This window comes from Pseudomonas sp. Irchel s3h9, assembly GCF_900187475.1.
Lineage (GTDB): Bacteria > Pseudomonadota > Gammaproteobacteria > Pseudomonadales > Pseudomonadaceae > Aquipseudomonas > Aquipseudomonas neuropathica.
This window is the reverse complement of record NZ_FYDH01000013.1, coordinates 54,567-169,909: the sequence shown is the minus strand read 5'-3', so window position 1 is coordinate 169,909 and position 115,343 is coordinate 54,567. Positions and strand designations below refer to the sequence as shown.

At 59.0% G+C, this 115,343-nt stretch carries 99 protein-coding genes, 1 pseudogene and 1 riboswitch (2 of these 101 cut by a window edge); of the genes and pseudogenes, 50 read left to right on the top strand and 50 right to left on the bottom strand.

Going from position 1 to position 115,343, the window contains the following annotated elements; genetic code table 11:
- Positions 1–3,987, bottom strand: partial view of a hemagglutinin repeat-containing protein gene (locus tag CKW26_RS21640; protein ID WP_095050111.1) — the beginning only. 9,405 nt of this gene lie to the left of the window's left edge; 3,987 of the gene's 13,392 nt are visible here — the first part of the coding sequence; it begins with the start codon at positions 3,985–3,987; its stop codon lies beyond the left edge, outside the window.
- 347 nt (positions 3,988–4,334) lie between these two features.
- Between CKW26_RS21640 and CKW26_RS21635 the strand changes: the two genes are divergently transcribed.
- The 3 genes from CKW26_RS21635 to CKW26_RS21625 are packed head-to-tail and all read left to right on the top strand — an operon-like array spanning position 4,335 to position 9,810.
- Positions 4,335–5,579, top strand: a complete 1,245-nt coding sequence (locus CKW26_RS21635; RefSeq protein WP_093437857.1) for an exonuclease SbcCD subunit D C-terminal domain-containing protein — start codon at positions 4,335–4,337, stop codon at positions 5,577–5,579.
- Entirely contained in the window at positions 5,576–9,217 is a 3,642-nt protein-coding gene (locus CKW26_RS21630) for an AAA family ATPase (RefSeq protein ID WP_095050110.1), read from the top strand. The genes CKW26_RS21635 and CKW26_RS21630 overlap by 4 nt, the downstream gene beginning before the upstream one ends.
- A complete protein-coding gene (locus tag CKW26_RS21625) occupies positions 9,214–9,810 on the top strand; it encodes a glutathione S-transferase (protein ID WP_095050109.1) in 597 nt (198 codons plus the stop codon). Before CKW26_RS21630 ends, CKW26_RS21625 begins: the two co-directional genes overlap by 4 nt.
- An 88-nt stretch (positions 9,811–9,898) precedes the next feature.
- Here the strand turns inward: CKW26_RS21625 and CKW26_RS21620 are convergent, their stop codons facing one another.
- From CKW26_RS21620 to CKW26_RS21585, 8 genes are all read right to left on the bottom strand, one after another.
- On the bottom strand, positions 9,899–10,156 hold the full coding sequence (locus CKW26_RS21620) for a hypothetical protein (protein ID WP_095050108.1): 258 nt from the start codon (positions 10,154–10,156) through the stop codon (positions 9,899–9,901).
- Positions 10,153–10,365 (bottom strand): hypothetical protein, encoded by a 213-nt coding sequence (locus tag CKW26_RS21615; RefSeq protein WP_095050133.1) that lies wholly within the window; start codon positions 10,363–10,365, stop codon positions 10,153–10,155. Before CKW26_RS21615 ends, CKW26_RS21620 begins: the two co-directional genes overlap by 4 nt.
- A 270-nt stretch (positions 10,366–10,635) precedes the next feature.
- Positions 10,636–10,815: a hypothetical protein gene (locus tag CKW26_RS21610; RefSeq protein ID WP_007917967.1), complete on the bottom strand. Its 180-nt coding sequence runs from the start codon at positions 10,813–10,815 to the stop codon at positions 10,636–10,638.
- 156 nt (positions 10,816–10,971) lie between these two features.
- Positions 10,972–12,147 carry a lactonase family protein gene (locus CKW26_RS21605; protein ID WP_095050107.1) on the bottom strand — a complete coding sequence of 392 codons (1,176 nt, stop codon included), beginning with the start codon at positions 12,145–12,147 and terminating at the stop codon, positions 10,972–10,974.
- Positions 12,144–12,446, bottom strand: coding sequence for a DUF5629 family protein (locus CKW26_RS21600; protein ID WP_095050106.1), 303 nt, complete (start codon positions 12,444–12,446; stop codon positions 12,144–12,146). Before CKW26_RS21600 ends, CKW26_RS21605 begins: the two co-directional genes overlap by 4 nt.
- A gap of 179 nt (positions 12,447–12,625) precedes the next feature.
- Positions 12,626–14,206: an aldehyde dehydrogenase (NADP(+)) gene (locus CKW26_RS21595; RefSeq protein WP_095050105.1), complete on the bottom strand. Its 1,581-nt coding sequence runs from the start codon at positions 14,204–14,206 to the stop codon at positions 12,626–12,628.
- Between the two features lie 9 nt (positions 14,207–14,215).
- Complete coding sequence (araD1, locus tag CKW26_RS21590) at positions 14,216–15,208, bottom strand: AraD1 family protein (RefSeq protein ID WP_095050104.1); 993 nt, start codon at positions 15,206–15,208, stop codon at positions 14,216–14,218.
- 174 nt (positions 15,209–15,382) lie between these two features.
- On the bottom strand, positions 15,383–16,705 hold the full coding sequence (locus tag CKW26_RS21585; RefSeq protein ID WP_077573249.1) for an MFS transporter: 1,323 nt from the start codon (positions 16,703–16,705) through the stop codon (positions 15,383–15,385).
- A 194-nt stretch (positions 16,706–16,899) separates the two neighbouring features.
- Between CKW26_RS21585 and CKW26_RS21580 the strand changes: the two genes are divergently transcribed.
- Positions 16,900–18,636, top strand: coding sequence for an IlvD/Edd family dehydratase (locus CKW26_RS21580; protein WP_095050103.1), 1,737 nt, complete (start codon positions 16,900–16,902; stop codon positions 18,634–18,636).
- 199 nt (positions 18,637–18,835) lie between these two features.
- Complete coding sequence (locus CKW26_RS21575) at positions 18,836–19,555, top strand: FadR/GntR family transcriptional regulator (RefSeq protein WP_064392969.1); 720 nt, start codon at positions 18,836–18,838, stop codon at positions 19,553–19,555.
- A 364-nt stretch (positions 19,556–19,919) separates the two neighbouring features.
- On the opposite strand, the gene CKW26_RS21570 is transcribed toward CKW26_RS21575, so the two are convergent.
- Positions 19,920–22,304 carry an RND family transporter gene (locus CKW26_RS21570; protein ID WP_095050102.1) on the bottom strand — a complete coding sequence of 795 codons (2,385 nt, stop codon included), beginning with the start codon at positions 22,302–22,304 and terminating at the stop codon, positions 19,920–19,922.
- Positions 22,301–23,344, bottom strand: coding sequence for a YCF48-related protein (locus tag CKW26_RS21565; protein WP_095050101.1), 1,044 nt, complete (start codon positions 23,342–23,344; stop codon positions 22,301–22,303). Before CKW26_RS21565 ends, CKW26_RS21570 begins: the two co-directional genes overlap by 4 nt.
- 440 nt (positions 23,345–23,784) lie before the next feature.
- Between CKW26_RS21565 and CKW26_RS21560 the strand changes: the two genes are divergently transcribed.
- The 7 genes from CKW26_RS21560 to CKW26_RS21530 all read left to right on the top strand — a co-directional run bounded on the left by CKW26_RS21560 (position 23,785) and on the right by CKW26_RS21530 (position 29,113).
- A complete protein-coding gene (locus CKW26_RS21560; RefSeq protein WP_007917992.1) occupies positions 23,785–24,375 on the top strand; it encodes an amino acid synthesis family protein in 591 nt (196 codons plus the stop codon).
- Positions 24,376–24,406: 31 nt separating this feature from the next.
- A complete protein-coding gene (locus tag CKW26_RS21555) occupies positions 24,407–25,240 on the top strand; it encodes an alpha/beta fold hydrolase (RefSeq protein WP_095050100.1) in 834 nt (277 codons plus the stop codon).
- A complete protein-coding gene (locus tag CKW26_RS21550; RefSeq protein WP_095050099.1) occupies positions 25,237–26,718 on the top strand; it encodes an aldehyde dehydrogenase in 1,482 nt (493 codons plus the stop codon). The genes CKW26_RS21555 and CKW26_RS21550 overlap by 4 nt, the downstream gene beginning before the upstream one ends.
- A 12-nt stretch (positions 26,719–26,730) precedes the next feature.
- The gene (locus tag CKW26_RS21545) at positions 26,731–27,216 is read left to right on the top strand and encodes a flavin reductase family protein (protein WP_095050098.1); all 486 of its coding nucleotides are present in this window, start codon (positions 26,731–26,733) and stop codon (positions 27,214–27,216) included.
- A gap of 131 nt (positions 27,217–27,347) precedes the next feature.
- On the top strand, positions 27,348–27,737 hold the full coding sequence (locus CKW26_RS21540; RefSeq protein WP_027613073.1) for a carboxymuconolactone decarboxylase family protein: 390 nt from the start codon (positions 27,348–27,350) through the stop codon (positions 27,735–27,737).
- A gap of 58 nt (positions 27,738–27,795) precedes the next feature.
- On the top strand, positions 27,796–28,548 hold the full coding sequence (locus CKW26_RS21535) for a GntR family transcriptional regulator (protein WP_095050097.1): 753 nt from the start codon (positions 27,796–27,798) through the stop codon (positions 28,546–28,548).
- Position 28,549: 1 nt separating this feature from the next.
- The gene (locus CKW26_RS21530; protein ID WP_095050096.1) at positions 28,550–29,113 is read left to right on the top strand and encodes an NUDIX hydrolase; all 564 of its coding nucleotides are present in this window, start codon (positions 28,550–28,552) and stop codon (positions 29,111–29,113) included.
- A 161-nt stretch (positions 29,114–29,274) separates the two neighbouring features.
- Here CKW26_RS21530 and CKW26_RS21525 read toward each other — a convergent pair whose 3' ends face one another.
- Complete coding sequence (locus CKW26_RS21525) at positions 29,275–29,571, bottom strand: DUF1330 domain-containing protein (RefSeq protein ID WP_095050095.1); 297 nt, start codon at positions 29,569–29,571, stop codon at positions 29,275–29,277.
- A 68-nt stretch (positions 29,572–29,639) separates the two neighbouring features.
- On the opposite strand from CKW26_RS21525, the gene ribBA reads away from it, so the two are divergent.
- The 5 genes from ribBA (at position 29,640) to CKW26_RS21500 (ending at position 35,153) form a co-directional block, all read left to right on the top strand.
- Positions 29,640–30,749 (top strand): bifunctional 3,4-dihydroxy-2-butanone-4-phosphate synthase/GTP cyclohydrolase II, encoded by a 1,110-nt coding sequence (gene ribBA, locus CKW26_RS21520; RefSeq protein ID WP_095050094.1) that lies wholly within the window; start codon positions 29,640–29,642, stop codon positions 30,747–30,749.
- A 446-nt stretch (positions 30,750–31,195) separates the two neighbouring features.
- Positions 31,196–32,221, top strand: a complete 1,026-nt coding sequence (locus tag CKW26_RS21515) for an ABC transporter substrate-binding protein (protein WP_095050093.1) — start codon at positions 31,196–31,198, stop codon at positions 32,219–32,221.
- Positions 32,218–33,165 carry an ABC transporter permease gene (locus CKW26_RS21510; RefSeq protein WP_177409280.1) on the top strand — a complete coding sequence of 316 codons (948 nt, stop codon included), beginning with the start codon at positions 32,218–32,220 and terminating at the stop codon, positions 33,163–33,165. Before CKW26_RS21515 ends, CKW26_RS21510 begins: the two co-directional genes overlap by 4 nt.
- A 6-nt stretch (positions 33,166–33,171) precedes the next feature.
- Entirely contained in the window at positions 33,172–33,981 is an 810-nt protein-coding gene (locus CKW26_RS21505; RefSeq protein ID WP_007918021.1) for an ABC transporter permease, read from the top strand.
- A 17-nt stretch (positions 33,982–33,998) separates the two neighbouring features.
- On the top strand, positions 33,999–35,153 hold the full coding sequence (locus CKW26_RS21500; protein ID WP_095050091.1) for an ABC transporter ATP-binding protein: 1,155 nt from the start codon (positions 33,999–34,001) through the stop codon (positions 35,151–35,153).
- Positions 35,154–35,355: 202 nt separating this feature from the next.
- On the opposite strand, the gene map is transcribed toward CKW26_RS21500, so the two are convergent.
- The 3 genes from map to CKW26_RS21485 form a co-directional block, all read right to left on the bottom strand.
- Entirely contained in the window at positions 35,356–36,147 is a 792-nt protein-coding gene (map, locus tag CKW26_RS21495) for a type I methionyl aminopeptidase (protein ID WP_093437755.1), read from the bottom strand.
- Positions 36,144–36,371, bottom strand: a complete 228-nt coding sequence (locus CKW26_RS21490) for a ParD-like family protein (RefSeq protein ID WP_007918027.1) — start codon at positions 36,369–36,371, stop codon at positions 36,144–36,146. Before CKW26_RS21490 ends, map begins: the two co-directional genes overlap by 4 nt.
- 64 nt (positions 36,372–36,435) lie before the next feature.
- Positions 36,436–37,293, bottom strand: coding sequence for a LysR substrate-binding domain-containing protein (locus tag CKW26_RS21485; RefSeq protein ID WP_095050090.1), 858 nt, complete (start codon positions 37,291–37,293; stop codon positions 36,436–36,438).
- Between the two features lie 109 nt (positions 37,294–37,402).
- On the opposite strand from CKW26_RS21485, the gene phnD reads away from it, so the two are divergent.
- From phnD to phnX, 7 genes are all read left to right on the top strand, one after another.
- On the top strand, positions 37,403–38,269 hold the full coding sequence (phnD, locus tag CKW26_RS21480; RefSeq protein WP_095050089.1) for a phosphonate ABC transporter substrate-binding protein: 867 nt from the start codon (positions 37,403–37,405) through the stop codon (positions 38,267–38,269).
- On the top strand, positions 38,266–39,057 hold the full coding sequence (gene phnC, locus CKW26_RS21475) for a phosphonate ABC transporter ATP-binding protein (RefSeq protein ID WP_095050088.1): 792 nt from the start codon (positions 38,266–38,268) through the stop codon (positions 39,055–39,057). Before phnD ends, phnC begins: the two co-directional genes overlap by 4 nt.
- 2 nt (positions 39,058–39,059) lie before the next feature.
- A complete protein-coding gene (gene phnE, locus CKW26_RS21470) occupies positions 39,060–39,878 on the top strand; it encodes a phosphonate ABC transporter, permease protein PhnE (protein WP_095050087.1) in 819 nt (272 codons plus the stop codon).
- Between the two features lie 110 nt (positions 39,879–39,988).
- The gene (gene psrA, locus CKW26_RS21465) at positions 39,989–41,080 is read left to right on the top strand and encodes an iron-containing alcohol dehydrogenase PsrA (RefSeq protein WP_095050086.1); all 1,092 of its coding nucleotides are present in this window, start codon (positions 39,989–39,991) and stop codon (positions 41,078–41,080) included.
- Between the two features lie 130 nt (positions 41,081–41,210).
- Positions 41,211–42,506 (top strand): MFS transporter, encoded by a 1,296-nt coding sequence (locus CKW26_RS21460; RefSeq protein WP_095050085.1) that lies wholly within the window; start codon positions 41,211–41,213, stop codon positions 42,504–42,506.
- 10 nt (positions 42,507–42,516) lie between these two features.
- A complete protein-coding gene (locus CKW26_RS21455) occupies positions 42,517–43,386 on the top strand; it encodes a LysR substrate-binding domain-containing protein (protein ID WP_095050084.1) in 870 nt (289 codons plus the stop codon).
- Between the two features lie 74 nt (positions 43,387–43,460).
- Positions 43,461–44,288, top strand: coding sequence for a phosphonoacetaldehyde hydrolase (gene phnX, locus CKW26_RS21450; RefSeq protein ID WP_095050083.1), 828 nt, complete (start codon positions 43,461–43,463; stop codon positions 44,286–44,288).
- Between the two features lie 69 nt (positions 44,289–44,357).
- On the opposite strand, the gene CKW26_RS21445 is transcribed toward phnX, so the two are convergent.
- Positions 44,358–44,627 carry a hypothetical protein gene (locus CKW26_RS21445; RefSeq protein ID WP_141231877.1) on the bottom strand — a complete coding sequence of 90 codons (270 nt, stop codon included), beginning with the start codon at positions 44,625–44,627 and terminating at the stop codon, positions 44,358–44,360.
- A gap of 8 nt (positions 44,628–44,635) precedes the next feature.
- Here CKW26_RS21445 and CKW26_RS21440 point away from each other — a divergent pair, with 8 nt between their 5' ends.
- The 4 genes from CKW26_RS21440 (at position 44,636) to CKW26_RS21425 (ending at position 48,739) form a co-directional block, all read left to right on the top strand.
- Entirely contained in the window at positions 44,636–45,571 is a 936-nt protein-coding gene (locus CKW26_RS21440) for a Ppx/GppA family phosphatase (RefSeq protein ID WP_095050081.1), read from the top strand.
- Between the two features lie 42 nt (positions 45,572–45,613).
- Positions 45,614–45,808: riboswitch (cobalamin riboswitch) on the top strand.
- Positions 45,809–45,951: 143 nt separating this feature from the next.
- Positions 45,952–46,965, top strand: a complete 1,014-nt coding sequence (locus CKW26_RS21435) for an ABC transporter substrate-binding protein (RefSeq protein WP_095050080.1) — start codon at positions 45,952–45,954, stop codon at positions 46,963–46,965.
- Positions 46,966–46,973: 8 nt separating this feature from the next.
- Positions 46,974–47,978, top strand: a complete 1,005-nt coding sequence (locus tag CKW26_RS21430; protein WP_177409279.1) for an iron ABC transporter permease — start codon at positions 46,974–46,976, stop codon at positions 47,976–47,978.
- On the top strand, positions 47,975–48,739 hold the full coding sequence (locus tag CKW26_RS21425; protein ID WP_095050078.1) for an ABC transporter ATP-binding protein: 765 nt from the start codon (positions 47,975–47,977) through the stop codon (positions 48,737–48,739). Before CKW26_RS21430 ends, CKW26_RS21425 begins: the two co-directional genes overlap by 4 nt.
- On the opposite strand, the gene CKW26_RS21420 is transcribed toward CKW26_RS21425, so the two are convergent.
- Together CKW26_RS21420 and metE are read right to left on the bottom strand one after the other, a co-directional pair.
- Positions 48,723–49,229, bottom strand: a complete 507-nt coding sequence (locus CKW26_RS21420) for a GNAT family N-acetyltransferase (protein ID WP_177409278.1) — start codon at positions 49,227–49,229, stop codon at positions 48,723–48,725. The genes CKW26_RS21425 and CKW26_RS21420 overlap by 17 nt on opposite strands.
- Before the next feature lie 207 nt (positions 49,230–49,436).
- Entirely contained in the window at positions 49,437–51,725 is a 2,289-nt protein-coding gene (metE, locus tag CKW26_RS21415) for a 5-methyltetrahydropteroyltriglutamate--homocysteine S-methyltransferase (RefSeq protein ID WP_095050076.1), read from the bottom strand.
- 424 nt (positions 51,726–52,149) lie between these two features.
- Between metE and CKW26_RS21410 the strand changes: the two genes are divergently transcribed.
- The 3 genes from CKW26_RS21410 to CKW26_RS21400 all read left to right on the top strand — a co-directional run bounded on the left by CKW26_RS21410 (position 52,150) and on the right by CKW26_RS21400 (position 55,869).
- The gene (locus CKW26_RS21410) at positions 52,150–53,526 is read left to right on the top strand and encodes a cystathionine beta-synthase (RefSeq protein WP_093437711.1); all 1,377 of its coding nucleotides are present in this window, start codon (positions 52,150–52,152) and stop codon (positions 53,524–53,526) included.
- Positions 53,523–54,695, top strand: a complete 1,173-nt coding sequence (locus tag CKW26_RS21405; RefSeq protein ID WP_016987095.1) for a cystathionine gamma-synthase — start codon at positions 53,523–53,525, stop codon at positions 54,693–54,695. The genes CKW26_RS21410 and CKW26_RS21405 overlap by 4 nt, the downstream gene beginning before the upstream one ends.
- A 529-nt stretch (positions 54,696–55,224) precedes the next feature.
- Positions 55,225–55,869, top strand: a complete 645-nt coding sequence (locus CKW26_RS21400; RefSeq protein WP_095050075.1) for a hypothetical protein — start codon at positions 55,225–55,227, stop codon at positions 55,867–55,869.
- An 11-nt stretch (positions 55,870–55,880) separates the two neighbouring features.
- Here the strand turns inward: CKW26_RS21400 and CKW26_RS21395 are convergent, their stop codons facing one another.
- Complete coding sequence (locus CKW26_RS21395; protein ID WP_095050074.1) at positions 55,881–56,843, bottom strand: toll/interleukin-1 receptor domain-containing protein; 963 nt, start codon at positions 56,841–56,843, stop codon at positions 55,881–55,883.
- Positions 56,844–57,015: 172 nt separating this feature from the next.
- Positions 57,016–58,014 (bottom strand): bile acid:sodium symporter family protein, encoded by a 999-nt coding sequence (locus CKW26_RS21390; RefSeq protein WP_095050073.1) that lies wholly within the window; start codon positions 58,012–58,014, stop codon positions 57,016–57,018.
- 84 nt (positions 58,015–58,098) lie between these two features.
- Between CKW26_RS21390 and CKW26_RS21385 the strand changes: the two genes are divergently transcribed.
- On the top strand, positions 58,099–58,887 hold the full coding sequence (locus CKW26_RS21385; protein ID WP_095050072.1) for a helix-turn-helix domain-containing protein: 789 nt from the start codon (positions 58,099–58,101) through the stop codon (positions 58,885–58,887).
- On the opposite strand, the gene CKW26_RS21380 is transcribed toward CKW26_RS21385, so the two are convergent.
- Complete coding sequence (locus CKW26_RS21380; RefSeq protein WP_095050071.1) at positions 58,888–59,832, bottom strand: Dyp-type peroxidase; 945 nt, start codon at positions 59,830–59,832, stop codon at positions 58,888–58,890. It lies immediately after the preceding gene.
- Between the two features lie 164 nt (positions 59,833–59,996).
- Between CKW26_RS21380 and CKW26_RS21375 the strand changes: the two genes are divergently transcribed.
- Positions 59,997–60,971 carry a TerC family protein gene (locus tag CKW26_RS21375; RefSeq protein ID WP_095050070.1) on the top strand — a complete coding sequence of 325 codons (975 nt, stop codon included), beginning with the start codon at positions 59,997–59,999 and terminating at the stop codon, positions 60,969–60,971.
- A 115-nt stretch (positions 60,972–61,086) separates the two neighbouring features.
- Here CKW26_RS21375 and CKW26_RS21370 read toward each other — a convergent pair whose 3' ends face one another.
- Together CKW26_RS21370 and CKW26_RS21365 are read right to left on the bottom strand one after the other, a co-directional pair.
- Complete coding sequence (locus CKW26_RS21370; protein ID WP_095050069.1) at positions 61,087–62,187, bottom strand: polyamine ABC transporter substrate-binding protein; 1,101 nt, start codon at positions 62,185–62,187, stop codon at positions 61,087–61,089.
- Positions 62,188–62,436: 249 nt separating this feature from the next.
- A complete protein-coding gene (locus CKW26_RS21365) occupies positions 62,437–63,843 on the bottom strand; it encodes a cytosine permease (protein WP_095050068.1) in 1,407 nt (468 codons plus the stop codon).
- A 324-nt stretch (positions 63,844–64,167) separates the two neighbouring features.
- On the opposite strand from CKW26_RS21365, the gene CKW26_RS21360 reads away from it, so the two are divergent.
- Both CKW26_RS21360 and CKW26_RS21355 read left to right on the top strand, forming a co-directional pair.
- Complete coding sequence (locus CKW26_RS21360) at positions 64,168–64,653, top strand: flavin reductase family protein (RefSeq protein WP_016987069.1); 486 nt, start codon at positions 64,168–64,170, stop codon at positions 64,651–64,653.
- Positions 64,654–64,805: 152 nt separating this feature from the next.
- Positions 64,806–65,849 carry an LLM class flavin-dependent oxidoreductase gene (locus CKW26_RS21355; RefSeq protein ID WP_007910852.1) on the top strand — a complete coding sequence of 348 codons (1,044 nt, stop codon included), beginning with the start codon at positions 64,806–64,808 and terminating at the stop codon, positions 65,847–65,849.
- 755 nt (positions 65,850–66,604) lie between these two features.
- Here CKW26_RS21355 and CKW26_RS21350 read toward each other — a convergent pair.
- The 18 genes and pseudogenes from CKW26_RS21350 to CKW26_RS21265 form a co-directional block, all read right to left on the bottom strand.
- Positions 66,605–67,039, bottom strand: coding sequence for a hypothetical protein (locus CKW26_RS21350; RefSeq protein ID WP_095050067.1), 435 nt, complete (start codon positions 67,037–67,039; stop codon positions 66,605–66,607).
- Between the two features lie 89 nt (positions 67,040–67,128).
- The gene (locus CKW26_RS21345) at positions 67,129–67,365 is read right to left on the bottom strand and encodes a hypothetical protein (RefSeq protein WP_095050132.1); all 237 of its coding nucleotides are present in this window, start codon (positions 67,363–67,365) and stop codon (positions 67,129–67,131) included.
- Between the two features lie 291 nt (positions 67,366–67,656).
- The gene (locus CKW26_RS29735; protein WP_141231876.1) at positions 67,657–68,190 is read right to left on the bottom strand and encodes a hypothetical protein; all 534 of its coding nucleotides are present in this window, start codon (positions 68,188–68,190) and stop codon (positions 67,657–67,659) included.
- A gap of 214 nt (positions 68,191–68,404) precedes the next feature.
- Complete coding sequence (locus CKW26_RS21340; RefSeq protein ID WP_095050066.1) at positions 68,405–68,800, bottom strand: hypothetical protein; 396 nt, start codon at positions 68,798–68,800, stop codon at positions 68,405–68,407.
- A 1-nt stretch (position 68,801) separates the two neighbouring features.
- Positions 68,802–69,038 (bottom strand): hypothetical protein, encoded by a 237-nt coding sequence (locus tag CKW26_RS21335; RefSeq protein WP_095050065.1) that lies wholly within the window; start codon positions 69,036–69,038, stop codon positions 68,802–68,804.
- A 96-nt stretch (positions 69,039–69,134) separates the two neighbouring features.
- The gene (locus CKW26_RS29730; protein ID WP_141231875.1) at positions 69,135–69,668 is read right to left on the bottom strand and encodes a hypothetical protein; all 534 of its coding nucleotides are present in this window, start codon (positions 69,666–69,668) and stop codon (positions 69,135–69,137) included.
- 287 nt (positions 69,669–69,955) lie between these two features.
- Positions 69,956–70,963, bottom strand: coding sequence for a glycosyltransferase family 2 protein (locus CKW26_RS21330; RefSeq protein ID WP_177409277.1), 1,008 nt, complete (start codon positions 70,961–70,963; stop codon positions 69,956–69,958).
- 503 nt (positions 70,964–71,466) lie between these two features.
- Positions 71,467–71,823: pseudogene (locus CKW26_RS21320) on the bottom strand (DUF637 domain-containing protein); the annotation flags it as partial.
- A gap of 438 nt (positions 71,824–72,261) precedes the next feature.
- Positions 72,262–72,453: a hypothetical protein gene (locus tag CKW26_RS21315; RefSeq protein ID WP_095050062.1), complete on the bottom strand. Its 192-nt coding sequence runs from the start codon at positions 72,451–72,453 to the stop codon at positions 72,262–72,264.
- A gap of 1 nt (position 72,454) precedes the next feature.
- The gene (locus CKW26_RS30545) at positions 72,455–72,634 is read right to left on the bottom strand and encodes a toxin C-terminal domain-containing protein (protein WP_371917970.1); all 180 of its coding nucleotides are present in this window, start codon (positions 72,632–72,634) and stop codon (positions 72,455–72,457) included.
- A gap of 97 nt (positions 72,635–72,731) precedes the next feature.
- Positions 72,732–73,055, bottom strand: coding sequence for a hypothetical protein (locus tag CKW26_RS21305; protein WP_095050060.1), 324 nt, complete (start codon positions 73,053–73,055; stop codon positions 72,732–72,734).
- Positions 73,052–73,912 (bottom strand): Hint domain-containing protein, encoded by an 861-nt coding sequence (locus tag CKW26_RS30295; RefSeq protein ID WP_371917973.1) that lies wholly within the window; start codon positions 73,910–73,912, stop codon positions 73,052–73,054. The genes CKW26_RS21305 and CKW26_RS30295 overlap by 4 nt, the downstream gene beginning before the upstream one ends.
- A gap of 442 nt (positions 73,913–74,354) precedes the next feature.
- Positions 74,355–74,642: a hypothetical protein gene (locus CKW26_RS21290; protein WP_095050058.1), complete on the bottom strand. Its 288-nt coding sequence runs from the start codon at positions 74,640–74,642 to the stop codon at positions 74,355–74,357.
- A gap of 85 nt (positions 74,643–74,727) precedes the next feature.
- A complete protein-coding gene (locus tag CKW26_RS21285) occupies positions 74,728–84,972 on the bottom strand; it encodes a deaminase domain-containing protein (protein WP_177409275.1) in 10,245 nt (3,414 codons plus the stop codon).
- 24 nt (positions 84,973–84,996) lie between these two features.
- The gene (locus CKW26_RS21280) at positions 84,997–86,703 is read right to left on the bottom strand and encodes a ShlB/FhaC/HecB family hemolysin secretion/activation protein (protein ID WP_095050057.1); all 1,707 of its coding nucleotides are present in this window, start codon (positions 86,701–86,703) and stop codon (positions 84,997–84,999) included.
- A gap of 155 nt (positions 86,704–86,858) precedes the next feature.
- A complete protein-coding gene (locus CKW26_RS21275; RefSeq protein ID WP_095050056.1) occupies positions 86,859–87,269 on the bottom strand; it encodes a lipocalin family protein in 411 nt (136 codons plus the stop codon).
- 48 nt (positions 87,270–87,317) lie between these two features.
- Positions 87,318–87,866, bottom strand: a complete 549-nt coding sequence (locus CKW26_RS21270; RefSeq protein ID WP_095050131.1) for a hypothetical protein — start codon at positions 87,864–87,866, stop codon at positions 87,318–87,320.
- Between the two features lie 97 nt (positions 87,867–87,963).
- The gene (locus CKW26_RS21265) at positions 87,964–88,413 is read right to left on the bottom strand and encodes a helix-turn-helix domain-containing protein (protein ID WP_095050130.1); all 450 of its coding nucleotides are present in this window, start codon (positions 88,411–88,413) and stop codon (positions 87,964–87,966) included.
- Positions 88,414–88,599: 186 nt separating this feature from the next.
- Between CKW26_RS21265 and CKW26_RS21260 the strand changes: the two genes are divergently transcribed.
- The 6 genes from CKW26_RS21260 to argE all read left to right on the top strand — a co-directional run bounded on the left by CKW26_RS21260 (position 88,600) and on the right by argE (position 93,920).
- Positions 88,600–89,418 carry an alpha/beta fold hydrolase gene (locus tag CKW26_RS21260; RefSeq protein ID WP_095050055.1) on the top strand — a complete coding sequence of 273 codons (819 nt, stop codon included), beginning with the start codon at positions 88,600–88,602 and terminating at the stop codon, positions 89,416–89,418.
- Positions 89,419–89,675: 257 nt separating this feature from the next.
- Entirely contained in the window at positions 89,676–89,942 is a 267-nt protein-coding gene (locus tag CKW26_RS21255; RefSeq protein WP_095050054.1) for a DUF4880 domain-containing protein, read from the top strand.
- Between the two features lie 207 nt (positions 89,943–90,149).
- Positions 90,150–91,469, top strand: coding sequence for an NAD(P)/FAD-dependent oxidoreductase (locus tag CKW26_RS21250; protein WP_095050053.1), 1,320 nt, complete (start codon positions 90,150–90,152; stop codon positions 91,467–91,469).
- A gap of 57 nt (positions 91,470–91,526) precedes the next feature.
- Positions 91,527–91,943 (top strand): RidA family protein, encoded by a 417-nt coding sequence (locus CKW26_RS21245; protein WP_007910844.1) that lies wholly within the window; start codon positions 91,527–91,529, stop codon positions 91,941–91,943.
- 154 nt (positions 91,944–92,097) lie between these two features.
- On the top strand, positions 92,098–92,775 hold the full coding sequence (locus CKW26_RS21240; protein ID WP_095050052.1) for a DUF1028 domain-containing protein: 678 nt from the start codon (positions 92,098–92,100) through the stop codon (positions 92,773–92,775).
- Positions 92,772–93,920, top strand: a complete 1,149-nt coding sequence (gene argE / locus CKW26_RS21235) for an acetylornithine deacetylase (protein WP_095050051.1) — start codon at positions 92,772–92,774, stop codon at positions 93,918–93,920. The genes CKW26_RS21240 and argE overlap by 4 nt, the downstream gene beginning before the upstream one ends.
- An 18-nt stretch (positions 93,921–93,938) precedes the next feature.
- Here the strand turns inward: argE and CKW26_RS21230 are convergent, their stop codons facing one another.
- On the bottom strand, positions 93,939–94,850 hold the full coding sequence (locus CKW26_RS21230; RefSeq protein WP_095050050.1) for a LysR family transcriptional regulator: 912 nt from the start codon (positions 94,848–94,850) through the stop codon (positions 93,939–93,941).
- Between the two features lie 235 nt (positions 94,851–95,085).
- Between CKW26_RS21230 and CKW26_RS21225 the strand changes: the two genes are divergently transcribed.
- Together CKW26_RS21225 and CKW26_RS21220 are read left to right on the top strand one after the other, a co-directional pair.
- Positions 95,086–96,501: a cytosine permease gene (locus tag CKW26_RS21225; protein ID WP_095050049.1), complete on the top strand. Its 1,416-nt coding sequence runs from the start codon at positions 95,086–95,088 to the stop codon at positions 96,499–96,501.
- A gap of 100 nt (positions 96,502–96,601) precedes the next feature.
- Positions 96,602–97,225: a glutathione S-transferase family protein gene (locus CKW26_RS21220; RefSeq protein ID WP_095050048.1), complete on the top strand. Its 624-nt coding sequence runs from the start codon at positions 96,602–96,604 to the stop codon at positions 97,223–97,225.
- Between the two features lie 6 nt (positions 97,226–97,231).
- On the opposite strand, the gene CKW26_RS21215 is transcribed toward CKW26_RS21220, so the two are convergent.
- Complete coding sequence (locus tag CKW26_RS21215; RefSeq protein WP_095050047.1) at positions 97,232–97,729, bottom strand: helix-turn-helix domain-containing protein; 498 nt, start codon at positions 97,727–97,729, stop codon at positions 97,232–97,234.
- A gap of 98 nt (positions 97,730–97,827) precedes the next feature.
- On the opposite strand from CKW26_RS21215, the gene CKW26_RS21210 reads away from it, so the two are divergent.
- Together CKW26_RS21210 and CKW26_RS21205 are read left to right on the top strand one after the other, a co-directional pair.
- A complete protein-coding gene (locus CKW26_RS21210; RefSeq protein WP_095050046.1) occupies positions 97,828–98,466 on the top strand; it encodes an isochorismatase family cysteine hydrolase in 639 nt (212 codons plus the stop codon).
- On the top strand, positions 98,463–100,028 hold the full coding sequence (locus tag CKW26_RS21205) for an aldehyde dehydrogenase (NADP(+)) (RefSeq protein WP_095050045.1): 1,566 nt from the start codon (positions 98,463–98,465) through the stop codon (positions 100,026–100,028). Before CKW26_RS21210 ends, CKW26_RS21205 begins: the two co-directional genes overlap by 4 nt.
- Positions 100,029–100,055: 27 nt before the next feature.
- On the opposite strand, the gene CKW26_RS21200 is transcribed toward CKW26_RS21205, so the two are convergent.
- A complete protein-coding gene (locus tag CKW26_RS21200; protein WP_095050129.1) occupies positions 100,056–100,934 on the bottom strand; it encodes a LysR family transcriptional regulator in 879 nt (292 codons plus the stop codon).
- 103 nt (positions 100,935–101,037) lie between these two features.
- Here CKW26_RS21200 and CKW26_RS21195 point away from each other — a divergent pair, with 103 nt between their 5' ends.
- Positions 101,038–102,429, top strand: a complete 1,392-nt coding sequence (locus CKW26_RS21195; RefSeq protein WP_095050044.1) for an aldehyde dehydrogenase family protein — start codon at positions 101,038–101,040, stop codon at positions 102,427–102,429.
- 249 nt (positions 102,430–102,678) lie between these two features.
- On the opposite strand, the gene CKW26_RS21190 is transcribed toward CKW26_RS21195, so the two are convergent.
- Together CKW26_RS21190 and CKW26_RS21185 are read right to left on the bottom strand one after the other, a co-directional pair.
- Positions 102,679–104,223, bottom strand: a complete 1,545-nt coding sequence (locus CKW26_RS21190; RefSeq protein ID WP_095050043.1) for an MFS transporter — start codon at positions 104,221–104,223, stop codon at positions 102,679–102,681.
- Positions 104,224–104,354: 131 nt separating this feature from the next.
- Positions 104,355–105,185, bottom strand: coding sequence for an oxidoreductase (locus CKW26_RS21185; protein WP_095050042.1), 831 nt, complete (start codon positions 105,183–105,185; stop codon positions 104,355–104,357).
- A 131-nt stretch (positions 105,186–105,316) separates the two neighbouring features.
- On the opposite strand from CKW26_RS21185, the gene CKW26_RS21180 reads away from it, so the two are divergent.
- The gene (locus CKW26_RS21180; protein WP_095050041.1) at positions 105,317–106,207 is read left to right on the top strand and encodes a LysR family transcriptional regulator; all 891 of its coding nucleotides are present in this window, start codon (positions 105,317–105,319) and stop codon (positions 106,205–106,207) included.
- Between the two features lie 4 nt (positions 106,208–106,211).
- On the opposite strand, the gene CKW26_RS21175 is transcribed toward CKW26_RS21180, so the two are convergent.
- A complete protein-coding gene (locus tag CKW26_RS21175) occupies positions 106,212–107,378 on the bottom strand; it encodes a DUF1624 domain-containing protein (protein ID WP_095050040.1) in 1,167 nt (388 codons plus the stop codon).
- Between the two features lie 218 nt (positions 107,379–107,596).
- Here CKW26_RS21175 and CKW26_RS21170 point away from each other — a divergent pair, with 218 nt between their 5' ends.
- Both CKW26_RS21170 and CKW26_RS21165 read left to right on the top strand, forming a co-directional pair.
- Positions 107,597–108,193, top strand: a complete 597-nt coding sequence (locus CKW26_RS21170; RefSeq protein WP_095050039.1) for a paraquat-inducible protein A — start codon at positions 107,597–107,599, stop codon at positions 108,191–108,193.
- Positions 108,190–108,879 carry a paraquat-inducible protein A gene (locus CKW26_RS21165; RefSeq protein WP_095050038.1) on the top strand — a complete coding sequence of 230 codons (690 nt, stop codon included), beginning with the start codon at positions 108,190–108,192 and terminating at the stop codon, positions 108,877–108,879. The genes CKW26_RS21170 and CKW26_RS21165 overlap by 4 nt, the downstream gene beginning before the upstream one ends.
- Here the strand turns inward: CKW26_RS21165 and CKW26_RS21160 are convergent.
- The gene (locus CKW26_RS21160; protein WP_095050037.1) at positions 108,812–111,838 is read right to left on the bottom strand and encodes an FAD-binding and (Fe-S)-binding domain-containing protein; all 3,027 of its coding nucleotides are present in this window, start codon (positions 111,836–111,838) and stop codon (positions 108,812–108,814) included. The two genes, CKW26_RS21165 and CKW26_RS21160, sit on opposite strands and share 68 nt — an antisense overlap.
- Positions 111,839–111,995: 157 nt before the next feature.
- On the opposite strand from CKW26_RS21160, the gene CKW26_RS21155 reads away from it, so the two are divergent.
- Positions 111,996–112,880: a LysR substrate-binding domain-containing protein gene (locus CKW26_RS21155; RefSeq protein WP_095050036.1), complete on the top strand. Its 885-nt coding sequence runs from the start codon at positions 111,996–111,998 to the stop codon at positions 112,878–112,880.
- 97 nt (positions 112,881–112,977) lie between these two features.
- Here the strand turns inward: CKW26_RS21155 and CKW26_RS21150 are convergent, their stop codons facing one another.
- Together CKW26_RS21150 and CKW26_RS21145 are read right to left on the bottom strand one after the other, a co-directional pair.
- Positions 112,978–114,252: a glucarate dehydratase family protein gene (locus CKW26_RS21150; RefSeq protein ID WP_095050035.1), complete on the bottom strand. Its 1,275-nt coding sequence runs from the start codon at positions 114,250–114,252 to the stop codon at positions 112,978–112,980.
- A 30-nt stretch (positions 114,253–114,282) separates the two neighbouring features.
- Positions 114,283–115,343, bottom strand: partial view of an MFS transporter gene (locus CKW26_RS21145; RefSeq protein ID WP_095050034.1) — the 3' portion only. It continues 307 nt past the right edge of the window; the window shows 1,061 of its 1,368 coding nt (coding positions 308–1,368); its start codon lies off the right edge, out of view — the gene reads right to left on this strand; the stop codon is at positions 114,283–114,285.

The following is a 115,343-nucleotide window of genomic DNA, read 5'->3' as shown; positions in this document are numbered from 1 at the left end:
CGGTGCGTTGATCACACCGCCCTGATTGTTCAGCGCGCCGCCGTTCAGATCGACGCTGACAGTCCCGCCGCTGAACAGTTTTCCGCCCTGCTGCTCGAGGCCCTGGACATTGGCGTTAAGCGTCTTGCCCGCGCCCAGACTGCCACCGCTGTTGGTCACCTGACCGGCACTGATCTCGACGTGGTCGTCAGCGTAAATGCTCGCCTGACTGTTGTTGAGGGCACCCGTGCTGATGTTCAGATTGGCCTTGCTGCTGATCACACCTTTTTGCTGGTTATCCAGCGCGCTGCTGTTGAGGGTGAGATCGCCATCGGTCAGCAGGCTGCCGCCCCGGTTGCTGATGGTGCCACGCGTGTCGACGGTCAGCGCTTTGGCGCTGGAGACCGTACCGGCGTCGTTGTTGAGGCTAGCGGCGTTGATCGCCAGGGCACCTTCGTTGACGAGGCTGCCCTGTGCGTTGTTCAGATCCCCGGAGAGGTTGATCGCGAGGTCTTTCTGGCTGGTCAGTCGTCCGCTGTTTTCCAGCGTCTTGCCGCTCAGCGTCAGCCCGGTGTCGCCGGACAGCAGGCCTTTATTGCGGTTGATGACGTCGTTGACGGTCAGCGCCAGATCGCCTCCCGCGAGCATGTAACCGCTGTCGCTGTTATCGAGCCAGGCGCCGATCAGACTGACATCGCTCTTGCTCGACAGCTCGCCGCTGCGGTTGTCGACACGCTCGACGTTGAGCTTCAGCGCATTAGTCGAACCGATCAGACCTTCCTGACGGTTATCCAGACTCGCGGCGATGATCGTCAGGCCGTTGTCGGCGATGACCACGCCGTTCTGGTTATCGAACATGCCAGTCACGCTGAAATCAACATCGCCCCGCACACGAATGTCACCGCTGCTGTTGTTCAAACTGTCGCTGCGACTGTCGAGGCTGGCGGAGGCGATCAGGCCTTTGACGTTGCTCAGCGCGCGGTCGATGACCAGGATGAGCTTCTCATTGCTGAGCAGTTTGCCGCCGTCGTTGTTCAAGCTTTGCGCGTTGACGCTCCAGGCCTTGGCGGCGGAGATTTCGCCGGCGCTGTTGTTGACGTCCTTGAGGTTTTTCAGCAGCAACTGGCCCGGCGTATGGATATTGCCGCGCTGGTTATTGAGCAGACCGTTGTTCATGTCCAGGGTCAGGTCGCCGTTGCTGAACAGCTCACCGCCATCCTGCTCCAGCGAGGTCAGCGACGCCTCGAGTTTCTGCTGACTGCCGAGGCTGCCGCCGGAGTTGTCCAGGTGCGCGGCGGTCAATAATAGTGAGCCATCGGTGGCGATACTGCCGCCCTGTCGGTTCTTCAACTCACCGGTAGTCAGGGTCGAATCAGCCTTGGCGCTGATGATGCCGTTGTCGCTGTTATCCAGACTGCCACTTTTAAAGGTCAGGCCTTTCTGCGAAACGATCAGGCCGCCCTGACTCAGCACGGAACCGCTGGCGGTCAGCGCCATCGCTTCAAGGCTCGACAGTTTGCCCAGACGGTTGTCGAGGCTGCCGGCGCTGAGGGTCATCTGCCCTTCGCTGCTGATCAGGCCTTGCTGGTTGTCCATGGCCTCGTCGAAGGTCAGCCCGAGCGTGTTCTGGCTGACGATGCGCCCGCCGACGTTGCTCAAGCCGATGCCGCTGAGGGTGCTCGCGCCTTTGCTGAAAATCAGGCCGTTGCTGGCATTGATGATCTGCGCGACCTTCAGCGCCAGCGTGGTGTCGGACAGCACCTTGCCGCCATCGCTGTTGTCCAGCCGTGCGCCGTTGATGTGCAGGTCCAGCTGGCTGGAGAGTGTGCTGGCGCGGTTGTCGATCTGCTCGACATTGACGGTCAAAGTCTTGAGCGAACCAACCAGACTGTCCTGATGGTTGTTGAGGGTTTTGCCGGTCAGCAACAGGTTGCCTTCGGCGACCAGTTCACCGTGTTCTTGATTGAGGCTGTCGATGTTGGCGTCGATATCGCCCTTGGTGGAAATCCGTCCACCGTCGTTGGTCACGGCTTTGGCTTTGAGGCTCAACAGACCGGTTGCGGTGAGCAGGCCGCCATTGCTGTTATCCAGCGTGTTGCCGTCGAAGGTCAGCGCGGTTTTGCTTTCGAGGCGGCCCTTGTCGCGGTTGTCCAGGTTGTCGATCAGCAGTTTGGCGGCCTGATCGGCGCGAATCGTCCCGCCACGGTTGTCGGTGTTGGCGCTGCTGACGGTCAGGGTATCGAGGCTGGAAATCTTGCCGGCGCGGTTATCCAGGCGCGTGGCCTGCACGTCCATGGCGCCGTTGGCCTGGATCAGGCCCTTGTTCTGGTTGTTCAGTTGCTCGCTGATCCGCGTGGTCAGCGTGCCTTCGCTGGTCAACTGGCCTTGCTGGCTATTGTCGAGTTGTTGGGCTTTTAGCGTGAGGGTCTGTTTGGCGCCGATCTTGCCGGTGCGGTTGTTGATCGCGCCGAGGGCGCTGATGTCGAGCAGGCGGCCGGCGCTCATCAGGCCGGCAACGTTGTCCAGCGAGGTGACGTTGAGAACCGCGTCGGTCTGGCTGCTGAGTTCGCCGTTGCTGTTGATCAACTGGCCGATGTTGGCGGCAAGAATGGCGTTGCTGTTGATCACGCCTTGGCTGTTGAGCACCTGCGCGGCGTTTAGGTTCAGGGTGGTGTTGCTCTGCACTTTGCCGGCGTTGCGGTTGTCCAGTGTGCCGGCAGTGATGGCCGCGGTTTGCCCGCTGAGCGTGCCGCCCTGGTTGTTCAGGGTTTGCGCGGTGGTGACCGTCAGACTGCGGCTGGCGGTGAGGCTTTTGCCGGTGTTGTCGAGGTTCTGCGTGGTGAGGCTCAGGTCGCCGCTGGCATTGCGACTGCCGTCGGCATTGACGCCGGCTTCGATGGCGCCGGCGTTGGTCAGTTGGCCGCCGGCGCTGAGGTTAATGCTGTCGCGAGCCGCGAGGGTCTGGCGGTTGGTCAGGTTGCCCTGGGTTTGTACGTTGAGCGCGGTGCCGGCGTAAACCGGGCCGCGTGCGTCGAGGCTGGCCGCCTTGACGTTGACCGCGCCGGTGGCCGAGGTGTCGGCCAGACTCAGTTGGCCGTTGGCGTCGAGCTGGATATCGCCGCCGCTGGCAATCAGCTTGCCGTCGAGTTTCACCCCGACCCCGGCCTCGGTGCCGACCAGTTTGATCGCCCCGGCGTACATGCCGCCGAGTGCCGAGGAGTCGATGGCCAGTTGCGGCTTGGTGCTGCCGTCATCGGCGCGGGCGGTGGCATTCAGGGTTTGTGCGTTGACATCGTTGCGACCGGCGACAATCGTCAGGTTCTGCGCCTGAATCTCGGCGTTGATCTTCGCGCTGCGGGTGATGATTTCGAAGCGGTCGACATTGGTCGCGTTGAGTCCCGCGCCTTCAATAGCGACGCTGCCCTGATCAACTTGAAAGCGATCCAGCCGACCGTTGTCGAGCACTGGTTTGCCGGTGGTCAAAGTCACACGCGGTGAGTTGATGAAACCGCACCCGTTGCACGTGATGCCGTAAGGGTTGGCGACAATCACCCGCGCCGACTGCCCCGCCACTTCGGTGTAACCGCGCAACTGGCTCGGGTTGCCACTGATGACTTCGTTGAGAATCGCCTGTGCCGAACCGCTGTTTTTCAGGTTCGGGTTGTCGATGATGTGCCCGCCCAACTGCGTCAGATTATTCTGCGTCGAACCGTTGTTGAGAATCAGCCCCTGCGCGCCGACGTTGTAGTCGTGGAACTGGTTATGCGACAGCCCGCTGGCATTGGGCGTGGCGATATTGATGATCGGCACGCCGTTGCCGGCGCGATCCAGCGAGGTGTTCGGGTTGGCCACGACAATGCCGTCGGCCTGCGCCCACATCGGTTGCCAGAACATCACGTTCGCCAACAGGAACGCCAGGCCGCGCTTGGGCATGCCCAAAAAACGTTCACGGTCTTTCACGACCGCAGAAGGTTGGAGCGCAGGAAAGGCGTACTGGCGAACATCCATGTTGAAGGTCTCTTAGAACGGGCAACGATAGTCGGATTGAAGGCGAGCGCGATGCTTCCTGAACGGCACGAACCTTGATGCCGATCTGCGAAAAGCGGGAAAAGGGGGAGCAGCGCACTAGTATCAAAATAGTGGCGCGATATTAGATGGCCACTATTTTGGCGTCAATTTTTGAATCACCTGAACCATCGTTGCCGACGATCGGTATGAGTAAAACCTGGTTCCGCTTGACAGTCGCTCACCTGCACAACAAGCCCTCCCGCCGCAATAATCTGTAAACTCTCCCCTCTTTCGCCGCCCTTCATTTCCTCGCGGCCATCACCTCTTTAAATGTTGCGGAGTCCACCTTGCGTCTGTTCCACACCTCCGACTGGCACCTTGGGCAAAACCTGCACGGCCAGGAGCGCGATTTCGAGCATGCGTGCTTCCTCGAATGGCTGCTGCGCCAACTGCAACTGGCGCAGCCGGATGTGCTGCTGATTGCCGGGGACATCTTTGACACGGTCAATCCGCCGGTCAAAGCTCAGGAACGCCTCTACGACTTCATCGTCAGCGCCCACGAACAGCAGCCGTTGCTGACCATCGTGATGATCGCCGGCAACCACGACTCCGGTTCGCGGATTGAATTGCCCGCGCCGTTGATGCGCCGTTTGCGCACCCACGCGCTGGGTCGGGTGCTGTGGCTGGATGACGGGCAACTGGACGCCGACCGCTTGCTGTTGCCACTGCCAAATGCCCAAGGCGAAATCGCCGCGTGGTGCCTGGCGCTGCCGTTCCTGCGTCCGGCAGAGGTGACGGGCGCGCATCTGGGCGACAACTATCTGCGCGGCATCGGTCAGGTGCACGAATGGCTGATCGAAGCGGCCAACGCCAAGCGCCAACCCGGTCAGGCGCTGATCGCCATCAGCCACGCACATATGGCCGGCGGTTCGGTCTCGGAAGACTCCGAACGCAGCCTCATCATCGGCAACGCCGAAGCCCTGCCCGCCAGCCTGTTCGGGCCGAGCATCAGCTATGTCGCCCTCGGCCATTTGCACAAGCCGCAGAAGGTCAACGGTGAAGAACGCATTCGCTACAGCGGCTCGCCGATCCCGTTGTCGTTCTCGGAGATCAGCTATCAGCACCAGATTCTCGACGTCACCCTCGACGGCGAAACCCTGGTCAGCGTCGAGCCGAAACTGATCCCGCGCTCGGTCAATCTGCAGCGCATCGGCCCGGCACCGCTGGCCGAAATCCTGCTGCAACTGGCCGATCTGCCGAACATCGATCTGCTCGCCGAAACCCAGCGGCAACCGTGGCTGGAAGTGCGCGTAACCCTCGACGAGCCACAGCCGGATCTGCGCCATCAAGTCGAAAGCGCCCTGCAAGGCAAAGCCGTGCGCCTGGTGCGTATCGCCGCTGAATACGCCGGTAATCGTGGTGCTGACGGCGTCGAAGACGGCACCGCGCTGATCGAACTCGACCAGCTCACTCCGCAGGAACTGTTCAGCCGCGCTTGGCTCGACAACTATGGCAGCGAGGTCGACGAGCAAACGCTGAAGGACTTCGCCGAACTGCTGCAAGACGTACAACTGGAGGGCGAGCAGCCATGAAGATTCTCGCCATTCGCTTGAAGAACCTGGCCTCGCTGGCCGGGCCTTTCGAAATCGATTTCACTGCTGAACCGCTGGCCAGTGCCGGTTTGTTTGCGATTACCGGCCCGACCGGCGCTGGTAAAAGTACTTTGCTCGACGCCTTGTGCCTGGCGTTGTTTGGCGCGGTGCCGCGTCTGAACAACACTGGCCGTGACGCCAAAGTCCCGGATGCCGACGGCGAAATTGCCACCGGCGACCCGCGCACTTTGCTGCGTCGCGGCACCGGCGAAGGTTATGCCGAAGTGGATTTCGTCGGTGTCGATGGCCGTCGCTATCGGGCACGTTGGGAAGCTAACCGTGCGCGCGAGAAGGCCGGCGGCAAGTTGCAGGCCAGCCGGCAGAGCCTGCGCGACATCGATCAGGATCAACTGCTCGCCAGCCAGAAAGGTGAATACAAAACTCAGCTGGAAGCTGCGCTCGGCCTGAACTTCGAACAGTTCACCCGCGCCGTGCTGCTGGCCCAGAGCGAGTTCAGTGCGTTCCTCAAGGCCGACGACAACGACCGCAGCGAACTGTTGGAAAAACTCACCGACACCGCGCTGTACACCCGTCTCGGCCGCCGCGCCTTCGACAAGACTAAAGAAGCCCGCGAAGCGCATAAGCTGTTGCAGGATCAGGCGACCGGCGTGACCCCGTTGGCGCCCGAAGCGCGGGCCGAGTTGGATGAGCGCTTCAATGCCGCGCAACAGCAAATGAAGTTGCAGCAGGCGCAGCTCAAGCAGCTTGAGCAACAGCACGGCTGGCTCAAGGATTTACGTGTGTTGCAGGACGCGCAGCAAGCGGCCGCAGAACAACTGCACAGTGCCCAGCAGCAATCGGAAAGTCTGGCCGGCGAGCGGGTGACACTGACGCGACTGGAGCAGCTCGGCCCGCAGCGGCACCAGTTCGCGCGTAAAACCGAACTCGATGCGCTGCTGACGCCGTTGGCCGCACAGATTGCTGCGCACTCGCAGCAACACGGCGAACTGACTGGGCGCCAAACGCAACTGGAGCAAACTCTGGAAGCGGCGAAAGTCGCCCTGAGCGAAGCGCAGCAACGGCAAAGTGAAAACGCGCCGCTGTTGCGTCAGGCCTTTGATGAGCAAAGCACCCTCGCCCGTCTGGCCAAGGATGTCGCGCAAAGTGCCGAAGCCCGAACCAATGCGCAGCAGGCTTGTACCGAAGGCCAGAACGCCATTCAAGCCTTGCTGGAAAAACAGACCCAGGTCGGCGAACGCCTGCAACGTATCGCCGCCGAGCTTGAGCAGAGTGCTCATCTGGCGCCATTGAGCGACGCGTGGAATGCCTACCGCGATCGCCTGCAACAGCTGATGCTGATCGGCAACCGCTTGAACAAGGGCCAAGCCGAACTGGCGAGCCTCGAAGAAAATGCCACGCGCAGCGCCGCAGAACTGACCACGCAGAAGCAGCAACTGGAAGTGCTGTTCAAAGAGGCCGGCGCCGAACCCGATGCCGTCGCCGAGCAAATCGGCATCCTCGGCACGCTGCTGCAGGACAACCGCAAACAACTGCGCGCCTTCGAAGACCTGTCGCGCCTGTGGGCCACGCAGCAGGATCTCGACAAGCGCAGCACCGAGTTGCAACAGCGTCAACTCAACGCCCAGCAGGAGCGTGATCGCCTGACTCAAGACGGGGTGAAAAGCAAAGCCGAACTGACCGTCGCCGAACAAACCCTCAACGTCACCCGCGAGCTGCTTGAACGCCAGCGGCTGGCGCGCAGTGCCAGTGTCGAAGAGTTGCGCGCGCAGTTGCAGGACGATCAGCCATGCCCGGTCTGCGGCAGCAACGAGCATCCGTATCATCAGCCCGAAGCGCTGCTGCAAAGTCTTGGTCGCCATGATGAAAGCGAACAGGCCAACGCCCAGCAAGTGGTCGATCAGCTCAAGGAAAAGCTCATCGAACTGCGCGCCGAAGTCGGTGGCGTGATTGCGCAACAGAAAGAACTGCTGCAACAGCAAGAACAACTGGTGAACCAGCAGCAAGCGTTGGCGCCAAGCCTCGATGCGCATCCGCTGTCCGCGCAGTTGTTCAATCAGGACACCGACAAGCGCGATGCCTGGCTCGCCCGGCAAAACGAGCAACTGAACCAGAGCATCACTCAGGACGAACAACGCCAGAGCGCCCTGCTCACCCTGCAACAGGATGCCGCGCGCCTGACCCAGCAATTGCGTCAGGCCGAAACCGCGCATCAGCAAGCGGCGCAGCACTTGAGCAATCAGCAGCGCGAGCTGAGCAGCGACCGTCAGCGCCTCGATGAAGAGCTGACCGCGTTCGGCAATCTGCTGCCGGCCGACACCCTTGAAGCCTTGCGCCAGGAACCGGCGGCGACCTTCATGCAGCTAGACCGGCAGATCGCCGAGCGTCTGGCGCAAGTCGATCAGCACAAGGAGGAACAGACCGAACAGCAACAGCGTCAGCAGACGCTGGAGAAAGAGCAGGATCGCCAGCAGACCCGCGTCCAGCAGGCGCAAACGGCTGAGCAACAGTTCAATGCGCTGGCCGAACAGCAACGACTCTGCCAGGACAAACTTGCGCAGTTGCTGGGTGAACACGGCAGCGCCGAACAGTGGCAGCAGCAACTGGAACAGGCTGTGGAGCAAGCGCGCTCTGCCGAAACTGGCACCGCTCAAGACCTGCAAAACGTACGCACGCAGATTGTGCAGATCGCCGCTGAACTCAAGGCGCAGCAACAGAGTTTGCAGGCGCTGCAAAGCGAGGAACAGGATCTGGCGAGCAAGATTGTCGACTGGCGCGCTCGTCATCCCGAGCTGGATGACGGCGGCCTCGAAGACTTGTTGCGCGTCGATGATGAGCAAGTCGCGCAATTGCGCCAGCGCTTGCAGCTCAATGAAAAAGCCATCGAACAAGCCAGGGTCTTGCTGCAGGAGCGTGATCGGTTGTTGCTCGATCATCAGTCGCAACACAACGGCAATCTTGATGCCGAGCAACTCACCACCGCTTTGAGCGATTTGCAGAATCAGTTCAATGTCAGCGAGCAGCAATGCGCCGAACTGCGTGCCGAACAGGCTGAAGATCAGCGCCGGCAGAACGCCAACCAGGCGCTGGCCCAGCAGATCGCCGATGCCTACGCCGAATATCAACGCTGGGCGCGACTGAGTGCCTTGATCGGCTCGGCCACCGGTGACACCTTCCGCAAGATCGCCCAGGCCTACAACCTCGACCTGCTGGTGCACCACGCCAACGTGCAGTTGCGCCAACTGGTCAAACGCTATCGCCTCAAGCGCGGTGGCAGCATGCTTGGCCTGCTGGTGATGGACACCGAAATGGGCGACGAACTGCGCTCGGTACATTCGTTGTCCGGTGGCGAGACGTTCCTGGTGTCGCTGGCGTTGGCATTGGGCCTGGCGTCGATGGCGTCGAGCACGCTGAAAATCGAATCGCTGTTTATCGACGAAGGTTTTGGCAGCCTCGATCCGGAATCGCTACAACTGGCGATGGATGCGCTCGATGGTTTGCAGGCGCAGGGGCGCAAGGTCGCGGTGATTTCCCATGTGCAGGAAATGCACGAGCGGATTCCGGTGCAGATTCAGGTGCAGCGCCAAGGCAATGGTTTGAGCACGCTGGAGGTGAAATGAACACGCTGTATTCCTTCCGCCGTTGCCCGTACGCGATGCGGGCGCGGATGGCGCTGCGTTACTCGGGTGTACCGGTGGACATCGTTGAGGTCAGCCTCAAGGCCAAGCCAGCGGAGATGCTGGCGATCTCGCCAAAAGGCACGGTGCCGGTGCTGAATGCCGGTGGGCGGGTGATTGATGAGAGCCTGGAGATCATGCGCTGGGCGTTGGCGCAGAATGATCCGGATGATTGGTTGCTCAAAGATGACCCAGGTGCGCAAGTCATCATGGACATGCTGATCAGGACCAACGACGAGAACTTCAAAACATCGTTGAACCACTACAAATACGCCGAGCGCTATCCCGCGGAGCCGATGGAGGCCTATCGGATGCGATGCTCAATGATTGCGCATCATCTGGATCTGACGCTGGGTGAATACGACTACCTGTTGGCTGACCATCCGTGCCTGGCCGATATCGCCCTGCTGCCCTTCGTTCGGCAGTTTGCCCATGTTGATCGCGAGTGGTTTGCACAGACGCCTTATGTTCGCTTACAGGCCTGGTTACAGCGCTTCCTCGAATCAGACCTTTTCACTTCAATTATGAAGAAGTAACTCAATGTAGGAGCTGCCGAAGGCTGCGATCTTTTGATCTTATAAAGGCAAGATCAAAAGATCGCAGCCTTCGGCAGCTCCTACAGGGTCAAGCCAGCGCGTTGCACATGCCGAGGGCCATGCAATCTATCTCGAATGGCCCGAGAAAATCCGCCGAGACTTTTACCGGCGGATTGCCGGCCATCAGCCCTAGCGTATTTGCTCTCTCGATATTGTGCGCAATGTTGTGATTGGCCTCTATGGCCCGGGCCAGTGCGCCCACCGAGCCTTGACCGATACCCAATAATGAAGCGCCGTTGGTGAAAAACGCCAAACCGGCGACTACCCAAAGTCTGTAGCCTTTCATGCTCCGCCGACTCCTGCGAGTTCGGCCCGGTCGACCATCACGCTTTGCGAGCGGACTTCGAACTGGATGCCGGGGTGGTCGACTTGAATCGGTGCGTCGAAGGTGTGTTCCATCTGCGATGCGATGCTGACGACCAGCACCACGACCAGGTAAAGACCGATGGCCAGGTAGGCGCCGCGTTTGGCTGAATGAAGGATTGCGCTGGCCATGGTGTTCTCCCGTGGGCATGTTTCGATGCCCACAGAATCGATCAAAAAAGCCGTGGCAACCACTCAGGGTTTTCCATAGTAAACATCAGCTTCGTTGATTATTTAGCCAGTCTATTTGCGTGTTTGAACAAACCTATCGGTTTGCGAAAAACACACGCACACGTGTAGGAGCTGCCGAAGGCTGCGATCTTTTGATTTTGCTTTTAAAAACAAGATCAAATGATCGCAGCCTTCGGCAGCTCCTACAGGGAGTTGTGCGCAATGGGCATTTCAGTGTTGGGCTTTGTGATCCAGGGCGGCGTAGAAGTTGGCGCTCTGTTGCAGGTATTTCTGGGTGTAGCTCTGGGTGTGGGATTTTTTGCTGTTGATTTCAACGTTGGCACTGGCTGGCAGCACAACGGTGGCGGAGATGGCGGAAGCGGCAATCACGGAGAAGAGATTGAAGTTCATGGCGGTAACCCTCGTGTTCGGTTGGCTTGCTTGCCCGGTTGGGCTGTGAAGCAAACTTAACGCTCAAGGGTTGATCGCTTGAAATGCTTTGTAGCATTACCGGATATCAGCGCGATTAATACAAAGAGACAGGCCCCTTAAACCGGGGCCTGTGGCTTATTGTCGCACGATAAACTTGAGGTCGCTGGGCGCGTCCATCGGCAGTTTCTGCACGGTTTTGCCGAGCAGACCGGTCTTGCCATCGCGCTCGACGACGACAATTTCGTTGCTCTTCTGGTTGGCAATCAGCAGGAATTTGCCACTTGGATCGAGGCTGAACTCGCGCGGGTGATCACCGTCCACCGAACGCTTTTGCAGCTCTTTGAGCTGGCCGGTGGCCGGATCGATCGCGAACACCACCAATTGATTGGCGGTACCACGGTTGCTGACGTAGAGGAACTTGCCATCGGCCGAGGCATGCAGCGCGGCGCCGGCCTTGTCCGAGGTTGGCTGACCAGCGGCCAGATCGACCAGTTGCGTCTGGGTCAGCACGCCATCGTGGTAATCGAACACCGCGACTTGCGCGCTCATTTCCATGGTCAGCCAGGCGTGTTTGCCGTCAGCGCTGAACAGCAGATGACGCGGGCCGCTGCCGGCCGGCAAGGGCACTGCAGCGGTCATCGCCGGCGTCAGCGGCAAGTCCGGGTTGGCCTTCGGATCGAACAGGTAAACGAAGACTTTGTCCGCGCCCAGATCGTTGGAGAACACGTAGCGGCCGTCAGGCGAAGAAACCGTCGAGTGCACGTGGTTGGAGGCCTGGCGCTCAAGATTGATCCGGCTCGCCGGGTGCGCGCTCATCTGCACGACGGGTTTGAGTTTGCCGTCGGCACCGACCGGCAATACCGCCAGCGTTCCACCCGGATCTTCCATCACCGAATAGTTGCTGACGAACAAGTGGCTGGCATCACCACTGAGGCTCGAATGGGTCGGCTCGTTGCCCAGGCTCTGCACTTGATTGATCAGGGTCAGCGTGTGGGTTTTCGGATCGATCGAATAGCTGCTGACACGGCCAACCGGGTCTTTCTGGCCCGGGCCGTTTTCGTTGACCACGAACAGGCGACGCTGGTCTTTGGACAGGGTCAGCCATGACGGGTTTTCGCTCTTGACCACCTGTAGCGGTTTGGCGGCGATCTGGCCGGTGGCACTGTCGAAGTTCATTCGATAGAGGCCCTGGCTGGTGTTGGCGGTGTAGGAACCGACCAGCAACTGGAAGTTCTCGGCGGATGCGCTGGAAAGCCCCATGGCACCGACGCTGCCGGCCATCAGCAGCGGCCAGAATTTACGCATTTTCATTGATTGTCATCCTCGTCATCGCTGCTGCTGACTACGTCGCCATGACAAACCAAGCGGTGTTCGCCGATCGCTTTGGTTTCATTGAAATAACCGACGATCAACCAGCTCTGCAAAGAGTCGTCGAAAGTTGCAGCGGCAACCTGAACCGGGGTGAATTCCCAATGCTTGGCCGCTCGGCCGTCGATGCATTCGATGTGCAGATTGTCGTCTTCATCGAGGAAAAATTCGAAGGCGTGCAAGCCGTCGATTTCGACCATATCGGATTGTTCGAGGACGTCGAGAAGGGTTTGGGCAGTCATGGCAAACAGTCTTTCTAGGGGGGGAAAGGGCCAATGATAGCTCAATGTGATCCAGAGGCCTTATGGGAACCCTTGTGGGAGCGAGCCTGCTCGCGAATGCGGTGTGTCAGGCCATGAAAGGCTGACTGAAAGAATGCATTCGCGAGCAGGCTCGCTCCCACAGGGATATTGGCTGGCAGTTACAGCGCGTCGCGTGAGGACTTGCCGTCAACCAGGCGCTGGATGCGCAGCGGGTTGGCGTTCTTCAGCGGCTCGGGCAGCAAGCTGTCCGGGTAATTCTGGAAGCACACCGGGCGCAGAAAGCGGTCGATGGCCAGCGTACCGACGGAGGTGCCGCGTGCGTCGGATGTCGCCGGATACGGCCCGCCATGCACCATCGAATCACACACCTCGACACCGGTCGGATAACCGTTAAGCAGGATCCTCCCGACCTTCTGTTCCAGCAACGGCGTCAGCTCAGGGAAACGTTCAAAGTCCGCCTGCTCGCCAATGATCGTCGCGGTCAGTTGCCCATGCAGGCCGTGCAATGCGGCACTCAGTTGCGCCTTGTCCGCCACTTCGACAATCACCGTGGTCGGGCCGAACACTTCTTCCTGCAGCACTTCATCGCCATCGATCAACAGGCTCGCATCGGCCTTGAACAATTGCGGCTGAGCCTGATTACCCTGCTGCGGATTGCCGGCCAGATGCTCAATGGCGGGATGCGCCAACAGTTTCTGCAAGCCATTACCGTAGCTGCCGAGGGTGCCGGCGTTGAGCATGGTTTGCGCCGGTTGATCACCGATCAAACCCGCAACCTGCTGCACGAACGCGCTGAACTCTGGCGAGCGGATGCCGATGACCAGGCCCGGATTGGTGCAGAACTGACCGCAGCCCTGCACCACTGAAGCAGTCAAGTCGCGGGCAACCGTTTCCGAACGCTCGGCAAGGGCCTGCGGCAGGACGATCACCGGGTTGATGCTCGACATCTCGGCAAACACCGGGATCGGTTGCGGGCGTGCAGCGGCCATGTCACACAGCGCACGTCCGCCTCTGAGCGAACCGGTGAAACCGACTGCCTGAATCGCCGGGTGCTTGACCAGCCATTCACCGACGCCACCGCCGTAGATCATGTTGAACACACCGGCAGGCATCGCGGTTTTTTCCGCTGCACGAATCACCGCGTCAGCGACCAGCTCAGCCGTGGCCATGTGACCGCTGTGGGCCTTGAACACCACCGGGCAACCGGCGGCCAGCGCCGCAGCGGTGTCGCCGCCCGCCGTGGAAAACGCCAGTGGAAAGTTGCTTGCGCCGAACACCGCAACAGGACCGAGGCCGATGCGGTATTGGCGCAGATCAGGACGTGGCAATGGCTGGCGATCCGGCAACGGCAGATCAATCCGCGCACCGTAGAAATCCCCCCGACGCAGAACCTTGGCGAACAGACGCATCTGCCCGCTGGTGCGTGCGCGCTCGCCCTGAATGCGTCCGGCGGGCAACGCCGTTTCGCGGCAGACCACGGCGACGAAATCATCACCGAGGGCATCCAGTTCATCGGCAATTGCGTCGAGAAACTGCGCGCGGCGTTCGGCGCTGAGGCTGCGATAAGCCGGGTACGCGACAGCGGCAGCTTTGGCCGCTGCGTCGACTTCCTCAACCGTGGCCTGAATGAAATCGTGCGGCAACTGTTCGCCCGTCGTGGCATCGACGGAGTGCAGTTTGACGTCGCCAGCGGCGCTGCGCTGACCACCAATGTAGTTGTGACCGAGAATCTGAGTCATGGGATCTCCTTAAAGGGTGCCGATGCTGTCCGGTACAAAAGCCGCTGGAACCGGAACGATGCCATTGACCAGCGGCGCGCCGAATTCGGCCTGGCTGATTTCGAAGACGTCGCCCGGCTGGGTGCGGATGCCATCGGCGAACGACAGGGTCGCGGTGCCGAAGAAGTGAATGTGCACATCCCCCGGACGCAGGAACTGGCTGTACTTGAAATGGTGGTATTCGAGGTTGGCGAGGCTGTGGCACATGTTCGCCTCGCCGCTGAGAAACTCGTTCTGCCAGAGCACTTCGCCGTCACGCAGGATGCGACTGGTGCCTGCCAGATGTTGAGGCAGTTCACCGGTGCGAAGTTCCGGGCCGTAACTGCAACTGCGCAATTTCGAGTGCGCGAGGTACAGGTAATTCTTGCGCTCCATGATGTGATCGGAGAACTCGTTGCCCACCGCAAAACCCAGGCGATAAGGCTTGCCGTCGTTGCCAATGAGGTAGAGGCCGGCCATCTCTGGTTCTTCGCCAGCGTCTTCAGCAAACGGCGGCACCGGGAACGGCTGACCCGGGCGAACGACAATACTGCCGTCGCCTTTGTAGAACCATTCTGGTTGCACACCGGCCTGCCCCGCCGCCGGTTTGCCGCCCTCCACACCCCATTTGAAGATGCGCATGGTGTCGGTCATCGCCACTTCGTCGCCGGCCTGCTGGTGCATCTTGTCGCGGGCCGAGGCGCTACCCAGGTGAGTCAGGCCAGTACCGCTGACCAGCATGTGCGCCGGGTCCGGGTGATCGAGGGGCGGCAGGATGCGCAGTTGCGCGAGCAGTTCGGCGTAGTCGTGGCTGATGCCGAGGCCGAGGATCTGCACTTGCTGTTCCAGCGTGTTGCCGGCTTCGATGGCGGCGAGCGCCAGATCGCGCACGCTGCGCGCGTCTAGCACTTCGCGCACCAGATCGTTGTCGACCACGCCGACGCGGCGTTCGCGGTTGCTTAATTCGAATTGAACCAGATGCATATGTCCTCTCCTTTACACAAAACTTCGAAACACTGCAAAACCCTGTGGGAGCTGGCTTGCCAGCGATGACGGCGGCACATTCAGCATTAATGTGTCTGACAGATTGCTATCGCTGGCAAGTCGAGTCGTCGCACCGCAGCTCCCACAGGTTCGGTGGTGATGGGTCGATGGGGTTCAGGTGCGGGTAGCGCCACGGGCGCTGGCGGCAAATTGGTCAACCGGGAGCACGTGTTTGCGTTCCAGCACGCGGTAAACCACGCCCGTCAGGATCAAGCCGAACACCATCACGCCCGACAGGAAATACAGGCCGGACGCGAGATTCCCGGTGTACTCCTTCAACGCCCCGATCACGAACGGCCCGATGTATCCGCCCAGGTTCCCTACCGAGTTGATCAACGCGATCCCCGCCGCCGCACTCGCGCCGGCAAAGAAGCGCCCCGGCAAGGTCCAGAACACCGCTGTGCAGGAAAACAGCGCAAACGCCACCAGACACAACGCCGCCAATTGCGCCACGGGCAGCGACAGCCACGCACTCAGGAACAAGCCAATCGCGCCCAGCACATAAAGAACAGCCAGATGCCCGTAACGATCATTTAAACGATCGGAACTGCGCGGGATGATGAGCAAGCCGATTATCCCGAAGATATACGGCACCGACGACACAAAACCGGTGACCAGATCACTGCCGCCGAACTGTTTGATCAGCGTCGGTAACCATAGACCGAGGCCATAAATGCTCAACGTCACCGGCAGATAAAACAGCGCCAGCAGCAACACACGTTTGTCTTTCAGCGCATGCAGCGGGTTGCCGTGGCGGGTCTGGCCGTACTCCTGCAGATCCTTTTTCAGCTCACCGGTCAGCCAGTCTTTCTCGGCTTGATCCATCCATTTCACTTGTTGCGGACCGTCAGGCAACCAGCGCAGCACTGGCCAGGTCAGGAGGATCGCCGGGGTGCCGATGACGATGAACAGCCACTGCCAGCCGTGCAGGCCAAGGACGCCGTCCATGCCGAGCAAACCGCCGGACACCGGGCCGGTGATCATCATCGCGATCGGCTGGGAGAGGATGAACAGGCCAAGGATCTTGCCGCGATGGCGCACCGGGAACCATTGGGTGATGTAGTAGAGAACGCCGGGGAAGAACCCCGCCTCGGCCGCGCCGAGCAGAAAGCGCATCACGTAGAAACTGTGCGGGCCCTGAACGAAGGCCATGCCGATGGTGATCGCGCCCCAGGTGATCATGATCCGCGCAAACCAGCGCCGTGCACCGAAGCGTTCGAGCATCAGGTTGCTGGGGATTTCGAGAAGGAAGTAGCCAATGAAGAACAGCCCGGCACCGAGGCCGTAGGCGGCGTCGCCGATGCCGATGTCAGCGCCCATGTGCAGCTTGGCGAAGCCGACGGCGGAGCGATCCACATAGGCGATCAGGTACAGCAGGATCAGGAAGGGAATCAGTTTCAGCGTAATGCGCCGGATTAGCCGCAGTTCCTGGCTCATGAGATCGGTCTCCGATTGTTGTTTTTATAGAACCTCGGGGGACGCCTCTCACGGAAAAACCGTCAGGGCCATCCCTCCGTCGAAAACGACTATATAGTAATACTAATTCACCAACAACACTTCCAAACCTAGGATTTTGCGCTTAGATTAGGCCGTAGCTGGAACACTATAGTCATACAATAAGAGAATCGATCATGTCTGATAAGAAACCCACCCTGCGCTCCGCCCAATGGTTTGGCACGGCCGACAAGAACGGCTTCATGTACCGCAGCTGGATGAAGAATCAGGGCATCGCCGACCACCAGTTCCATGGCAAGCCGATCATCGGCATCTGCAACACCTGGTCGGAACTGACCCCGTGCAACGCGCACTTCCGCCAGATCGCGGAGCACGTCAAACGCGGGGTGATCGAGGCCGGTGGTTTTCCAGTGGAATTCCCGGTGTTCTCCAACGGCGAATCGAACCTGCGCCCGACCGCCATGCTCACTCGCAACCTGGCGAGCATGGACGTTGAAGAGGCCATTCGCGGCAACCCGATCGACGGCGTGGTGCTGCTGACCGGTTGCGACAAAACCACTCCAGCGCTGCTGATGGGCGCGGCGAGTTGCGATGTGCCGGCGATTGTTGTGACTGGCGGGCCGATGCTCAACGGCAAGCACAAGGGCAAGGACATCGGCTCGGGCACCGTGGTCTGGCAGCTCAGCGAGCAGGTCAAGGCCGGCACCATCACGATTGACGATTTCCTTGCGGCCGAGGGTGGCATGTCGCGTTCGGCAGGCACTTGCAACACCATGGGCACGGCGTCGACCATGGCCTGCATGGCTGAAGCACTGGGCACTTCCCTGCCGCACAACGCGGCGATCCCGGCGGTGGATGCGCGACGTTATGTGTTGGCGCACATGTCCGGTATGCGTGCAGTGGAGATGGTTCGCGAAGATATGAAACTGTCGAAGATCCTCACCAAGGAAGCCTTCGAAAACGCCATCCGGGTCAACGCCGCCATCGGTGGTTCGACCAACGCGGTGATTCACTTGAAAGCTATCGCTGGACGCATCGGCGTTGAACTGGATCTGGACGACTGGACCCGTATCGGTCGTGGCATGCCGACCATTGTCGACCTGCAACCGTCTGGGCGTTTCCTGATGGAAGAGTTCTATTACGCAGGTGGTTTGCCGGCAGTGCTGCGGCGTCTCGGTGAAGCCAATCTGATCCCTAACCCGAATGCACTGACGGTCAATGGCAAGTCGATTGGCGAGAACACCAAGGACGCGCCGATCTATGGCGAGGACGAGGTGATCCGCACCCTAGACAATCCGATCCGTGCTGACGGCGGCATTTGCGTATTGCGCGGCAATCTGGCGCCACTGGGTGCCGTGCTCAAGCCGTCCGCCGCGACCCCGGAATTGATGCAGCATCGCGGCCGCGCGGTAGTGTTCGAGAACTTCGACATGTACAAGGCGCGGATCAACGATCCGGAACTGGAGGTCGATAAAGATTCGATTCTGGTGATGAAGAACTGCGGGCCGAAGGGTTATCCGGGCATGGCCGAAGTCGGCAACATGGGCTTGCCGGCCAAGTTGTTGGCACAGGGTGTGACCGACATGGTGCGCATTTCTGATGCGCGGATGAGCGGCACGGCGTACGGCACTGTGGTTTTGCACGTGGCGCCGGAAGCGGCGGCCGGCGGGCCTTTGGCGACGGTGCAGGAAGGCGACTGGATCGAGCTGGATTGCGCCACCGGGCGGCTGCACCTGGATATTCCGGATGCCGAACTGGCGGCACGCATGGCGGATCTGCAGCCGCCGCAGCAGTTGTTGGTGGGCGGGTATCGTCAGTTGTACATCGACCATGTGCTGCAGGCGGATCAGGGCTGTGACTTTGACTTCCTGGTAGGTTGCCGAGGCGCTGAAGTGCCCCGCCACTCTCACTGACCTTCTCCACCGATCGTTCCCATGCTCCGCGTGGGAATGCCTCAAGGGACGCTCCGCGTTCCAGCTCTGAAATGGGACGCAGAGCGTCCCGGGCAGCATTCCCACGCAGAGCGTGGGAACGATCATTACCCGCCTCAAGATTGTCTGGTGCCTGCTATGATGCGCGGCATCTCCATCGCTCAGGATCGCGCCACTCCCCATGGATTACCGCAAACCTTCCGACCGCAAAAGCATGCATTCGCGCATCGTCCAGGAACTGGGCATGCAGATCGTCTCCGGACGCTTCTTGCCCGACGACAAACTGCCCGCCGAAGCCCTGCTCTGCGAGGAGTACGCGGTCAGCCGGCCGGTGTTACGCGAAGCCACGCGGGTGCTGGTGGCCAAGGGGCTGGTGTATTCCAAGCCTCGGGTTGGCACGGTGGTCAAGGCGCGGCGCGAATGGCACATGCTCGACCCGGACGTGCTGCACTGGCTGATGCAAAGCAGCCCGCAGAATGAATTCTTCAATGTGCTGACCAGTGTGCGCAGCATTATCGAACCGGCGGCTGCCGCCCTCGCTGCTCAACATGCGACCGAGGCTGATATTGCCGCGATTGGCGAGGCGTATCAGCGCATGGAAGCGGCGCCGACGCCGGAAGCGTTGTTGCAGCCGGATCTGGATTTCCATAGCCGGATTGCCGATGCGACACACAACGACTTGTTGGCGAATCTGTGCAATATGTTGTCGGTGGCGATTGCCGAGGCGTTGAAGCATTCGAATCAGCGGCCGAATCTGCATGAATTGGCGTTGCCACGGCATAAGGCGATTTTGACGGCGATCGAGAATCGTGATGCGCTGGGGGCTCGGCATGCGACGTTGGTGCAGCTGGATGATGCGCGTAGTGCTTTGAGTGTCGTGCTTGGCGCTGAACTCACTTAAGGCTTGAGACTGCTTGCCCTCACCCTAGCCCTCCCGAAACGTCGGACCGCCCAGAGGTAGAGGGGACCGATTGGGGGATATTCGGGATTTCCGCCGACTTGAACGATTTGCAGTGAATCCATAACCGACTGCCATCTCAAGTCGAATGATTTGCGTTAAATCCATAATCAACTCGGTATCTCAGGTCGAATGATTTGCGTTAAATCCATAATCAACTCGGTGTTTCAGGTCGATGTATCAAGCCGCACACCTCGGTCAGTCCCCTCTCCCTCCGGGAGAGGGTTAGGGTGAGGGGGCTCTTGATCTTAAAACACAAAAAAGCCGCAACCCTAAGGTTGCGGCTTTGTCGTTTCAGCCTTTCAGATCAATGCGCAAACAGCGAATTGCCCTTCTGCCCCGCCAGTTTCTCAGGCTTGATCAGGAACTTCGCCAGTGCCGGCAGCAGCCACAGTGCACCGAACATGTTCCACAGCAGCATAAAGGTCAGCATCAGGCCCATGTCAGCCTGGAACTTGATCGCCGAGAAGATCCAGGTGCACACACCGATCGCCAGGCACAGACCGGTGAACAGCACGGCTTTACCGGTGGATTTCAGCGTCTGGTAATAGGCTTCCTGCAACGGCAGCCCCGCGCGCAGGAAACTCTCCAGACGGCTATAGATGTAGATGCCGTAGTCGACACCGATCCCCACACCCAGCGCCACCACCGGCAAGGTCGCGACTTTCACGCCGATGCCCATGAACGCCATCAGCGCGTTGCCGAGTACCGAGGTCAGCACCAGCGGCAGGACGATGCACAGCGTCGCCGCCCACGAACGGAAGGTGATCATGCACATCACTGCCACGCAGATGTACACCAGAATCAGGATGGTCAGCTCAGCCTGCTTGATGACTTCGTTGGTGGCCGCTTCGATGCCGGCGTTACCGGCGGCGAGGATGAATTCCAGACCGTCCTTGTTGTTGTCCTTGGCGAATTCCTGCACCGCGTGCACCGCACGATCGAGGGTTTCAGCCTTGTGATCGTTGAGGAACACCAGCACTGGCGCCAGCGAGCAACTGTTGTTGTACAGACCGTCGGCGCGGGCAATCGAGTTGTTCAGCACGTCCGGGTTGCGCGACAGGGTTTCCCATTTCAGGTTGCCCTCGTTCATGCCCTTGATCATCTGCTTGGACACGGTCACCAGCGAGATCGCCGACTGCACGCCCTCGGTGTTCTGCATCTTCCACATCAGCTCATCGATCGGCGCCATGGCCTCATAACGCGAGCAACCTTCAGCCTTGGTCTTGACCATCACTACCAGCACGTCGGAACTGGTCGAGTAGTTGTTGATGATGAAGTTGTTGTCCTTGTTGTAGCGCGAGTCCGGACGCAGTTCCGGCGCGCCCTGGTCGAGGTCGCCGATTTTCAGGTTCTGGCTGTACCAGAGGCCGCCGCCGAAGGCGATCAGCGCCAGCACCACCGAAATACGTGCGACTTTCGGGTTGGCGAAGTTCGACAGCAGGCGCCAGAACGGGTGTTCGCGGTTCGCGTCTTTCTTGCTCTTGGCAATCGCGCGCTTGCTGATACCGACATAGGAAATGGCGACCGGCAGCAGGATCAGGTTGGTGAACACGATCACCGCCACGCCGATCGACGCGCCGATGGCCAGTTCACGGATCACGCCGATGTCGATGATCAGCAGGGTGATGAAGCCCACCGCATCCGCAAGAATCGCGATCATCCCCGGCAGGAACAGTTGGCGGAAGGTGCGCCGCGCAGCGGTCAATGCGTTGTCGGCCTCGCTGGATTGCAGGGCGATACCGTTGATCTTCTGCACGCCGTGGGAAATACCGATGGCGAAGATCAGGAACGGCACCAGCATCGAATACGGATCAAGTCCGAAGCCGAAGAAGTGCATCAAGCCGAGCTGCCAGACCACCGCCACCAGCGTCGTACTCAACACCGCAATGGTGCTGCGCACGCAGTTGGTGAACCACAACAGAAGAATCAGGGTGATGACGAAAGCGATACCGAAGAACAACACCACCATCACCAGACCGTCGATCAGGTCGCCGACCTTCTTGGCGAATCCGACGATGTGGATTTTGACGTTGGGATTCTGCGCTTCGAACTTGTTGCGGATCTTGTCTTCGAGTTCATGGGAGAACTTGCGGTAGTCCAGCGCGAGCAACTTGCCCTGGTCTTCCGGGTCCGGGTAGGACTCCAGCAGCGGGATGTCAACGATGCTCGACTTGAAGTCGTTGGCCACCAGACGCCCGACCTGACCTGACTTGAGTACGTTGTTGCGCAGCAGATCGAGACTGTCTTGCGAGCCGTTGTAGCTCTGCGGGATCACTTCACCGCCGGCGAAACCCTCTTCGGTCACTTCGGTCCAGCGTACGCTCGGGCTCCATAGCGACTTCAGGCCAGAACGGTCGACGCCGGAGATGTAGAACACCTCGTCGTTGATCTGGCGCAGAGTCTCCATGTACTCCTTGGAGAAGATGTCGCCGTCCTTGGCTTCCACCGAAATGCGCACAGTGTTGCCCAGGTTCGCCAGATCGTTGCGGTGCTCCATCATCTTCTCGATGAACGGATGCTTGAGCGGGATCATTTTTTCGAAACTGGTCGACGGCCGGATCAGCGTGGCCTGCCAGAACAGGAAAATACTCACCACCAGGCAGATAAGGATCACTGCCGGACGGTTGTTGAAGATCAGGCGCTCAAGAAACGTCGCCTTGTCCTGCTGAGGAGTGATCAAGGAAGTCATAGCCCCGCCTTCTTATTATTGATCTCGGCACCGTTTGGCAGCGTGGTGTGAACGCCACCCTGCCCGCTCAGAATCAGGTTGCCGTCGCCGGCAGCGGTGACCGACGACAGGGAAATACGATCCGGACGGTTGAACACGCTGAAGGTCTCGCCGTTGTCGCTGCTGCTGATCACCGAACCGCCGTTGCCAACGATCACGATCGAGCCATCTTCAAGCAGGGTCGCGCCGGACAGGCCGAATTCCAGCGATCCGCGCGCAGCTTTCAGCTCGACCTGCTCCCAGGTGCTACCGAAATCGGTGGAGCGGTAGAGGTTGCCGCGCAAGCCGTACGCCAGCAGGGTCTGCGGTTGCGCCGTGCCGATCACGCCGAACAGCGAACCTTCGTACGGGCCTTCGAGTTTTTCCCAGGTCTGGCCGTCATCGGCGGAGCGGAACATGCTGCCCGACTCGCCGACGATAAACAGCCCCGCGTCCTTCACCGCTGCGATGGCGTTGAGGTGGAATTGATCTTCGTTGTCGAGGCGGTCACTGACGTCTTCCCAGTTTTTACCGCCGTCGGTGGTTTCCATCAACGCGCCGTACGCGCCCACGGCGAGGCCGCTGTTGACGTCCTTGAACCAGACGTCGAGCAGCGGCGATTCACGTTTGAGGTCTTCGAATTGCTTGGCCCAGGTCAGACCGCCGTCTGCGCTGGCGAGGATTTGCGCGTCATGGCCGACCGCCCAGCCGTGTTTGTCGTCGACAAAATACACAGCCGTCAGCAGTTGCCGGCTCGGCACCTTGGCTTGCTTCCAGGTTTTGCCCTGGTCATCGGAATAGAGAATGTGTCCGCGATCGCCGACCGCGACCAGGCGTGCGCCAGCGTGGACGACATCGAGAATCAGGCTTTTCGCGGCTTTAGTAGATTCGGTGGCATAGACCACGTCAGCCGGGGCCTCGGCGGCAATCACCGGTGCCGATAACGTGGCAAAGCCCAGCAGCGAGAGTGCTGTGGCCAGCAACGCGGTGTTGCGTAACGCCGGCGGGCGGCAACGACTCATAGACCTTCCCCTCTTTATTATTGTTAGGCCATCTGGCCTTCAAGGGCGCCGCAAGTGTGCTCCGCTGATGGCTGGTCAGAAGCATAGTCCTGAAACCCGCAATCCAGAGCCACTTCGGAAGCTGGCTCATCCTATCGGGCTTTCGAAACGTCTGACAATCGGCGCCACGTTATCTTTTGTTAACCGCATTGCCGACGGATTCCCCCCTGTAGGAGTGAGCCTGCTCGCGATAGCGGTGTATCAGTTAGCAATTGCTCAGATGACACACCGCTATCGCGAGCAGGCTCACTCCTACAGGGAGTTGTGGGGGCTTTGGGATTTGAATACATGACCATTCGCCGGGGTGATGCGGCAAAAGTTACCGGAGGGACTTGCACGATCGGTATTATGGTATACCATCAGACGCACAGACACTCTTAATCCCCCCAACGGAGCAGCTCATGAGTTTCGAAATTCGCAAGATCGTCAGCTATGTCGAAGAAACTTTTATCGAAGGCGGCAAAGCCACTGACAAACCCGTGACCATGGTTGGCCTCGCCGTGGTGATGAAAAACCCATGGGTGGGCAACGGTTTCGTTGAAGACCTCAAACCGCAGATCCGTGCCAACTGCTCCGACCTCGGCGCGCTGATGGTTGAACGTCTGGTCGGCATCATCGGCGGTGCGGAAAAAATCGAGGCCTACGGCAAAGCCGCTGTGGTCGGCGCTGATGGCGAGATCGAACACGCCTCCGCCGTGATCCACACCCTGCGCTTTGGCAATCACTACCGCGAAGCGGTCAACGCCAAGAGCTACCTGAGCTTTACCAACAAGCGCGGCGGCCCGGGCACTTCGATCCAGATCCCGATGATGCACAAGGACGACGAAGGTCAGCGTTCGCACTACATCACCCTGGAAATGCAGATCGAAGACGCACCGCGCGCCGACGAAATCGTCGTCGTGCTGGGTTGCGCCGACGGTGGTCGCCTGCACCCGCGCATCGGTAACCGCTACATCGATCTGGAAGAACTGGCCGCCGAAAAAGCCCAGTAATCACAATAAAAAGGCATTGCAGGAGCGCTCCATGATTCGGCTCACCGCTGAACTCACCCCGGCTGGCACCAGTTACCTGGCGACCGGCCAAGGCCAGCCCGTGGTTTTGATCCACGGCGTGGGCCTGAACAAAGAAATGTGGGGCGGGCAGATCGTCGGTCTGTCCAGCCAATACCGGGTGATCGCCTACGACATGCTCGGCCATGGCGCCAGTCCGCGACCCGCCAATGGCACCGCCCTGCTCGGTTACGCCGATCAGTTGCTGGAGCTGCTCGATCACCTCAATCTGCCGCAGGCAGCGGTGATCGGTTTCTCCATGGGCGGTCTGGTCGCGCGGGCCTTTGCCCTGCATTACCCGGAGCGCCTGCAAAGCCTGGTGGTCTTGAACAGCGTGTTCAACCGCAGCGAAGAACAGCGTGCCGGCGTCATCGCCCGTACCGCGCAAGCCGCCGAACATGGCCCGGACGCCAATGCCGAAGCGGCGTTGTCGCGCTGGTTCAGCCGCGAGTATCAAGCGGCCAACCCGGCGCAGATCGCTGCGATCCGCCAGACCCTGGCCGGTAATGATCCGCAGGGTTACCTGACCACTTATGAATTGTTCGCTACCCAAGACATGTACCGCGCCGACGACCTGGGCAGCATTCAGGCGCCGACGCTGATTGCCACTGGCGAACTCGATCCGGGTTCGACCCCGGAAATGGCCGAGCAACTGGCCCGACGCATCCCCGGTGCGAAGGTTGCCGTGCTGCCTGAGCAACGGCATATGATGCCGGTAGAGTCGCCGCGCTTGGTCAACCAGACGCTGCTGGAATTTCTCGAATTCGCACACTCCCGACAAAACCATATAAAGGGGATCGTTGCATGACACTCGCACGCTTCCAGATGTGCATCGGCGGAGAATGGGTCGACGCCCTCTCCGGCAAGACCTTCGAAAGCCTCAACCCGGCCACGGCGCAAGCCTGGGCGGAGTTGCCCGACGCTGATGAGGCGGACGTCGAACGCGCCGTGCAATCGGCACAGACCGCTTTCGACAGCCCGGCATGGCGCGGCCTGACTGCCACCGCACGCGGCAAATTGCTGCGCCGTCTCGGCGACTTGATCGCCGAAAATAAAGAACAACTGGCGCAACTGGAAAGCCGCGACAACGGCAAACTGATCCGCGAAACCCGTGGCCAGGTCAGCTATCTGCCGGAGTTTTTCCACTACACCGCCGGCCTGGCCGACAAGCTCGAAGGCGGCACGCTGCCGCTGGATAAGCCCGACCTGTTCGCCTACACCGTGCACGAAGCAATGGGCGTGGTCGCCGCGATCATTCCGTGGAACAGCCCGCTGTACCTGACCGCAATCAAACTCGCCCCGGCCCTCGCCGCTGGCAACACGATTGTGATCAAGCCTTCCGAGCACGCGTCCGCAACCATTCTTGAACTGGCGCGACTGGCCCTCGAAGCCGGCATTCCGCCGGGCGTGGTCAACGTCGTCACCGGTTACGGCCCGAGCACTGGCGCCGCCCTCACCCGCCATCCGCTGATCCGCAAGATTGCCTTCACCGGCGGCGCGGCGACAGCGCGGCATGTGGTGCGCAGCAGCGCCGAGAACTTCGCCAAGCTGTCGCTGGAACTGGGCGGCAAGTCGCCGAACATCATCTTCGCCGACGCCGATCTGGACAGCGCGATCAACGGCGCGATCGCCGGGATCTACGCGGCCTCCGGGCAGAGCTGCGTGTCGGGTTCGCGGCTGTTGGTGCAGGACGAGATCTACGACGAATTCGTCAGCCGACTGGTCGAACGCGCCCAGCGCATTCGCATCGGCAACCCGCAGGAAGACCACAGTGAAATGGGCCCGATGGCCACCGCGCAGCAACTGGCGGTGGTCGAAGGCCTGGTCGCCGACGCCATCGCTGAAGGCGCGCGTTTGCGCACTGGCGGCAAGCGTCCGACCGATCTCGGCGAAGGCTGGTTCTACGAGCCGACGCTGTTCGAATGCGACCGCAATTCGATGAAGATCATGCAGGAAGAAGTCTTCGGCCCGGTGGCGTCGGTGATCCGCTTTAAAGATGAAGCCGAAGCACTGGCGATCGCCAACGACTCGCAGTTCGGCCTCGCCGCCGGCATCTGGACCCGCGATCTCGGTCGTGCCCATCGTCTGGCGCGCGATGTGCGCTCTGGAATTATCTGGGTCAACACCTACCGCGCGGTGTCAGCGATGGCGCCGATCGGCGGCTTCAAGAACAGTGGCTATGGACGCGAAAGCGGCATCGATTCGGTGCTGGCCTACACCGAACTGAAAACGGTGTGGATCAACCTTTCCCAGGCGCCAATGCCTGATCCGTTTGTGATGCGCTAGGAGTCCTGCGAAATGATCGAACCCGGCATTTACAAAGACGTCATGAGCTCGTTCCCGTCCGGCGTCACGGTGGTCACCACCCTCGACCCGGATGGCGGAATTGTCGGCATCACCGCCAGCGCCTTCAGCGCGCTGTCGATTGACCCGGCGCTGGTGCTGTTCTGCCCCAACTATGCTTCCGACACCTACCCGGTGTTGCGTGACAGCAAGAAATTTGCGATCCATTTGCTGTCGGCTGACCAGACGGCTGAGGCCTATGCGTTCGCCAGTAAAGGCAAGGACAAGGCCAAGGACATCGCGTGGCATTTGAGCGAACTCGGCAACCCGATTCTGGCCAAAGCGACGGCGATCATCGAGTGCGAGTTGTGGCGGGAATACGATGGTGGCGACCACGCGATCATTGTTGGCGCGGTGAAGAACCTGATCCTGCCCGAGCAACCGGTGACGCCGATGATTTACCACAAGGGCAAGCTTGGCCCGTTGCCGACCCTGGCCTGAAGCGACAATGCAAAACCCTGTGGGAGCTGGCTTGCCAGCGATGAGGGCTTAACATTCAACATTGATGTTGGCTGATAGTCCGCTATCGCTGGCAAGCCAGCTCCCACAGGGACTGAGGTGAGGCAAAGAATATGAGTAACGAAAAGTACGAAAAAGGTCTGAAGATCCGCACTCAGGTGCTCGGCGAAGCCTACGTTCAGCGTTCAATCGACAACGCCGACGACTTCACCCGTCCGCTGCAGGAAATGGTCACCGAATACTGCTGGGGCCATGTCTGGGGGCGTGAGGGTTTGTCGCTCAAGGAGCGCAGCATGATCAACCTGGCGATGATCTCGGCGCTCAACCGTCCGCATGAACTCAAGCTGCATGTGCGCGGCGCCTTGCGTAACGGCCTGAGTCGTGAGCAAATACGCGAAATTCTGCTTCAGGTCGGCATTTATTGCGGCGTTCCGGCAGCCGTGGACAGTTTCCGGCTGGCCCGTGAAGCCTTTGCCGAAGCCGACGCCGAGGCCTCCAGTTAACCCCTCGGCTGTTTAGATGCCCGTCTGGCATGGACAGCCAACCGAATGAGCGGACCCCATGAAACGCCAGCCACTCGACGACAGCTTCAAGGTCAATCGCAACCCCGTTACCCTGCGCGAAATCGTGCTGGATAAACTGCGTAGCGCGATCATGAATTTCCAGCTCATGCCCGGCGATCGTCTGGTCGAGCGCGATCTGTGCGATCGCCTCGGTGTAAGCCGTACGTCGGTGCGTGAAGCCTTGCGTCACCTGGAATCCGAAGGTCTGGTCGAGTTCGCCGATGCCAAAGGCCCGCGCGTGGCGATCATCACCCTCACCGATGCGGTCGATATCTACGAGTTGCGCTGCGTACTTGAAGGACTGATCGTGCAGTTGTTCACCCTGCGCGCCAAAGCCAAGGACATCAAAGCCCTGGAAAAAGCCCTCGACGACAACCGCAAGGCGTTGAAGGACGGCGAGTTGCAGCAGGTGATCGACTCGGTGCAGGGTTTCTACGACGTGCTGCTCGAAGGTTCGGGCAACCATGTGGCGGCGACTCAACTGCGCCAGTTGCAGGCGCGCATCAGCTACCTGCGCGCCACCTCGGTGTCCCAGGAAAACCGTCGCGGCGCGAGTAACCACGAAATGGAAAAAATGGTCGAGGCGATCAAGAGCGGCGATCCGCTGGCGGCGCATCAGGCCTGCGTCGATCACGTTCGCGCCGCTGCTGCGGTGGCGCTCGATTACCTTAAGCGCAAACAGGAAGAGACCGGCGCCACGCCGAACATCACCCTGCCCATCGCGCTGAAAGAACCCCGTATAGGTCACTGATATGTTCAGCCCGAGCTATTGCCCGAAATGCGGTGGCCCTGACCTCGGTCAGCAGGTGCCGCCGGGCGATACGCACGAGCGCCTGATGTGCCGCGGCTGCGGCTACATTCACTACGTCAATCCGAAGATCATTGCTGGCTGCATCATTGAGCAGGACGGCAAATACCTCTTGTGCCAACGCGCGATCCCACCGCGCCCGGGCACCTGGACGCTGCCCGCCGGGTTCATGGAAAGCGGCGAGACCACCGAGCAAGCGGCCATCCGCGAGGTCTGGGAAGAAAGCGGTGTGCGCGCGGAAATCGTCTCGCCGTACTCGATTTTCAGCGTGCCGAAGATCAGCGAGGTGTACATCATCTTCCGTGCGATCGCACTGGAGATCACCGGGCAGTACGGGCCGGAAACCCTCGATTACAAGTTCTTCGCGCCTGAAGACATTCCGTGGGAGCAGATCTATTACCCGGCGATCCGGCAGATTCTCGAGCGCTATATCGAAGAACGCCAGGCTGGGGTGTATGGGATCTACATGGGCAATGACGATAGCGGCAAGATTCACTTCATCCGCTGATCACCACCTATACCCCTGTGGGAGCGAGCCTGCTCGCGAATGCGGTCGTTCTGATCGTTCCCACGCTCCGCGTGGGAATGCCTCTTCGGACGCTCCGCGTTCGGCTTTGAAAGGGGGCTGCGTTCCCACGCGGAGCGTGGGAACGATCAATACCCTAGGCTTCAGAGTGGGGCGATGCCTTCCACGATGATGATTTCCGCCTTCGCCCATTCCTCGCGATAACTTTTCGCTTCCTGATACGCCGCCGAGTGGTAGCACGCCACGGCTTTTTCGTAGCTTTCGAATTCGATCACCACGCTGCGCTGTGGCGTCTCGCGTCCTTCCATCGCTTCGCTGCGCCCGCCCCTCGCCAGAAATTTCGCACCAAACTCAGCAAACGCCACCGGCGCGCGCTGGGTGTATTGGCTGTAATGATCGGCATCGGCTATATCCACATGAGCAATCCAGTACGCCTTCATAGTGACCTCATTGTTGATTTTGTATTATGGTATACCAATATATTTCCAACGAACCCTGAGAGTCCAGCATGGCCTTCAACAGCATCGAAGAAATCATCGAAGATTATCGTCTCGGCAAAATGGTCCTGCTGGTCGATGACGAAGATCGCGAGAACGAGGGCGACCTGCTGCTGGCCGCCGACCGTTGCACGCCCGAGGCGATCAGCTTCATGGCCCGTGAAGCGCGCGGGCTGATCTGCCTGACCCTGACTGACGAACATTGCCAGCGTTTGGGCCTGGAGCAAATGGTCCCGGCCAATGGCAGCGTGTTCAGCACCGCGTTTACCGTATCGATTGAAGCAGCGGTGGGCGTGACCACCGGCATCTCCGCAGCAGATCGCGCTTGCACCGTGGCCGCCGCCGTCGCGCCGAATGCCCGCGCTGAAGACCTGGTGCAGCCGGGCCATATCTTTCCGTTGCGCGCCAAGGAAGGTGGCGTGCTGACCCGCGCCGGCCACACCGAGGCCGGTTGCGACCTGGCACGTCTGGCCGGTTTTACGCCGGCCTCGGTGATCGTCGAGGTGATGAACGACGACGGCACCATGGCCCGTCGCCCGGATCTGGAAGTGTTTGCGCGCAAGCACGGGATCAAGATCGGTACCATCGCCGACCTGATCCACTATCGCCTGAGCACCGAACACACCATTGAACGCATCGGCGAACGGGAGCTGCCGACGGTGCATGGCACGTTTCGCTTGATCACCTTTGAGGATCGCATCGAGGGCGGCGTGCACATGGCGATGGTCATGGGCGATCTGCGCCGTGAAGAACCGACGCTGGTGCGCGTGCATGTGATCGATCCACTGCGTGATCTGGTCGGTGCCGAGTACAGCGGGCCAACGAACTGGACGCTGTGGGCGGCGTTGCAACGGGTGGCGGCTGAGGGGCACGGGGTTGTGGTGGTGTTGGCCAATCATGAGTCGTCGCAGGCGCTGCTGGAGCGGGTGCCGCAATTGACTCAGCCGCCGAGACAGTTCAGCCGTTCGCAATCGCGAATTTATTCGGAGGTCGGGACCGGGGCGCAGATTCTGCAGAATCTGGGGGTGGGCAAGCTACGTCACCTGGGCCCTCCTCTGAAATACGCCGGGTTGACCGGGTATGACCTGGAAGTGGTCGAGAGTATTCCGTTCACTGAATGAAGCTGCCCTCACCCCAGCCCTCCCGAAACGTCGGACCGCCCGTAGGGAGAGGGAGCTGACCGAGGTGTTTAGTCGCTATACGCCGACCTGAAATACCGTGTCGAACTCAGATTTTGAACAGCACAAAGATCGGCTCCCTTTCCAATGCCGAGTCGAGCGCGGTTTTGAACGACATGAAGATCTGCTCCCTTTCCCCCTCTCCCATTGGGAGAGGGCTGGGCGGGCGGCGTTCCGATGAGGGGCTGGATCTAAAATTTCTACACATCTCTCAAGTGAAAAACCATCAGCCTCCAGATAACCGGTAAGGCAAAGTGCTTGCACAAAGTTTGGAATACCATAATATGATATTCCATAGACCGGACCTTCCAACGAAGGTCCATCTACTGCTCCCGACAGGCGGGCAACAACGCAAGCCCGCTCAAAAACACAACAATGAGGGCGTAAAAATGGTGTTGAACAAAGCTGCAACCGCGATCTTTTTCGCGGGACTGCTCAGCGTCACCGGTCAGGCTGCAATGGCTGCCGAGAGCGTGAACTTCGTCAGCTGGGGCGGAAGCACCCAGGATGCGCAGAAACAGGCCTGGGCCGATCCGTTCAGCAAGGCCAGCGGCATCACCGTCGTGCAGGACGGGCCGACCGACTACGGCAAACTCAAAGCCATGGTCGAGAGCGGCAACGTGCAGTGGGACGTGGTCGATGTCGAAGCCGACTTCGCCCTGCGCGCCGCCGCTGAAGGCCTGCTCGAACCCCTCGATTTCAAAGTCATCCAGCGCGACAAGATCGACCCGCGTTTCGTCAGCGATCACGGCGTCGGCTCGTTCTTCTTCTCCTTCGTCCTCGGCTACAACGAGGGCAAACTCGGCGCCAACAAGCCACAGGACTGGAGCGCCCTGTTCGACACCAAAACCTACCCGGGCAAACGTGCGCTGTATAAATGGCCAAGCCCTGGCGTACTCGAACTGGCGCTGCTGGCAGACGGCGTGCCTGCCGACAAGCTTTACCCGCTCGACCTCGATCGCGCCTTCAAGAAACTCGACACCATCAAGAAAGACATCGTCTGGTGGGGCGGCGGCGCGCAGTCGCAGCAACTGCTGGCCTCCGGTGAAGCGAGCATGGGCCAGTTCTGGAACGGTCGCATTCACGCCCTGCAAGAAGACGGCGCACCGGTTGGTGTGAGCTGGAAACAGAACCTGGTCATGGCCGACATTCTGGTGATTCCAAAAGGCTCGAAAAACAAGGACGCGGCGATGAAGTTCCTCGCCGCCGCCAGCAGCGCCAAGGGCCAGGCCGACTTCTCCAACCTGACCGCCTACGCCCCGGTCAACCTCGACAGTGTGGAGCGTCTGGATTCGACGCTGGCCCCCAACCTGCCGACTGCCTACGCTAAGGATCAGATCACTCTAGATTTCGCGTACTGGGCCAAAAACGGCCAGGCCATCGCGACACGGTGGAACGAATGGCTGGTCAAATGAAAATGGCGGCCACCGCGTCCCGTCCCTCCACTGCCACCGGGGGCGGCACCGGCGCTGCCGGTTCGGCCCACGGAACCCAGGCGGTTGCGATGCAGCAAGCCCCGTCCCTCAGACAACGCTGGCGCGGCGCCGGCAACCTCGCCCCAGCGCTGCTGTTCATCGGCCTGTTTTTCCTCGCGCCGTTGATTGGTCTGCTGTTGCGCGGCGTGCTTGAACCGACGCCAGGCCTTGGCAACTATGAACAACTGTTCGCCAACTCGGCCTATGCCCGGGTGCTGCTCAACACCTTTTCGGTGGCTGGGCTGGTAACGCTGTTCAGCCTGCTGCTGGGCTTTCCACTGGCCTGGGCGATCACCCTGGTGCCGCGTGGCTGGGGGCGCTGGATTCTCAACATCGTGCTGCTGTCGATGTGGACCAGCCTGCTCGCCCGCACCTATTCGTGGCTGGTGCTGCTACAAGCGTCAGGCGTGATCAACAAGGCTCTGATGGCGATGGGCATCATTGATCAGCCGCTGGAAATGGTGCACAACCTCACCGGCGTAGTGATCGGCATGAGCTACATCATGATCCCGTTCATCGTGCTGCCGTTGCAGGCAACCATGCAGGCCATCGACCCGATGATTCTGCAGGCCGGCTCGATTTGCGGAGCCAGTCCGTGGACCAACTTCTTCCGGGTGTTCCTGCCGCTGTGTCGGCCGGGTCTGGCCTCCGGTGGCTTGATGGTGTTCGTCATGTCGCTCGGTTACTACGTGACCCCGGCGCTGCTCGGCGGGGCGCAGAACATGATGCTGCCGGAGTTCATCATTCAGCAGGTGCAATCGTTCCTCAACTGGGGCCTGGCCAGTGCCGGTGCTGCGTTGCTGATCGCGATCACTTTGGTGCTGTTCTACTTCTACCTGAAGCTTCAGCCGGAATCCCCGGTTGGCGCCAGTAACGCGAGGTAAGCCGACATGCTCCTGACCCCCAATGCGATGAGCCGGCGCATGCGCTTCGGCCTCTACGCCACCACCGGGCTGATCGGTCTGTTCCTGCTGTTGCCGATCGTCTTCATCGTGCTGCTGTCGTTCGGTTCCTCGCAATGGCTGGTGTTTCCGCCACCGGGCTGGACGCTGAAATGGTACGGCCAGTTCTTCTCCAACCCCGACTGGATGAACGCCGCAGCGGCCAGCCTCAAGGTCGCCGTGCTGACCACGATCTGCGCCGTAGCCCTCGGTTTGCCGACCGCGTTTGCGCTGGTGCGCGGGCGTTTTCCCGGTCGGGAAATGCTCTACGGTCTGTTCACCCTGCCGATGATCGTGCCACTGGTGATCATCGCCGTGGCGGTGTACGCACTGTTCCTCAAGCTCGGTTACACCGGGACGATGTTCGCGTTCGTCGTCAGCCATGTGATCGTCGCGCTGCCGTTTACCATCATCTCGATCATCAACTCGCTGAAACTGTTCGATCAGTCGATTGAAGACGCGGCGGTGATTTGCGGTGCTTCACGCCTGCAAGCGGTGTTCAAAGTGACATTCCCGGCGATTCGTCCGGGCATGGTCGCCGGCGCCCTCTTCGCCTTCCTCGTGTCGTGGGACGAAGTGGTGCTCAGCGTGATGATGGCCAGCCCGACCCTGCAAACCCTTCCCGTAAAAATGTGGACCACCCTGCGCCAGGACCTGACGCCAGTGATCGCCGTCGCCTCGACGCTGCTGATCGGTTTGTCTGTTTTGGTCATGGTCATCGCCGCCGCGCTGCGCCGGCGCAACGAAATCAGCGCCTGAGCGCCCAGGAGTACGACATGAGTGCCGTGATCAAAGACGCTTCCCAGCAGAATGACAAACCCCTGGTCAGCCTGCGCAATCTGAACAAGCACTACGGCGACTTTGCTGCCGTCGACAACATCTCGCTGGACATCAAGGACGGTGAATTCCTCACCTTCCTCGGCTCCAGCGGCTCGGGCAAAAGCACCACGCTGTCGATGCTCGCCGGGTTTGAAACGCCGAGCAGTGGCGAGATCCTCGTCAACGGTCAGTCGCTGGTGAATGTGCCGCCGCACAAGCGTGACATCGGCATGGTGTTCCAGCGTTATTCGCTGTTCCCGCATTTGTCGGTGCGCGACAACATCGCGTTTCCTTTGGCGATTCGCAAACTGGCCGCCGCCGAGCGCGACAAGCGTGTCGATGCAATGCTGAAACTGGTGCAGTTGGAACAGTTCGCGCATCGCCGCCCTTCGCAACTGTCTGGCGGCCAGCAGCAACGTGTCGCCATTGCCCGGGCGCTAGTTTACGAACCACGCATCCTGCTGATGGATGAACCGCTCGGTGCGCTGGATAAAAAGCTGCGTGAAGATCTGCAGGATGAACTGCGCCAACTGCATCGTCGCCTGGGCATTACCATTGTTTACGTGACCCACGACCAGGAAGAAGCCATGCGTTTGTCGCAGCGCATTGCGATTTTCAGTCATGGCAAGATTGTTGGATTGGGCAGCGGTTATGACCTTTATCAGAACCCGCCTAATGCGTTTGTGGCGTCGTTCCTCGGCAATTCGAACTTCCTCAAGCTTAAGGCGCAGGGCAATGCGGCGGCTTCGTTTGAAGGACAGTCATTGTCGATTCGACTGACCGCCGGGTTGCACACCGATCAGGATGTTTTGCTGATGGTGCGGCCGGAAAAAGCACTGGCGTTGAGCGTGGCGCAGGCGATTAGCGAGCCGTTGCCTTCGGGTTGGAATGAGGTTTCAGCGAAGGTTGTGGAAGTGCTGTTTCTCGGTGAGAGCCAGACTTGCAGCGTGGTGACCTCGGGCGGGACTTCGATGACGGTGAAAGCACTGTCAGCCGCCGGCATGCCGCTCAAGGCTGGCGACCCGGTGCAAGTGCGCTGGGCCACTGCCGATGCGTGCGTCTACACCGAATGGACCGAAAGCGATCTGAACAAGGCTGCCGGCGCTCACTGATAGCGTGTTGTCTGTGGGATCTACCCCCTCACCCCAGCCCTCTCCCCCAAGGGGGGCGAGGGGGAAAGGGAGCAGATCGGGGGCTTTTCAGGACCTGAGTTCGACTCAGGACTTTCAAGTCGATGTATAACGCCAAAACAACCCGGTCAGTCCCCTCTCCCTCTGGGAGAGGGCTAGGGTGAGGGAAACAGTCGACGCGGTATCAGACAATAGCGCGGTAGCCTTCGATTTCATCCGGCCAGGCGGTGAGGATTTCGAAGCCCGTCTCCGTCACCGCAACCATATGTTCCCACTGCGCCGACAACGAGCCGTCCTTGGTCAGCACGGTCCAGCCATCCGGCATATTCTTCACATGACGCTTGCCGGCATTGAGCATCGGCTCCACGGTAAAAATCATCCCGGCCTTGAGCTTCATGCCCTGATTCGGAAAGCCGTAATGCAGGATCTGCGGCTCATCGTGATAGACCTTGCCGATCCCGTGCCCGCAGTACTCGCGCACCACGCTGAAGCCTTCTTTCTCCGCCAGGCTCTGGATCGCATGGCCGATATCGCCCAACGTAGCGCCCGGTTTCACCACACGAATACCCGCGCACATCGCCTCGTAAGTGGTCTTGATCAGGTGCTGCGCTTCAGGCGTCGCCTCGCCGACCACATACATGCGACTGGTGTCGCCGAACCAACCGTCCTTGATCACCGCGATGTCGAGGTTGACGATGTCACCATCCTTCAACGGCGTGCCCGACGGAATGCCGTGGCAGACCACGTCATTAACCGACGCGCATACGGTCTTCGGAAAGCCGTGATAACCGACGTTGGCCGGCACGGCTTTCTGTACGTTGACGATGTAGTCGTTGCACAGTTGATCGAGCTGATCAGTGGTGACGCCCGCCTTCACATGCGGCACCAGCATGGCCAGCACTTCAGCGGCGAGTTTGCCGGCAGCACGCGATTGCGCGATGTCGGCCGGGGTGTTGATCTTGATCTGGTTTCTCATGCGCTGACGGCTTCCTGAGTCAGTTGTTGCAGATCCAGCCCGCCGTTCTGTTCGGCACGGATCAGCAAGCGGCAAATGGCGCTGTGGTCGAGGTTGGGGTGCAGCTCGGCGAGCATGCCGATGCGCATCCAGTGCTCGGCCTGCGCGTTGATCGAGCGGCTGAGGGCGTTGCTGGAGATACGCAGGTTCTCGTGCATGTCCTCTGAAATCTTTACGATGCCCATATATGGATCCGATACGATGTGTATATGGATCGTATATTAGCCAAGCCTCACGCGAAATTGCAAATCAACCCAGCGCCGCGTCGAAAAACGATGAGATGAGCCGACTGGAACGCCGCTCCGCCAAGCAGTACAAATAAGTCTCGGTGAACAGCTCCTCGCCCTCGATTCTGATCGTGCGGATGTTCGGGTCGGCAATGAACTCCGCTTCTGACACCACCCCCAACCCCAGCCCACGCACCACCGCCTCACGTAGCGCCTCGCGACTGCCGATTTCCATGGCGATACGCGGTTTGACCTGCGCCGCATTCAGCGCCTGTTCCAGCACCAGTCGTGTGGTCGAGCCTGGCTCGCGTTGCAGCAGCCGCTGCCCTTCCAGTTCCTCCAGCCGCACGCTGCCACGATTGGCCAGCGGATGTTCATGGTGCGCGAACAAAATGATCGCGTGCCGCGCATAACGCACCGAACACAACGCCGGATCATCCTGACGCCCCGCCAGCACGGCGATGTCGGTCACATAGTTTTCCAGATCCGACAGCACCTGTGCCGAGTTACCCACGCGGATCGACACGTCGATGTTCGGGTGTTGTTGCAGGTAGCTGTCGACCATCTCGATCACATGAAACGGCCCCACCGCACCAACCTTGAGCTGGCCGCTGTCGAGCCGTCCAGAGTCGCGCAGCAGGTTGTGCGCTTCCAGTTCCAGCAAGGCAATCCGTTGCGCGATCGGCAGCAACTGCCGCCCGACATCGGAAAGCTCGATCCGCCGCCCGCGCCGATGGAACAGCTCAACATTGTGCTGGCGTTCCAAGGCTTGTACTTGCGTGGTCAGTGTTGGTTGGCTGAGCCCTGTCGCCCGCGCACCGGCACTGAAACTGCCGTGACGGGCAACGGCGAGAAAGGCCCGCAATTTCGCGCTGGACATCCATAGACTCCATCAATAGTTAGCTGCTGTTTCCCATATTGAATTGATTGAATGACTGTCACGTGACAGACCTAGCCTGTGGCAACTCCCAACCACACCGTGGAATGCCATGAAAACAATCAAACAGTTTCTGCGTGTCGCCAGCCTCACCGTCATTGCCCTCGGCGCCAGCCAGGTCTGGGCCAAGGACAAATTGACCATTGGCTTGATCCCCTCTGAAGATTCCCAGGCGATGATCGAATCGAGCAAACAGGTGCTCGACGATCTGCAAGCCAAAATCGGCATGCCGGTGGTGCCGTTCGTGGCCACCGACTACAACGGCATTATCGAAGCGCTGCGTTCGGGCAAGCTCGATGTCGCCTACCTCGGGCCGTTCTCCTACGTGCTGGCGACCTCGGTGGCGGATGTCGAGGCGTTCTCGGTGGCGGTGACCAAGAAGACCGGGCAGAGCGCGTACAAAAGCGTGATTCTGGCGCGCAAGGACAGCGGTATTCATTCACTGGCAGACCTCAAGGGCCATACGTTCGCGTTCGTCGACCCAAGTTCCGCGTCCGGCCATCTGTTCCCGAAAGCAGGCCTTGAGCAGGCCGGTTTTGCTCCGGACAGCCTGTTCAAACGGGTGATTTTCTCCGGTTCCCACGACGCCAGCATCCTTGCGGTGGAGAACAAGAAAGTCGACGCGGCGGCCGTGGCTGACCGCATCTTCGCCAGCGCCGTGGCCAAAGGTGTGGTGAAGCAGGATGACTTCGAAATAGTTTGGAGTTCCAAGCCGATTCCTGAGTCGCCGATGGTCTGGCGCAAGGCGCTCGATCCGGAACTGAAAAAGAAAGTCGCCGATGCACTGGCCTCGATCAAGGACGTGCCGTGGGGCGATCAGGGCCTGCTCAACGGCTTCCAGCCCACCACCGACGCGTCGTATGACGTGGTGCGCGAAACCGCCAAGGTGCTCGATCTCGATTTGCGGAGCATGAAATGATCAGCATCCGCCAACTGACCAAACACTACGGCAGCAACCCGGTGTTGCGTGGCATCAACCTGGAGGTCGCGGCCGGCGAATTCGTCGTGGTGCTCGGTCAGTCCGGCGCTGGCAAATCGACCTTGCTGCGTTGTATCAATCGCTTGGCGCAGGCCGACAGCGGCACGCTGAACGTGGCCGGCATCGACGCCCTCGCCTGCCCTGACACCAGCGTTCTGCGCCGTGAAGTGGCGATGATTTTTCAGCACCACAACGTCGTGCCGCGCCTGAGTGTGCTGAAGAACGTGCTGACCGGTCGCCTCGGTTCCGTCGGTACCCTCGCCTCGATTCTGCAACTGTTCCGCCGTGACGATGTGGCGCTGGCCATGCAATGTCTGGAGCGCGTCGAACTGGCGCACAAGGCTGGCGAGCGCACCGATTCGTTGTCTGGCGGACAAAAACAGCGCGTCGGCATCGCCCGCGCCTTGGCGCAACGACCGCAGGTGATTCTGGCCGATGAACCGATTGCCAGTCTCGACCCGAAAACCGCTCGCCTGGTGTTGCAGTACTTGCGCGATGCCACCCGCGAACTGGGCATCACTGTGCTGTGCAATCTGCATCAGGTCGAATACGCCCGTGAGTTTGGCGACCGCGTGGTCGGCTTGGCCAATGGCAGCCTGGTGTTCGATGGCAAAGCCTCGAGCATGACCGACGCCGATCTGGCGCGAATCTATCCGGGGCAATCGGCGCAATCCCCTGCTGACGTGCCCACGCCCACCCTGTCCTACTGCACTGCATCGAGGGCCTGAGCATGCAATCGCAAAACTATCAGTGGGTCGGCGACCGGCCCCGTGGCCCGCGCAGTTGGCTGACCACCGGCGCCGTCGTCCTGATCCTGCTGTGGACGCTGAACTGGAGCGCACAAGGCGCGCAGCTCAGCCTCGGTGAACTGGCGGCGGGGTTGCCACAGATCGGTGATTTCCTTTCGCGCACCTTCCCACCGGATCTGAGCATTCTTCCGCGTCTGCTCGCGCCAGCGGTGGAAACCTTGCAGATCGCCATTTGGGGCACCCTGCTCGGCGTGTTGCTGGCGATTCCACTGTCGTTTCTCGCGGCACGCAATTTGAGCCGCAACCGCTGGGTATTTCACGCCACGCGTCAGGCACTGAATTTCACCCGCAGCATCAATGAACTGATCCTCGCGCTGATCTTCGTCTCGGCGGTTGGACTCGGCCCGTTCCCCGGCGTATTGGCGCTGGCGTTGCATGGCCTGGGCATGCTTGGCAAGTTCTTCGCCGAGAGCATCGAAGAGATCGACCAAGGCCCGATTGAAGCGCTGCAAGCGACCGGTGCGCGACCACTGCAGGTGATCGTGTTTGGTGTGCTGCCGCAGGTCATCACCGCATGGATTGCGGTGATTCTGTACCGCTTCGAAGTCAACCTGCGCTCGGCCACGGTGCTGGGCATGGTCGGTGCTGGTGGCTTGGGTTTCGAACTGGTGAGCAGTCTCAAATTGTTCAAATACCAGGAAACTGCGACCTGCATCATCGTCATCACCTTCATGGTGATCGTCGCCGATGCCGTTTCCGGCCGGTTGCGTGCCGCCATCCAGAGCGGTTCGGCGCACTAGCGTAAAGCTGTTATCGGCTGAGCCGATTCAAACCTGCGAATTATCGATTTGAGCCGTTGTCGACGGGCGCTGAGTATGGCGCCACACGACAACAACAAGAAGGATTCACCATGACTGCCCGCTACCAGAACCCCGTCGATACCCGTTTCGGCTGGGGCAGCCTGCAAGACCTCGCCGCCCTCACCGAACAGCAGACCGTGGCCCTCGTTACCTTTCCCGAAGCGCGAGGGCTGGGGCTGGTCGATCGCCTGCAAGCCTTGCTCGGTGCGCGTCTGGTTTATGTGTTCGAAGACGTTCAGCCCAACCCCGACGTTGCCCATCTGCGCAGCACTTACGAGCACTTCTGGCAACACGCCGGTGACTGTGACGTGGTCCTCGCCGTGGGTGGCGGCAGCGCCATCGATACCGCCAAGGCATTGATCGTCGGCACCGAATCCGGCCGTTTCGATGAACTGTTGAGCCTGCTGTCGAGCGGCAAGCCCTTCACGCCAGCCCGGTGCAAACAACTGATCGCCGCACCGACCACCGCCGGCACCGGCAGCGAAGTCACCCCGTGGGCGACGATCTGGGACAGCGCCAGCCAAAAGAAATATTCGCTGCACCTGGACTGCACCTGGCCAAGGGTGGCGATCATCGACCCGCAACTGATGCTCACCGTACCGGCCGGCGTCACCGTTTCCACCGGGCTCGATGCCCTGTCCCATGCGCTGGAAGCGATCTGGAACGTCAACGCCAACCCGGTCTCAGACACCTTTGCCATTTCCGCGATTGAAGACATTCTCGAATGCCTGCCGCGTTTGCACAAAGATCTGTCGAGCCAAGAGTTGCGCACGCGCATGGCCCTCGCCGCACTCAAGGCCGGGCTGGCATTTTCCAACACCAAAACCGCGCTGGCGCATTCGATTTCCTATGAGATGACCTTGCGCCACGGTTTGCCCCACGGCATCGCCTGCTCCTTCACCTTACCGCTGGTTTTGGGTTTGGCCTGGGGCCACGACGCCACGCGCGACCGTACCTTGCAACGGGTATTCGGCGCGGACCTGGGCAAAGCCCAACAGCAACTGCGCGAGTTCCTGCACAGCCTCGGGGTGAAGACCGAGTTTGCCGATTACGGCGTCTCGGCCAAGGACGCCGAAGCCATCATCCAGCTCGCGATGCAGGGTGCGCGCGGCAAGAACTTCATCGGTTCACAAGCCGCCTGACGCCTGATAACACCCGAGTCACCCAAGCACCGCCAGCGGCATGCAGCCGCGGTGATTTCCTGTCGCACCAAAAAAGAGTGCACCCCGCCGACGACACCCGGCGGGAACCGACAACAATAAGGAAAAGATCATGAATCGTGCCGAAACAATGCCTGGTCTCGCCGTCCGTTCTGCCTCGTTCCGGGTCGCCCAGTGGCGCATGCTGCTGGCGGCGATGTTCTGTTACCTGTTTTTCTACACCGGTCGGCAGACCTTCGGTTTTGCCATTCCGGGGATTCAGGCCGAGTTCGGCTTGAGCAAAGAAACCCTCGGCTGGGCCTCTGCGGCGATGCTCTGGGCCTACGCGATTGGCCAGGCGATCAACGGCAACCTCGCCGACAAATTCGGTGGCCGGCGCATCATGACCCTCGGTGCGGTGCTGTCCTGCGCGGCGAACTGGGCAACCAGTTTTGCCAGTGGTTTCACCAGCCTGATTCTGCCGTGGGGCGTCAACGGCTACTTTCAGGCCTTGGGCTGGGCGCCGGGCGGTCGGCTGATTGCCAATTGGTGGGCGGCGGGTGAGCGCGGCAAGGTTTACGGTTTCTACACTTTCGCCGCCGGTTGCGCGTCGATTCTGTCGTACGTCACCTCTATCTTCGTGCTCGAAGTGCTGCAACTGGAATGGCGCTGGATCTTCCGTTTGCCAGTGCTGCTGATGCTGGCCGGCGGGATCATTTTTTATCTGGTTGCCCGCGAACGCCCGCAGGATCTGGGCTTCGAGCCGGTGGGTGATACCGGCGTGGCCAACGCTGACGACAAACATCAGGAAGCGGCACAGGGCGAAGTCGAATCCTCGGCACAACGCTACAAAGCCGTGCTGAAGAACCCTCGCCTGCTCATCGCCGCGCTGTCACTGGGCTTTCAGAACGCGGCGCGCTACGGCTTGATCGTCTGGGTGCCGGTGCACTTTCTCGGCGCTGACTGGAAAAGTGGTGACGGCATGATCGATCCGAAATGGATTACCGTCGCCCTTCCCGTCGGCATGGCGGTCGGCGCATTGAGCAACGGCTGGGTATCGGACAAGTTGTTCGGCTCCAAGCGGTATCTGGCGATCATGCTTTATATGTTCCTCGGCGCCGCGACCAGCCTGTGGATGTGGAGCCTGCCCCCACACAGCGTCATCGGCCTGATCGCCCTGTTCCTTTGCGGCTTCTTCGTCTACGGCCCAGCCTCGAGTTTCTGGGCGCTGTGTCCTGACCTGGTCGGGGCCAAGCGCGCGGGTACGGCGACCGGGATCATGAACTTTTCCTCGTACCTGTTCGCCGGATTGGCCGAGCCACTGATCGGGCGTCTGCTTGACACCACGGCAAATACGTCTCTGATCTTCATAGTGGTCACCAGCGCCTGCCTGTGCAGTGCGGCAGTGGCCTTGTTCATTCGACGCTGACGGGGCTTGCATGTACCAGTATCACAAGTGGTTGCGTTCGTTTCATGCGGTGGCCAAGACCGGCAGCTTTACCCTTGCTGCCGAGTTTCTCAGCGTCGGTCAGCCGACCGTCAGCGAACAGGTCAACGCACTGGAGAAGACCTTCTCGGTCGAGCTGTTCCATCGCCGTGGCCGCTACATCGAAATGAGCGCCGCCGGGCACAAGCTCTATGCGATCACTCAGGGCCTGTTCGGTCAGGAGGATGAAGCCGTGCAACTGTTGCAGAGCTTCAAGCAGCGCAAGACCGGCATGCTGCGCCTCGGCGCGGTGTCACCGCCAATTGCCATGAACCTGACGTATGAGCTGATGCAGCGCCACCCGGATATCGAACTGGAAACCTCGTTTTCCTCGGAAAAGGACACCCTGGCGCGGTTATTCAACTTCGATATCGACGTGGCGATTCTGGCCTTGTCGGAATTCGATGAGCGCTTCCACACGCGGCTGTATCACCGTTATCCGATCATCGCCGTGGTCCGCGATGACCATCCGTGGGCAAGTCAGGCGCAGGTTCACATCAGTGAAATCAGCGGCGAAAAATGGGTGATGCGCGAATCCAGTGCGCGCACCCGGCAACTGGTGGAAGAAAGCTGCAAGCGCCTCAATATCGATCTCAATTGCGTCATGCAACTCAACAGCCGCGAAGCCATCGTCCACGCGATCGTCAAGGGCATCGGCATCGGGTTTGTCTCGGCGGTCGAGTACGCCGAAACCCCGGGCACCAAGCCGATCACCTTTGTCGATCACCCGTTTTTCATCGAATACCACCTGTGCTGCCTCGGCATCCGCCGCAACCGACCGGTGATTGCCGAACTGTTTGATGCGAATCCACCGCTGACCTGATCAGCACTGACCCTTGAACCGCCTACCTCATTGCCGAGGGACGGCCCACGCTTACCTGAAAACGGAGATTGACCATGCAGTACCAACAACCGACTCACCTGCAAGCCGCGATCCTCGACTGGGCCGGCACCGTTGTCGATTTCGGCTCGTTTGCGCCAACGCAAATCTTCGTCGAAGCCTTTGCCGAGTTCGGCGTCGCGGTATCGCTTGAAGAAGCGCGCGGGCCGATGGGCATGGGCAAGTGGGATCACATCCGCACGCTGTGCAACTTGCCACAGATTGCTGAACGCTATCGTGCAGCGTTTGATCGCTTGCCGAGTGATGACGATGTCACGGCGATCTACGAACGTTTCATGCCGCTGCAGATCGAGAAAATCGCCCTGCATTCGGCGCTGATTCCGGGCGCACTCGAAGCCATTGCAGCATTGCGCGACAAGGGTTTGAAAATCGGTTCGTGCTCGGGCTACCCGGCGGTGGTGATGGCCAAGGTCGTCGAACTGGCGCGGGAAAATGGCTACGTCGCCGACCATGTCGTCGCCACCGATGAAGTGCCCAATGGCCGGCCGTATCCGGCGCAGGCCTTGGCCAACGTGATTGCCCTGGGCATCGATGACGTGGCCGCCTGCGTCAAGGTCGACGACACCTGGCCGGGGATTCTCGAAGGGCGCGCAGCCGGCATGTGGACGGTGGCATTGACCTGTTCCGGCAACGCACTGGGCCTGACCTATGAGCAATACAAGGCGTTGCCGTCGGATCGACTGGCGGAAGAGCGTGCGCGAATCGGCAAGATGTTCGCCCCTTCGCGCCCGCACTACCTGATCGACACCATCGCCGAGCTGCCCGAAGTGATCGACGACATCAATGCGCGCCTGGCCCGGGGCGAAACTCCGCAGTCCTGCTAATTGATCGTCCGCACCCCGCGCTGATCGTTCCCACGCTCTGCGTGGGAATGCAGCCCGTGACGCTCCGCGTCACTGGACGCAGAGCGTCCCTAGAGGCATTCCCACGCAGAGCGTGGGAACGATCAACAGCCAGATCGCGGGCAAAAAAAAGCTGCCACGAATGGCAGCAAAAACTTTAAGAACACGCGATGTATTGACCGCAGCATAGACGCCGGATAATGACAGTGTCATGACAGCCGAAAATTCATTCAACCGCCCCGCCCCCGTCATCAGAATGTCATCAAGATCACGGCAGAATCCTCGCAAACCGTCTTGAGCCTCGCGACGGATGCTCTGCAAGGATTCCCATGAAAGACGACGCCTCGCTGTTTGCCGCCATCGACCTGGGTTCGAACGCCTTTCGCCTGATGATCGGCCAGTCGGTGCGCAGCCGCAAAGGCTTGCAGATTCAGGAAGTGAAAACCCTGCGCGAGCCGGTGCGCCTTGCCGAAGGCTTTGACGGTGGTGCGCTGGATGCACTGGCACTGGATCGCGGCTGGCAGGCGTTGGCGCGGTTCGGCAAGAAGCTGCGTGGTTTCGAGGCCGGCCGTGTTCGTGCGGTGGCCACCAGCGCGGTGCGTGAAGCGGACAACGCGCAACTGTTTCTGGCCAGTGCCGAGCGGCATCTGGGCTTTCCCATCGACGTCATTTGCGGCCATGAAGAGGCGCGGCTGGTCTACGCCGGCGTAACTCACGCCTTGCCCAGCGCCGACGACCTGCGCCTGGTAGTCGACATCGGCGGCGGCTCCACCGAGCTGATCCTCGGCCAGGGCTCACAACCCTTGTTAACCGAAAGCATCGCCATCGGCAGCGGCACCTTGAGCACGCGATTCTTTCGCGGCGGCGATGTGTCCGCCGGCGCGCTACAGGAGGCTGAACGCTTCGCCATTCTGCAGTTTGAACATGTCGCCAAGCGCTATCGCGCGCAAGGCTGGCAGCAGACCATCGGTTCGTCCGGCACCGCGCGCATGCTCGCCAAAGTGCTCAAGACCAATCGCCTCAACGACTTCGGTCAGGACGGCATCACCTACGGCGGACTGCTGCGCCTGTCGCTGCTGTTGTTGAAGGTAAACAACGTGCAACAACTCAAGCTTGCCGGTCTGCAACCACACCGCCAGAGCATTCTGCCCGGCGGTCTGGTGTTAATGCTGGCGGCATTCAAAGTATTCGGTATCGCACAAATGCTGCCCTCCGAACCGGGCCTGCGTTTGGGCGTATTGCACGGTTTGATGAGCCAACACTAATCCTCGCCACGGCAGATTCGTCTCCCCTTCAGCGGCTCGATCGACTACCATGCCGCCGTCGGTTCCCGAACGGGACTAATAGGGAATCCGAGGTGCTTGCACAGCACTGATCGGAACTGCCCCCGCAACTGTAGGTGCCGAGCCTGCTCCACGACTGCCACTGGGTGAATCCCGGGAAGGCCGGAGCCAGGCGATGACGCATCAGTCAGGAGACCTGCCGGCACAGTGATTACTAACCGGCGGGGTGTCCGGGAAGGACATCGTGCCGTGCGCGTCTTCGTTGGCTGCCCGGCCTTGCGCTGTTTTCCTGACCGCGTTCGATGGTGTGTTTCCAGACCGTACTCTCCCGCTCCCCGTACGGTTCCCCTGGAGACTGCCCCATGCTGCTGCCCCGCGTTGCCACCCTCTTTACCGGCCTGAGCCTTGGCGCCCTGGCGCAGGCGGCACCGACTGTCTATCCACTGACGGTCGAGAACTGCGGCAGCACCCTGACCTTCCAGCACGCACCGACGCGCACCGTGACCATCGGCCAGGCCGGCACGGAAATGCTCTACGCCATGGGCCTGGGCGACAAAGTCGTCGGCACCTCGTTGTGGTTCAACAATGTGCTGGCCAAATACAAAGCGCAGGATGACAAGATCGAGCGTCTGGCTGACAACGAACCGAGTTTCGAATCGGTGATCGGCAAGCGTCCGGAACTGGTCGCCGTGGAACTGGAGTGGATGGTCGGCCCGCAAGGCGCGGTGGGCACTCGCGAGCAGTTTCATGAACTGAAGATTCCGACCTATCTGCTGCCTTCCGATTGCGAAGCCAAGGACAACCTCGTCGGCGCCGATGGCACGCGACTGGCGCCGTTTCGCATCGAGACGATTTACAAAAGCGTGAGCCAACTGGCGCAGATCTTCGATGTTCAGGAGCGTGGCCAGCAGCTCAATGATCAACTCAAGGCCAGTCTCGCCAAATCGATTGCCACCGCCCAAGGCAAACAGCTCAAAGACGCCAGCGCGCTGGTGTGGTTCTCCAGCGCACAAATGGACATCGAGCCGTTCGTGGCCGGGCACAAAGGCGTTCCCGATTTCATGCTCAGCACCCTCGGCGTGCGCAACGTGGTGGCGTCCGATGAGGAGTGGCCAACCGTCGGTTGGGAAACCATCGCCAAGGCCAATCCGACCTTCCTGGTCATCGCGCGCATGGATCGTCGACGTTTCCCCGCCGACGACTATGAAAAGAAACTCGCCTTCCTGCGCAGTGATCCGGTGACGCGCAACATGGACGCGGTGAAGCACAACCGCATCATCATTCTTGATGCCATGGCCCTGCAGGCGAGCCTGCGCATGTTCGAGGGCATTGAGCAATTGGCCACGGCCATCAACGGCTATGACCTGCCGCAATGAGTGCCAGCCTGATCCGCACGCTTCTGGCCCTGGCGACCCTGTTGATTGCAGTGGTCGCCGGCGTGACCATCGGTGAAACCTCGATTGCACCGGACGTGGTGTTGCAAGTGCTGGCGAACAAATTGTGGGGCGCCGGGCATGTCCTCGACCCGATCGATGAAGGCATCGTCTGGAACTACCGCCTGACCCGGGCATTGGTCGCGGCGGCATGCGGTGCCGGCTTAGCGACCTGCGGAGTGATTTTGCAGTCGCTGCTGCGCAATCCGTTGGCCGATCCGTATCTGCTGGGCATTTCTGCCGGCGCCTCGACCGGGGCCGTGATGGTCGCGCTGCTTGGCGTAGGTGCCGGGATCATCTCACTCTCGGTCGGTGCCTTCGCCGGCGCGGTCACGGCGTTCGTGCTGGTGATTGTGCTGGCGCGGGTCAGCGGCTCCGCCAGCGGTACCGGGCAGATCATTCTCGCGGGGATCGCCGGTTCGCAGCTGTTCAATGCGCTGACGGCGTTTCTGATCACCCGCTCGGCAAGCTCCGAGCAGGCACGCGGGATCATGTTCTGGCTGCTGGGCAATCTCGGCGGCGTGCGCTGGCCGTCGGTGTGGCTGGCGGTGCCAGTGGCCGTGTTGGGGTTGGTTGTGTGCCTGTGGCATCGGCGGGCGCTGGATGCGTTTACCTTTGGTGCGGATTCGGCGGCGTCGCTCGGCATTCCGGTGCGGCGTGTGCAGATTCTGCTGATCGGTTGTGCGGCGCTGGTGACGGCAGTGATGGTGTCGATTGTCGGTTCGATCGGTTTTGTCGGTCTGGTCATTCCTCATGCCGCGCGTCTGTTGCTGGGCACCGGTCATGCGCGGTTGCTGCCGGCCAGTGCGTTGGGTGGCGCGGTGTTTCTGATAGCCGCCGATGTGCTGTCGCGCACCCTGATCAAGGGCCAGGTGATTCCGGTCGGAGTGATTACCGCGCTGGTCGGCGCGCCGGTGTTCGCCTTGATTCTGGTCGGCCGCAGGTCGGCGCGATGAACAGTGTTTTGAGTTGTTCCGGCCTGAGCTTCAGGGTGCGCGGCGCCGAGTTGCTCAACGGTGTCAGCCTTGAGGTTCAGCGTGGCGAAACCCTGGGCATTGTCGGGCCGAATGGCGCGGGCAAATCCACTCTGTTGAAGTTACTGGCCGGGCTGCGTGAACCGAGCGCTGGCGAGGTGCTGCTCGATGGTCAACGCCTGGGCAAAATGGCCCGACGCAGCATTGCGCAAAAACTCGCGGTGGTTGAACAACAAGCCGACACAGATGACGGTATTCGCGTGTTCGACGCTGTCGCGCTGGGGCGCACGCCCTGGCTGTCGGCGCTGCAACCGTGGTCGGCGGCCGACGACGCCATTGTTCAGCAGGCGCTGACCGACGTCGACGCGATGCACCTGCGCACCCGTCTCTGGCGCAGCTTGTCCGGTGGTGAGCGACAACGGGTACACATCGCTCGGGCCCTGGCGCAGCGACCGCAAATCCTGTTGCTGGACGAACCGGCCAACCACCTTGACATCCAACATCAGCTGACCATTCTCAACGTGGTGCAGGCGTTGCCGGTGACCACGTTGATTGCGCTGCATGATCTTAATCAGGCGTTGAAATGTGATCGTCTGGCGGTGCTGGAACGCGGGCGGCTGGTGGCGTTGGGCAAGCCGCTGGAGGTGCTGACACCGCAGCGCTTACAGGAGACGTTCGGGGTCAGGGCGCATTACCTGACGGACCCGTTCGATGGGGCGCAGATTCTCAGATTTCACTCATGACGTTGTGCATGTGGGTTGTTTGCCAGACCGGGTCAGCGTCGACGTCGATAATCTTGAAGCCCTGCCGTTGCCAGAACGCGATGGCCCCCGGTAAAAACGGATGGGTGTGCAGGTAGATCAACTCGACGCCGTCAGCGAGTGCCAGATCCTTGAGTGATCGATACAGTGCGCCGGCCAGCCCGGATCGCCGCTGTGAAGGCACGACGAACAGGCGCACGATTTCCACCACATTGCGGTCGGGATAATCCAGGTTCGGGAATCGCCGGTCGTAAGGAAGATAGCCGATCGAGGCCACGATCTGCCCTTCGTGGCGAGCAATCAGAAAGCGCCCTGCCCCACGCAGATAAACCTCGGCAAAACGCGCCAGATCGTCGGGCATGCCCGTTGCGCTGAGCTTGGGGAAAAGCTCGGCACGGGCCTTTAGAACAAAATCCAGCACCTCGGGAATGTCTGCGTCAGACACGGTTTGGATAACGGGTTGATCACTCATGTAGCGGCAAACACCTGAACTGCGGCTGGCCACAGTAGCAACAACAGGCCCCGCGAGGCCATTCAGAATCTCATGACTTGCCCAAAACCTTGTGGGAGCGAGCCTGCTCGCGAAGGCGGCAGATCATTCAACAATGATGTTGACTGACAGGACGCTTTCGCGAGCAGGCTCGCTCCCACAGGTGTTTTATTTCATGCAACCCGAGCGTTACGCCAGCTCTTTACGCAGCTGCCGGGCGGCGGTAACCATGTGCACCAGCGCCGCCTCCGTCTCCGGCCAGCCACGGGTTTTCAAACCGCAATCCGGGTTGACCCACAGCCGCTCGGCCGGAATCCGCTTGGCAGCCTTGCGCAGCAAATTAGCCATTTCCGAAGCATCCGGGATGCGTGGCGAGTGGATGTCGTAGACACCCGGGCCGATTTCGTTCGGATAAGCGAAGGCTTCGAAGGCGTCCAGCAATTCCATGTCCGAGCGCGAGGTTTCGATGGTGATCACGTCGGCATCCATCGCCGCGATGGACTCGATCACATCGTTGAATTCGCTGTAGCACATGTGCGTGTGGATCTGCGTTTCGTCGCGCACACCGGAGGCGCACAAACGGAACACTTCCGTCGCCCAGTCCAGATAAGGCTGCCACTGCGCCTGACGCAACGGCAGACCTTCACGGAACGCCGCTTCGTCGATCTGCACGATCTTGATGCCGGCGGCTTCCAGATCGACCACTTCATCGCGGATCGCCAGCGCCAGTTGCCGGGCCTGCACTTCACGGCTGACGTCTTCACGCGGGAACGACCACATCAGCATGGTCACCGGGCCGGTCAGCATGCCTTTCATGACCTTGTCGGTCAGACCTTGGGCGTAGCGGATCCACTCGACCGTCATGGCTTTCGGGCGGCTGAGGTCGCCGAAGATCACCGCCGGTTTCACGCAACGCGAACCGTAGCTCTGCACCCAGCCGAAACGGGTGAACACGTAGCCATCCAGTTGCTCGGCGAAGTACTCGACCATGTCGTTACGCTCGGCCTCACCGTGTACCAGTACATCGAGGCCCAGACGCTCCTGGATTTCCACTGCGTGGCGGATCTCGCTGTACATGGCTTCAGTGTATTCAGCTTCGGTCAGCTTGCCCTGTTTGAACGACTGGCGAACGAGGCGGATCGACGCGGTTTGCGGGAACGAACCGATCGTCGTGGTCGGGAACAGTGGTAGATCAAGACCCGCGCGCTGTTTGGCGATGCGCTGGGCAAACAGCGACTGACGCTGGCTGTCCTTGGCCGTGATCGCCGCAACCCGCGCCTGAACCGCAGGTTTGTGAATGCGCGGCGAAGCAGCGCGAGCGGCCTGCACCGACCGGCTTTCAGTCAATGCTCGCAGCACTTTCGGCGCTTCCGGCTGATTGACGGCATGCGTCAGAACAGCCACTTCTTCACACTTCTGAACGGCAAAGGCCAGCCAGCTTTTCAGCTCGGCATCGAGTTTGTCTTCACGGCCCAGATCCACCGGGCTGTGCAGCAGCGAACAGGACGGCGCGACCCACAGACGCTCACCCAGACGCTCATGAGCATGGCGCAACGTCGCCAAGGCATTTTCCAGATCGCAGCGCCAGACATTCCGCCCGTTGACCACGCCCAGGGACAACACTTTGTAGGCCGGCAGACGATCGAGAATGGTCGGGTACTGCTCCGGTGCGCGCACCAGATCAATGTGCAGACCATCGACCGGCAGGTTCGCCGCCAGACCAAGATTTTCTTCCAGACCACCAAAGTAAGTAGCGAGCAGTTTCTTCAGTGGATCACGCTGAATCTGGTTGTAGGCACGCTCGAACGCGTTCTTCCATTCCTGCGGCAGATCAAGCACCAGAATCGGCTCGTCGATCTGCACCCATTCCACGCCTTGAGCGGCGAGGCGCGCGAAGATCTGGCCGTACAGCGGCAGCAAACGATCGAGCAATTCCAGCTTGTCGAATTCCGCGCCCTTGGCCTTGCCCAGCCACAGATACGTCAGTGGGCCGATAATCACTGGTTTGACGTTGTGGCCCAGCGCACGGGCTTCTTCGACTTCTTCGAACAACTGCTCCCAGCCCAACTGGAACTGTTGATCCGCACTGAATTCCGGGACCAGATAGTGGTAGTTGGTGTCGAACCACTTGGTCATTTCCTGGGCGTGCGCACCGCCACAGCAACTGTCGCTGACGCCACGGGCCATGCCAAACAGGGTTTGCAGAGTGGCTTTGCCGTCGTGTGGACGGAAACGCTCAGGGATCACGCCAAACATCAGCGAGTGCGTCAGGACCTGGTCGTACCAGGCGAAATCGCCGACCGGCAGCAATTCCATACCGGCGTTTTTCTGCAAGTCCCAGTGGGCCTTGCGCAGCTCACGGCCAACATCTCGCAGGCCGGCCTCGTTCAGTTCTCCTTTCCAGAACGCCTCTTGCGCTTTCTTCAGTTCGCGGTCGCGACCGATGCGCGGAAATCCAAGGGAATGGGCCAGTGCCATAACAAACAACTCCAATGTCCTGTTGATGGCGGCCATTGTCGGCATCGGTCGCTAGTGAGACAAACTCATTTTAATCGTGATCAACACGAGTTTCTCTCATGATCAAAATATTGCTGCTTGTCACTTGTAAACACTCCGGAGCCGAGAGCGTACGTGAAGGCTGAACGGTTTTTTGCGGCAGGGAATTTCTCGCCAATTCAAGCTGTTCGTCGCCATGAAGACGCCCTTTGAAAACTCAATGACGCCTCTGTGTAAACGCACTCGAACCCGCCCCGGCAGGTCTCTGATTTCGATCTATCGTTAGATCGAAATGGCAGCATTTGCGGCCGACTAAAGGTTGCGACAGAGGATGTCTGAGCCTATGTTGCACGCGAGTCTTTTCCCCGCGATTGGAACGCGATCAACACCATTAAGAGGTGAAGAAATGTCAAAGGAATCACGCCCTGCCGTACTTGGGCTGATAGGCAACACTCCGCTGGTTCAAGTCACTCGTTTCGATACTGGCCCGTGCACACTGTTTCTCAAGCTCGAATCGCAGAACCCCGGTGGTTCGATCAAGGACCGTATCGGTCTGGCCATGATCGACGCTGCCGAGCGTGATGGTCGTCTGCAACCCGGCGGCACCATCGTCGAAGCCACCGCCGGCAACACCGGCCTGGGCCTGGCACTGGTTGGCCGCGCCAAAGGTTATCGCGTGGTGCTGGTGGTGCCGGACAAAATGTCCACCGAGAAAGTCCTGCACTTGAAGGCCATGGGCGCCGAAGTGCACATCACCCGCTCCGACGTCGGCAAGGGTCATCCCGAGTATTACCAGGATGTCGCCGCACGTTTGGCGAAAGATATTCCCGGCGCATTTTTCGCCGACCAGTTCAACAACCCGGCCAACCCGCTGGCCCACGAATGCAGCACCGCGCCGGAGATCTGGGCGCAGACCGAACATGACCTGGACGCGATCGTCGTCGGTGTCGGTTCGGCCGGTACGCTGACGGGCCTGAGCCGCTTCTTCAAACGCGTGCAGCCGGATCTGGAAATGGTCCTAGCCGACCCGGTCGGTTCGGTGATGGCGCAATACAGCCGCGACGGCTCTCTGCCCAAGCCCGGTTCATGGGCGGTGGAAGGCATCGGCGAGGACTTCATTCCGTCGATCACCGACCTCTCCAGCGTGCGCCACGCCTATTCGATCAGCGATGAAGAAAGCTTCGCTCACGCCCGCCAGTTGCTCAAGGCCGAAGGCATTCTCGGCGGCTCGTCGACCGGCACTCTGCTCGCTGCGGCGCTGCGTTACTGCCGCGAACAGACCGAGCCGAAACGTGTGGTCAGCTTCGTTTGCGACACCGGCACGCGCTACCTGTCGAAGGTTTACAACGACCAGTGGATGACCGATCAGGGCCTGTTGCAGCGCAAGGGCTACGGCGATTTGCGCGACCTGATCGCCCGGCGTTTCGAGGACGGCCGCGTGATCAGTGTCGGCCCCGACGACACTCTGCTGACCGCGTTCCAGCGCATGCGCCTGGCGGATGTCTCACAATTGCCAGTGCTGGTGGAAGGCAAGCAACTGGTCGGCGTGATCGACGAATCGGACATCCTGCTGGCGGTGCACGAAGACGCCGCCCGCTTCAGCCAATCGGTGTCCAGCGTGATGACCGACAAACTGCAGACCCTCGCCCCTGGCGCCAGCCTTGCTGAACTGGAAGCGGTGCTCAGCCGTGGCCTCGTCGCGATCATTGCCGATGCATCGGGCTTCCATGGCCTGATTACCCGCACCGACATGCTCAACCAATTACGGAGATCCCTCGCATGAGTCAGCACGACGATAAATCCCAAGGCTTCGCGACCCGGGTGATCCACGCCGGGCAGGAACCGGACCCGACCACCGGCGCGCTGATGCCGCCGATCTACGCCAACTCCACCTATCTGCAAGACAGCCCCGGCGTGCACAAGGGTTTCGATTACGGGCGCTCGCACAACCCGACGCGTTTTGCCCTGGAGCGTTGCGTGGCGGACCTGGAAGGCGGCACCCAGGCATTCGCGTTCGCCTCCGGGCTGGCAACGATTTCCACGGTGCTCGAACTGATCGATGCCGGTTCGCACGTCATCTCCGGCAATGACTTGTACGGCGGCACGTTCCGCCTGTTCGACAAGGTCCGTCAGCGCAGTGCCGGACACCGTTTCAGCTACGTCGATCTGACTGACCTGGCGGCGTTCGAAGCGGCGCTGCAGGACGACACCCGCCTAGTGATTGTCGAGTCACCGACCAACCCGCTGCTGAGCCTGTCGGACCTCGCCGCTATCGCCCGTATCTGCCGCGCTCGCGGGATCATCAGCGTGGCCGACAACACCTTTGCCAGCCCGTATATCCAGCGGCCGCTGGAGCTGGGTTTCGACATCGTGCTGCACTCGACCACCAAGTACCTGAACGGTCACTCCGATGTAATCGGCGGCATCGCCGTGGTCGGCCAGAACCAAGAACTGGCCGAGAAGCTGGGCTTCTTGCAGAACGCGGTCGGTGCGATTGCCGGGCCGTTCGATGCATTTCTCACCCTGCGCGGGGTGAAGACTTTGGCGCTGCGCATGGAACGTCATTGCAGCAATGCACTGGATCTGGCGCAGTGGCTGGAGCAGCAGCCGCAGGTCAAACGTGTCTACTATCCAGGGCTGCCGTCGCATCCACAGCATGAGTTAGCCAAGCGACAGATGCGTGGTTTTGGCGGGATGATTTCTGTTGATCTGAACAGCGATCTGGCAGGTGCGCGGCGGTTTTTGGAGAACGTGAAGATCTTTGCGTTGGCGGAAAGTCTGGGCGGTGTGGAGAGCCTGATCGAGCATCCGGCGATCATGACTCACGCGACCATTCCGGCTGATACCCGGGCGAAACTGGGGATTGGCGATGGCCTGGTGCGTCTGTCGGTGGGCGTCGAAGACGTCGAAGACCTGCGTGCCGATCTGGCGCAGGCGCTGCAATCGATCTGACCTTGCAGGAACGACAAAGCCCGCACGAAGCGGGCTTTGGTGTTCGAGTAGGCGGCCAGTGCTGGTCTCTGGCTTACAAGGTTTATCGGGCTTCCCACAGTACCGGGTCAAATTGAAAGTTAGTGCCTCGGCTGCTTCACACGGCATAAGGGCTGGATCTCAGCGCGGAGATCTTTCTAACCGTGTACCTTTCGGAGCGCGCCCCACGCCCCCTTGCTATCCGATTGCGCATCAGTCTGCGTCTTCGCCTACATCTTTGAGCCTAGCAAAAGTGCCAAATTGCACAGGCATTTTTTTAGATTGATTGGCTGCCAACAGAACCTGCATAGAAGCCAACGGACTATCAGCCTGGCGCACACTTTTCCATTCCCGTGGCCCCAAGTCTGCTCGTAGCAATGGCACTTTGCCTTGCTACAGGGCGGAATCGCACGCCCGGATAATATGATCCGGCTGGTCGGCAATCCTCAGATCCAACTCGACCTTCGAGCTCTAATCTCTTTTACTTATGCAATGAAAAAATGGAGTGTTAATGCCAGCCTGGATAGCAATCGCTATAAGTTGCGTCGTCATCATTTGTGCATTCATGTTTCTTGCGTGGGTCCTGGCATCTGCACTTGAAGAATATTTCAAATCAAAATGGGAAAAGGATTTTGACGAAGACCTGGCCCTGGCCATCAAGATCAGTCAGCCCTCATGGCCGCAAATCCTGCAGATTGCCGCTTCTCGCCAAGTCAGAAACGAGCGTATTTACTGGATTCTCCAACGACTGCTCAGGGAGATACTGACGGGCCGAAACACCGAGCTGGCAGCCCATCGGGATCTGGTGGAGAGCTATATCCAGCAGATGAAAGAGACGGAACCTTTTGAAGGCATGCCCAAGGAAATCAGAATCCACCTCGAGCGTCTGCGAGAGCAGTTGACGACTCCGGCGCAGTCCATGGAGCCGTTAGCCAACCAGATACGTGAACTGCTCTCCGTAAACGACAAAGAGAAGAGACAGCAAAAGTACTACACCACCGGCGGGTTCTTCGTCGGTATTCTCGGCCTCGCTTTTGCCGTGTATCCATTGGTGTCTCTAAACTCACCCTCGCCGACTGCAGCAACAAGTACCCAGCCGATATCATCCGCTCCCCCGGCAAGCAGCACTCAGCAGAACATTCTGCCGGCGCAGTAGCGAACGACAGGCTATGTCGCCGATAGCAACAGATGTTCCAGAGCGGCATAGCCTTCAGCATCGTTTATCAGAAGATTTATCAGTTCGTCAGGAGCGAGATTGAAAGCTTCGGTCTTGTAGGTCATGGCAAATACACTTCTGGCCAGAACAGCACCAGCCGACGCAAGCATTGCCTGGTCATCCAAAGTCTCTCGATCCGAAAAAAAAGCCGACATGGTCGCTGTTCCCAGCGCACGCATTCCACGTGACGGACTGAAGTAATCCCAATGCCAGCGTCCCTGCGAAGGGCAGTACGTGGGGTTATCGTCACCCAGCATGAACCCCCACTCGTCGCTGTCCCACATCCACTGTGCAGGGAGCAGCAAACGCGGTTCCCGCCCGACTTGATATATCCGCACTTCATGAGTGCGTGCATTCCCCCACAACTCCATATTCTGTTGGCTGAAATATGCAATGGCCTGCTGGCGCAGGTCATGCGCCTTGAGCCTTCCGGCCATATAGGTGTTGACTTGTGCCTGCGTCGCGCCGTCAGCTACAGCGAGCAGTACGCTGCTCAAATTGAGGCCGTGCTCATGCAACGGTTGAACATTCAGATAGGCCCTGCCCGCCAGCGGCTCGGGCAAGTCCGCCGCGCTGCCAGCGTCGAAAATCAGCGGGATTATCCTGACGCCGTCGCAGTCAGCGATACGGGTCAGCATTTGCAGTTCCCGATGCAGGCCAGAATTGATCCGTTGCGCCGCGACCAGATAGTCGCGGTCACAAATACAGAACACGCTGATAGGCCGTTGATCCAGCGCATAGGCAATGGTTTTGTCGATCGATTCACCGAAACCGATGCTGTCCCGGTCCCAGAAGACGCGATATTTCCAGCCCAGAGGCTTGATGATGCGCTGGCGTAACCACTCCTTGTGTTCCAGCGGCCCACCCCAAGCATAAGAAATAAAAATCGCGCCTTTCTTTTCCTCTTCCTGCATTCGACCCGAACCCTTCAATATAAGCGGCCCTGGCAGGCACGACTTTCCGACCAGGATAATGGCCGATCAACGGTCTGCAAGCTACTTTCATTCAAGGCATCACGCGCGGCGCATGAATGATTTCGCCGTCTGCTGCGATGGCTGGCGTCCTTGTCAGCCAGTGAAAAAAGGGTCATGGATCGACCTGCGCCATCAACTCCGGCACCGACTCCGGGCGTTTCGCATAACGCTGAGCCAGCACCGCACACACCATCAATTGAATCTGATGGAACAACATCAACGGCAAAATCAACACACCAATCGTGCTGCCGGCAAACAACACCTGCGCCATCGGCACGCCGGTGGCCAGACTCTTTTTCGAGCCGCAGAACAGAATGGTGATGCGGTCTTCCTGGCTGAAGCCGAACGCCTTGCCCAACAGCGTCGACGCCAACAGCACCAGCGCCAGCAGAATGCAGCAGACCACCACCAGCCCCAGCAACTCGACCAGCGGAATCTGATGCCAGATACCTTCGTTGACCGCCTCGCTGAACGCGCCGTAAACCACCAACAGAATCGAGCCCTGATCGACGAACTTCAGCCAGTTCTTGTTGCGCCCGACCCACGCGCCGATCCAGCGACGAGCGATCTGCCCGGCAATGAATGGCAGGAGCAATTGCACGCTGATTTTCAGGATCGCATCCAGCGTCGAACCGCCATCACCGTGGACGTCGAGCAATAGCGTCACCAACAGCGGCGTGAGGAAAATCCCGAACAGGCTCGATGCCGCCGCACTGCAAATCGCCGCTGGAATATTGCCCCGGGCCAGCGAAGTGAAAGCAATCGCCGACTGCACCGTGGCCGGCAGTGCGCACAGGTAAAGCATGCCCATGTACAGCTTGTCGCCGATCAGCGGTGACAGCAGTGGTTTGAGCGCCAGGCCCAGTAACGGGAACAGGACAAACGTCAGGCCGAACACCAGCAAATGCAGGCGCCAGTGACCGGCACCGGCGATGATCGATTCGCGGGACAGTTTGGCGCCATGCAGGAAAAACAGCAGCGCGATGGCGATGTTAGTCAGCCAGCCGAAGCCGACGGCGACCTGGCCGCTGGCCGGCAGGAAACTGGCCAGCAACACGACGCCAATCAGCGTCAGGGTGAAGTTATCGGGCAAAAAACGTGGGCGAGTCATGGTCGGTTCATCCGGGGGTTGCCAGGGCGTGCCGACGACTCTAACGTGGCTGCGGATTACCGACTAACGCCGAAGGGCCACGAGATGCCGCCTAAAGGACATGACAAAAGCGTGCGTCGCAGCATTCCCGGGCTGCCCAGCCTGCCGCGTCCACTCTACGGGCGCACCGAATCGCTGCCCAATCGCGCCCTGACTCGGCGCCACAGCCACCCGTGGGTGCAGTTGTCCTATGCGATTCAGGGTGTGCTGGAAATCCAGACCAGCGTCGGCCGCTTCGTCGCCCCGCCGGAGCGCGCGGTGTGGATCCCGGCGGGCGTGCCGCATCGGGTGTTCAGCTCGCCGCACACGGAAATGCGCAGCCTGTACATCGACTGCAGCGTTGCCGGATGGGCGCTCAAGCGTTGTCACGTGCTCGGCGTCAGCGATCTGCTCAGGGAACTGATCCGCGCGTTCAGTCAGGTTCCGGTGGAATACGACCAGAGCGGCCCGCATGGACGCCTCGCCCAAGTGATCCTCGATCAACTGGCCGAAGCGCCGCAGATCGACCTGATGTTGCCGTTGCCGCAAGACGCCCGCTTAAAGCAGATCTACCAGAGCCTGGAACACCATCCGGAACAGCAAACCACGCTGAGCCACTGGAGCGAGAAGTTCGGCGTCACCGAGAAGACCCTCACCCGTCTGTTTCTGCGCGACACCGGCCTGACCTTCCGCGCCTGGCGCCAGCGCTTGCGCCTGCTTGGTGCACTGACGCCGTTGGAGAAAGGTGAACGCGTTACCGATGTTGCGCTGGCCTGTGGTTACGACTCGACGTCGGCGTTTATCGCGGCGTTTCGACAGCAGTTTGGTGAAACGCCGGGTGAGTTTTTTCGCTGATCAGCGATCCGCCAGTGCTTCCAGCAAGTCCGCTGACGGCACGAAATACAGGCTGCCAGTGACGGCGGTGCTGAAATCCAGCAACTTGTCGTAGTTACCCGGTGGCTTGCCGACGAACATGTTTTCCAGCATCTGCTCGATCGGCTCGGGCGAGCGCGCGTAACCGATGAAGAAGGTGCCGAACTCCCCTGCCCCCGGCCGGCCGAACGGCATGTTGTCACGGAGAATTTTCACTTCCTCCCCGGCCGCGTTGGTAATGGTGGTCAGCGCGCTGTGCGAGTTGCTCGGTTTGGCCGCGTCGTCCAGTTCGATATCGGAGAGCTTGGTGCGACCGATAACGCGCTCCTGTGCTTCAACGCTCAGGCCGTTCCACGCGGCCATGTTGTGCAGGTATTTCTGCACCAGCACGTAGCTGCCGCCGCTGAAGTCGGGGTCTTCGTCACCGACGATGGTGAAGTTGACCGCTTTGCGCCCGACCGGGTTTTCCGTGCCGTCGACAAAACCGATGATGCTGCGCATGTCGAAATAGCGAAAACCTTGCACTTCGTCGACCACCGTCACCGCATCGCCGAGAACCGCCATGATCTGCGTGGCCAGTTCAAAACACAGATCCATTTGATCGGCGCGAATGTGCAGCAGCAGATCGCCCGGGGTTGCCGGCGCGTGCCGCCCTTCCTCGCCAAACTCGCGAAAATCGTGCAGCGACGCCGGGCGCGGATGGCCAAACAGGCGATCCCAAGCGTTCGAGGAAAAACCGCAGATACAGGTCAGGTTGCCGGTCGGGACGCGCTTGCCAACCGAGCGCACCAGCCCGGCGACATCGCCGCACCAGTCTTTGACGGTTTGCGCTGCTTCAGGCCCGGCATTCAGCGTCGCGACGATGAATATTGCGCTGCTGGTGATCGGACTGCACACCGCTTGAGGTTCGAGAATGTCGGTATTCATCGCTGAAAACATTGCTCCGTAAAAAATGCCCGAGCTGATAACGAGGGCAGATAGTTCGTTTTTATCGAACTGTTGCGTAGAAATAAACGATTTTTCTTTGCCGCAAACTCGTCGCTAGCATGGCCTCGTCTGACCCCAATCCAAGAATAGACAGGGAGCGTGACATGCCACCAACCAACATTAATATCGGCGAACCGTGGATGTGGGGCGCCTTCATCGTCTTCGTGCTTGCCATGCTGGCATTGGACCTGTTTGTCTTCGGTGGGCGCAAGGCGCATCGGGTGTCGGTTCGCGAAGCCTTGTCCTGGGTCATCGCCTGGTGCCTGCTGGCACTGAGTTTCGCGGCGCTGCTCTGGTGGTATTTGCACGGTGCGTTCGGCACCGAGATCGCCCGGCAGAAAACCCTCGAATTCCTCACCGGTTATCTGATCGAGCAATCGCTGTCGATCGACAACATGTTCATCTTCGTGATGATCTTCAGCTACTTCGCCGTGCCGCCGGAGCTTCAGCGACGAGTGCTGCTGTACGGCGTGCTTGGCGCGATCGTGATGCGCGCGGTGATGATTTTCGCCGGCGTGTGGCTGGTGTCGCAGTTCGAGTGGCTGCTGTACGCGTTCGGCGTGTTCCTGATCATCACCGGGATCAAGATGCTGGTGTTTGCCGACCACCAGCCAGACCTGGACAAGAATCCGTTGCTGCGCTGGGTGCGCGGGCATATGCGCATCACCAGCGGGTTTCATGGCGAACGGTTTTTCGTCCTGCAGAACGGCGTGCGCTGGGCCACGCCAATGTTTCTGGTGCTGGTGCTGATCGAGGCCAGTGACTTGATGTTTGCGGTCGACAGCATCCCGGCGATCTTCGCCGTGACCACTGACCCGTTCATTGTCTTCACTTCGAATATCTTCGCGATCATGGGCCTGCGTGCGCTGTATTTCCTGCTGGCGGACATGGCGGATCGCTTTCACTTGCTCAAGTATGGGCTGGCGATTGTGCTGGTGTTTATCGGCGGCAAGATGGTCTTGATGCCGTGGCTGCACATGCCGGTGGAATGGTCGCTGGCGGTGGTGGGTGGGGTGATCCTTGGCTCAGTCCTGCTCAGCTTGGTCATGACCAGAGATGCCGAACGCCGCACTGAATGAAACACCACAAGACCCTGTAGGAGTGAGCCTGCTCGCGATAGCGGTCTGCCAGTCAACACCGCGTTGTCCGACAGACCGCTATCGCGAGCAGGCTCACTCCTACAGGGGATCGGTGTTACTTATCGGACTTGATGCTGGTCCACACGCGGGTGCGCACGCGCTCAAGTTTCTGCGGCAACGGCTGCACGACGTAGAGGTTTTTCAGCGCTTCCGGGGTCGGTGTAAGGTTCGGGTTGTCAGTGATTTCCTTGTTGATCAGCGGCATCGAATCCTTGTTCGCATTCGGGTAGCCGAGGAAGTCGCTGATCGGTGCGATCACTTTCGGATCGAGCAGGTTGTTGAGGAACTCATGCGCTTCGGCGACGTTCTTCGCGCTCTTCGGAATGGCGAAGGTGTCGAACCAGATCGGCGCACCTTCCTTCGGCAAGCGCCAGTCGACCACCACACCGTTGCCCGCCTCTTTGGCGCGGTTGCCGAACTGATAGAAGCTGCCGGAGTAACCGATGGCCACGCAGATGTCGCCGTTGGCGATGTCGGTCATGTACTTGGCCGAGTTGAAGTAGGTCACGTACGGGCGAACCTTGAGCATCAGCTCCTTGGCTTTTTCATAGTCGGCGGGGTTCTGGCTGTTCGGGTCGAGGCCCAGGTAATGCAGGGCCAACGGCAGGATTTCCGTCGGCGAATCAAGCATCGCCACGCCGCAGGATTTGAGCTTTTCCATGTTCTCCGGTTTGAACACCAGATCCCAGCTGTCCACCGGCGCGTTGTCGCCCAGTGCCGCTTTGACTTTGGCCGGGTTGAAGCCGATCAGCACAGTGCCGACCATGTAAGGCACGCCGTACTGGTTGCCCGGATCGTTCTTGCCCAGCAGTTTCAACAGTTCTGGATCCTGGTGGCTCCAGTTCGGCAGCTTCGATTTATCCAGTTTCTGAAACACGCCAGCCTTGATCTGCGTTTCAAGGAACTGGTTCGACGGCACCACCAGATCGTAACCGGAGTTGCCGGTGAGCAGTTTGGCTTCCAGGGATTCATTGGTGTCGAAGGTGTCCCAGGTCACTTTGATGCCACTTTTTGCAGCGAAATCCTTGGGCACGGACGGCAGGATGTAGTCCGCCCAGTTGTACACGCGCAGTTCGCGTTGCTCAGCCTGGACAGCGCCGGCCAGCAGCGTCAGCCCACACACAGTGGCACCCAGAATGCGTTTCATCGTGACCATGGTTGTTCCCCAAAAGGCAGCGTGAGTTCGATGGTTTTTATGTTCTGTACACGGCAGCGGCTGTAAAGGTAGCCAAGGGTAAAAAGGGTCGAGCGTCTTGTTGTGGTTTTGATTCTTGCTGACAGCGTAGCTGGAGCACAGTGGGGGATGGGCCAAAAGGGGATCGATGTGGCCAATTTGATTGACCGCCGGGATGCGGAAACAACAATGCCCGGCACTTGGCCGGGCATTGTGGTGAAGCGGATCAGCTCAGTCGGTGTAACCCAATCTCGCCGCCCTGCTCTGCTGAGTCTGGCTGCGTGTTGCCAAGCAGTAATACAACGGCACGGTGACAACCAGGCCCACCAGCCAGGACAAGTCCGCACCCTCAACCAGATTGGCGTACGGTCCGACATACAGCGAGGTGTTGGCGAATGGCAGTTGCACGAGTATGCCAATGAAGTAGGCAATGATCGCGTGCAGATTAAAGCGCCCGTAAATCCCGCCATCGGCGCGGAAGATCGAGGTGATGTCGTAGCAGCCGCGCTTGATCAGGTAGAAGTCGATCAGGTTGATCGACGCCCACGGTACCAGCACCAGCAGCAGCGCCAGAATCAAACCGATGAACTCGGAAATGAAGTCCGCCGACGCGCCCAACGCAACCACGCAGCAACCGGCCAGCACCACGCTCGACAACACCACGCGCACCTTGATGCTGGGCGTCCATTGGCTGGCAAACGTCTGAATCGAGGTAATGATCGACAGCACCGCGCCATACAGATTCAGCGCGTTATGGCTGATGATATTCAGCAGAAACAACACCATCAGAATCGGCCCGAGCCAACCGGTCGATTGCTTGACCGCGACCATCGCTTCGGTGCCTTCCGGGGTCGCCAGTACGGCAACCGCGCCGAAGCTGAACGACAGAATCGTGCCCAGCGTCGCGCCCAGATAGGTCGCCCAGAACGGCTTGGCAATGCCGATATCCGCCGGCAAGTATCGCGAGTAATCGGACACGTACGGCGAGAAACTGATCTGCCAGATAATCCCCAGCGATACCGTCGCCAGCCAGCCGGACAGGTTGAAACTGCCGCGAGTGAGGAAGTCCGCCGGCAAGTCATGGGCAAAGATATAGATGAACCCGGCGAGCAACGCGCCGCCCATCACCCAGGTGCCAATGCGGTTCAGCGTGTGGATGAAGTTGTAGCCGATCACGCCAATCGCCGTGGCCGCCAGTGCACCGATCAGAATGCTCAGCGGCGCCGGCACCGATGGCGCGATGCCGACGATGGATTTACCCGCCAGGACGATGTTGGAAATAAAGAAACCGATGTAGATCAGCGCGGCAAAGAACACGATCAGCAGCGCGCCGTAACGGCCGAACTGGCCGCGACTCTGAACCATTTGCGGAATGCCCATGCGCGGGCCTTGCGCCGAGGCCAGCGCGATCACCACGCCGCCGATCAGGTGCCCCAGCGCAATCGCCAGCAGCCCCCAAAGCAAATCGAGATGGAACACCTGAACCACCATGGCGCCGGTGACGATGGGCAGTGGCGCAATGTTGGTGCTGAACCAAAGGGTGAACAGGTCGCGGGCCTTCCCGTGGCGTTCCGCGAGTGGGACGTAGTCGACCGTATGGTTCTCGATCAACGGATCTTGCCGGGACATCTGGGACATATGCATGAACTCGAGTTTGTCTGTTCTTATCGTTGTATGAAGCCAAACCGGGGGGACTCTCTGGCCGCCCCTCAGATGCAGACCATATTATGGTATTCCAAACAATTCACAAGACTGATCCGTAGTTTACGACGCCAGCTGATACGCCATCCTCGCTGAAACCGTGGCCTGCAGACCAGCCGAAAGCCCCGTAAATGCTGAGTTTCCGACGAACGCGGCACGTTTATCGGTTCAGCTTAAAAGCCCTTGCAAAGATCGAATACTGGTATACCATCAGACCAACAAACACATAAAAACAGCAACACATCACCCGAGGACCGACCAATGATCGATGCCGCTATCTACAAACAAGTCATGGGCTCGTTCCCGTCCGGCGTAACCGTTATCACCACGCTGGACGATGACGGTCAGATCGTCGGCCTGACGGCCAGTGCATTCAGCTCGCTGTCGATGGATCCGGCGCTGGTGCTGTTCTGCCCCAACTACAGTTCTGATTCCTACCCGGTGCTGATCAAAAACAAACGCTTTGCCATCCACGTTCTGTCCGGCGGCCAGCAAAGCGAAGCCTACGCCTTCGCCCGCAAAGGCAAGGACAAGGCGCAAGGCATCGAATGGACCTTGAGCGAACTGGGTAACCCGATCCTCGCCAACGCTACAGCTATCATTGAGTGTGAGCTGTGGCGCGAATACGAAGGCGGCGACCACGCCATCATGGTCGGCGCGGTGAAGAACCTGATCGTCCCCGAGCAAATCGCCGGGCCGCTGGTGTACTGCCACGGCAAGATGGGCGCCCTGCCCGTCCTGGCCTGATCGTCAGCCCCGCACAATTCAACTGTAGGAGTGAGCCTGCTCGCGATAGCGATTTATCCGATGTCGATGTCTTTTCTGACACACCGCCATCGCGAGCAGGCTCACTCCTACAAGTTTTGTAGCCTCAACAATAAAAGACCCGAGGAAGCGTCATGAAATTTTCCCTGTTCATCCACATGGAACGCTGGGACGAAAGCGTCAGCCACCGCCAACTGTTCGAAGACCTCACCGAACTGACCCTGATGGCCGAGGCCGGCGGTTTCAGCACCGTGTGGATTGGCGAACACCACGCCATGGAATACACCATCTCGCCAAGCCCGATGCCATTGCTCGCCTACCTCGCCGCCAAAACCACCACCATCCACCTCGGCGCCGGCACCATCATCGCGCCGTTCTGGCACCCGTTGCGCGTTGCCGGTGAATGCGCGTTGCTCGACGTCATCAGCAACGGTCGCATGGAAGTCGGCCTGGCCCGTGGCGCCTATCAGGTTGAATTCGATCGCATGGCCGGCGGTATGCCTGCCTCCAGCGGTGGCCAGGCACTGCGGGAAATGGTCCCAGTGGTCCGCGCCCTGTGGCAAGGCGACTACGCACACGACGGCGACATCTGGAAATTCCCCACCTCCACCAGCGTGCCGAAACCAATTCAAAAGCCCAACCCGCCAATGTGGATCGCCGCCCGCGACCCGGATTCGCACAACTTCGCCGTGGCCAACGGCTGCAACGTGATGGTCACGCCGCTGATGAAGGGCGACGAAGAAGTCCTCGACCTGAAGAACAAATTCCAGACTGCGCTGGACAACAACCCCGACGTGCCACGCCCGCAACTGATGGTGCTGCGTCACACTCACGTGCACACCGCTGATAATCCGGATGGCTGGAAAGTCGGGGCGAAAGCGATCTCACGTTTCTATCGCACGTTCGATGCGTGGTTTGGCAACAAGCAAACTCCGGTCAACGGTTTCCTCGCGCCGAGCCCGGAAGAGAAGTTTGCCGGGCGTCCGGAGTTTGAGTTGGAGAGCCTGCACAAGACCGCGATGATTGGTACGCCGGAAGAGATCATTCCGCGGATCAAGTACTACCAGGAACTGGGTGTGGATGAGTTCAGTTTCTGGTGTGACAACAGCTTGCCGCATGAGGAGAAGAAGAAATCGCTGGAGCTGTTTATCAAGCATGTGGTGCCGGCGTTTCGGTGAGTCACTGCTGATTGCCTGCCCCAAATAAAAAAGCCCCGAGCAGTTCGGGGCTTTTCAGTTCAGCATGCAAATATTCTTTTGGGATATTCCCACCGCAGAATCAAAACTCAAAAAATCTATCTTGTGAAATCCGCCTCTATACCTGGTCAATCATCAACTCCTGTTGTTGACTCATGGCTGCCTGCGAAAAATTGGCCTTCATCGCCAGAGTCAATTTATATCCAGCAAAAATCAGGCGCAATCTCACAAGCGACCCCAGCTGATACAAGAATATTTCTAACCCGTAGGACCGACTTCGCCTGACCGCTAAACACCAGAGTAGAGCCTTGCTGGAGCATATCTCTCGACATTAAAAAATTGTGACCTGTCACCTCGGAAACCGCCCTTATCTGTGCTTGATTCCAATAGTCGCCGCGACAGCGAACCTCATACCTGCACTCATCCAGCTGGATGCCGGGCATATTGGTGGTAACTACCGACCAGCCACACAGATCGCAGCGTGTTCCCTGAGTGCTACCCTCATTGAAGACAACTAATTCGCCTCTACACTGCTCGCATGCTGTTGGATAGGATTCATTCATTATGGGTTACCACGGTCAATAATCCGAAAGGAAAAACGGGAATGGACCACATTTTCGGAGTGCTGTCTAAATGTGGTCTGTCCCCATTCCATTCCAAATGGTTCAGACTTCGATGAGGCTACGTTGACTTCGAAACGGTGGAAAACGGGGCTAGCTGACATTTCCAAATGCTCGCTAAACGTAGTCTCCACCTATCAATTTCATACCACTATACGGATCAGCGATATTACTACCCAGCTCAGCAATTGCCTCTTTGATCTCGATAGCCACTTCTGACGAAAGCTCACTGACATTCTGGCTTGATATAAAGTCAAACAGTTCCGCCAATCCAAGGTATGCCGCAACGACGATCGCCCCCTGAGCAAAATCAAAATCAAACCCATCCCACTCATTGATCAAGGTTTTTTCTATTTGAGTCTTTAGTGACTCGCACAACTGTTCATAGGTGTGCCACTGACGATCGCTGAGTTCTAACAGAGCCTGTAAAAAATCAAACTTTGATTTTCCAGAAAAAGGTTTCTCGATCAGCAGTTCATGAAACTCGTTTGCCACATCTTCTACAGGCATCGAGTCAGGAAGCGATTGATAATAGAAAAAATTCTTCATCATTTATGATCTACACGCAATAAACCCGGGATTTAACTCAATTAGCGCGGGGAATCCCCGAGAATCTTTCCCCATTTTCTCTCTATCCTTTCTCAAGAAGCCCACTGGGTTTTCTCAGGATACTCGCCTTTTACGAAAAGCTGAGCGAGCTTCATACCCGCTCTTTCCGACCATTTTCCGCTTGCATCCAACGGGCACTCTTTAATGACGCTTATAGTTTCCTTTATTTTATCTAGCTGTATCAGACCCACATCACCGCCCCGGCCAAACGTATATTCCACATATGCTTCAGTCTCTACAACCTTATCCATCTCTATATAAATAGCCACGTACACCTCTTATCCATTTACCCACTCAATCTCTTGAAATTCTTGACGAACATACATCGTCAGACCAGCAATATCCTCAAAAGCCACAGTACCAAACTCTGAATAAAATTTTGCAACATACTGTTTAGAAGATAACCCCAAGGCTTCCGCCTCCGATCTTGGGTAAAAAGGGGACAGACCACGTTTTCGGAATGTTTTCTAAACGTGGTCTGTCCCCATTTATCCCGCTCTTTTTGAGCTCAATTGGGCAGCTGTTAAGTAAACACCGTTCAGATCCGACTTTTTATACAACTAATAGCGAATCCATTTCCCTGTAGGTATCAATTCCGGGCTATTAGGATCAACCAAATAGAGCCATTCCGGATCATGCCCTAATGTACCTACCAAAACACCTAACGCATTTGGGTTCGCTGGTGTATCCGCGTAGTGCACTATTCCAATATAGCTTCCTATACCGTAGGAACTTTGCAATTGAAAACGAAAAGAGCCATCAGCATTGTAAATCGCCGCATTATTAGGACAGTCAAAAAACCAAGGAAATCCAGGCGTACTAAACTTTGAAGGTTTCTCATTAAAAACCACCAAAACCCCTCTTCTGTCTTCAAGGATATAGGGCGTCTCACCGATTTGAAGGCGTATTTCAACGCCATTTTCAAGAACCAGATATTGTTCTAAACGTACGACTGGGTGCTCTTGCGCATATAGCATATTTTTTTTTGTGTCTTCGAAGCTGGTAGAGGTTCCGTTCCAGCTGACAAACGACTCGAAGAGCGCTCCATCATCGCACTCCCACCTCGTTCTAATTTCGCTGATCAACTGATTCACTGCAATGTCCTCACCGACTTCATATTAACTTCATAAAGCTCTGGATTAGTTCGGGGCGCTTTATCCATTAAATTCGCTTGATGGCCGCCACCAGGCAAGCGACTGTTATTTTTCGGAAAAAATGGGGAAAAAATGAAAGAAAAGGGGACAGACCACGTTTTCAGAGCGCTTTCTAAACGTGGTCTGTCCCCATTTATCGTCCTCGAGTTAAACGTCAGTTCATGAGCGCTGGCGACACTCGGCCACTGTCGAAGTGCTGCTTGAATATCTCCACGACAATCTCAAAATTTGAGCAGATGGCTGAACCAGCAACGGCGTCGCCTTGGATATGCATGATTCCGCCACGATTTTTATCGCCGTAAAATACTTTGACATCGTAGTCATCGCCATCATCAACGCCGAGCGTCAGTGCGTACTTGCCTGTCTCTGCAACAACCTGCAATGTCAAGAGTTCGAAGCCTGCTAATTCTTCAATATCCAGGGTTACACTCCCCAAATTTCGGCAGGACTCTTCAAGGTGCGCAAGGATATCGTTCCAAGATGGATCTCTTTGCGTGCCACCTTCACAGGTTCTGCCAAAACCGACCGTCCAAGAGAGAGAGCGCTTCATATTATTTCACCTCTTTTACTGATTTCATTCCAGGGCGCCAATAAAGCGTTTTACCTGTCGCAAGCTCTTTGATGGTAAGAGAGGACAGGCCAGACTCGTTAGCCATTGCAGCAATGTCTCCACGGCAGAACCCGCATACTGCCTTTCCAGATACCCTGAGTTCCATGCTCGCCCCGACCGTTTTCCCTGCAGTGAACGCCTGCTGGATCACACCAATTTCTGCATGTGCATCAGCCATATTGCCATTCGGGAGAGCTTTCTTTTGGGCAAACGGGGACAGACCACGTTTTTGGAGTTCTTTCTAAACGTCGTCTGCCCCCCCATTTATTCTCAGCTAATAACGAATCCACTTTCCAGTAGAAATCAACTGCGGGCTATTCGGATCAACCAAATAAAGCCATTCTGGCTCATGACCAACTGTGCCGATTAGCACTCCCAGCTTATCTGGATGATCGGGCATCGAACCAGAGTGCAGGGCACCTATATACCCGCCTTGACCATAAGTATTATGCAGCTGAAAACGCAATGAGCCGTCAAAATTATAAACTGCAGCATTATCAGGATAGCTAAAAAACCAAGGTACTTCTGGAATACTGAATCTCAAAGGTTCCTTTTCAAAAACCACTAAAAACCCAGTTCTATCAGGTAATATATTCAGCGCTTCAAGCATTGGAATATCAACCTCAACCCCCCCCTCTAAAACCAAAAACTGCCTACGATTTATTACGCTATGCTTTTCCGAATAGAGAATATATTTTCTGACATCATCAAAACTGGTGCGGGCCCCATCCCAACTAACAAATCGCTCAAAAACGACCCCATCGTCCATTTCTAAAGCCGTAACAACCTTACTTATTAATGCTGTCATTTGAGTGATTTTACCGAGTCGAAATGCACTTCATACAGCTCTGGATTAGTTCGGGGAGTCTTATCCATAAAATTAACCTGATTACCACATCCCTGCAACCGAATCCCATTTTTTGCGTCCCACATATCACCCACGTTCCCCTCACGAAGCCCCACACCAGGTTTAATGGGAGTATTCCGGCAGAACAGCGGACCTACAATATCAAGAGGAGTCATGCGGCTCACAAAAAAGGGGCGAATTCATCGAATTGAATTCGCCCCTTTTTTGCAGTGGTCATGAGTCAAAAACTAACCCTGAACCGGGCTTTTTCGATTCCTGCGCATTTGCTTGAGATTGAAGCGCAGTTTGCGCATCCCGTGAGCAATACGCGGAAACAGCAACGTCCAGCGAGGATGCACCACCACTCCGCACTCACGGCTGTCCTGTCGAGTCATCGAAGTAATCTGCTGCGGCAACGGCACACCGTACTTGATGCACTTGGTGATCAGTGCATCAACATTGCGTTCCATGAAATTCAGCGCAACGTCCCGTCCAGCATTGAACGACCCAACGTGTTTCTTCAACGCTGCCAGGGTGTCGCGGTACGCGGCATAACTTCCCATTACGTACTCGACATCTTTATGGCTCTGCGTAAGCGAACCGCTTCTGACCCGTTGTAAGTAAAAATCCGCCGAGGTGGCAAAAGTAGCGTGGCTGTGCAGATAAATGTTCATGCTGAACACATGATCCTCATGAGCTCGCCCTTCCAACCGAACCGCGAAACGCTCGCACACCGAGCGCTTGAAAATGTACTGCCACGTTGCAGCGTGATACTTGCCGGACAAGATCAGATCCTCGAGCAAGTCACGTCCGGCGTCGAACCAACCATTGCGGCTGGCCGCGGTGTTACGCCGCAACAGCTGTTTCTCGCCGTTGACTTCGGTGTACGAACGCTTGGAGAAATAAAACAACTCAAGCGCGGCATTGGACTGCACCTGCTCCACCAACGTCGAAAACATCTCTGGGCTGACCACATCGTCCGGGTCGCAAAAGAACACATACTCCCCGCTCGCCAATGCCAAACCATTGCGCCGTGCAGCACCAACGCCCTGATTATCCTGGGTGACGACTTTGACTTCCGCACGATGGCCGAACCCCGACGCGATGACGTCAAGCGTGCCGTCGGTCGAGCCATCGTTGATCAAGATGATTTCGTGCAAAGGCACGGGTTGATTAATCAGCGAATCAAGGGTTTCGGCGATGTAGGATTCAACGTTGTACGTGGGGATGATGACGGAAATTTTCGGGACAGACACGTTGTTGAACACCTGTGACGACGGCGTAGGCCATAAACGGGAATTTGTGAGGCAAAGTTGACGTGCCCAGGGTGAACGAAGGCACGTTTTCAACGCACTGAAGCAGAGCGATGCCAATATGATGGCACATGATAATGGCCGATGGTTAAGGCGTCAAAGGGAGACGACCGCAGTAACGAACTGACACAACTCATCAGTGATGTCAGGTGGCGAGAATGGATCGAGGGTGGTGCTTGAGCGAGCGCTCTGTGTAAAAATCGGATGGGCTGCATGGATTCGGTTTCTAGTATTTGTGTGGTGCAAACCAAGTTGCCGATTCATGCAGGTCTCTTCAACATTCCAACTTCTTGATTTTCTTTAAGAGAAATTGGGGATTCCTCAGGGTTTGCCCCCTTTATTCGTCCCCATTTATTCCCCAATGAATCAGTCTATCTTGGCGCGGTAAAAAGGGGACAGACCACGTTTTCGGAATGTTTTCTAAACGTGTTCTGTCCCCATTTATCCGCCACGTTGACTCCGGCTGCCAAGGCGCCCGTTTTGAAGTCCCCACCCGCGGCCAGTGAGCTCAAGCCCCCCATCAGCGCATGCAGGCCTATCTTCTCCAAACCACCGTCCTTCAGGTGGTTGCTCACTCCGATATCACCCACCAGGTTGAAACCATAGGCGGTAAACGCATTCACCAGGCTTTTTTGCACGGCATCACCCAAGCTGCCTTCACGGCCCAGGGCTTTGTTGAGCAACGCGGAGGTGGAGTTTTGCAACAACTGGTTTTCGGTAAAATGCGCGATACCTTGCAGGCTGCTCAGACCACCGGAATCGGCGACGATAACTTTTCCGGTGCTGGCCAATGCGCCTTTGGTGGATTCCGTCAACGCGGGGGATGTACGGGAAAAACGGGGACAGACCACGTTTTCGGAGTTCTGTCTAAACGTGGTCTGTCCCCATTTACATCACGCGGCATCGATGAATCCTTTCAATTGGTCGAACTGAAAGCTTAGCGGGCCGCACAGGACAAATGACGGCAAATTTTTACGTATTGTTGCAGTCAACTACATTAAACGTGATCTCTCCCCCTTTACCCCCAAGCTCGACCCAAGCGAAAGGCATTTCAAAGAAGCGCATAAAATAGTCCTCTCTGGGGAGAGAAATGTTAATTTTTAATCTCAAAAGGAGCGAAAACACTGTTGTACTCTAGACAAAACCATACAATCAGTCAGCCGACTCAACCGGACATTCAAAGACCAATGAACAGCTTATTTTTTCTTCCAGAAGGACTAGGCAAATAAATCTGCCCCCCTTTACTGCTCGCAATTTACTAATACGCAGGTATCACCAGACTTCACAACCAAGCTAATCGGCTTTTTGGTTACACCATCATCAGTTGATATTTCAACCAACAAATTTTGATTTTCGAAAGATTGCAACTCAGCGACAAGTTGCTTAATAGTTTTCCCCCGACCAACCCAGTCGGGAGTTTTTTTATCGTTCATATCAATCTCCAATGCGATTTAAGTTTGCATCGTAGGTTCCTGATCGTGTCTCTTTACGACCAAGAGCCTTAACTGAATTTGCCATCTCCCAAGCATCACCATTGGGTAAAAAGGGGACAAACCACGCTTTCAGAGTGCTTTCTAAACGTGGTCTGTTCCCATTTATTCCACTGAATTTCACTTACACGATTTTGGACAAGGTTTGATGGGTTGTCATAGGCAAGACCTCGCTCTAAGGATGTACCTGCGCCTTTTGCACCGACTAGCCTTGGTGTTCTTTAAAAAACCTCATGCCTCAGCAACTTAAAGCCACCACCTTGGCTAATCACTTTTTCTATATCAGCTGAACGATTTGTAGCGTTTACATAGAGCAAGACTTTATAGCTAGCGTAGTTCTGCTCTACTGGATCGCCGTCCAAAGGATCAATATTCAATTTTAAAACAAAATTCTCTGAATCACTCCTACCCCACATATAGTAAATACCACCTTGATAAGAGCTATCCCTTTCCTCAAAAATCTCTCCCAGCGCTCTTTCCACATCACTTCTCGCCGACAGAAGACATGATTTTTCCGCACCATAGAGATCATACACAATAGTCATTTCGGTAACACCGCACTCGGAGCACGACTTGCGGCTGTTACCGCAGAGTCATAGATCATAAAATTAACTTCGCGTCCTGCTTGGGCGCTCATCTTACTCGACAAATCTTTCAGGCCAAGGGCTTGCAAGTCTCTTGCACTCAACGGCCCCGTACGAGTTCCGCCACTCCTCAAACCTATTCCTAAGGATTGAGCGCGTTGCAAAAGTTCTGGACTTGCCAGCGCAACATCGAAGTCACTCACCCTGCCAACGTCAAATGCCTCCCCAGTTTTAAAGCTTTTACCTGTTACGGCACTTCCTTGAAGAATTGGCTCTACATTTTCATAGCCAGCACGTGCCAAACCATCTCGCGTATTTGTGCCAAAGCGAACGAAATCATCTGCACTTGAAAAACCTTTTGGGATTACAGCCCCTTTTGCACCACCCGCAGAATAATCCGGAGGCAAATCACAAGGCCCAGTGTTGTGTACCCAGGTCTTGAGCTCGCCAACGTAGAACGTATGCCCCACATCGACCGTCAGATTGTATGTTTTGCCCTCGGGCAGGTACAGCTCTAGCGATTCGACTTCGGACGAGGTGTTTTCGGTGTCGCCATCAGCCAGTGACTGTAGTAGATCACCCGGCTCCAGATCTTTGACAGGAATGAAGTCATGTTTGGCGGGTACATAGAAGGGGTGGTTCGGCGTAACCAGCAGGGTTTCGCCTTCCGCTGCGCCAGCGCCACGAACACTTTTGAGCTTGAGGCGGTAGATCGGTTGATCCGAACGCTGATGCGTTGCCAGAATGGCAGCAGCGAACGGCTTGCTCCCTTTCTCAGGCTTGCTCCAGACAACATCTCCCACCTTGAGCGACTCAATAACGCGGTCGCCTTGCGGTGTAGAAACTTTCGTACCCGCAGCAAAGCAGCAAAAAAAAGGGGACAGATCACATCTTCGGAGTGTTTTCTAAACGTGGTCTATTCCCTTTTATACACCACTGCTCATAATCATTCCTAACTTGTAAAAAGGGGACAGACAACGTTTTCAGAGCACTTTCTAAACGTGATCTGTCCCCATTTATCCTCTTAACGTAGTTTGCACGAGTTTTTCCATCAGTATTTATGCGCCTTAAGAACTCGACCATTGCTAGTCGATCTCGCTCTACAAGATCTTCAATCAAATCTTGCGTTGCCCAATGCAAAATCATGTCCGCCCCGTCCGCATCCTTGCAAAGGATCAAAATAAAAAGGGGACAGACCACGTTTTTGGAGTGCCTTCTAAACGTGGTCTGTCCCAATTTATCACCCATTTATCTTCCAACTCACACAATACTTAAAATATATAGATCATGCTTAAACTCCTCCAACTCTTCGGCAGGAATTCCCCTAAGCATTTCATCCAAGTCATTTCCCGCAAGTAGTTCAGCAATGCGTTCTTTATGATACTCCACTTGACTCGGATACCAACTGGACAAAACCAAACTCACCACTTCCAGCATTAGATACTCAAGCGGAGAATCAAAACTCCCACTCCCACCCGCATAGCCATCATAGACATCCGAGACAATCTGTTCTAAATTCCAAACACTCTTATCCTGAGCCTTGGCCATTGGGCCATGGTCTCTGCATCCATCCCAGAAGTTACCTAGGACCCAGCTTTTTATTTCCTGATACGAAACCCGATACTGTTCCACTTTATTGACCCACCTTAAGAGGACGCATGACAACTCCCTTATTATCTAATACATCGACTCTAATATTTGAATATCTACTCTTGAACTGTTCAACCACACCAAGACAGCTACTACATGCGGGGCGCTCTGTAAATATGGTAACGACACCACTGGCACTGTAACGGTCACCTAGCAACTGTGCAAGTCTATCCAGAATTTTTGCTTCTGAGTCTCCAGACCTCGGTATTAGCACTCCAGATTTATTGGGAACAAGTTGGGTCTGGAACAAACCACTTCCTTCACCAACAATTCCCTGAGCCTGTTGTGCTGAATTAGGGGTATTAATTCTACTGTGTGCTGCCATTTGAGAGGGCAAACCTTCGACTTTGATATCTGCAACAGCCATATTTCCTTCACCCTTTAGCTTAGAGGGCAATGTTGCTCGAATATCCGCTATTTTCTGGGCCAGTAGATGTGTATCGATGCTCGTCGCAAAGCCTTCCACTCCAAAGGTACTGCCCGGCTTGGGATTTACCACCGGAATTTCACCAATACCCGAACCCTTCGGCGACCGAACATCCGGAATCCCCGCCCCAGCGATCGCCAGCGCGCCGACCACGATGTTTCCAGCTGCGTTCCAAAGGTCACCATTAAGCGCCTGTCGCGCTCCAGCGCCTACCTGTAGAACGCCGTCGGCCGCGGCTGCCAAACGAACGCTGGTACCCAGTGGGCCGGTCAATCCGTAGAGTGCCGGGCCTCCAATATTAGATAGGCCCTGCTGTTCGTTGTTGATACGTAGATAGCCCTGCGCATCCTTGTAAATCAATTCGTTTTCGGTTTTTGGTCTGATCCAGGCGAGTTGATCAAACCAGCCATCCAGTTGGGCACGCATCGCATCCGCGAATGCGTTTTTTGCTTCGGTTGTACCTGCATACAAATAAACGCCCGTGGTGGTTGGACCTTCGCTATACAGTTGCGTAACCAGCCGTTTTACCGAGTCCACGGTAGCGCCGGGTTTACTCAACATGTCCGCTGCGTACACTTGCATGTAAGCATTCAGTTCTACGGACTCTGCAGGAGTAAGCGAGCTTCTGTCTGAATGAAACTTAGCTAATAGATTGTCACTACGGTGATCGGCCCCCTCTAGCTTCACCAGTTGTCTGGCAGGGTCGATTCCGTTGGTCTCGTTGAACTCTTTCCGTGCACGATCACGCTCGGCCTGCGCATGATCACCAAGAAAGTTGTATTGCGTTGCGTTCGCTGCGACTGCCGCCGCTGTGCCCGCATCGCCGCCAGACATCGTAGCGCCAAGCACCCCCACAATTTGTGAAAGAGCGAGGATATTGGCTTGAGCCTGGTTGTATTCAGGAGAACCCTTCACATAGGACGAAGGAAGCAGCTTTTCTCCCAGCAGCCCGACCAATACCTCGTTGGCGCCTCCGGCAATGGCACCGGTACGGAAATCGCCCCCCATCGCTTCGGCCAACAAGCCTCCCAACCCCGCGTGCAGTGCGATTTTGGACAGACTGATGTCGGGGCCCATATCACCTATTTTTCCGGCCCCGATTGCGCCACCAATACTTGCCGCCGTACCCGCAGCTGAACTGGCAAGATTGTCTTTGAAATTCCCGCCGTAGACTGCGGTTTTGATCAATGCGTCAGCACCGACCTTCATCGCGATGAGCTTGTAGCTCTCAGTATTGAACCCCATCGAACTGGGGTTGTAATTAAGCCCCTGAGCAACTCCGGCAGATCCCGCAGACACGACATAACTTTTAATTGCCTCTTTCGAGGTAACGTCTTTTAGGACTCTGCTCAAATTACCGCGATTATTAACGGTACTAACTGTCGCTGTTGTCGCGATATTCACCGCCACTGACTGCATCATCGTGCTGATGCCAGCCATGGCTGGACCCATCACGGCTGCCAGTGCAATTGCAATAATCAATTGCGATGCAGGCCCAAGTCCCGAGTTCTCGTATTTGAATGACTCGTGGATTTCCTTCACCTTCCGCCAATCGATATCCCCGCGCGCTTCAGCCTGTTTTAGCCAGGCAAGCTGCGGATCGGCCTTGACCATTGCATCAATTGTCTGACTGACACTTTGCTGGTCGACATGCTTGATATCGATTTTCAGGCCTTCGACAGCCTTGATGGTTAGCTTGCCCGCCGCGATCAAGTGGCTCTGGCGCAGTGTTTCGTCCGTCTTACCGCGCCCTTTTGATGAGGTCCAGAAAGCATCACCGTTGCTCTTGGTATGACTCTCATCATGAAGATCCTTAACCCCTTCGAAAACGATCGTTCCACCGCTTTCGAGCGTGATGTCCTTCCCACTTTCAAGCGTCGCCACTTGGTAAAGCTGATCGCCTTTGCTGACCAAAGAAAGGTTGCCACCGGCCCTGATTTCGGAGCCAACATGCTTGTTGTCGGTCACCTCATCGTGCTTCGTCTTCAGCTTGCCGAAGCTACCCTTCTTCTTCATGTCATACAGCGAGTAATCGGTATCCTGCGCAGCAAGGATATCCAGACGATCACCCGCCACCAGGTAGGCTTCATCGCCAGCAGTGACACGACTGGACACTACCGCGAGGTTTTGTCCCGCCGCCAGCGACACGTCGCCACCCGCCGTAATGCCGGACATGACCTGAGTGACATGATCTTCCTGACGCTTCTCTTTCTTGTTCTTGGATCTGGAGTGTTCTTCATCTGCCGCCGAGCTGATCAGCATGTTCTCTGCCGCCGACATCGCCACATCACGCTTGGCATCGATCTCACTGGCAATCACATTGATGTCGCGCTTGGCCTCAGCCTTGAAGTCACGTCCGGCATCGATATCGGCGGCAAGTTGAGTGATATCACTGCTACTTGCCCTTGAACCCAACGAAACGCTGTCGTTGACCTGCACGGAGACCACGTTGACATCACGCCCGGCATTCAACGTCATGTCCTGACCGCTTTTCAGCACGCCGCCGATGACGTTGATGTCGTTGGCCGCTTTGACAGTCAGGTCATTGGCCGCCTCAATACGCGCTGCGTTATCGGCAAAGTCCTGATGCCGGGTAACTGAGCCGTATTGGTTGTCCATCGAAGTGATGGTCCGTTCGTTGATCACGTCGCCGGTGCGGGTGGTCAGGCTGACGTCCTTGCCGGCAATGATGCCGCCGGCCTTGTTGACGATATTGTTGGTGGCCAGCAAGTCCAGACGATTGCCCGCCTCGATCGAGCCACTGTTGACCAGGTCCTTGCCCGCCGTGGCGGAGAGGTTGTTGGTGGCTTTAAGCGTGCCGACGTTGTCGAGGTTTTCCCCGGCGATCAGCGTCACATCGTTACCGGCAATCAATGCCCCGGTCGGTCCGAGACGGCCGCTGGCTTGCGCCAGATACACCACCGGCACCAGCACTTTTTCGCCATTCACTTCATGCTCTTCGAGCCAGACGATGTCGTGGGTCAGTGCCGCGACTTGCTGCGAGGTGAGGCCGACGCCGACCGACAGGTTGAGCGCGTCTTTGCTGGCGATGGCGTTGTTCATCAGGTACTTGAACATGCCCTCGTTGGAGGTCTGGCCGTCGAGGAAAGCCTGACCGGTGCGGGCGGTCACGGCTTGCTGGATCAGACGCTGTTCATAGAGGCCATCGCCCAGGCGTTTGGCGCTCTGGTCAGGGTTGTAGCCGAGTTTTTCCAGTAGGTAGTCGGAGCTCATGAACGACTTGAGGTCGGTGAGTACCGGGTTGGTTTCGATCAGGTATTTGTGTGGGTTGGACGGTGCCTTGGTGTCGGGCAGGCCAGTAACGCGGGTGACCGGACGGGTGTCATCGCCAGCGCTCGTGGTTCGATGGAACGTATCGACCGCACGAGTGCCGTCGGAAACCTGAGCCGGGCCGTCGATGAACAGATTGCGCGCACCGCCACTGGTGGCGACGGCCAAATGATCCTGAGCGCTGATCGCTTCATTGCCCACCGTCCAGGTCGGCGCTGGCCCGTTACCAGCCGATGCAGCGCTACTGCCCTGCCCGCTCAAACGGAACAAGCCGTTTTCGCCTGTGGGCAAGGAGAAGCCTGGCAGGCTCAGCGGATTGACTTGCTGCTGGGCGAGATCTGGCGGCAGTTGGCTGTTGATCCGGACAACAACAGTGTCACTGTTACCGACCTTGGTATCAGCGACTTTGTTGGTGCCACCGGTTGAGCCGTAATCCTCGTGGATGACGGCGTTTACCACTTCCTTGGTGGCGTTGATCGAGACGTTGCCAGCGGCCTGTATGACTGCGTTGCGACCGGTCGCGGCACCAGGCAGCCCCGCGCTGGTACTTTCCGTTTCAACCGCCAGGCCTTTCTGGTACTGGGCCAGTTCGCTCGGCAATGCCAACAGGTTATCGGGGTCGTACTGCGACGGGGTGGAGGTTTCGAAACCGGCGCTGAATCCAGACATGGCTCGGCCATATTTGCGACTGCCGACGTTTTCACCGGTTTCGTCGTCGGTGATGACAATGCCGCCGCCCACTGTCGTGGCCGTGGCTTTGCGAATCAGTCCTTGCGGCGCGATCACGTAATACACAGAAGGGAAATCGGGATTGTTGCGCTGGTTATAGGGCATCACGACTTCGGCCATGAACTTTGCCGTGCTGCCAGTCCCCATTTCAAAGTTGTACTGGCGCGTAACGTCGATAACTCCGCTTTTGGCGCCAATGTTCTTAAGGGAGTCAGCAGTAACGGTGATATTTCCACCCGCCGCCACAGTACTTTTGCTGTTGAGGAACGTGCCGCCCTGGAAAACAAAATCCTTGCCGATGTTAAGCACGGCAGAAGCACTGGTATCACTGTCGACAAATTGATACGTCTCGCGCGTGGCGAGGAAATTGTTGAACGTGCCGCCAACACAGTCACCGCACGTAGCCGCGATAAACCCCGATATCAACTTGCGCTCGACCGACGCCGACGGGCCTTCCGTACGGTTCTCGAACACATCGGCGTTCAGCGTGAAATCCTTCACGCTCTCCATCGAACCGGAAATATTGTAAACCCCGGCAGCCCTTGCCGCGCCGCCATATCCACCGATCAGCACATTGCCCAGACCGTAGAAATCGCCGTGCTGGTTGGTCAGCGTGCTGACGCCGAGTGTCATGTTGTTGCCGCTGAAAATCAGCCCGCGATCGTTGAGCAATGTGGGCGTGTTGATGAACAGGTTCTGCGCCGCCCCGAGGCTGCCGTAGTTGGCAACGCTGCCGGCGTTGACGGTCAGGTCTTCACTGGAGGTGATGCGGCCCGCGTTGAGCAGTTGCCCACCGACGCTGATGGTCGATGTCGCGCCGGCGGCGAAACTGCCGCCCGCACTGAGGTTCATTTGTGCAGCGGAGAGATAAGTGCCGCGCTGACTGCTCAGGCGACCGCTACCCGCATAGGTTCCGCCCAACTGCATATCGATGGAGCCATCACTGGCGATGAGTCCGTTGTTGGTCCAATTGCCACCCCGGGCCTGCAAAGACTCCGAAGCCAGCAGTTTGCCGCTCGCGCTCTGGCTGAATTCGCGCACGTTCACGTTCAGGCGACCGGCCTGAATCGCGCTGGTGTTGTTCCAGCTATCGGCATTGAGTTCCAGCAGGCCGCCGGTGACGATGCTGCCACCCGCGCCCAGCACATTGGCTGTGGAGATATCGAACTTGCCGCGCCCAACGTGGTTGAGCTGCCCGCCGCTGTTGAGGAAGCTGCCGACCGCCAGGGTCAGGTCAGTGTTAGCGGTTTCGAGTACGCCATTGCGATTGTCGAGCAAATCTGCAATCTGAAATTCGGTCTTGCCGGTGACGCCCAGCGAGCGCAGGCGCCCGTTCTGGTTATCAAGCGTTCCCGCTTTAACGCTCAGTTGTGTGTCGCTTTCGATGACGCCCGCGCCATTGCTTAGCGCACCACTGAGGCTGAAATCGATGCGCTCGGCGGCGATCTGCCCGCCGCTGTTGTCGAGGCTTGCGCCAGTGACGCCCAACAGCTTTTTCGCGTAAAGCACGCCACTGCCGTTAGTCAGCGCAGCCGTGGTGATGCTGCTGTCTGCCGCTTGCGCCGAGATCCGACCACCGTTGTTGTTCAGGCCAGCCAATGCCGACAGCTTCAGGCTCTGCGCTTGAATGATGCCGCCCTGACGGTTGTTGTTCAGGTCGAAACCATTGCGCAGAACACCAACCGTGCGCGCCTCCAAAGCACCCTTGATGCTCGAGAGCGTGCCGCCACGGTTATCGATGTTGGCGGCGGTGATCAGCACATCGCCGTTCTGGGCAATGACTTTGCCGCTCTGATTGTCGAAGTCGCCGCTGATCTCGAGGGTCAGACCGCTGTCGCTCTGGATCGAGCCTTTGCCGTTGAGCAGCCTGGCCGCGTGCAGTTGAACATCGGCATTCTTACTGTAGATCAGGCCATCGGCCTGGTTGCTGACGGCGCCCGTGGCGCTGATCAGCAACTGATCATTGGCGGCGACGGTGCCCTTGTTGCCGTTGTCCAGCGAACCGGTGCGCAGGTCGAGAGTTTTCTGGCTGGCGAGCTGACCGTTCTGGTTGTGCAGATCGGTTACGCCCTTGATCAGCAGCGGGCCGACAGCCGCGAGTTTGCCGGCGTTGTTGTTCAGCTCACCGCTCAGGTTGAGGGTGATCGCATCGTTGCTGGCGATCTGTCCGCCGCTGTTGTCGAGGCTAGTAGCCGTGGCATTGATGACCTGCTGCGCATTGATAGCGCCGCCGATATTGCTGAACGCGGTGCTGACGATATCCAGCGCCGCATCGCTGGCAATCAGGCCGCCCTGATTGTTATTAAGCGCACCGGCCAGCGTCAGGGTCTGCCCTGCTCCACTGCTGAGGTTGCCCTTGTCGCTGTTATCGAGACTGCCGGCGTTGATGCTCAGATTGCCCTGTGCGACCACCGCGCCCGCGCCGCCGTTGAGCAGCTTGCCGCTGAGATCAACGCTGACATCGGCGTACTTGCTCGATAATGTGCCACCGTCGCGGTTGTCGAGGCTGTTGCCGTTCACCGCCAACGCTTGCCAGCCGGACAGCAGACCTTTCTGGTTGATCAAATCCGTGCCGCGCACCAACAGTTTTTCACCGCTGATGATTTTGCCGGCGCTGTTATTCATCGCTCGGCCGATCAAGGCAAAACCGAAGTTGCTGGAGACTTCGCCGTTCTGGTTATTCAGATCGCGCAGGCGCTTGAGGGCCAGCGGACCTTTGGCAGTGAGCAGACCGTTCTGGTTGTCGAGGTCGCCATTGGCCAGATCCACCGTGACCGATTTTTCACCCAGCAGTCGTCCGCCGTTTTGAGTCAGCGAGGTCAGCGCCAGGTTAATGTCGCCATCAGCGGAAACTTCGCCCCCGTTGCTCGAGTCGAGCCCCGTCGCAGTCAGCGTCAGATTGCCCTTGCTGTTGATCAAGCCTTTGCCGTCGTTGCGCAACTGGCCGTCGACATTCAGCTCAAGATCACCACGGCTGATCAAGCTGCCGCCGCTGTTGTTCACATTCCCCGCGCGGGCATCGATGGCTGCCGCGCCGATCATGCCTTTGACGTTATCCAGCGCCGCCGCGATGCGCAGGGTCAGCCCCTGATTACTCAAGAGACTGCCGTCGCTGTTATCAAGATTTTGCGCGGTCAGTGTGAACGCTTCCGCGCTGGAGATCGTCCCGCCCTGGTTGTTGACGCCGTTGAGTTGCTTGAGCAGCAGCGCGCCGGGAGTGTTGATCGAACCACCGTTGTTCAGTTGACCATGATTCAGATCCAGGCTCAGGCGCGTGTTGCTGAACAGCTTGCCGCCCTGTTGATCGAGTCCTTTGACCGACGCCGTCAGCGCGCCCTGACTGCCGATACTGCCAGCACCATTGTTGGTGACTTGCCCGGCGACGAGGTCCAGGGTGTCGGCACTGCTGAGCAAGCCCTCGCTGTTATCGAATGCGCCGGTGGTGACGGTGACCGCACCTTTACCGCTGAGCGTGCCCTGCTGACGGTTGTCGAGGCTGCCGCTGTCAATGACGAGCGCACCGTCGGTGACAATCTTGCCGCCCAGGTTATCGAGGCCACCACGGCTGACGAGCTTCAAATCAGCGGCACTGGAGAAGATGCCCAGATTGTTGATCAGCTGCGCGGCGTTGACTGTCAGCGTCGCTTCACTGCTGACTTTACCCTGAGCGTTATCGAAAGCATCGTCGATGGTCAACTGCATGGCCTGCTGGCTGCGCAATTCCCCGCCGTTGTTGGCCAGCGTGCGCCCGTGCAGCGTGAGCCGCGTGGCCGCATCGATTAGGCCCTTGTTGCGGTTGAGCACTTGATCAACCGTCAGCGTCGCTGACTTGCTGGCGAAAACCTTGCCGCCGTCGCTGTTGTCGAGTTTTTTGCCGGTGAGCAGCAGGTCGCTGTTGGTGCTGATTTCGCCACCGCGATTATCCAGCTCAGCGACCGTCAGGGTCATGGCGCTGGTCGAACCGAGCAGACCATTCTGACGGTTATCGAGTTGATCGGCGTTGAGTTTGAGCACGCCGGTGGCGATCAACTTGCCTTTCTGGTTGTTGACGTTTTGCGCCTGAACGCTGACATCCGACTTGCCGACGAGGTTGCCGCTGCGGTTGTCCAAAGACTTGGCGGTGAGCGTGAGTTGGCCGTCGGCAATCACCGTACCGAGCTGGTTATCCAGGGTCTGGTCGGCGGTCAGCTGCAACGCATTGCGGCCGCTGATCAAGCCTGCCTGGTTGAACAGTGTGCCGGCGGAAACGCTTGTTGCACCTTTGGCGGTGATCGCACCTTTGTCGCGGTTGTCGAGCAAGCCATCGACGCGCACCGTCAGCCCGCTATCGCTGACCAATGAACCGGCATCGCGGTTATCGAGACTGGCCGCTTTGAGATTGACCATTGCACCGGAGCCGAGCACGCCGCCACGGTTGTCCAGCGCCGCGCTGAGATCGATGTTCAGGCCCAGATCGCCGAGCATCCGGCCGTTGCGGTTGTCCAGAGCACCGCCGCCGATGGCAATGGCTTTGGCGTTGAGCGTACCGTTCTGGTTGTTCAGGGTGGCGGCGTTGACCGTCAGATTGCGGCTGGCCAGCAAGCTCTTGCCGGTGTTGTCGAGGTTCTGTGCGGTCAGGCTCAGATCGCCGCTGGCATTGCGGCTGCCGTCGGCGTTGACGCCCGCTTCGATGGTGCCGGCGTTCGTCAGTCGACCACCAGCGCTGAGGGTGATGCTGTCGCGGGCGGCGAGGGATTGGCGGTTGGTCAGGTTGCCTTGAGTCTGCACATTGAGCGCGGTGCCTGCATAGATCGCGCTTTGGGTATCGAGGCTGGCAGCCTTGACGTTGACGGCGCCAGTGGCCGAGGTTTCTGCGAGGCTCAACTGGCCGTTGGCGTCGAGCTGGATGTCACCACCGCTGGCAATCAGCTTGCCGTCAAGTTTCACGCCGACACCGGCCTCGGTACCGACCAGTTTGATCGCCCCGGCGTACATGCCGCCCAGCGCCGAGGAGTCGATGGCCAATTGCGGTTTGCTGCTGCCGTCATCGGCGCGGGCCGTGGCATCGAGGGTTTGTGCGTTGACGTCATTGCGACCGGCAACGATGGTCAGGTTCTGCGCCTGCAGTTGCGCGTTGATCTTTGCGCTGCGGGTGATGATTTCAAAGCGGTCGACGTTGGTCGCGTTAAGGCCCGCGCCTTCGATGGCCACCGAGCCCTGATCGACCTGAAAACGATCCAGCCGACCGTTGTCGAGCACCGGTTTACCGGTAGTCAACGTCACACGCGGCGAGTTGATGAAACCGCAACCGTTGCACGTGATGCCGTAAGGGTTGGCGACAATGACCCGCGCCGACTGCCCCGCCACTTCGGTGTAACCGCGCAACTGGCTCGGGTTACCGCTGATGACTTCGTTGAGAATCGCCTGTGCCGAACCGCTGTTTTTCAGGTTCGGGTTGTCGATGATGTGCCCGCCCAGCTGGGTCAGATTATTCTGCGTCGAGCCGTTGTTGAGGATCAGCCCCTGCGCACCGACGTTGTAATCGTGGAACTGGTTGTGCGACAGGCCGCTGGCATTGGGCGTGGCGATATTGATGATCGGTACGCCATTGCCGGCGCGATCCAGCGAGGTATTCGGATTGGCGACGACAATGCCGTCAGCCTGCGCCCACATCGGTTGCCAGAACATGACGTTCGCCAACAGAAACGCCAGCCCGCGTTTCGGCATGCCGAGGAAGAGTTCGCGGTTTTTTTCGGCAGCAGCAGGCTGGCTGGCCAGAGGGGCCAGTTGACGAATGTCCATTTCAGAATCTCGGGGCGGGCGGTATTAGAGGAAAAAATCCAGACGGAAGTAGATCGGTGCTTCACGCTCGGTCAGCGCATCCGGGCGTTCCAGGGAATGAGCAAACGTCACCCCGGCGGACAGGTATTTGCCACGGGCGAACAGGTCCAGCGAGTTGCTCGACATGCGCCCGTGCTGATCGCCGTTGTAGCGACCGTTCTGGATCACACCCTGGTCGTAACCGAGGCTGGTGCCGTATTCGGAGAACACCGGTTGCAGCCATTCGATGGTCACCGGGCGCGACCAGCGCAGATCGTTGCGCCAGTAACCACCGCTGTCGCCCGACAGCGACTGATCCTTGTAACCACGAATTGACGACGAGCCACCAAGGCTGGTGCGTTGCGGGCTGAACAACACATCTTCACTGCGCTGGCCGGTCATCAGGCTGCTGAAGCTGAACGACTCGCCCCACAACTTGAACGGCTGCAGGTAGCTCAGGGTGGCGGTGTATTTGCGGTAGCGTGCATTTGGCTCACCCGGGCCCGGATCGTGACTGCCCTGCGCGTCGAAGGCGCCAATGCCTTCTTGCATACCCGCGTCAAAGTTGACGAAGGCACTGCCGATCCGACGACCGTGGTTGAAGCCGAACTGCGCTTCGCTGATGCGGTTGCTGCTCAGCTTGAGTTTGCTGTCTTCGATGAAGTTGTTGGTGCGCAGATACGACAGACCCGCGCTGAGCGAGGTCTTGCTGACGGCGTCGCGGTGGATCACCCGCTCGGCGCGCAACTGATGGTTTTCGCTGTCGCCGGTCTGCTTGAAGTTGTAGAGGTTGGCGGCGATTTGCGAGCGGTATTCGCTCTGGCTGTAGGTGTAGCTGAACGTCCACCAGCCCCACGGCAGGCTGTAATTGAGCATGGCGTTACGCGAGGTGTGCTGATGGTCGGTCATCGCATCGTGACCACCGCGTAGGCTCAACTGATCGGCCAGGCCAAGCGGGCTGTCCCAGTCAAACGTGGTGCCCCACTGCTGCTCACCGGTGCTGCGCTGGCCGTCGTTGTTGCGTGACAGCCCGACTCGCCATGGCTTCTGCGGGGTGTTGTTGACCAGCACTGCACTGCCACCGACATTCTGCCCGGGCGCCAGCTCCATTTTTGCCTGATTGGATGGCAGACGATTGAGCTGATCGACCATCTGCTCGATCTCGCGCAGATTGACCAGATCACCGGTTTTTCCGGGGAAAGCCATGGCCAGTTCGCGCTCCGAGAGCTGGCTGTTTTCCGCGCCCTTCATGCCTTCGAGCTTGCCTTCGACCACCAGCACTTGCAGGTGCCCGGTGGACAGATCCTGCTGTGGCAGGTAGGCGCGGCTGGTGACCAGGCCTTTCTCGATGTAGTGATCGGTGATGACTTTGAGCAGCTCGTTGAGCTGCGGCACACCGAGGCATTCACCGATATAGGGTTTGAGCAGACGAGTCTTGTCGCGCTCGGAAAGACTGTCGGCCCCTTTGAGTTCGATGTCTTTGATCGGGAAACAGCGGGTATCGGTGGGGGCTGCCGGTTGCGCAGGCCTGGCATCTTTGCCGGGCAGATCCTTGAGTTCTTCAAGGCGCCGCTGCTGCTCTTCGAGCAGGCGGTTCTGGCGATCACGGATGAGGTCGGTGTCGCCGGGTGTAGGGGCGGCAACGGCAATCTGGAGTGGAGAAAGGCACAGCAACGCTACGCACAACCTCGCCACGAGGGCGGGTGAGGACATGTTCGATCCCTCGATACGAAAGTGACATCAAAATAGTGGCGCGATATTAGATGGCCATCATTTTGACGTCAAACTATCGTTTAAACCTTTTGTCGGGTTTGTATCAAGAATTGAACAAACGGGGCCATTGCAGCCCCGCGATGCTTCTGACTGGCTTACCCGCGAATACGGTGCTCATCAAAAGCATAATCTTCCTGGCAATCCGCCGAAGGGCCTTTCTCCACATTGACGTAATGCACCGTGTCAGCATCAGTAAGCTTGTAGGTGTAAACATCAGGCGCAGCGACGCCATTGGTTCTCAGCACACTCTTGCCATTGGTAGCTGTCCAGGTGCCATGCTCGGTTTGCACCTTCTGTGTCTGCTTGGCGTCGCGGAAAAAGGTTATGGAGAAAGTACCGTCGGCGTTGAACTGGTTTTTCCAGGACATGAACTGGCATTTGCCGTTTTCGTCGCGCTGACCTTTCCATGAACCGACCAGCGATGGGTCAACGACCGGCTTATTAGTGGCGCAGCCAGACAATGTGGCGGCCAGAATGATAAGTGCCAGGGAGAGATTCCGTTTCACAGGGTATTTCCTTTTTTTCGATAAATTCAGTGCGCTGTGCGTGCCGACTCAACTCTTTACGAGCGTGCGCTGCCGGGGCTGAGTAACGTCATAAACATGCTGTTCGCAATGCTCACCGCTGAACTGGAACTCCACCTGGTAGACCTTGCCACGCTCGGGAGTGAAAACAGTGGTCAGCGGCCCACAGGTATAAATCCCCCCCGTAACCCGGCTGTTCGAATACCCCGAAATTTCAAAGGGCTTGTCGGCATCCGCTTGTGCCTCCACTTGTGGGAAGCGCTTGACCGTGGCGCTGTTGGCCACTTCATTGAGCTTGGCGATCCAGCCGAAAACATGGCCCCGACCTGAATCGACGACGGTGCCAAGCACCTCCATGCGACGGTCAGGGTCATCCGCACGCCGGATGGAAAACTCCACCGGATTGGTGCCACCCGTGGCCTTCATGATGACCTTGGCGTGCTGGTCATCCGTGGCAACGGTGTTCTGGCCCAACTGAACACCGTCTTTGAGCAGGCTCGGGGAGGAATCCCGAACAGTGGAATGGCAGCCTACAAGCGTGAAAATCACAGCCAGAGGCAGTAATGCGCGTTTATTCACGGACGAAGTTTCTCGATTAAGGACTGGCGCCAAGGATGACATCAGAATAGCGGCGCGATATTAGTTGGCCATCATTTTGACGTCAAACCTTTGTTCGTCAGTGCTCAACACCCAGTCGCGTCGCGACATCCTCGGGGGCCAGCACGCGACCATCGGCCGCCGTTAAGGTCAGCTTGCGAATCGGCTGACGATCCTTTGCATCAACCATCACCGACCCCGGCTCACCCGGCGCGTACATGAATTCACCGCCCCACTGCGACAGCGCGACGATCACGGTCTGCAAGGCTTTGCCGCGCTCAGTCAGCACGTATTCCTTATAAGCGCCGCCGTCGGCGGCTGGCAGCGCTTGCAAAATCCCCTGCTCCACCAGACCTTTGAGGCGCGCGCTGAGCATGTTCTTGGCGATATCCAAACTCTTTTGAAAGTCATTGAAACGCCGAATCCCGTCCAGCGCATCACGAATGATCAACAACGACCACCAGTCACCGATCAGATCCAACGTGCGGGCAACCGGGCAGGCATTGCCCTGCAGACTTTTGCGTTTCACGTAAACGTACTCCTTCGATTCAGTGGGCGGCCGGGCGGCCTTGAGTTGCATCATACAACTCTGGCGCGGATCCACGACCGAGCCGACCTAAAACCAGCACCTGCATACAAGTAGCCGGATCGCTTTGCGTTGATAGTGAATGTCGCCATTTCGGCATCACTCGCGATCCCTGACGCAGGAGTTTCCATGAGCACCTTCACCACGCAAGACGGTACCGAGATTTACTACAAGGATTGGGGCAGCGGTAAACCTGTGCTGTTCAGCCACGGCTGGCCGCTGGATGCCGACATGTGGGAATACCAGATGGAATACCTGAGCAGCCGTGGCTATCGCACCATTGCCTTTGATCGTCGCGGTTTCGGCCGTTCCGATCAGCCGTGGACCGGATATGACTACGACACCTTCGCCGATGACATCGCGCAGCTGATCAACCATTTGGACCTGCGTGACGTGACGCTGGTGGGCTTTTCCATGGGCGGCGGCGACGTCAGCCGCTACATCGCCCGGCATGGCAGCGAGCGCGTTGCCGGTCTGGTGTTGTTGGGCGCGGTGACACCGCTGTTCGGCAAGAAAGCCGACTTCCCGCAGGGCGTCGATACTTCAGTGTTTGACGGCATCAAGGGCGGCCTGCTGCAGGATCGTGCGCAGTTCATCGCCGATTTCGCCGCGCCGTTCTACGGCACCAACCAAGGCCAGAAAGTCTCTGACGGCGTGCTCACGCAAACCCTGAATATCGCCCTGCTTGCCTCGCTCAAAGGCACCGTGGATTGCGTCACGGCGTTCTCGGAAACCGACTTCCGCCCGGACATGGCCAAGATCGACGTGCCGACGCTGGTGATCCATGGCGACGGCGACCAGATCGTACCGTTCGAAACCACCGGCAAGCAGGCGGCGGCGCAGATCAAGGGCGCTGAACTGAAGGTTTACGCCGGGGCGCCACACGGTTTTGCGGTGACGCATGCACAGGCCTTGAATGAGGATCTGCTGGCATTCCTCCAGCGCTGAAAAACCCCACGAACAAGTCCGTCAGATCACTTTGACGGACTTTTTGCGGCTCTGCGTCTCGACCGAGACGATCTATCGTCGGGGCATTACCGAGTAAAAGGGAGTCGGCATTTGCTTGCGTTTTGCCGATAATGGCAACCGCACGGACTGCGTGAAGGTCCGCTGCAAACGCACCCAGACGATCATTACGCCGTTTTGACATTTTTTTCCCAGTCCGCTTCGTAGGGTGCGTTATCCGGCCAAACAGGAACCTGCCCATGCCCCCTTCCGACTGCAACGAAATAGACGAAGACATCGCTAACCAAGCCGCTGACTGGTGCATGCGCCTGCACGATAACAATTGCCCGCTGGCTGAACGTCAGGCTTTCCAGCACTGGATCCAGCTCGACCCGCGCCACGCTTTTGAATACGCAAAAATGCTCGAAATCTGGGATCTCAGCGGCCAATTGCCGGATGAACCCGAAACAGCGAAAAAACTCCTGACCGGCGACAAACCAGCGCACAAAGGTTCGCGCGAAATATAGGGGCCACGCTCGCCCCTCTCTCCCTCGCTCCAACAACTGAAAGCCGCGTATTCAAAGGCTTTGGCCCTTCTGCATCAGAATTTTATCTTCACATCCCAGCTTAATAATATTTTACCGATATCCCCCTCCTCCCTAGTCTGACCTCAAGCCAAACGGACAAGCCAACAGCGGCCCGAATCCCACTGCCTTGCTAGGAAGGATGTAGAGATGACCCCTGAAATAATAAAAACAGACACGCTGATCGTGGGTGCCGGCCAGGCAGGCGTCGCCATGAGCGAGCACCTGAGCAAACTCGGCGTGCCGCACCTGGTGCTGGAGCGCAATCGCATTGCCGAACGCTGGCGCACCGGGCGCTGGGACTCGCTGGTGGCCAACGGCCCGGCGTGGCACGACCGCTTCCCGGGGCTAGAATTCGATGACGTCGATCCCGACGGTTTCGCCCCGAAAGAACGTGTGGCTGACTATTTCGAAGCCTATGCGAAGAAATTCAATGCGCCGATCCGTACCGGCGTTGAGGTGAAAAGCGTGGTGCGCAATGTCGGTCGTCCGGGCTTCACGGTTGAAACCTCCGAAGGTGTGATCGAAGCCAACCGTGTTGTCGCCGCTACCGGGCCGTTTCAGAAACCGGTGATCCCGGCGATTGCCCCGCAAGACGAACGTCTGTTGCAGATCCATTCCGCTGACTACCGCAACCCGCAGCAACTGCCGGCAGGCTCAGTGCTGGTGGTCGGTGCCGGTTCTTCCGGCGTGCAGATCGCCGATGAGCTGCAACGTTCCGGCAAACAGGTTTACCTGTCGGTCGGCGCCCATGACCGCCCGCCTCGCGCTTATCGCAACCGGGATTTCTGCTGGTGGCTCGGCGTGCTCGGCGAGTGGGATCAAGCGGCGATGAAACCCGGTCGTGAGCACGTGACCATCGCAGTCAGCGGCGCTCATGGCGGTCGCACCATCGATTTCCGTGGTCTGGCCCATCGCGGCATGACCCTGGTCGGCGTCACCGAATCGTTCAATAACGGCGTGGTGACTTTCAAGCAGGACCTGGTCGGCAACCTCACTCGCGGCGACGAGAATTATCTGGCGTTGCTGGATGCCGCCGATGCCTACATCGAGCGCAACGGCCTCGATCTGCCGGAAGAACCAGAAGCGCGCGAAACCTATCCCGACCCCGAGTGCGTGAAAAATCCGCTAGCCGATCTGGATCTGGCCAAGGCTGGCGTCACCGCGATCATCTGGGCCACCGGGTTTGCCGTGGATTACTCGTGGTTGCAGGTCGCAGCGTTCGATGACAAGGGCAAGCCTGTGCATCAGCGCGGCGTGTCGAGTGAGCCGGGGGTGTATTTCCTCGGTCTGCCGTGGCAGTCGCGCCGTGGCTCGTCATTTATCTGGGGCGTTTGGCACGACGCCAAACATGTCGCCGACCACATCGCCACCCAGCGCAAGTACCTCGACTACCGCGATGCCGAACAGCGCGAGGCCGAGTTGCACCAGGACAGCCACAGCAAAGCCGCCGACACCGTCGACGCTTGATAGCCCTTTTCGCCCCGGCGCCGATTGCGCCGGGCAAACCTTCTTCAGGAGCCGTTCATGAGCCAGCCCACCCACACTCGCATCCGCATGTTCAACACCAAGGACACCTACCCGAACCAGACGCTGGACAACGACCTGTGCCAGGCCGTGCGCGCCGGCAACACCGTGTATGTACGCGGTCAGGTCGGCACGGATTTCGACGGCAATCTGGTCGGCCTGGGTGATCCGCGTGCGCAGGCAGAACAGGCCATGCGCAACGTCAAGCAACTGCTCGAAGAGGCTGGCAGCGACATGAGTCATATCGTCAAGACCACCACATACCTGATCGACCCACGTTATCGCGAGGCGGTGTATGGCGAAGTCGGCAAGTGGCTCAAAGGCGTGTTCCCGATCTCGACCGGACTGGTGGTGTCGGCGCTGGGGCAGCCGCAGTGGCTGATGGAGATTGATGTGATTGCGGTGATTCCTGAGTAAGGCATCACACCGAGTCGCGGCTATCGCTGGCAAGCCAGCTCCCACAGGGTTTGGAGTTGTTTGAAGGTTTTTTGATCGACCCCAAACCTGTGGGAGCTGGCTTGCCAGCGATGAGGCCCTCAAGGACAACATCTTCCTAGTAAGGAGTAAGCAGATGACCTTTTCAATCACAGCCCGCTGCGCCGAAACCGGCCAGTTCGGTGTCGCCATCAGTTCCTCCAGCATCGCCGTCGGTGCCCGTTGCCCGTGGCTGCTGCCGGGTGTTGGCGCGGTGTCGAGCCAGAACATCACCCTGCCGTCTCTCGGCCCGGAAGTCCTCGCGCTGATGGAGCAAGGTTTGGCGCCGGACGATGCGCTGGATAAAGTCCTCACGCGCAACGGCTACAGCCAGTACCGCCAGATCACCGCGATCAACCACCTCGGCCAGACCGCACATTTCAGCGGTGCGCAAACCCTCGGTGTGCACAACGCCGTCAGCGGCGAACAGTGCGTCGCCGCCGGCAACATGCTTGCCGGGCGTTCGGTGATCGAAGCCATGGTCAGCGCCTTCGAGGACGGCGAAGGTCAACTCGCTGATCGTCTGCTCAAAGCCCTGCACGCCGCACAAGCGCTCGGTGGCGAAGCCGGCCCGGTGCACTCCGCCGCTGTTGTGGTGGTCGGCGAGCAGACCTGGCCGATCGTCAACCTGCGCGTCGACTGGGCTGATGAAGACCCGATCGGTCAGTTGCAAAAACTCTGGAACGCTTACGAGCCGCAGCTTCAGGACTACATCGACCGCGCCCTCGATCCGGCCAAGGCGCCGGGTTATGGCGTGGCCGGTGATGACCGATGAACAGCGTCGAGTTGCTCAAGGCGCTGGTGGGGTTCGATACCACCAGCCGTGAATCCAACTTGCAACTGATCGAATTCGTTCGCGATTACCTCGAAGGTTTCGACGTGCCATGCGCGCTGATCTACAACGATGAGCGCAGCAAAGCCAACCTGTTCGCCACGATCGGCCCGGTGGATCAACCGGGCATCGTGCTGTCCGGGCACACCGATGTGGTGCCGGTCGATGGTCAGCCGTGGACGCTGCCGCCGTTCGAACTGACGGAACGCGACGGCAAGGTGTTTGGGCGCGGTACCGCAGACATGAAGGGTTATATCGCCTGCGTGCTGGCCTTGGTGCCGTTGCTGGTTAAAACGCCGCTGCGCCTGCCGGTGCACATTGCCTTGTCCTATGACGAAGAAGTCGGCTGCCTCGGCGTGCGTTCGTTGCTCAAGGTCTTGCAGCAACGCCCGATCAAACCGTTGCTGTGCATCATCGGCGAACCGACCGAATTGAAACCGGTGCTCGGCCACAAGGGCAAACTGGCAATGCGCTGCGATGTGCAGGGCCATCCTTGCCATTCGGCCTATGCGCCGCTCGGGGTCAACGCGATTGAATACGCCGCCGAACTGATCGGCGAACTGGGTCGCCTCGGCCAGCAACTGAAAGCGCCGGAGCATCACGATGCGCGCTTCGACCCGCCCTACAGCACGGTGCAGACCGGTGTGATCAGCGGCGGCAAGGCCTTGAACATCGTGCCCGCCGATTGCCGTTTCGATTTCGAGATCCGCGCCCTGCCCTCGCAGGATCCAGCGCTCGTCGCCGAAGCACTGAAAGCCTACGCCGAGCGCGAAGTGCTGCCGCGTATGCGCGCGGTCAGTGCGCAGAGTGATATTCGCTTCAGCGCCTTATCGGCGTATCCGGGGCTGGCCACCGATGCGCAAAGTCAGGCCGCTGAGTTGATCTCTGCGTTCTGCGGTTCAACGGATTTCGGCAGCGTGGCCTTCGGCACTGAAGGCGGGTTGTTTGATGCGGTGGGCATTCCCACCGTGGTGTGTGGCCCCGGCAGCATGGATCAGGGTCACAAGCCCGATGAGTTTGTCAGCCTCGATCAGTTGCAGGCGTGCGATCAGATGCTTCAGCGCATGCTTGCGTTTATCAGTGATTGAACCCCGGCCCGACCGCCCTCACGGGTGCACTCGGGCCAGTTCTTCGCGGCAATGATCGACAAACAACTGCGCCGGTTTGGTCAGTTGCACCCGGCGCAGCCAGGCCGCCGACAATCCCGAACCGGTGACGTTTTCCGCCAGCGGCACGCACACCACTTGCTGGCCGTCGTAGGTGTAGTCGCTGAACGGTTTGGTCACCAGAATCGAAAAGCCGAAACCGTTGCCGACCATACCGCGCACCATCTCGATCGACGGTGAGCTGAAGACGATGTTCGGCGTCAGCCCGCGTTCCTCGAAGATGCTCACGAAGTAGGTGCGGCTCGGCACCACGTCGAGCAGGATCATCGGTTCCAGCACCAGATCAGCCAGCGAGACCTTTGCCTGTTGCGCAAAGCGGTGGCTGGCCGGCAGCAACGCATAAGGCTGCTGCGGTGGCATCAGCGGCGTGGTTTCGATGGTGCTGTCCAAGTCGTGTTCAAACATCATCGCCACGTCGATGCTGCCGGCGGTCAGGGCCTGTACCAACTCTTGTTGTTCGCCATCACGAATGCGGATTTCCACCCCTGGCCAGCGCGCCTTGAAGCCGGCGATCAAGCGCGGCAAGTACAGCGGTGCGACGGTTTCGAAACAGCCGATATCGATCTGCCCTGCGACCACGTCATTATCGGCCAGCGCGTTTTGTTCAAACTCGTGAGCCACCCGCAGCAGCTCCAGCGCCTTGCGATAAAAGCGCGAGCCACTGGGCGTCAGCGAGACGCCTTGGGCGTGGTGACGGATGAATAACTGCACGCCGAAGCTTTCTTCCAGATGCTTGATCGCGGTGGAGACCGACGGCTGCGCGATGTAGAGCTTGCGCGAGGCCTCGGCGACGCTGCCGCAGTCGGCCGTGGTGACGAAGTATTTGAGCTGGCGCAGGTTATAGGCAGCCATGTGAGTCTCCCGAAGAGCGCGAGTGTTCGCCCTGTTTCCCTGGCGCACGATCAAGCTTGAACATACCGGACGCGGGCGCCAGCCGAAGCATATTTTTTTTAAGGTCTGTAGCAACAAACTTACTAATTTATCAATCCCGACGCTTTGCACATGATCACTTCAACAAGAAATGCGCCGCCCGTGCCGGCGCTTGCCGAAGTACGTCCACGTACTCATCCTTGCCTTGGAGTTCGTCATGGCTATCCCTGCAGCAACTTCCGCTCCGCTGATTGAAAAACACACGATAGGATACGTGCCCCCCGAAGATCGCCACGGAAAGGTCAGGGATCTGTTCACGCTGTGGTTCGGCGGCAATATCGCGCCGTTGCCCATCGTCACCGGTGCACTGGGCGTGCAGTTGTTTCACTTGAATCTGCTCTGGGGCATCGTCGCAATTCTCGTCGGCCATTTGGTCGGCGGCGTGTTGATGGCGCTGCACTCGGCGCAAGGCCCACAGATGGGCATCCCGCAGATGATCCAGAGCCGTGCGCAGTTCGGCTCCCTCGGCGCGTTGCTGGTGGTGTTGATTGCCGGCGTCATGTACATCGGCTTTTTCGCCTCCAACATCGTGCTGGCCGGCAAGTCGCTGCATGGCGTGGTCGACAGCGTTCCGGTGCCGGTCGGCATCGTCATCGGCGCAGTCGGTTCTGGGATTATCGGCATCATTGGTTACCGCTTCATCCACGTGCTCAACCGCATCGGCACGTGGGTGTTGGGGATCGGCATCGTTGTCGGTTTCGGCTACATTTTCACCCATATTCAGACTGACGACTTCCTCACTCGCGGCAGCTTCAACCTGTCCGGCTGGCTGGCCACTGTGTCGTTGGCGGCGTTGTGGCAGATCGCGTTTGCGCCTTACGTGTCTGATTATTCGCGTTACTTGCCGGCGGACGTTAAAGTCTCGTCGACGTTCTGGACCACGTATCTGGGTTCAGCGCTGGGGTCGAGTCTGGCGTTCATCTTCGGTGCCGTCGCGGTGCTGGCAACGCCCGTCGGCATGGACACCATGGACGCGGTGAAACTCGCCACCGGTTCCATTGGCCCGCTGATGCTGGTGCTGTTTCTGCTCAGCGTAATCAGCCACAACGCCCTCAACCTCTACGGCGCGGTGCTGTCGCTGATCACCCTGGTGCAAACCTTCGCCTACCGCTGGATTCCTACCGCCAAAAGCCGTGCGGTGATCTCGATCATCGTGTTGCTGGCCTGCTGCTTTGCCGCTGTCGGCGCCTCGAAAGACTTTATCGGCCACTTCGTCGACATGGTGCTGGTGTTGCTGGTGGTGTTGGTGCCGTGGACGGCGATCAACCTGATCGACTTCTACGCAATCCACAAAGGTCAGTACGACATCCAGTCGATCTTCCAGGTCGACGGCGGCATCTACGGCCGCTACAACCCGCAGGCGTTGCTGGCTTACGCGATCGGCATCGCCGTGCAGATCCCGTTCATGAACACGCCGCTTTACGTCGGCCCGGTGTCGGCGCACATCAACGGCGCGGACCTGTCCTGGCTGGTGGGGCTGCTGGTGACCTCGCCGTTGTACTTCTGGCTGGCTAACCGCGACACGTCCTATCGGCGGCGGATGATGGGCGGGAAACTGGCGAGCAGTCTGTGATTTTGACCTGATGAACAACCAAGGCCCGCCCAGTGCGGGCCTTGTCTATTGCGGTGTGGTATTACTTCAGGCCTGACGATTATTGGGTAAGGGAAATCCAATGCTGCGAATACTGGGTAAAGCCTCATCGATCAACGTGCGCAAAGTCCTGTGGACTTGCGCTGAACTGCAGATTCCTTTCGAGCGTGAAGACTGGGGTTCGGGATTCAGATCGACGCACGATGCGCAGTTTCTCGCGCTCAATCCCTGTGCCATGGTGCCGGTGATTCAGGACGGCGACTTCACGTTGTGGGAATCGAACACGATCATTCGTTATCTGGTGTCGCGCTACGACGGTTCGCACCTCTACCCGACTGACGCGCAAACACGGGCGCGGATTGATCAGTGGATCGACTGGCAAGCGTCGGAGCTGAATCGCTCGTGGTCGTACGCTTTTCTGTCTCTGGTGCGACAGTCGCCTGAGCATCAGGACAGCGCCGCACTGGCGGTCGGGATTGAGCAATGGTCGAAGAACATGGCAATCCTCGACCGGCAACTGGAGAAGACCGGCGCCTACGTCAGCGGCGAACAGTTTTCCCTGGCGGACATTCCCATCGGGCTGTCGGTGAATCGCTGGTTCGAAACGCCACTGGCTCACCCGAATTTTGCCGCAGTGAAAGCCTATTACGATCGCTTGAACCTGCGCCCCGGCTACGTGCTGCACGGTCGCAACGGCACGCCGTGATCGAGGTTATTTGCCTTTGAACGCCTCACGCCGCGCCTGTCGCTCAGCGGCGTAGGCTGCTTGTGGCTGGCTGATCAGATCTTCCCGACGCAAGGGTTCGCCACAGTGATCGCACAGCGGCCCGAGGCCGGCGTCGTGGTTGCAGTTTTTGTGGGTCATGTTCACCGCCAGCCCCTCCTCCGGTGCCTTGCACCAGGTCTCTCCCCAAGCCCGCAGCGCAATGATTACCGGGTAGAACGCCTCGCCTTTCGCGGTGAGGTGGTACTCGTAGCGTTTCGGTCGCTCGTTGTACAAGCGCCGCTCCACCAGCCCATCCGCTTCCAGACATTTCAGACGCGCGGCAACCATTTGCGGCGTACCGCCGGTCTGCGCCTGGATCTCGTCATAGCGATGATTGGCCATGAACAACTCGCGCAAAACCAGCACGGTCCAGCGGTCGCCGACGATCGTCTCGGCCCGGGAAATCGGGCACAGCGTATCGGGAAGACTATCGTTTACTGCCATCAGGGCTTGCCTCTTTTACAGTTACTATGATTATCATATCTACACGATGCCGGGACAAGCCCTGTGCACCGATAATCCCATTGCCGGAGCAAGCAGCCATGTCGAATACCCCCTATCCGCTGGACAGAACCGCCTACCTGTTGGTCGATCCGTACAACGATTTTCTCTCGGAGGGCGGCAAGATTTTCCCTTTGATCAAACCCATGGCCGAGCAGAACGGCCTGCTCGACAACCTGCGCAAACTCGATCGCACGGTGCGCGACCTGAACATTCCGGTGGTCATCGTACCCCATCATCGCTGGGAAAAAGGCGACTACGAAACCTGGGACCACCCGACCCCGACGCAATGCAAAATCATGCACATGCATCATTTTGCCCGGGGCGAATGGGGCGGCGAATGGCACCCGGATTTCGCCCCGAAGGATGGCGATATCGTGGTTCAGGAACATTGGGGTTCCAGTGGATTCGCCAACACCGACCTGGATTTTCGCCTGAAGCAGCAAGGCGTCACCCACGTAATCATCGTCGGCCTGCTGGCCAATACCTGCATCGAAGCCACCGCGCGCTATGCCTCGGAACTGGGCTACCACGTCACCCTGGTACGCGATGCAACAGCGGCCTTCAAAGCGGAAATGATGCACGCCGCTCACGAACTCAACGGCCCGACATTCGCTCACGTGATTGCCAGCACTGACGAACTAATTGCCAACCTCCAATCCCAGGGTGAAGCGCAATGAATCTGACCGGCCATTTGCTGATCGGTGCGGCGGATGTCGCCGCCACCGAAGGCACGATGAAAGCGCTGAACCCGGCCACCGATCAACGGATAGAACCGGACTTCGCTTTCGGCGGTGCGGCACAGGTTGATCAGGCTGCAACACTCGCCGATGCCGCGTTCGACCACTACAGCCACACCTCGCTGGCCGAGCGTGCCGCGTTTCTCGAGAGCATCGCTGACAACCTCGATGAGGTTCGTAGCGAACTGGCGGCACGCGCGGCACTGGAAACCGGACTGCCCGAAGCACAGCTTGAGGGCGAAGCTTTGAGAGCCGCGATCCAGTTCCGCCAGTTCGCCGATGTGGTGCGCCGGGGCCGCTTTCTGCAATTGGCCATCGACCCGGCGCAACCCCAGCGTCAGCCGCGCCCACGGATGGATCATCGCTTGCAAAAAATCGCCATCGGCCCGGTGGCGATTTTCGGCGCGAGCAACTTCCCGATTTCCTATTCGGTGGCAGGTGGCGATACCGCGTCGGCACTCGCGGCCGGGGCACCGGTGATTCTCAAGGCACACAACGCGCATCCCGGCGCCTCGGAAATCCAGGCCCGCGCCATTCGTAAAGCCGTGCAGGCGCATGGCTTGCCCGAAGGTGTTTTCTCGATGGTGCGTGGTGGCGGCAATGCCATTGGCGAAGCGCTGGTCGATCATCCGCTGATCAAGGCTGTGACGTTTACCGGATCTGAACAGGGCGGCATGGCGCTCTATCGCCGCGCGCAATTGCGCCCCGAGCCGATCCCGGTATTCACCGAAATGACCAGCGTCAACCCGACCTTCATCCTGCCCGAGGCCATGGCGGCTCGCGGCACCGAGATCGGCGACGGCTTTATCGAGCGCATGCTGGTCAACGTCGGTCAGGCCTGTTTGTGTCCGTCGATCCTGATTGCCATCCGTGGTGCCGGGTTTGAAGAGCTGCGCAGCGCCATGCGCAAACGGGTCAGCGCGGCACCGGCGCGGACGATGCTGACGCCGGGCATTCATGGCGCCTACGTCGAGGGTCTGATGGTGATGGAAGGTGCCGGCGCGCAGGTGATCGCGGCAGGCACGCCGGCCGATGCCACATTCGCCGGACGCGCTGCGTTGCTGCAAGTCGAGGGACACCAATTGCTCAGTGAACCGGGATTGGCCCACGAAGTGTTCGGCCCGTCGGCGCTGCTGGTGGCGGTCACTGATGCCGAGGAACTGCTGGCGGTCGCCCGCTCGTTCAGGGGACAGCTCAGCGCTGCCATCCACCTTGAAGAGGTGGACCTGGAACTCGCGCGGCGCCTGCTGCCGATCCTCGAACGCCGCACCGGACGCATCGTGGCCAACGCCTTCGCGCATCCACAGGAAGTGACGTACGCCACGGTGCACGGCGGGCCGTTTCCGGCGACGTCGGACAGCCGTTTCACCTCGGTCGGCATGACCTCGATCGAACGCTTCTTGCGGCCCGTGGCGTACCAAGGGTTTCCCGATGAGTTGTTGCCAGAGGTGTTGCGCGAGAGTAATCCGCTGAATCTGCCGCGCAGCGTCGACGGGCAATAACGGCAACCCAGTGCGCGGCAGACGCGATCATGCATCTGCGCGCACCACCCCGCGCTCTTCCAGCAAGCGCACAAACATGCTCAGACTGCGCGATACCGTGCCCCGTCGCCACACCAGCCAAGTGGTCAGATAACGAAAGTCCGCCGCCAATGGCCAGACGCTGACCGTGGCACTGCCGGGCATGCTCTGCAGCATTTTGCGCGGCATCAGCGCCAGACCTGCACCGGCGCTGACGCAGGCGAGCATGCCGTGATAGGACTCCATTTCGAAGATCTTGCCCGGTACAGCGGCGTCGGTGCTGAACCATTTTTCAAAGTGGTGACGGTAGGAACAGTTGGAACGGAAGGCATAAATATTCTCGCCGTTGACATCCGCCGCGCGCTTGACGGGCGCGTGGCTGATCGGGGCGATGATGACCATTTCTTCCTCGAACGCCGGCACGCCTTCCAGCGTTGGATGCAGCACCGGGCCGTCGACAAACGCTGCAGCCAGACGCCCGGACAGCACGCCGTCGATCATCGTGCCCGAGGGGCCGGTCGAGAGGTCGAGATCGACCTTGGGGTGCAATTGGTTGTAAGCCGCGAGCAATTCGGGAATGCGCACCGCTGCTGTACTTTCCAGCGAACCCAACGGAAATGCGCCCTGCGGTTCCTCCCCCGCCACCGTCGCCCGGGCCTCTTGCACCAGGTCGAGAATCCGTCGCGCGTATTCAAGAAAACTCCACCCGGCCGGCGACAGGCGCAAACGGCTTTTCTCGCGGATAAACAGATCAACGCCCAGATCCTGCTCAAGCTGCTTGATCCGCGTGGTCAGGTTCGACGGCACGCGATGAATCTGCGCGGCGGCGGCGCTGATGCTGCCGTGCTCGGCAACGGCTTTGAAGATTTCCAGCTGCACCAGATCCACAGTCATTCTCCAATCGTGAAAGAAACGATCTTTATTATTCAGTTTCCAGAAAACAAACACCACCCTACTCTAGGCCCATCCGACGAACATGCAGGACGATGCCATGAGCCAGATTTCCAGCCAGACCCACGCCATCTCGATCAACCCCGCCACCGGCGAGCAGATCGGTCACTACGCGTTTGAATCCGCGCAAGCGCTCGACGCCGCACTGACCCGCGCCGCTTATGGCTTCGGCAAATGGAAGCGCAAGCCGTTGCAGGATCGCTCGCGTTTGTTGACCGCCCTCGCCGGTGCGCTGCGCGAAACCAGCGAAGCCATGGCCACCATGATCACTCAGGAAATGGGCAAGCCAATTGCTCAGGCCCGTGGCGAAATCGAGAAATGCGCCAAGCTTTGCGAGTGGTACGCCGAACACGGCCCGGCCATGCTCGACGCCGAACCAACGCAAGTTGAAGGCGGCAAGGCGCGCATCGAATACCGTCCGCTCGGCCCGATCCTCGCAGTGATGCCGTGGAACTTCCCGATCTGGCAAGTGCTGCGCGGCGCTGTACCGGCGCTGATCGCCGGCAACACGTACGTGCTCAAACATGCGCCGAACGTGATGGGCAGCGCCTACCTGTTGCGCGACGCGTTTACTCGCGCCGGTTTCGCTGATGGTGTGTTTGAAGTGATCAATGTCACCCCGGAAGGCGTTTCCACCGCGATTGCCGATTCGCGCATTGCCGCCGTGACCCTGACCGGCAGCGTGCGTGCCGGCATGGCCATCGGCGCTCAGGCCGGTGCCGCGCTGAAGAAATGCGTGCTGGAACTCGGCGGTTCCGACCCGTTCATCGTGCTCAACGACGCCGATCTGGATGAAGCGGTGCAAGCCGCTGTGATCGGTCGCTACCAGAACTCCGGTCAGGTCTGCGCAGCAGCCAAACGGCTGATCATCGAAGAAGGCGTGGTCGAAGAATTCACGCGTAAATTCGTCGAAGCCACGCGCAAGTTGAAGGTCGGTGATCCGCTGTCCGCCGAGACCTACATCGGTCCGATGGCACGTTTCGACCTGCGTGATGAACTCGACCAGCAAGTGCGCGACACCCTTGAAGAAGGCGCAACGCTGTTGCTCGGCGGCGGCAAGTCTGAAGGCCCGGGCAACTACTACGAGCCGACCGTGCTGGCCGATGTCACCGACCGCATGACTTCGTTCAAACAGGAACTGTTCGGCCCGGTCGCCTCGATCATCACCGCCCGCGATTGCGCGCATGCCGTGGCCTTGGCCAACGACAGCGAGTTCGGCCTGACCGCGACCATTTACACCGCCAACGTGGCACTGGCCCAGCAACTGACCAGCGAACTGGACACCGGCGGCGTGTTCATCAACGGCTACTCCGCGAGCGATCCGCGCGTGACCTTTGGCGGCGTGAAGAAGAGCGGTTTCGGACGTGAACTGTCGCACTTCGGCGTACGCGAGTTCTGCAACGCGCAGACCGTGTGGCTGGATCGTAAATAATCCAGACACCGGAAAACCCTGTGGGAGTGAGCCTGCTCGCGATAGCGGTACATCAAGCGATGAAGATGCTGAATGCACCGGCCCCATCGCTGGCAAGCCAGCTCCCACAATGACTGCGGTGTAACCACTGATGCTGCAGACACCCTGGAACCCTGTGGGAGCTGGCTTGCCAGCGATAGCGGTGCATCAGTCGACATTTATGCCAACTGATACTCCGCTTTCGCGAGCGGGCTCGCTCCCACATTGGCTTTATGCGGCAGCCTGTTGTGGCTCGACGACGCTGCGATCTTTGCTCAACAATCCCAGCACCACCGCCGCCGATGCGAGGGTGATCACCGTCAGGATGTGCAGCAGATACTGAAACGCCGCCGCATAACCTTGCACCAAACGTTCATTGGCCAGACCTGGCACGGTGTTGATCGCATGCGCCATATCGCCGGTGGTCACCCGGTGCGCGGTCTCGGCGATCAGCGACGCCTCAGCGCTGCCTGTCACTGCGTGCAGGGCACTCGACAGATCAGCGTGCAGTAATGACGCCAGCACTGCCGCCACAATCGCCAGAGCAATCCCCTCACCCGCCACGCGCACGGTACTGAAGATGCCCGCCGCCATGCCGGCGCGCTCTTTCGGCACGACACTGACCGACAAACCATCCATCAGCCCCCACGGTAAACCGGCGCCCATGCCGATCAGCAGCATCGGCACCACCAAGGCGATTTTCGGCTCACCGACGTTGTACAGACTCAGCCAATGCAAGCCCACAGCGGCCATCAGGAATCCGGCACCGGACAAGATGCCGGCGGAAACGAAGCGCGCCAGCGATGCGGCCAGCATCGGCACCACCAGCATCGGCGCCGACAACGCCAGTAACAGCAGACCGGCGTCTATCTCGCTCAGCCCCTCAACGCCGATGAAGCGCAGCGGCAACATCACCACCAGCACGATGTAGCAGAAACAGGTGCCGATCGGCAGCATCTGCACGCCAATGAATCGCGGATAACGGAACAGGGTCAGATCCAGCATCGGCCGTTCGACACGCATCTCGACGATCACGAAAGCGGCCAGCAGCACCGCCGAAGCGCACAGCAAACCGAGCACAAGTGGACTGTCCCAACCACTGTCCGGCGCCTGGATCAGGCCAAACGTAAACAGCGCCAGCATTGCGCTGAACAGCAGCGTGCCCGGCCAGTCCAGCCCTTTGGCATGCGGGTCGCGGGTTTCACGCATGCGCGGCACACCGAAAACCAGCGCGATGATTCCAATCAACGCGGTAAAGACAAAAATCGCCCGCCAGTTGAAGGCCTCGATCAACGCGCCGGCCACCAGCGGACCGAAAGCCAGACCAATGCCGAACGTAGTGCCGAGCACGCTGTACGCCCGGGTCCGGGCATGGCCTTCGAATTCTTGCGCCAGCGCCGCCGAGCCGCTGGCCAGCGCCGCCGCTCCCGCCACTCCTTGAACCGCGCGCAACACATCCAGCCAGAACACCGAAGGCGCCAGACTCTGCGCGATCGAGGCGGCGGTAAACAGCAACATGCCGAAGGTAAACAGGCGTTTGCGTCCGTACACGTCAGCCAATGCGCCGGCGGCCATCAGCAAACTGCCGAACGACAACATGAACGCATTGGTGATCCAGGTCAGCGCCACCGGACTGCCGCCCAGATCGCGGCCAATGGCCGGCGTCGCCACCGCGCCTCCGGTAAAACTTAACGGCAGAACCAGCGCCGAGAGGCACACGGCCGCCAGTATGAGCAACTTGTCGCGCGTTCCGTGCGGCGGAGTCATAGCGTTCATCATTCCATCCCTTGAGCAATCACAATGCTGCATAACGCAGCGAATAAGGCGCGAAAACCGCAGAAAAATCCACCGAAGTTTGCGCACGAAAAAGATGAGAGCGAGCAACCTCGCTCTCACAGCTCCGGCGTTCAGTTGGCGAAATCGGTAGACAGCGCCAGCTCATTCCACTCGGCCAGTTCTTGCGCCACCAACCGATTCTTCGCCTCGATCCGCGCCACCGTGTCACTGCCCAGCGCCAGGCGTTGCGGCGGATTCGGTGCATTGACCAGCGCCAGCATCGCCTCGGCAAACTTCTGCGGATCACCCGGTTGCGCATGGTTGGCCGCCTCGGCGAACGCACGCATCTTGCCAACGGTTTCGTCATAGTCCGCCAGCTCAAGCCGGGTTTTGATCAGCGACTGTTCATCAAGGAAATCCGTGCGGAAGAAGCCCGGCTCGACCACCGTGGCTTGAATGCCCAGCGGCGCCAGTTCCTGATGCAGCGCTTCGGTGATGCCTTCGACGGCAAATTTGGTCGAGCCGTAAACACCCCAGCCCATATAAGCCTGGTAGCCGCCGATCGACGAGATGTTGATCACCCGGCCACTGCGTTGCGCCCGCATAGGCGGCAACACCGCGCGGGTGACGTTGAGCAGGCCGAACACGTTGGTGGCGAACAGGCGCTCGGTCTCGCTGGCACTGGTTTCTTCCACCGCGCCGAGTACGCCAAACCCGGCGTTGTTGATCAGCACATCGATACGGCCAAACCGCTTGATGCCTTCGGCAACCGCTTGGTGCGCTTCGTCTTCACGGGTGACGTCGAGACGCACCGCCAGCAGGTTTGGTTGCTCGCCGAGGCGGTCAGTGATGTCTTGCGGGTTACGTGCGGTGGCGATCACCGCGTCGCCGGCACGCAGGGCGCGTTCTGCAATGAGGCTACCAAAACCACGGGAAGCGCCAGTAATGAACCAGGTACGCATATCAACCCCTCCTGTCTGCGACCCTAGCGGTGGTGCCGGGGTCTTCTTGATGAGTTGAAGCGACTTTAAGGCCGTGTTACTGATGTGATAATCCCAACAAATTTGCATGACTTTGTGAAAGGCATTCACAGATGAAAACCCCTTCAGCGGCAGATCTTTCGGTATTCCTCTGCACCGCTCAGCAGTTGAATTTCAGCAAAGCGGCAATCGAGCTAGGCCTGACGCCGTCCGCGTTAAGCCATTCGGTAAAGGCACTAGAGAATCGTCTTGGCGTGCGCCTGTTCAATCGCACCACTCGCAGCGTGGCATTGACCGAGGCTGGCGAGCGTCTGTATGCGCGGCTGAAACCGGCGTTTCGCGACATCGACGATGCCTTGGAAGACCTCAATCATTTCCGCGACAAACCCTCGGGCAACCTGCGCATCACCTGCGGGCGGCAAGCCTGCGAACTGGTGTTGCTGCCAATTGCCTGTGAGTTTTTACAGGTGTACCCGGATATTCGTCTGGAAGTGGTAGAGAGCGATGCGCTGCTGGATATCGTCGCTAATGGGTTCAATGCCGGCGTGCGCTTCGGCGATCGCCTTGAGGCTGACATGGTGTCGCTGCCGATCGGCCCGACAATGCGTTCAGTGGTCGTCGGTTCACCGGCATTTTTTGCACGCCACACAGCGCCGCAAAAACCCGAGGACCTGCACGGACTGCCGTGCATCCGCCACCGTTTCCCCAGCGGCTCGCTGTATCGCTGGGAACTCGAACGTGGCGGCATCGCCCAGGAAATCGAAGTCAACGGCCCGTTAACCCTCGGCGATGTCAGCCTGATGGTCGGGCCCGCGCTGCAAGGGCTGGGCCTGGCCTATGTGTTCGAAGACATGGTCAGCGAACACCTGGCCAGCGGGCGTCTGCTGCAAGTGCTGGGAGACTGGTGCCCGTTCTATCCGGGCCTGCACCTGTACTACCCGAGCCGGCGCCACGTACCGGCGCCGCTAAAGGCGTTTATCGATTTCGTGCGCCACCGGCGTTAGGCATTTACAGGTATTTCAACCAGGCGATGTCGCGGCGACGCGCCTTCAATTCCGAGAACCAGCGCACGGCCGGGTACAGCGCAATCGACAGAAGCGCTGCCGCCAGCCAGATCGCCGCCACCGACGAAAAGCCGAAATAGCTGCCCTGATTCAGCCCGAACAGGGCCACACCGATCAGGTACAACACCTTCAACGCGTACAGATGCAGCAGATAGAAAAACATCGGCGCCGAACCGAACACGGTCAACCAGCGAATCCAGCGACGATCCTGCACACGCTCGAAGGCCAGCAGCAGCAACAGCCCGACGCTCACGGTCAGCGCGATAAACAACAACGATGGCGGGTACTTGGTGATGTTGAAAAAACTCATCAGGGTTTGCACCGACGTGTCACCCACGGCCCATGGTTTTTCGCCATAGCCGTTGATCAGCCGCAAGCCGATAAAACCCAGCAGCCCCGCGCTACCCGCGATCAGCAGGTTGCACTGACGCAAACCTGCTTCAACGCCACGAGCAAACCACGGCCCGAGCGCATAACCCAGACCGATCACACCGATCCACGGCAGTAACGGATAGGAGGTGCGCAGGCGCAGATTTTCGCTGACTTCGATCCAGCCGCGATCATGCAAAATCGCCCACGGCACATGCAGCGCCGACTCCACCGGGAAATGCACCGCGTCGAGCAGGTTGTGTCCGGCGATGATCATCAGGCTCAACGCCAGCAACAACCAGCGCGGCAGCCACACCAGCAATGACAAGGCGATCATGCTCAAACCGATCGCCCAGATCACTTGCAGATAAATCACGCTCGGTGGCAGTTGGAAGGTCCACGCGAAGTTCACCAGCGTGAACTCCAGCACCACCAGAAACAGACCGCGCTTGAACAGAAACGCACTGACATCGGCCTTGCCTGCGTACTTTTCGCCGAACAACCACGCCGACAATCCCGTCAGCAGCACGAACACTGGCGCACACAGATGCGCCAGCGTGCGACTGAAAAACAACGCCGGCTCGGTGCTGGCAATGTCCATCGGGTCGGCGACCTGGCGGTGCAGCAAAAAAGTTTCGCGCACGTGGTCCAGCAGCATGAACAGAATGACCAAGCCTCTGAGGGCGTCAATGGACAGCAGCCGGCCAGTGGGCGTGGCAGAACGGGGGAGCGCAATTGTCATGAGCGTTTCGCAATCGAAGGGTTAACAGCGGGCGCCGACAAGGACTGCCCTGAAAATTTTGCGTTACCTTATAACACTAAAAAGCAAAATCCAAAGCCCAATCGATAGCAATTCTCAGAAAACCGCAGCCGATCACACCGACCAGGTTGCCCAATGGCCTCAGGCTTCTATAGTGATCAAGTCCCCCTGCCCTTGCGGCCTGTTGTCGAGCGTTGTCCATGGTCAACACCGAACACCTGATCATCTGCGAGCACTGCGACTGCGTTTACGAAAAAGCCGTGCTGGGCAAACACCAGAAAACCTCGTGCGTGCGTTGCGGCGGCGTACTCCAGCGTTTCAACGGTTTGACCGTCGAACAGCGCCTGGCACTGACCTTCACGGCGGCGATGCTGTGGCTGTTTGCCAATTTCTATCCGGTGATGAGCATCAGCCTCAAAGGCCTGAAAAACAGTGCGACGCTGTGGGATTCGGTGCTGGCGCTGAGTCAGGGGCCGATCACCTTCATAGCGATGGTCGCGGCAATTTCGATCATTATTGCCCCGGCATTTCAACTGGTCCTGCTGACCTGGGTGCTTAGCTTCGCCCTGTCATCGCGACGCGCACCGGGCTTCAAGGTGTGCATGCGCTGGCTGGAAACCCTGCGGCCGTGGAGCATGCTCGAAGTGTGCCTGCTGGGGGCGATGGTCGCGGTGTTCAAACTGGCGGGATTGCTCGACGTGTTGCCCGGCATCGGCCTGTTCGCATTGGCCGTGCTGAGTTTGATGATGATCAGAATTGCCGGCCGCGATATCCGCGACCTATGGGATATTCCATGAACCGACCCGCGACTGCCAGCGAACTCAATCTGTGCCTGTGCCACAGCTGTGGCCTGGCCTGCGACATGACCGACGAGCCGCATGAATGCCCGCGCTGCGATGCGCCGCTGCACCGACGCAAGACCAACTCCCTGACGCGCACCTGGGCCTATATGCTCGCGGCGCTGGCGTTTTACGTGCCGGCCAATCTGCTGCCGGTGATGAACACCACCATGCTTGGCAGCGGCGCCGACAGCACGATCATGAGCGGCGTGCTGGAGTTCTGGCAGCATGGCGCGTGGGACATCGCACTGATCATCTTTATCGCCAGTATCGCCGTGCCGGGCGTCAAGTTCGTCGCCCTGTCGCTGTTGTTGATCACTGTGCAACGCGACAGTGGCTGGGCACGCCGGGAGCGCTCGAAAATGTTCCGCTTCGTCGAGCTGATCGGCTACTGGTCAATGCTCGATGTGCTGGTGGTCGCACTGGTCGCAGCGTTGGTGAAGTTCCAGACACTGGGCGATATCGAACCGCGACCGGGCATCCTGTTCTTCGGCATGGTCGTGGTGCTGACCATGCTCTCGGCAATGAGCTTCGACCCTCGGCTGATCTGGGACAACGCTCCAGACGATGAACCACTCAGCGACGCAGAGCCGTCAGCAACACCTGCAACGGATGGCGCAGTGCCTGATCCGACTGGCGCTTGACCTGACTGCGGCAGGAATACCCCGTGGCCAACGCTTCGCCCTGCTCTGCCGGCGCCGCCACCTGACGGGCCCACGACTGCTCGTAGATCACCGCTGAAGTTTCACGATTGCGCGCCTCGTGGCCATACGTGCCGGACATGCCGCAGCAACCGGTGGCTTGCGTGGCCAGTTTCAACCCTGCGCGCTCGAACACTTGCTCCCACTGCCGAGTCGCGGCCGGGGCGTTGGTTTTCTCGGTGCAATGGGCGAGCAGTCGGAACGAGGCGTTTTTATCCTGCGGCGCCTGCTCCGGCATGACCTTGAGCAACCATTCCTGCACCAGTGCCACCTCCGGGCATTGCTGCATGCCCGGGACTTTCAGGTATTCCTGGCGGTACACCAGCGTCATCGCCGGATCGAGGCCCAGCAACGGCACACCGATGTCCGCCAATTCGCGCAACTGCCGGGCATTGCGCAGCGCCGCGCGGTTGAACGCCGAGAGGAAGCCCTGCACGTGCAGCGGTTTGCCATTGGCGCTGAACGGCGCCAGATACACCTGATAACCCAGACGCGAAATCAGCTCGACCAGATCAGCCAACAGCGGCGCTTCGAAGTAGCGCGTGAAGGCATCCTGCACGATGACCACACTGCGTTCACGTTGCGCTGGAGTCAGCGTCGCCAAGGTCGACGCCGTCGCCGCTTGCACCTGCCAGCGGCGCATCGCCGCATGGAAATCAAAGCGACTGAGCAACGGCACATCGATCATGCCACCGACCCGTTCCAACAGGCTGCGAACAAATTCAGCGCCCATCAACCCGTTGTACAGCGCCGGAATCCGCGCCATGTAGGGGATGCTGTATTCCAGCGAGGCGATCAGGTAATCCCGCGCCGGGCGCAGATAACGGCTGTGATACAGCTCAAGAAAACGCGAACGAAACTCCGGCACATTGACCTTGACCGGGCACTGTCCCGCACAGGATTTGCACGCCAGGCAACCGGCCATGGCGTCGTAGACTTCGTGGGAGAAGTCTTCGGCCTGCGCACGACTGTTGCGCCAGCGCTGCCACAATGAGCTGAAAAACGCTGGTTTGCGAATGGCGTCGGACAACACATCAACGCCCGCCTCGCCCTGCAAACGCAGCCACTCGCGGATCAACGAGGCACGGCCCTTGGGCGACTGAGCGCGCTCGCGGGTGGCTTTCCACGACGGGCACATGGCGTCGTCGGGGTCAAAGTTGTAGCAGGCGCCGTTGCCGTTGCAATGCATGGCCGCGCCGTAGCTTTGCCAGACTTTTTCGTCGATCTGCCGATCCAGTTCACCGCGCAAAGTCACTTCGTCGATTTTCAGCAGCGCCGCGCCGGTGTTCGCTGGGGTAGCGATCTTGCCTGGGTTGAACTGGTTGAACGGGTCGAACGCGGCCTTCAAGGCTTGCAGCGCCGGGTAGAGTTCACCGAAAAAGGCCGGCGCGTATTCCGAACGCAAGCCTTTGCCGTGCTCGCCCCACAGAAGGCCACCGTAACGCTGGGTCAGCGCGGCGACACCATCGGACACCGGACGCACCAGCGCCGCTTGCTGCGGATCTTTCATGTCGAGGATCGGCCGCACGTGCAGCACGCCTGCATCGACGTGGCCGAACATGCCGTACTGCAAGCCGTGGCTGTCGAGCAGGTCGCGTAATTCGGCGATGTACTCGGCCAAATGCTGCGGCGGCACCGCTGTGTCTTCAACAAAAGGCTGCGGCCGCGCTTCTCCGGCGACGTTGCCGAGCAGGCCTACCGCACGTTTGCGCATGCCGTAGACCTTGTTTACCGCCGCATGACCGACCGCCAGCGTATGGCCCAAACGCTCAACCGTACGGTCGCTGCTCAAGTGCTCGACGAATGCTTCGACCCGGTGCTGCAAATCCTCCGGATCGTCGCCGCAGAACTCCACCAGATTGATGCCCAAGGTCGGCCGCTCGGCGCTTTCCGGGAAATACTCGGCGACGCCGTGCCAGACAATGTCCTGCATCGCCAGCAGCAAGACTTTCGAGTCAACGGTTTCGATCGACAACGGTTTGAGCGCCATCAAGGCGCGGGCGTCGCGCAGTGCGTCCATGAACCCGGCGTAGCGGATGTTCACCAACATTGTGTGCTTGGGGATCGGCAAGACATTCAGCCGCGCTTCGACGACAAACCCCAGCGAGCCTTCGGCACCGCAAAGCACGCTGTTGAGGTTGAAACGGTTGTCCGCCTCACGCAGATGCGCCAGGTCATAACCGGTCAGGCAGCGGTTGAGATCGGGGAAACGCTCTTTGATCAGATCACCCTGCTCATCAATGATCTGCCGCGCGCAGCGGTAGACTTCACCGACGCGATCATCGCGGGCGCACTGGGCTTCGAGTTCGCTTTCCTCAAGAGGCAGACCGTGCAGACGCTCACCGCCGCGCAAGATCATGTCGAGTTCGAGCACATGGTCGCGGGTCTTGCCATAGGTGCAACTGCCCTGACCACTGGCGTCGGTATTGATCATGCCGCCGACGGTGGCGCGGTTGGAGGTCGACAGTTCCGGGGCAAAAAACAGCCCAGCGGATTTCAGCGCGGCGTTGAGCTGATCCTTGACCACTCCGGCCTGCACGCGCACCCAGCGCTGCTCGACGTTGATTTCCAGAATGCGGTTCATGTGGCGCGACAGGTCGACGACGATGCCGTCCGTCAGCGATTGGCCGTTGGTGCCGGTGCCGCCACCGCGAGGGGTGATCACCACTTGTTGATAGGCCGGTTCGGCGATCAGCCGCGCCACCCGTGCCAAGTCATCAGCGTCCAGCGGAAACACCGCCGCTTGCGGCAGGCGCTGATAGATCGAGTTGTCGGTCGCCAGCACCACACGGCTGGCGTAATCGGCGCTGATTTCACCGCGAAAGCCGCTGGCTTTCAGGGCTGTGAGGAACTGCTGGTAATCGTTGGCCAGGGCTTTGGCGGGGGACAGCTGGGCAATCATCGGTCAGGGTATCTCGGTCAAATCGGGCCGTGTGGCGGTGAACAGTTGTACGCAACGAATGATTGCGTCAGGCTCCGCCATCTCATGGTGTCCATGTTCATTACTGGCGAACGCAGGGACAACCGTAAATTCGACCCGCTATTGATGACTTTTACGAATGAATCCGCGCACGCTCACTCCTTCCATGTCGTTATTGCTGGCTTTCGAGGCCGCCGCGCGCCATGAAAGCTACACCCGCGCCGCCCACGAACTGTCGCTGACGCAGAGTGCGGTCAGCCGTCAGGTGCAGATTCTCGAGAAGATGCTCGGCATGCGTTTGTTCACGCGCGAAGGCAGGCAAGTGGTGCTGACCGATGTCGGGCGCATGTATCAGCGCGAACTCGCCGAAGCGCTTGGGCAGATTCGCAGCGCGACCTTGCAGGCCATGGCATTTGGCTCGGGCATTCACAGCTTGCGCCTGGCAACGCTGCCGACTTTCGGTTCGAAGTGGCTATTGCCGCGACTCAAGGATTTCTACACCGCGCACCCGGGTATGACCGTGCATTTACATTCGCGGATCGAAGCGATCGATTTCGATACCAGCGAAATCGATGCGGCGATCTGCGTCGGCGGCGGGGACTGGCCGGGGTTGACCGCCCTGCCCTTGCACACCGAGGAACTGGTGGTGATCGCCAGTGCGCAGTTGTCCGACGCCGAACGCGACGACGCCGAACAACACATCGCCGGGCAACTGCTGCTCAATGTCAGCAGCAATGCCCAGGCGTGGGCGGAGTGGTTCAGCCATCAAGGTCTGCCGCACCGCAGCATGCGCATCGGGCCGAGCTTTGAAATGACTTCGCACTTGATTCAGGCAGTGCGGGCCAATATTGGTGTGGGTTTGGTGCCGCGGATTCTGGTTGAGGATGAGTTGTTGAGTGGTGAGTTGTTGCAACTGGGCGAGCCGATTACCAGTCGGCGCAGCTATTACCTGGTGTATCCGCCGCGCAATGAGAATTTGCCGTCGCTGAAAGCGTTTCGGGATTGGCTGGTAAAAACGTTGTGAACATGAGGACGCCAATCGCGAGCAGGCTCACTCCTACAGGGAAGCGCATTCCAACTGTAGGAGTGAGCCTGCTCGCGATGGCGTCAAATCAAACACCTCAAAACCGTGGCTTGACCGCCTTCCAGTCCGGCTTGTAGCGCTGCATCTGCCGCACATCATCACGCTGACGAATCCCGCACGTCAGATACTGATCATGCAGCTTGCCCAACTGCTCATGATCCAGCTCCAGCCCAAGCCCCGGCGCGCGGGTGATCTTCACGCAGCCATCGACAATCGGCAGTTTGCCACCCTTGATCACCTCCTCATCCGGCTCCTGCCACGGGTAATGGGTGTCGCAGGCGTAATCCAGATTCGGCACCGCCGCCGCGACATGCGCCATCGCCATGAGGCTGATACCCAGGTGCGAGTTGGAATGCATCGACACACCGAGACCGAACACATCGCACATTTTCGCCAGCGTCTGCGTGTCGCGCAGGCCGCCCCAGTAATGGTGATCGGCAAGCACGATCTGCACACTGTTCTGCGCAACGCTGCGACGGAACTCGTCGAAATCGGTGACCACCATGTTGGTCGCCAGCGGCAGACCAGTGCGCTTGTGCAGTTCGGCCATGCCGTCGAGGCCCGGGGTCGGGTCTTCGTAATACTGCAAATCATCGCCGAGCAATTCGGCCATGCGAATCGAGGTTTCCAGCGACCAGTTGCCGTTCGGATCGATGCGCAACGGGTAACCGGGAAAAGCCTTTTTCAACGCTTTGATGCACGCCACCTCATGCTCCGGCGGCAACGTACCGGCCTTGAGCTTGATGCTCTTGAAACCGTACGCCTCGATCATCCGCGCGGCCTGCGCAACGATCTGCTGCTCGCTGAGTGCTTCGCCCCAGTTGTCCGGCTTGTACGGCGAATCGACATGCTGCGCGTACTTGAAGAACAGATAGGCGCTGAACGGCACCTGATCGCGAATCGCGCCACCGAGCAGGTCCACCAGCGGCACATTCAGGTAATGCGCCTGCAAATCGAGGAAGGCTACTTCGAACGCCGAATAAGCATTGCTCACCGCTTTGCTGGCATGAGAACCGGGCGCGAGTTCGGCACCGGCAATAGTGGCGGGTTTGTTGGCGGCAACGGTGGCCTGCACGATCGCGCGTAACTGGTTGAGGTTGAACGGATCGAGACCGATCAGTTGCGCCTGCAACTGCTGCTGGATCGCCAGCGCCGGGGCATCGCCATAGCTTTCGCCGAGGCCGATGTAGCCGTTGTCGCTTTCGATCTCGATGATCGAGCGCAAGGCGAAGGGTTCATGAATGCCGCTGGCGTTGAGCAGCGGCGGATCGCGAAAGGCAATCGGGGTCACAGTTACGCGGGTGATTTTCAAGATAAGACTCCTGACAGATCAACAATCAATTCAATGGCTCGCGGCCGGGCTGGCCGTCGCAATAACGGCGGTGTCGTCATGCGGCTTTGCCGGGGTTTTGCCTTTGGCTCCTGGCGCCGTGCGGGCGAAGAAGATCACCACCGCCGCGATCAGCGACGTCGCCGCCAGGCCATACAGACCGCCCTCGATCGAGCCGGTGGTTTCTTCGAGGAAGCCGAACGCGGTCGGCGCAACGAAACCGCCGAGGTTGCCGATGGAGTTGATCAGGGCGATCACCGCAGCGGCGATACGCGCATCCAGATAGCTTTGCGGAATTGGCCAGAACAATGCCGACGCAGCCTTGAAGCCGATGGCGGCGAAGCAGATCGCGACGAAGGCGAAGATCGGCCCGCCGGTGGTCGACATGAACATGCCGATCGCCGCAATCACCAGCGTCAGCGCGACCCACGCCTGCTGGAACTTCCACTTGCCGGCCATCGCCGCGAAACCGTACATGGCGACAATCGAAATGATCCACGGGATCGAGTTGAGCAGGCCGACCTGGAAGTCGCCGAGATTGCCCATCTTCTTGATCATGCTTGGCAGCCAGAACGTCGCGCCGTAAATGGTCAGGGCGATGGAGAAATAGATGAAACAGAACAGCGCGATCTGCCGATCCGCCAATAGCTTGAACATCGACGGTTTGGCCACCTGCGACGCCTCACGAGCGCGCTGCTCCTCGGCAATCGCCGCCACCAGCGCTTCGCGCTCTTCTTCGCTCAGCCACTTGGCCTGACGCGGATGCGATTGCAGCCAGAACCAGACGAATGCGCAGAGCACCACTGAAGCCGCGCCCTCAATCAAAAACATCCACTGCCAGCCATGCAGGCCGAGGCCGCTGATGTGCAGCAACGCACCGGAGACCGGGCCGGAGATCACCGAGGCAATGGCCGAACCGCTGAGAAACACCGCCATGGTCTTGCCGCGCTCGGAGGCCGGCAGCCATTGGGTGAAGTAATAAATGATCCCCGGAAAGAACCCCGCCTCCGCCGCACCGAGAATAAAGCGCAACACATAGAAACTGGTCTCCCCTCTGACGAAGGCCATGGCCA

Bases quoted from the DNA above. Each gene is read 5' to 3' on its own strand.
- CKW26_RS21630 (WP_095050110.1), top strand. From the start codon at position 5,576: ATGAAGATTCTCGCCATTCGCTTGAAGAACCTGGCCTCGCTGGCCGGG.
- CKW26_RS21625 (WP_095050109.1), top strand. From the start codon at position 9,214: ATGAACACGCTGTATTCCTTCCGCCGTTGCCCGTACGCGATGCGGGCG.
- CKW26_RS21620 (WP_095050108.1), bottom strand. From the start codon at position 10,156: ATGAAAGGCTACAGACTTTGGGTAGTCGCCGGTTTGGCGTTTTTCACC.
- CKW26_RS21615 (WP_095050133.1), bottom strand. From the start codon at position 10,365: ATGGCCAGCGCAATCCTTCATTCAGCCAAACGCGGCGCCTACCTGGCC.
- CKW26_RS21610 (WP_007917967.1), bottom strand. From the start codon at position 10,815: ATGAACTTCAATCTCTTCTCCGTGATTGCCGCTTCCGCCATCTCCGCC.
- CKW26_RS21605 (WP_095050107.1), bottom strand. From the start codon at position 12,147: ATGAAAATGCGTAAATTCTGGCCGCTGCTGATGGCCGGCAGCGTCGGT.
- CKW26_RS21600 (WP_095050106.1), bottom strand. From the start codon at position 12,446: ATGACTGCCCAAACCCTTCTCGACGTCCTCGAACAATCCGATATGGTC.
- CKW26_RS21595 (WP_095050105.1), bottom strand. From the start codon at position 14,206: ATGACTCAGATTCTCGGTCACAACTACATTGGTGGTCAGCGCAGCGCC.
- araD1 (WP_095050104.1), bottom strand. From the start codon at position 15,208: ATGCATCTGGTTCAATTCGAATTAAGCAACCGCGAACGCCGCGTCGGC.
- CKW26_RS21585 (WP_077573249.1), bottom strand. From the start codon at position 16,705: ATGAGCCAGGAACTGCGGCTAATCCGGCGCATTACGCTGAAACTGATT.
- CKW26_RS21580 (WP_095050103.1), top strand. From the start codon at position 16,900: ATGTCTGATAAGAAACCCACCCTGCGCTCCGCCCAATGGTTTGGCACG.
- CKW26_RS21575 (WP_064392969.1), top strand. From the start codon at position 18,836: ATGGATTACCGCAAACCTTCCGACCGCAAAAGCATGCATTCGCGCATC.
- CKW26_RS21570 (WP_095050102.1), bottom strand. From the start codon at position 22,304: ATGACTTCCTTGATCACTCCTCAGCAGGACAAGGCGACGTTTCTTGAG.
- CKW26_RS21565 (WP_095050101.1), bottom strand. From the start codon at position 23,344: ATGAGTCGTTGCCGCCCGCCGGCGTTACGCAACACCGCGTTGCTGGCC.
- CKW26_RS21560 (WP_007917992.1), top strand. From the start codon at position 23,785: ATGAGTTTCGAAATTCGCAAGATCGTCAGCTATGTCGAAGAAACTTTT.
- CKW26_RS21555 (WP_095050100.1), top strand. From the start codon at position 24,407: ATGATTCGGCTCACCGCTGAACTCACCCCGGCTGGCACCAGTTACCTG.
- CKW26_RS21550 (WP_095050099.1), top strand. From the start codon at position 25,237: ATGACACTCGCACGCTTCCAGATGTGCATCGGCGGAGAATGGGTCGAC.
- CKW26_RS21545 (WP_095050098.1), top strand. From the start codon at position 26,731: ATGATCGAACCCGGCATTTACAAAGACGTCATGAGCTCGTTCCCGTCC.
- CKW26_RS21540 (WP_027613073.1), top strand. From the start codon at position 27,348: ATGAGTAACGAAAAGTACGAAAAAGGTCTGAAGATCCGCACTCAGGTG.
- CKW26_RS21535 (WP_095050097.1), top strand. From the start codon at position 27,796: ATGAAACGCCAGCCACTCGACGACAGCTTCAAGGTCAATCGCAACCCC.
- CKW26_RS21530 (WP_095050096.1), top strand. From the start codon at position 28,550: ATGTTCAGCCCGAGCTATTGCCCGAAATGCGGTGGCCCTGACCTCGGT.
- CKW26_RS21525 (WP_095050095.1), bottom strand. From the start codon at position 29,571: ATGAAGGCGTACTGGATTGCTCATGTGGATATAGCCGATGCCGATCAT.
- ribBA (WP_095050094.1), top strand. From the start codon at position 29,640: ATGGCCTTCAACAGCATCGAAGAAATCATCGAAGATTATCGTCTCGGC.
- CKW26_RS21515 (WP_095050093.1), top strand. From the start codon at position 31,196: ATGGTGTTGAACAAAGCTGCAACCGCGATCTTTTTCGCGGGACTGCTC.
- CKW26_RS21510 (WP_177409280.1), top strand. From the start codon at position 32,218: ATGAAAATGGCGGCCACCGCGTCCCGTCCCTCCACTGCCACCGGGGGC.
- CKW26_RS21505 (WP_007918021.1), top strand. From the start codon at position 33,172: ATGCTCCTGACCCCCAATGCGATGAGCCGGCGCATGCGCTTCGGCCTC.
- CKW26_RS21500 (WP_095050091.1), top strand. From the start codon at position 33,999: ATGAGTGCCGTGATCAAAGACGCTTCCCAGCAGAATGACAAACCCCTG.
- map (WP_093437755.1), bottom strand. From the start codon at position 36,147: ATGAGAAACCAGATCAAGATCAACACCCCGGCCGACATCGCGCAATCG.
- CKW26_RS21490 (WP_007918027.1), bottom strand. From the start codon at position 36,371: ATGGGCATCGTAAAGATTTCAGAGGACATGCACGAGAACCTGCGTATC.
- CKW26_RS21485 (WP_095050090.1), bottom strand. From the start codon at position 37,293: ATGTCCAGCGCGAAATTGCGGGCCTTTCTCGCCGTTGCCCGTCACGGC.
- phnD (WP_095050089.1), top strand. From the start codon at position 37,403: ATGAAAACAATCAAACAGTTTCTGCGTGTCGCCAGCCTCACCGTCATT.
- phnC (WP_095050088.1), top strand. From the start codon at position 38,266: ATGATCAGCATCCGCCAACTGACCAAACACTACGGCAGCAACCCGGTG.
- phnE (WP_095050087.1), top strand. From the start codon at position 39,060: ATGCAATCGCAAAACTATCAGTGGGTCGGCGACCGGCCCCGTGGCCCG.
- psrA (WP_095050086.1), top strand. From the start codon at position 39,989: ATGACTGCCCGCTACCAGAACCCCGTCGATACCCGTTTCGGCTGGGGC.
- CKW26_RS21460 (WP_095050085.1), top strand. From the start codon at position 41,211: ATGAATCGTGCCGAAACAATGCCTGGTCTCGCCGTCCGTTCTGCCTCG.
- CKW26_RS21455 (WP_095050084.1), top strand. From the start codon at position 42,517: ATGTACCAGTATCACAAGTGGTTGCGTTCGTTTCATGCGGTGGCCAAG.
- phnX (WP_095050083.1), top strand. From the start codon at position 43,461: ATGCAGTACCAACAACCGACTCACCTGCAAGCCGCGATCCTCGACTGG.
- CKW26_RS21440 (WP_095050081.1), top strand. From the start codon at position 44,636: ATGAAAGACGACGCCTCGCTGTTTGCCGCCATCGACCTGGGTTCGAAC.
- CKW26_RS21435 (WP_095050080.1), top strand. From the start codon at position 45,952: ATGCTGCTGCCCCGCGTTGCCACCCTCTTTACCGGCCTGAGCCTTGGC.
- CKW26_RS21425 (WP_095050078.1), top strand. From the start codon at position 47,975: ATGAACAGTGTTTTGAGTTGTTCCGGCCTGAGCTTCAGGGTGCGCGGC.
- CKW26_RS21420 (WP_177409278.1), bottom strand. From the start codon at position 49,229: ATGAGTGATCAACCCGTTATCCAAACCGTGTCTGACGCAGACATTCCC.
- metE (WP_095050076.1), bottom strand. From the start codon at position 51,725: ATGGCACTGGCCCATTCCCTTGGATTTCCGCGCATCGGTCGCGACCGC.
- CKW26_RS21410 (WP_093437711.1), top strand. From the start codon at position 52,150: ATGTCAAAGGAATCACGCCCTGCCGTACTTGGGCTGATAGGCAACACT.
- CKW26_RS21405 (WP_016987095.1), top strand. From the start codon at position 53,523: ATGAGTCAGCACGACGATAAATCCCAAGGCTTCGCGACCCGGGTGATC.
- CKW26_RS21400 (WP_095050075.1), top strand. From the start codon at position 55,225: ATGCCAGCCTGGATAGCAATCGCTATAAGTTGCGTCGTCATCATTTGT.
- CKW26_RS21395 (WP_095050074.1), bottom strand. From the start codon at position 56,843: ATGCAGGAAGAGGAAAAGAAAGGCGCGATTTTTATTTCTTATGCTTGG.
- CKW26_RS21390 (WP_095050073.1), bottom strand. From the start codon at position 58,014: ATGACTCGCCCACGTTTTTTGCCCGATAACTTCACCCTGACGCTGATT.
- CKW26_RS21385 (WP_095050072.1), top strand. From the start codon at position 58,099: ATGCCGCCTAAAGGACATGACAAAAGCGTGCGTCGCAGCATTCCCGGG.
- CKW26_RS21380 (WP_095050071.1), bottom strand. From the start codon at position 59,832: ATGAATACCGACATTCTCGAACCTCAAGCGGTGTGCAGTCCGATCACC.
- CKW26_RS21375 (WP_095050070.1), top strand. From the start codon at position 59,997: ATGCCACCAACCAACATTAATATCGGCGAACCGTGGATGTGGGGCGCC.
- CKW26_RS21370 (WP_095050069.1), bottom strand. From the start codon at position 62,187: ATGGTCACGATGAAACGCATTCTGGGTGCCACTGTGTGTGGGCTGACG.
- CKW26_RS21365 (WP_095050068.1), bottom strand. From the start codon at position 63,843: ATGTCCCAGATGTCCCGGCAAGATCCGTTGATCGAGAACCATACGGTC.
- CKW26_RS21360 (WP_016987069.1), top strand. From the start codon at position 64,168: ATGATCGATGCCGCTATCTACAAACAAGTCATGGGCTCGTTCCCGTCC.
- CKW26_RS21355 (WP_007910852.1), top strand. From the start codon at position 64,806: ATGAAATTTTCCCTGTTCATCCACATGGAACGCTGGGACGAAAGCGTC.
- CKW26_RS21350 (WP_095050067.1), bottom strand. From the start codon at position 67,039: ATGATGAAGAATTTTTTCTATTATCAATCGCTTCCTGACTCGATGCCT.
- CKW26_RS21340 (WP_095050066.1), bottom strand. From the start codon at position 68,800: ATGAAGCGCTCTCTCTCTTGGACGGTCGGTTTTGGCAGAACCTGTGAA.
- CKW26_RS21335 (WP_095050065.1), bottom strand. From the start codon at position 69,038: ATGGCTGATGCACATGCAGAAATTGGTGTGATCCAGCAGGCGTTCACT.
- CKW26_RS29730 (WP_141231875.1), bottom strand. From the start codon at position 69,668: ATGACAGCATTAATAAGTAAGGTTGTTACGGCTTTAGAAATGGACGAT.
- CKW26_RS21315 (WP_095050062.1), bottom strand. From the start codon at position 72,453: ATGAACGATAAAAAAACTCCCGACTGGGTTGGTCGGGGGAAAACTATT.
- CKW26_RS21305 (WP_095050060.1), bottom strand. From the start codon at position 73,055: ATGACTATTGTGTATGATCTCTATGGTGCGGAAAAATCATGTCTTCTG.
- CKW26_RS21290 (WP_095050058.1), bottom strand. From the start codon at position 74,642: ATGGCCAAGGCTCAGGATAAGAGTGTTTGGAATTTAGAACAGATTGTC.
- CKW26_RS21285 (WP_177409275.1), bottom strand. From the start codon at position 84,972: ATGGACATTCGTCAACTGGCCCCTCTGGCCAGCCAGCCTGCTGCTGCC.
- CKW26_RS21280 (WP_095050057.1), bottom strand. From the start codon at position 86,703: ATGTCCTCACCCGCCCTCGTGGCGAGGTTGTGCGTAGCGTTGCTGTGC.
- CKW26_RS21260 (WP_095050055.1), top strand. From the start codon at position 88,600: ATGAGCACCTTCACCACGCAAGACGGTACCGAGATTTACTACAAGGAT.
- CKW26_RS21255 (WP_095050054.1), top strand. From the start codon at position 89,676: ATGCCCCCTTCCGACTGCAACGAAATAGACGAAGACATCGCTAACCAA.
- CKW26_RS21250 (WP_095050053.1), top strand. From the start codon at position 90,150: ATGACCCCTGAAATAATAAAAACAGACACGCTGATCGTGGGTGCCGGC.
- CKW26_RS21245 (WP_007910844.1), top strand. From the start codon at position 91,527: ATGAGCCAGCCCACCCACACTCGCATCCGCATGTTCAACACCAAGGAC.
- CKW26_RS21240 (WP_095050052.1), top strand. From the start codon at position 92,098: ATGACCTTTTCAATCACAGCCCGCTGCGCCGAAACCGGCCAGTTCGGT.
- argE (WP_095050051.1), top strand. From the start codon at position 92,772: ATGAACAGCGTCGAGTTGCTCAAGGCGCTGGTGGGGTTCGATACCACC.
- CKW26_RS21230 (WP_095050050.1), bottom strand. From the start codon at position 94,850: ATGGCTGCCTATAACCTGCGCCAGCTCAAATACTTCGTCACCACGGCC.
- CKW26_RS21225 (WP_095050049.1), top strand. From the start codon at position 95,086: ATGGCTATCCCTGCAGCAACTTCCGCTCCGCTGATTGAAAAACACACG.
- CKW26_RS21220 (WP_095050048.1), top strand. From the start codon at position 96,602: ATGCTGCGAATACTGGGTAAAGCCTCATCGATCAACGTGCGCAAAGTC.
- CKW26_RS21215 (WP_095050047.1), bottom strand. From the start codon at position 97,729: ATGGCAGTAAACGATAGTCTTCCCGATACGCTGTGCCCGATTTCCCGG.
- CKW26_RS21210 (WP_095050046.1), top strand. From the start codon at position 97,828: ATGTCGAATACCCCCTATCCGCTGGACAGAACCGCCTACCTGTTGGTC.
- CKW26_RS21205 (WP_095050045.1), top strand. From the start codon at position 98,463: ATGAATCTGACCGGCCATTTGCTGATCGGTGCGGCGGATGTCGCCGCC.
- CKW26_RS21195 (WP_095050044.1), top strand. From the start codon at position 101,038: ATGAGCCAGATTTCCAGCCAGACCCACGCCATCTCGATCAACCCCGCC.
- CKW26_RS21190 (WP_095050043.1), bottom strand. From the start codon at position 104,223: ATGAACGCTATGACTCCGCCGCACGGAACGCGCGACAAGTTGCTCATA.
- CKW26_RS21185 (WP_095050042.1), bottom strand. From the start codon at position 105,185: ATGCGTACCTGGTTCATTACTGGCGCTTCCCGTGGTTTTGGTAGCCTC.
- CKW26_RS21180 (WP_095050041.1), top strand. From the start codon at position 105,317: ATGAAAACCCCTTCAGCGGCAGATCTTTCGGTATTCCTCTGCACCGCT.
- CKW26_RS21175 (WP_095050040.1), bottom strand. From the start codon at position 107,378: ATGACAATTGCGCTCCCCCGTTCTGCCACGCCCACTGGCCGGCTGCTG.
- CKW26_RS21170 (WP_095050039.1), top strand. From the start codon at position 107,597: ATGGTCAACACCGAACACCTGATCATCTGCGAGCACTGCGACTGCGTT.
- CKW26_RS21165 (WP_095050038.1), top strand. From the start codon at position 108,190: ATGAACCGACCCGCGACTGCCAGCGAACTCAATCTGTGCCTGTGCCAC.
- CKW26_RS21160 (WP_095050037.1), bottom strand. From the start codon at position 111,838: ATGATTGCCCAGCTGTCCCCCGCCAAAGCCCTGGCCAACGATTACCAG.
- CKW26_RS21155 (WP_095050036.1), top strand. From the start codon at position 111,996: ATGAATCCGCGCACGCTCACTCCTTCCATGTCGTTATTGCTGGCTTTC.